General features: G+C 65.3%; 92 protein-coding genes, 4 tRNA genes and 1 riboswitch (1 of these 97 only partly in view). Of the genes, 48 read left to right on the top strand and 48 right to left on the bottom strand.

What is annotated here, in order from left to right:
- The 6 genes from tsaE to trxA all read left to right on the top strand — a co-directional run.
- Window positions 1-440 carry the 3' portion of a tRNA (adenosine(37)-N6)-threonylcarbamoyltransferase complex ATPase subunit type 1 TsaE gene (tsaE, locus tag ACLIMP_RS09250; protein WP_324698978.1) on the top strand. Its footprint begins 22 nt before the window's first position, so 440 of the gene's 462 nt are visible here — the last part of the coding sequence; its start codon lies beyond the left edge, outside the window; it ends in the stop codon at window positions 438-440.
- Window positions 437-1,435: an aminoglycoside phosphotransferase family protein gene (locus tag ACLIMP_RS09255; RefSeq protein WP_054435858.1), complete on the top strand. Its 999-nt coding sequence runs from the start codon at window positions 437-439 to the stop codon at window positions 1,433-1,435. Before tsaE ends, ACLIMP_RS09255 begins: the two co-directional genes overlap by 4 nt.
- Window positions 1,432-2,157, top strand: a complete 726-nt coding sequence (locus tag ACLIMP_RS09260; RefSeq protein WP_324698979.1) for a nucleotidyltransferase family protein — start codon at window positions 1,432-1,434, stop codon at window positions 2,155-2,157. The genes ACLIMP_RS09255 and ACLIMP_RS09260 overlap by 4 nt, the downstream gene beginning before the upstream one ends.
- On the top strand, window positions 2,150-5,161 hold the full coding sequence (gene addB / locus ACLIMP_RS09265; protein WP_324698980.1) for a double-strand break repair protein AddB: 3,012 nt from the start codon (window positions 2,150-2,152) through the stop codon (window positions 5,159-5,161). Before ACLIMP_RS09260 ends, addB begins: the two co-directional genes overlap by 8 nt.
- Window positions 5,158-8,670 (top strand): double-strand break repair helicase AddA, encoded by a 3,513-nt coding sequence (gene addA / locus ACLIMP_RS09270; RefSeq protein WP_443477797.1) that lies wholly within the window; start codon window positions 5,158-5,160, stop codon window positions 8,668-8,670. The genes addB and addA overlap by 4 nt, the downstream gene beginning before the upstream one ends.
- An 81-nt stretch (window positions 8,671-8,751) precedes the next feature.
- The gene (gene trxA / locus ACLIMP_RS09275) at window positions 8,752-9,072 is read left to right on the top strand and encodes a thioredoxin (RefSeq protein WP_054435855.1); all 321 of its coding nucleotides are present in this window, start codon (window positions 8,752-8,754) and stop codon (window positions 9,070-9,072) included.
- A 151-nt stretch (window positions 9,073-9,223) separates the two neighbouring features.
- On the opposite strand, the gene ACLIMP_RS09280 is transcribed toward trxA, so the two are convergent.
- The 5 genes from ACLIMP_RS09280 to ACLIMP_RS09300 form a co-directional block, all read right to left on the bottom strand.
- Window positions 9,224-10,102 carry an OmpA family protein gene (locus ACLIMP_RS09280; protein WP_054435854.1) on the bottom strand — a complete coding sequence of 293 codons (879 nt, stop codon included), beginning with the start codon at window positions 10,100-10,102 and terminating at the stop codon, window positions 9,224-9,226.
- 636 nt (window positions 10,103-10,738) lie between these two features.
- A complete protein-coding gene (locus ACLIMP_RS09285; RefSeq protein WP_324698982.1) occupies window positions 10,739-11,551 on the bottom strand; it encodes an inositol monophosphatase family protein in 813 nt (270 codons plus the stop codon).
- A 23-nt stretch (window positions 11,552-11,574) separates the two neighbouring features.
- The gene (locus tag ACLIMP_RS09290) at window positions 11,575-12,198 is read right to left on the bottom strand and encodes a glutathione S-transferase family protein (RefSeq protein WP_054435852.1); all 624 of its coding nucleotides are present in this window, start codon (window positions 12,196-12,198) and stop codon (window positions 11,575-11,577) included.
- 2 nt (window positions 12,199-12,200) lie between these two features.
- Window positions 12,201-13,427 carry a bifunctional glutamate N-acetyltransferase/amino-acid acetyltransferase ArgJ gene (gene argJ / locus ACLIMP_RS09295; protein ID WP_324698983.1) on the bottom strand — a complete coding sequence of 409 codons (1,227 nt, stop codon included), beginning with the start codon at window positions 13,425-13,427 and terminating at the stop codon, window positions 12,201-12,203.
- A gap of 159 nt (window positions 13,428-13,586) precedes the next feature.
- Window positions 13,587-14,612, bottom strand: a complete 1,026-nt coding sequence (locus ACLIMP_RS09300; protein WP_443477798.1) for an acyltransferase family protein — start codon at window positions 14,610-14,612, stop codon at window positions 13,587-13,589.
- A 151-nt stretch (window positions 14,613-14,763) separates the two neighbouring features.
- Here ACLIMP_RS09300 and ACLIMP_RS09305 point away from each other — a divergent pair, with 151 nt between their 5' ends.
- Together ACLIMP_RS09305 and secA are read left to right on the top strand one after the other, a co-directional pair.
- Complete coding sequence (locus ACLIMP_RS09305; protein WP_054435849.1) at window positions 14,764-15,042, top strand: hypothetical protein; 279 nt, start codon at window positions 14,764-14,766, stop codon at window positions 15,040-15,042.
- A gap of 104 nt (window positions 15,043-15,146) precedes the next feature.
- A complete protein-coding gene (gene secA, locus ACLIMP_RS09310) occupies window positions 15,147-17,891 on the top strand; it encodes a preprotein translocase subunit SecA (RefSeq protein ID WP_054435848.1) in 2,745 nt (914 codons plus the stop codon).
- A 136-nt stretch (window positions 17,892-18,027) separates the two neighbouring features.
- On the opposite strand, the gene ACLIMP_RS09315 is transcribed toward secA, so the two are convergent.
- The 3 genes from ACLIMP_RS09315 to ACLIMP_RS09325 form a co-directional block, all read right to left on the bottom strand.
- Complete coding sequence (locus ACLIMP_RS09315; RefSeq protein WP_185997621.1) at window positions 18,028-19,326, bottom strand: ATP-binding protein; 1,299 nt, start codon at window positions 19,324-19,326, stop codon at window positions 18,028-18,030.
- 169 nt (window positions 19,327-19,495) lie between these two features.
- Window positions 19,496-19,570: transfer RNA gene (locus ACLIMP_RS09320), tRNA-Asn, on the bottom strand.
- Window positions 19,571-19,702: 132 nt separating this feature from the next.
- Window positions 19,703-20,482 carry an NAD kinase gene (locus tag ACLIMP_RS09325; protein WP_054435868.1) on the bottom strand — a complete coding sequence of 260 codons (780 nt, stop codon included), beginning with the start codon at window positions 20,480-20,482 and terminating at the stop codon, window positions 19,703-19,705.
- 143 nt (window positions 20,483-20,625) lie between these two features.
- Here ACLIMP_RS09325 and ACLIMP_RS09330 point away from each other — a divergent pair, with 143 nt between their 5' ends.
- Window positions 20,626-21,954, top strand: coding sequence for a bifunctional diguanylate cyclase/phosphodiesterase (locus tag ACLIMP_RS09330; RefSeq protein WP_054435847.1), 1,329 nt, complete (start codon window positions 20,626-20,628; stop codon window positions 21,952-21,954).
- Here the strand turns inward: ACLIMP_RS09330 and ACLIMP_RS09335 are convergent.
- The 6 genes from ACLIMP_RS09335 to ACLIMP_RS09360 form a co-directional block, all read right to left on the bottom strand.
- Window positions 21,951-23,447, bottom strand: a complete 1,497-nt coding sequence (locus ACLIMP_RS09335) for a peptidase (protein WP_324698986.1) — start codon at window positions 23,445-23,447, stop codon at window positions 21,951-21,953. The genes ACLIMP_RS09330 and ACLIMP_RS09335 overlap by 4 nt on opposite strands.
- Before the next feature lie 3 nt (window positions 23,448-23,450).
- On the bottom strand, window positions 23,451-25,469 hold the full coding sequence (locus ACLIMP_RS09340) for a TonB-dependent receptor plug domain-containing protein (RefSeq protein WP_324698987.1): 2,019 nt from the start codon (window positions 25,467-25,469) through the stop codon (window positions 23,451-23,453).
- Between the two features lie 183 nt (window positions 25,470-25,652).
- A riboswitch (cobalamin riboswitch) is annotated at window positions 25,653-25,897 on the bottom strand.
- Between the two features lie 153 nt (window positions 25,898-26,050).
- A complete protein-coding gene (locus tag ACLIMP_RS09345) occupies window positions 26,051-27,616 on the bottom strand; it encodes a S10 family peptidase (protein WP_054435845.1) in 1,566 nt (521 codons plus the stop codon).
- Between the two features lie 123 nt (window positions 27,617-27,739).
- Window positions 27,740-31,240, bottom strand: coding sequence for a transcription-repair coupling factor (gene mfd / locus ACLIMP_RS09350; protein WP_443477799.1), 3,501 nt, complete (start codon window positions 31,238-31,240; stop codon window positions 27,740-27,742).
- A 103-nt stretch (window positions 31,241-31,343) separates the two neighbouring features.
- A complete protein-coding gene (locus ACLIMP_RS09355) occupies window positions 31,344-31,655 on the bottom strand; it encodes an FAD assembly factor SdhE (protein WP_443477800.1) in 312 nt (103 codons plus the stop codon).
- A gap of 17 nt (window positions 31,656-31,672) precedes the next feature.
- The gene (locus tag ACLIMP_RS09360; RefSeq protein ID WP_185997616.1) at window positions 31,673-32,095 is read right to left on the bottom strand and encodes a host attachment protein; all 423 of its coding nucleotides are present in this window, start codon (window positions 32,093-32,095) and stop codon (window positions 31,673-31,675) included.
- A 108-nt stretch (window positions 32,096-32,203) separates the two neighbouring features.
- Between ACLIMP_RS09360 and recG the strand changes: the two genes are divergently transcribed.
- Together recG and ACLIMP_RS09370 are read left to right on the top strand one after the other, a co-directional pair.
- A complete protein-coding gene (gene recG, locus ACLIMP_RS09365; RefSeq protein ID WP_324698989.1) occupies window positions 32,204-34,261 on the top strand; it encodes an ATP-dependent DNA helicase RecG in 2,058 nt (685 codons plus the stop codon).
- A 263-nt stretch (window positions 34,262-34,524) separates the two neighbouring features.
- Window positions 34,525-35,265, top strand: a complete 741-nt coding sequence (locus ACLIMP_RS09370) for a DUF2059 domain-containing protein (RefSeq protein ID WP_324698990.1) — start codon at window positions 34,525-34,527, stop codon at window positions 35,263-35,265.
- 185 nt (window positions 35,266-35,450) lie between these two features.
- On the opposite strand, the gene ACLIMP_RS09375 is transcribed toward ACLIMP_RS09370, so the two are convergent.
- On the bottom strand, window positions 35,451-36,068 hold the full coding sequence (locus ACLIMP_RS09375; protein ID WP_324698991.1) for a hypothetical protein: 618 nt from the start codon (window positions 36,066-36,068) through the stop codon (window positions 35,451-35,453).
- A 363-nt stretch (window positions 36,069-36,431) separates the two neighbouring features.
- On the opposite strand from ACLIMP_RS09375, the gene ACLIMP_RS09380 reads away from it, so the two are divergent.
- Window positions 36,432-36,508 (top strand) — tRNA-Pro (locus ACLIMP_RS09380).
- A 112-nt stretch (window positions 36,509-36,620) separates the two neighbouring features.
- On the opposite strand, the gene ACLIMP_RS09385 is transcribed toward ACLIMP_RS09380, so the two are convergent.
- The gene (locus ACLIMP_RS09385) at window positions 36,621-36,743 is read right to left on the bottom strand and encodes a hypothetical protein (protein WP_255351613.1); all 123 of its coding nucleotides are present in this window, start codon (window positions 36,741-36,743) and stop codon (window positions 36,621-36,623) included.
- Window positions 36,744-36,887: 144 nt separating this feature from the next.
- On the opposite strand from ACLIMP_RS09385, the gene thyA reads away from it, so the two are divergent.
- From thyA to ACLIMP_RS09420, 7 genes are all read left to right on the top strand, one after another.
- Window positions 36,888-37,853 (top strand): thymidylate synthase, encoded by a 966-nt coding sequence (thyA, locus tag ACLIMP_RS09390; protein WP_324698992.1) that lies wholly within the window; start codon window positions 36,888-36,890, stop codon window positions 37,851-37,853.
- Window positions 37,854-38,006: 153 nt separating this feature from the next.
- Window positions 38,007-39,305, top strand: a complete 1,299-nt coding sequence (locus ACLIMP_RS09395) for a thiamine pyrophosphate-dependent enzyme (RefSeq protein ID WP_054435922.1) — start codon at window positions 38,007-38,009, stop codon at window positions 39,303-39,305.
- 5 nt (window positions 39,306-39,310) lie between these two features.
- A complete protein-coding gene (locus tag ACLIMP_RS09400) occupies window positions 39,311-40,363 on the top strand; it encodes an alpha-ketoacid dehydrogenase subunit beta (protein ID WP_443477801.1) in 1,053 nt (350 codons plus the stop codon).
- A 4-nt stretch (window positions 40,364-40,367) separates the two neighbouring features.
- Window positions 40,368-41,714 (top strand): dihydrolipoamide acetyltransferase family protein, encoded by a 1,347-nt coding sequence (locus ACLIMP_RS09405; RefSeq protein ID WP_443477802.1) that lies wholly within the window; start codon window positions 40,368-40,370, stop codon window positions 41,712-41,714.
- A gap of 13 nt (window positions 41,715-41,727) precedes the next feature.
- Complete coding sequence (locus ACLIMP_RS09410) at window positions 41,728-42,324, top strand: YdeI/OmpD-associated family protein (RefSeq protein WP_324694535.1); 597 nt, start codon at window positions 41,728-41,730, stop codon at window positions 42,322-42,324.
- A gap of 266 nt (window positions 42,325-42,590) precedes the next feature.
- Window positions 42,591-42,667 (top strand) — tRNA-Asp (locus ACLIMP_RS09415).
- Between the two features lie 89 nt (window positions 42,668-42,756).
- A tRNA-Asp gene (locus tag ACLIMP_RS09420) sits at window positions 42,757-42,833 on the top strand.
- 104 nt (window positions 42,834-42,937) lie between these two features.
- Here ACLIMP_RS09420 and ACLIMP_RS09425 read toward each other — a convergent pair.
- The 4 genes from ACLIMP_RS09425 to ACLIMP_RS09440 all read right to left on the bottom strand — a co-directional run bounded on the left by ACLIMP_RS09425 (window position 42,938) and on the right by ACLIMP_RS09440 (window position 44,655).
- Window positions 42,938-43,153, bottom strand: a complete 216-nt coding sequence (locus ACLIMP_RS09425; protein ID WP_054435920.1) for a DUF2842 domain-containing protein — start codon at window positions 43,151-43,153, stop codon at window positions 42,938-42,940.
- Window positions 43,154-43,155: 2 nt separating this feature from the next.
- Window positions 43,156-43,758 (bottom strand): 5-formyltetrahydrofolate cyclo-ligase, encoded by a 603-nt coding sequence (locus tag ACLIMP_RS09430; protein WP_231635661.1) that lies wholly within the window; start codon window positions 43,756-43,758, stop codon window positions 43,156-43,158.
- A gap of 352 nt (window positions 43,759-44,110) precedes the next feature.
- Window positions 44,111-44,449, bottom strand: coding sequence for a cell division protein ZapA (locus ACLIMP_RS09435; RefSeq protein WP_324694626.1), 339 nt, complete (start codon window positions 44,447-44,449; stop codon window positions 44,111-44,113).
- Between the two features lie 8 nt (window positions 44,450-44,457).
- Window positions 44,458-44,655: a hypothetical protein gene (locus ACLIMP_RS09440; protein ID WP_324694628.1), complete on the bottom strand. Its 198-nt coding sequence runs from the start codon at window positions 44,653-44,655 to the stop codon at window positions 44,458-44,460.
- Between the two features lie 232 nt (window positions 44,656-44,887).
- On the opposite strand from ACLIMP_RS09440, the gene tkt reads away from it, so the two are divergent.
- The 5 genes from tkt to ACLIMP_RS09465 all read left to right on the top strand — a co-directional run bounded on the left by tkt (window position 44,888) and on the right by ACLIMP_RS09465 (window position 51,518).
- Window positions 44,888-46,876, top strand: a complete 1,989-nt coding sequence (tkt, locus tag ACLIMP_RS09445) for a transketolase (RefSeq protein WP_054441415.1) — start codon at window positions 44,888-44,890, stop codon at window positions 46,874-46,876.
- A gap of 15 nt (window positions 46,877-46,891) precedes the next feature.
- Complete coding sequence (gap, locus tag ACLIMP_RS09450) at window positions 46,892-47,899, top strand: type I glyceraldehyde-3-phosphate dehydrogenase (RefSeq protein WP_324694631.1); 1,008 nt, start codon at window positions 46,892-46,894, stop codon at window positions 47,897-47,899.
- A gap of 289 nt (window positions 47,900-48,188) precedes the next feature.
- Complete coding sequence (locus tag ACLIMP_RS09455; protein ID WP_324694633.1) at window positions 48,189-49,388, top strand: phosphoglycerate kinase; 1,200 nt, start codon at window positions 48,189-48,191, stop codon at window positions 49,386-49,388.
- Window positions 49,389-49,420: 32 nt separating this feature from the next.
- Window positions 49,421-50,527 carry an acyltransferase family protein gene (locus tag ACLIMP_RS09460; RefSeq protein WP_054441422.1) on the top strand — a complete coding sequence of 369 codons (1,107 nt, stop codon included), beginning with the start codon at window positions 49,421-49,423 and terminating at the stop codon, window positions 50,525-50,527.
- 79 nt (window positions 50,528-50,606) lie between these two features.
- Window positions 50,607-51,518, top strand: a complete 912-nt coding sequence (locus ACLIMP_RS09465) for a fructose bisphosphate aldolase (protein WP_054441424.1) — start codon at window positions 50,607-50,609, stop codon at window positions 51,516-51,518.
- Between the two features lie 75 nt (window positions 51,519-51,593).
- Here the strand turns inward: ACLIMP_RS09465 and ACLIMP_RS09470 are convergent, their stop codons facing one another.
- Complete coding sequence (locus tag ACLIMP_RS09470) at window positions 51,594-52,175, bottom strand: hypothetical protein (RefSeq protein ID WP_324694636.1); 582 nt, start codon at window positions 52,173-52,175, stop codon at window positions 51,594-51,596.
- A gap of 144 nt (window positions 52,176-52,319) precedes the next feature.
- Between ACLIMP_RS09470 and ACLIMP_RS09475 the strand changes: the two genes are divergently transcribed.
- Both ACLIMP_RS09475 and thiE read left to right on the top strand, forming a co-directional pair.
- Complete coding sequence (locus ACLIMP_RS09475; RefSeq protein ID WP_324694638.1) at window positions 52,320-52,868, top strand: hypothetical protein; 549 nt, start codon at window positions 52,320-52,322, stop codon at window positions 52,866-52,868.
- A gap of 18 nt (window positions 52,869-52,886) precedes the next feature.
- Complete coding sequence (gene thiE / locus ACLIMP_RS09480) at window positions 52,887-53,534, top strand: thiamine phosphate synthase (RefSeq protein WP_324694640.1); 648 nt, start codon at window positions 52,887-52,889, stop codon at window positions 53,532-53,534.
- 68 nt (window positions 53,535-53,602) lie between these two features.
- On the opposite strand, the gene ACLIMP_RS09485 is transcribed toward thiE, so the two are convergent.
- From ACLIMP_RS09485 to npdG, 4 genes are read right to left on the bottom strand one after another with little or no spacing between them, the layout of a single operon-like run.
- Window positions 53,603-54,523 carry a TIGR03619 family F420-dependent LLM class oxidoreductase gene (locus ACLIMP_RS09485; protein WP_324694642.1) on the bottom strand — a complete coding sequence of 307 codons (921 nt, stop codon included), beginning with the start codon at window positions 54,521-54,523 and terminating at the stop codon, window positions 53,603-53,605.
- A 55-nt stretch (window positions 54,524-54,578) separates the two neighbouring features.
- A complete protein-coding gene (locus ACLIMP_RS09490; protein WP_324694644.1) occupies window positions 54,579-55,436 on the bottom strand; it encodes an SDR family NAD(P)-dependent oxidoreductase in 858 nt (285 codons plus the stop codon).
- A gap of 14 nt (window positions 55,437-55,450) precedes the next feature.
- A complete protein-coding gene (gene cofC, locus ACLIMP_RS09495; protein ID WP_324694646.1) occupies window positions 55,451-56,086 on the bottom strand; it encodes a 2-phospho-L-lactate guanylyltransferase in 636 nt (211 codons plus the stop codon).
- A complete protein-coding gene (npdG, locus tag ACLIMP_RS09500; RefSeq protein WP_054441438.1) occupies window positions 56,083-56,733 on the bottom strand; it encodes an NADPH-dependent F420 reductase in 651 nt (216 codons plus the stop codon). The genes cofC and npdG overlap by 4 nt, the downstream gene beginning before the upstream one ends.
- Window positions 56,734-56,815: 82 nt before the next feature.
- Between npdG and cofE the strand changes: the two genes are divergently transcribed.
- The 3 genes from cofE to cofH are packed head-to-tail and all read left to right on the top strand — an operon-like array spanning window position 56,816 to window position 60,884.
- Window positions 56,816-57,598, top strand: coding sequence for a coenzyme F420-0:L-glutamate ligase (gene cofE / locus ACLIMP_RS09505; protein WP_443477803.1), 783 nt, complete (start codon window positions 56,816-56,818; stop codon window positions 57,596-57,598).
- The gene (cofD, locus tag ACLIMP_RS09510; RefSeq protein WP_324694648.1) at window positions 57,595-58,539 is read left to right on the top strand and encodes a 2-phospho-L-lactate transferase; all 945 of its coding nucleotides are present in this window, start codon (window positions 57,595-57,597) and stop codon (window positions 58,537-58,539) included. The genes cofE and cofD overlap by 4 nt, the downstream gene beginning before the upstream one ends.
- An 11-nt stretch (window positions 58,540-58,550) precedes the next feature.
- Window positions 58,551-60,884 (top strand): 5-amino-6-(D-ribitylamino)uracil--L-tyrosine 4-hydroxyphenyl transferase CofH, encoded by a 2,334-nt coding sequence (cofH, locus tag ACLIMP_RS09515; protein ID WP_324694649.1) that lies wholly within the window; start codon window positions 58,551-58,553, stop codon window positions 60,882-60,884.
- Between the two features lie 50 nt (window positions 60,885-60,934).
- On the opposite strand, the gene ACLIMP_RS09520 is transcribed toward cofH, so the two are convergent.
- From ACLIMP_RS09520 to ACLIMP_RS09530, 3 genes are all read right to left on the bottom strand, one after another.
- Complete coding sequence (locus ACLIMP_RS09520) at window positions 60,935-61,408, bottom strand: VOC family protein (RefSeq protein ID WP_324694651.1); 474 nt, start codon at window positions 61,406-61,408, stop codon at window positions 60,935-60,937.
- Window positions 61,409-61,521: 113 nt separating this feature from the next.
- Entirely contained in the window at window positions 61,522-62,703 is a 1,182-nt protein-coding gene (locus tag ACLIMP_RS09525; protein WP_443477804.1) for a sulfotransferase family protein, read from the bottom strand.
- Between the two features lie 158 nt (window positions 62,704-62,861).
- Entirely contained in the window at window positions 62,862-63,758 is an 897-nt protein-coding gene (locus ACLIMP_RS09530; protein ID WP_185997590.1) for a helix-turn-helix transcriptional regulator, read from the bottom strand.
- Between the two features lie 191 nt (window positions 63,759-63,949).
- Between ACLIMP_RS09530 and ACLIMP_RS09535 the strand changes: the two genes are divergently transcribed.
- Genes ACLIMP_RS09535 through ACLIMP_RS09545 form a run of 3 tightly spaced genes read left to right on the top strand, consistent with a single transcriptional unit; the run spans window position 63,950 to window position 67,033 of the window.
- Window positions 63,950-64,741: an SDR family NAD(P)-dependent oxidoreductase gene (locus ACLIMP_RS09535; protein ID WP_443477805.1), complete on the top strand. Its 792-nt coding sequence runs from the start codon at window positions 63,950-63,952 to the stop codon at window positions 64,739-64,741.
- 23 nt (window positions 64,742-64,764) lie between these two features.
- Window positions 64,765-65,772: a zinc-dependent alcohol dehydrogenase gene (locus ACLIMP_RS09540; protein ID WP_185997589.1), complete on the top strand. Its 1,008-nt coding sequence runs from the start codon at window positions 64,765-64,767 to the stop codon at window positions 65,770-65,772.
- Window position 65,773: 1 nt separating this feature from the next.
- Window positions 65,774-67,033: an MBL fold metallo-hydrolase gene (locus ACLIMP_RS09545; protein WP_324694658.1), complete on the top strand. Its 1,260-nt coding sequence runs from the start codon at window positions 65,774-65,776 to the stop codon at window positions 67,031-67,033.
- 131 nt (window positions 67,034-67,164) lie between these two features.
- On the opposite strand, the gene ACLIMP_RS09550 is transcribed toward ACLIMP_RS09545, so the two are convergent.
- The gene (locus tag ACLIMP_RS09550; RefSeq protein ID WP_324694660.1) at window positions 67,165-68,262 is read right to left on the bottom strand and encodes a helix-turn-helix transcriptional regulator; all 1,098 of its coding nucleotides are present in this window, start codon (window positions 68,260-68,262) and stop codon (window positions 67,165-67,167) included.
- Between the two features lie 82 nt (window positions 68,263-68,344).
- Here ACLIMP_RS09550 and cysD point away from each other — a divergent pair, with 82 nt between their 5' ends.
- The 11 genes from cysD to ACLIMP_RS09605 all read left to right on the top strand — a co-directional run bounded on the left by cysD (window position 68,345) and on the right by ACLIMP_RS09605 (window position 79,856).
- Window positions 68,345-69,271 carry a sulfate adenylyltransferase subunit CysD gene (gene cysD / locus ACLIMP_RS09555; RefSeq protein ID WP_082370553.1) on the top strand — a complete coding sequence of 309 codons (927 nt, stop codon included), beginning with the start codon at window positions 68,345-68,347 and terminating at the stop codon, window positions 69,269-69,271.
- Entirely contained in the window at window positions 69,271-71,229 is a 1,959-nt protein-coding gene (gene cysN, locus ACLIMP_RS09560) for a sulfate adenylyltransferase subunit CysN (RefSeq protein WP_054441454.1), read from the top strand. Before cysD ends, cysN begins: the two co-directional genes overlap by 1 nt.
- Window positions 71,229-71,969, top strand: coding sequence for a 3'(2'),5'-bisphosphate nucleotidase CysQ (locus ACLIMP_RS09565; protein WP_132468733.1), 741 nt, complete (start codon window positions 71,229-71,231; stop codon window positions 71,967-71,969). The genes cysN and ACLIMP_RS09565 overlap by 1 nt, the downstream gene beginning before the upstream one ends.
- A gap of 74 nt (window positions 71,970-72,043) precedes the next feature.
- Window positions 72,044-72,709: a TetR/AcrR family transcriptional regulator gene (locus tag ACLIMP_RS09570; RefSeq protein ID WP_054441457.1), complete on the top strand. Its 666-nt coding sequence runs from the start codon at window positions 72,044-72,046 to the stop codon at window positions 72,707-72,709.
- A 151-nt stretch (window positions 72,710-72,860) separates the two neighbouring features.
- On the top strand, window positions 72,861-73,844 hold the full coding sequence (gene acuI, locus ACLIMP_RS09575) for an acrylyl-CoA reductase (NADPH) (RefSeq protein ID WP_054441459.1): 984 nt from the start codon (window positions 72,861-72,863) through the stop codon (window positions 73,842-73,844).
- 75 nt (window positions 73,845-73,919) lie between these two features.
- A complete protein-coding gene (locus tag ACLIMP_RS09580; protein ID WP_324694664.1) occupies window positions 73,920-75,653 on the top strand; it encodes a class I adenylate-forming enzyme family protein in 1,734 nt (577 codons plus the stop codon).
- Window positions 75,654-75,675: 22 nt separating this feature from the next.
- Entirely contained in the window at window positions 75,676-76,098 is a 423-nt protein-coding gene (locus ACLIMP_RS09585) for a nuclear transport factor 2 family protein (protein ID WP_185998806.1), read from the top strand.
- A 131-nt stretch (window positions 76,099-76,229) separates the two neighbouring features.
- Window positions 76,230-76,631: a MarR family winged helix-turn-helix transcriptional regulator gene (locus ACLIMP_RS09590; protein WP_231636190.1), complete on the top strand. Its 402-nt coding sequence runs from the start codon at window positions 76,230-76,232 to the stop codon at window positions 76,629-76,631.
- A gap of 141 nt (window positions 76,632-76,772) precedes the next feature.
- Complete coding sequence (locus ACLIMP_RS09595) at window positions 76,773-77,510, top strand: SDR family oxidoreductase (RefSeq protein WP_324694666.1); 738 nt, start codon at window positions 76,773-76,775, stop codon at window positions 77,508-77,510.
- Window positions 77,511-77,557: 47 nt separating this feature from the next.
- Window positions 77,558-79,042, top strand: coding sequence for an aldehyde dehydrogenase family protein (locus ACLIMP_RS09600; protein ID WP_185997582.1), 1,485 nt, complete (start codon window positions 77,558-77,560; stop codon window positions 79,040-79,042).
- Window positions 79,043-79,115: 73 nt separating this feature from the next.
- A complete protein-coding gene (locus ACLIMP_RS09605; protein WP_231636192.1) occupies window positions 79,116-79,856 on the top strand; it encodes a TetR/AcrR family transcriptional regulator in 741 nt (246 codons plus the stop codon).
- A 96-nt stretch (window positions 79,857-79,952) separates the two neighbouring features.
- Here the strand turns inward: ACLIMP_RS09605 and ACLIMP_RS09610 are convergent, their stop codons facing one another.
- A complete protein-coding gene (locus ACLIMP_RS09610) occupies window positions 79,953-80,789 on the bottom strand; it encodes an enoyl-CoA hydratase/isomerase family protein (RefSeq protein WP_324694670.1) in 837 nt (278 codons plus the stop codon).
- A gap of 23 nt (window positions 80,790-80,812) precedes the next feature.
- On the bottom strand, window positions 80,813-83,023 hold the full coding sequence (locus ACLIMP_RS09615; protein ID WP_324694672.1) for an acyl-CoA dehydrogenase family protein: 2,211 nt from the start codon (window positions 83,021-83,023) through the stop codon (window positions 80,813-80,815).
- Between the two features lie 239 nt (window positions 83,024-83,262).
- Between ACLIMP_RS09615 and ACLIMP_RS09620 the strand changes: the two genes are divergently transcribed.
- A complete protein-coding gene (locus ACLIMP_RS09620; protein ID WP_324694674.1) occupies window positions 83,263-84,597 on the top strand; it encodes an amidohydrolase family protein in 1,335 nt (444 codons plus the stop codon).
- 99 nt (window positions 84,598-84,696) lie between these two features.
- Here ACLIMP_RS09620 and ACLIMP_RS09625 read toward each other — a convergent pair whose 3' ends face one another.
- Window positions 84,697-85,500 (bottom strand): helix-turn-helix domain-containing protein, encoded by an 804-nt coding sequence (locus tag ACLIMP_RS09625; protein ID WP_054441468.1) that lies wholly within the window; start codon window positions 85,498-85,500, stop codon window positions 84,697-84,699.
- 423 nt (window positions 85,501-85,923) lie between these two features.
- On the opposite strand from ACLIMP_RS09625, the gene ACLIMP_RS09630 reads away from it, so the two are divergent.
- Complete coding sequence (locus tag ACLIMP_RS09630) at window positions 85,924-86,766, top strand: enoyl-CoA hydratase/isomerase family protein (RefSeq protein ID WP_443477806.1); 843 nt, start codon at window positions 85,924-85,926, stop codon at window positions 86,764-86,766.
- Here ACLIMP_RS09630 and ACLIMP_RS09635 read toward each other — a convergent pair.
- Genes ACLIMP_RS09635 through ACLIMP_RS09655 form a run of 5 tightly spaced genes read right to left on the bottom strand, consistent with a single transcriptional unit; the run spans window position 86,689 to window position 92,428 of the window.
- Window positions 86,689-88,119: an amidohydrolase family protein gene (locus tag ACLIMP_RS09635; RefSeq protein WP_443477807.1), complete on the bottom strand. Its 1,431-nt coding sequence runs from the start codon at window positions 88,117-88,119 to the stop codon at window positions 86,689-86,691. The genes ACLIMP_RS09630 and ACLIMP_RS09635 overlap by 78 nt on opposite strands.
- Window positions 88,113-89,312, bottom strand: coding sequence for a CoA transferase (locus ACLIMP_RS09640; protein ID WP_324694681.1), 1,200 nt, complete (start codon window positions 89,310-89,312; stop codon window positions 88,113-88,115). Before ACLIMP_RS09640 ends, ACLIMP_RS09635 begins: the two co-directional genes overlap by 7 nt.
- The gene (locus ACLIMP_RS09645; RefSeq protein ID WP_324694683.1) at window positions 89,302-90,816 is read right to left on the bottom strand and encodes a class I adenylate-forming enzyme family protein; all 1,515 of its coding nucleotides are present in this window, start codon (window positions 90,814-90,816) and stop codon (window positions 89,302-89,304) included. The genes ACLIMP_RS09640 and ACLIMP_RS09645 overlap by 11 nt, the downstream gene beginning before the upstream one ends.
- A 44-nt stretch (window positions 90,817-90,860) precedes the next feature.
- Complete coding sequence (locus ACLIMP_RS09650; protein ID WP_054441477.1) at window positions 90,861-91,151, bottom strand: hypothetical protein; 291 nt, start codon at window positions 91,149-91,151, stop codon at window positions 90,861-90,863.
- A 47-nt stretch (window positions 91,152-91,198) separates the two neighbouring features.
- A complete protein-coding gene (locus ACLIMP_RS09655) occupies window positions 91,199-92,428 on the bottom strand; it encodes a CaiB/BaiF CoA transferase family protein (RefSeq protein ID WP_443477808.1) in 1,230 nt (409 codons plus the stop codon).
- 356 nt (window positions 92,429-92,784) lie between these two features.
- Here ACLIMP_RS09655 and ACLIMP_RS09660 point away from each other — a divergent pair, with 356 nt between their 5' ends.
- The gene (locus tag ACLIMP_RS09660; RefSeq protein WP_054441479.1) at window positions 92,785-93,102 is read left to right on the top strand and encodes a hypothetical protein; all 318 of its coding nucleotides are present in this window, start codon (window positions 92,785-92,787) and stop codon (window positions 93,100-93,102) included.
- Between the two features lie 112 nt (window positions 93,103-93,214).
- Here ACLIMP_RS09660 and ACLIMP_RS09665 read toward each other — a convergent pair whose 3' ends face one another.
- Together ACLIMP_RS09665 and ACLIMP_RS09670 are read right to left on the bottom strand one after the other, a co-directional pair.
- The gene (locus tag ACLIMP_RS09665) at window positions 93,215-93,703 is read right to left on the bottom strand and encodes a MarR family winged helix-turn-helix transcriptional regulator (protein WP_054441481.1); all 489 of its coding nucleotides are present in this window, start codon (window positions 93,701-93,703) and stop codon (window positions 93,215-93,217) included.
- A gap of 23 nt (window positions 93,704-93,726) precedes the next feature.
- On the bottom strand, window positions 93,727-94,980 hold the full coding sequence (locus ACLIMP_RS09670) for an acetyl-CoA C-acetyltransferase (protein ID WP_324694689.1): 1,254 nt from the start codon (window positions 94,978-94,980) through the stop codon (window positions 93,727-93,729).
- Window positions 94,981-95,222: 242 nt separating this feature from the next.
- Between ACLIMP_RS09670 and ACLIMP_RS09675 the strand changes: the two genes are divergently transcribed.
- A complete protein-coding gene (locus tag ACLIMP_RS09675) occupies window positions 95,223-96,878 on the top strand; it encodes an MFS transporter (RefSeq protein ID WP_324694692.1) in 1,656 nt (551 codons plus the stop codon).
- An 88-nt stretch (window positions 96,879-96,966) separates the two neighbouring features.
- Window positions 96,967-98,037 carry an NAD(P)H-dependent amine dehydrogenase family protein gene (locus ACLIMP_RS09680; RefSeq protein WP_185997571.1) on the top strand — a complete coding sequence of 357 codons (1,071 nt, stop codon included), beginning with the start codon at window positions 96,967-96,969 and terminating at the stop codon, window positions 98,035-98,037.
- A 39-nt stretch (window positions 98,038-98,076) separates the two neighbouring features.
- Here ACLIMP_RS09680 and ACLIMP_RS09685 read toward each other — a convergent pair whose 3' ends face one another.
- The 9 genes from ACLIMP_RS09685 to ACLIMP_RS09725 form a co-directional block, all read right to left on the bottom strand.
- On the bottom strand, window positions 98,077-99,495 hold the full coding sequence (locus ACLIMP_RS09685; protein WP_324694695.1) for an efflux transporter outer membrane subunit: 1,419 nt from the start codon (window positions 99,493-99,495) through the stop codon (window positions 98,077-98,079).
- Window positions 99,492-102,689: an efflux RND transporter permease subunit gene (locus tag ACLIMP_RS09690; protein ID WP_324694698.1), complete on the bottom strand. Its 3,198-nt coding sequence runs from the start codon at window positions 102,687-102,689 to the stop codon at window positions 99,492-99,494. Before ACLIMP_RS09690 ends, ACLIMP_RS09685 begins: the two co-directional genes overlap by 4 nt.
- Before the next feature lie 7 nt (window positions 102,690-102,696).
- Window positions 102,697-103,911: an efflux RND transporter periplasmic adaptor subunit gene (locus ACLIMP_RS09695; protein WP_243692603.1), complete on the bottom strand. Its 1,215-nt coding sequence runs from the start codon at window positions 103,909-103,911 to the stop codon at window positions 102,697-102,699.
- Window positions 103,912-104,079: 168 nt separating this feature from the next.
- A complete protein-coding gene (locus ACLIMP_RS09700) occupies window positions 104,080-105,102 on the bottom strand; it encodes a family 8 glycosyl hydrolase (protein ID WP_054441487.1) in 1,023 nt (340 codons plus the stop codon).
- A gap of 20 nt (window positions 105,103-105,122) precedes the next feature.
- Complete coding sequence (bcsD, locus tag ACLIMP_RS09705) at window positions 105,123-105,584, bottom strand: cellulose biosynthesis protein BcsD (RefSeq protein WP_185997567.1); 462 nt, start codon at window positions 105,582-105,584, stop codon at window positions 105,123-105,125.
- Window positions 105,581-109,051: a cellulose biosynthesis protein BcsC gene (locus tag ACLIMP_RS09710; RefSeq protein WP_324694705.1), complete on the bottom strand. Its 3,471-nt coding sequence runs from the start codon at window positions 109,049-109,051 to the stop codon at window positions 105,581-105,583. Before ACLIMP_RS09710 ends, bcsD begins: the two co-directional genes overlap by 4 nt.
- Window positions 109,048-113,505, bottom strand: coding sequence for a UDP-forming cellulose synthase catalytic subunit (gene bcsA / locus ACLIMP_RS09715; protein WP_324694707.1), 4,458 nt, complete (start codon window positions 113,503-113,505; stop codon window positions 109,048-109,050). The genes ACLIMP_RS09710 and bcsA overlap by 4 nt, the downstream gene beginning before the upstream one ends.
- Window positions 113,502-114,236 carry a cellulose synthase operon protein YhjQ/BcsQ gene (locus tag ACLIMP_RS09720; protein ID WP_054441489.1) on the bottom strand — a complete coding sequence of 245 codons (735 nt, stop codon included), beginning with the start codon at window positions 114,234-114,236 and terminating at the stop codon, window positions 113,502-113,504. Before ACLIMP_RS09720 ends, bcsA begins: the two co-directional genes overlap by 4 nt.
- Window positions 114,236-114,580 (bottom strand): hypothetical protein, encoded by a 345-nt coding sequence (locus tag ACLIMP_RS09725; RefSeq protein ID WP_054441491.1) that lies wholly within the window; start codon window positions 114,578-114,580, stop codon window positions 114,236-114,238. Before ACLIMP_RS09725 ends, ACLIMP_RS09720 begins: the two co-directional genes overlap by 1 nt.
- Window positions 114,581-114,607 lie beyond the last annotated feature (27 nt).

The raw sequence follows: 114,607 nt of genomic DNA on the forward strand, positions 1-114,607 counted from the left end.
TCGCCGCGATGGAGCGTTTCGGCCGCGCCATCGCCGAACAGCTTCGCCCTGATGACGTGGTGGCGCTGACCGGCGGCCTCGGCGCCGGGAAGACCACGCTCGCGCGCGCAATCATCGCCGCACTGGGGCATGAGGGTGAAGTGCCCTCGCCGAGTTTTGCCATCGTCGAGGTCTATGATCCGGCCCCTCCCGGACAATCGGGCGTGCGCCTGCCCCTGGTCCATGCCGACTTCTACCGCCTGTCCCATCCTTCCGAGGCCGACGAGATCGGCCTTGACGACTATCGGCAGGGCGCTGCGCTGCTCGCCGAATGGCCGGATCATGCCGGAGGCTTCTCACATGAGCCGGGCTGCCTTTCAATCGCGCTGGAAGTTGCGGATGAGGGGCGGATCGCCATTGTCGAGCCGGGGGCTGATTGGCTAGGGCGGGAGCCGAAATGAGCACGAACCTCGCAGACCTTCCCGCCGACCTCGCACCCTTCCTCGCCCAGGCGGGGTGGGCTGGCGCCGCCGTAGAACCGCTTGCCGGGGACGCATCGTTCCGGCGCTACTTCCGCGTGACGCGCGCGGACGGGCAGACGGCGATGCTGATGGATGCCCCGCCGCCCAACGAGGATCCCACGCCTTTCCTGCGTGCCGCGCGCTGGCTCGATGCCAACGGGCTGCGGGCCCCCCGCATCCTTGCCGACTGGGCGGACCGCGGCCTCGTGCTGATCGAGGATTTCGGCCACGCACGGATGCGCGATTATCTCGACCAGTGGCCGGACGACGAAACCGCCGTCTACAAGGGCGCGGTCGATGTTCTGGCGCAGCTTCGCGAACTGCCGCCGGGACCGTTCCTCGACTATTCGATGAGCGAGTACCAGCGCGAGGTACGGCTGTTCGTGGACTGGTACTGCACCGCGCAGAACCTCTACGTCGATTCCGCCGGTTTCGTTGCCGCATGGGAAGCGGTTATGGGCGAACTGCTCCCCCGCCAGCGCCCCGGCGTGACCGTGCTGCGAGACTACCACGCAGAGAACATCATGCTGCTCGGCGCCCTGGAAAAGCAGGGGCTGCTCGATTTCCAGGACGCGCTGATCGGCCACCCGGCCTACGATCTCGTCTCGCTGCTCCAGGATGCGCGCCGCGATGTCTCGCCCGAACTGGAGGCCGAGATGTTCGACCATTATCTCCAGCTCACCGGCGTCGATCCCGAGACCTTCCTTGCCGATTACGCCCGCCTCGGCGCGCAGCGGAACACCAAGATCATCGGTATCTTCGTGCGTCTCTGGCGGCGTGACGGCAAGCCGCGTTATCTCGATCTCATCCCGCGCGTCTGGGCCATGCTCGAACGCGACCTCGCCCATCCGGCGCTGGAACCGGTGGCGCGCTGGTTCGATGCAAACATCCCGGCGCATCTGCGCCAGGCCAATGGCGGGAGCTACGCTGCATGAACGAGGTGAAGCTCGCCAGCGACACGGCGATGGTGCTTTCCGCCGGTCTCGGCAAGCGCATGCGCCCGCTTACCGCGACCCAGCCCAAGCCGCTGGTTCGCGTCGCTGGCAAGTCGCTGATCGACCACGCGCTGGACAAGCTCGATGCGGCGGGCATCGAAAAGGCGGTGGTCAACGTCCACTACCTTGCCGACGCGCTGGAAGGCCATCTCAAGGTGCGGCGCAAGGGCCCCGCGATCACGGTCTCGGACGAGCGTGACTGCCTGCTCGAAACCGGCGGCGGCATGGTCAAGGCCGAGGCGCTGCTGCCCGAGACTTTCTTCTGTCTCAACAGCGACAACATCTGGCTCGACGGGCCGGTGGACGTGTTCCACGAGCTTTCGCTGGCTTGGGATGCCGGAAGGATGGACGCGTTGCTGCTCATGGTGCCGCATCCGCGCGCGATGAATTATCGGGGCGACGGGGACTTCCATCTCGATCCCGTGGGCCGGGTGACGCGCCGCAAGCGCGGCCATGTCGCGCCGTTCATCTATTCCGGCATCCAGATCGTGTCGAAGCGCCTGTTGCGCGATGCGCCCGAAGGCCCGTTCTCGACCAACCTGCTGTGGAGCCGCGCGATCGAGGAGGGCCGCCTCTACGGTATCTCGCATACCGGCCTCTGGTTCGAGGTGGGCGAACCTTCCGCGATCAGGCCGACCGAGGAATGGCTGCCCCGTGCCTGAGCGGCACGGCCCGAAAATCTATTCCATTGCTGCGCACCGTGGTTTCGCCGACGCCCTGGTCGCGGGGCTGGTGCCGCGCTATTCCGAAGGTGAACTGGGCCTCGCGCGGCTGACCTTGCTGCTGCCGAGCCGCCGTGCGATCCGCACTGTTACCGAGGCGTTCGTCCGCCATTCGGGCACGACGGATCGGCCGGGGATGCTGTTGCCGCGCATGGTCGTGGTGGGCGATCTCGATCTCGACGAAACGCTGGGCCCACTGCTCGATCCGCTCGGCGCGGCCGAAATCGCGCCTGCTGCCGATCCGACGCGCCGCTGGCTGCGGCTTGCCCACTACTTGCGCGAGGTTGAGGGAGACGAGGCCGGAAAGGGGGCCGCCCTGCTGCGCCGTGCCTGGGAACTGGGCCGCACCATGGACAGGCTGCTGGTAGAGGGCATCGCGCCGATCGACCTCATCAGCGAGCGCGTGATCGGCATCGTCGGCGATCTTGCCGGTCACTGGACCGACAATACGCGCACCTTCCTGAAAGTGCAGCAATACTGGATCGCGGAACTGGCGGAACGCGGCGAGATCGACGCGCCTGAACGCCGCAACCTGCTGTTCGAACACGCCGCCCGCGAATGGGAGGCTACACCGCCCGCATATCCTGTCGTCGCCGCCGGCGTGACCAGCGCTTCGCCGTCGCTGGCAAGAATGCTGCGCGTGGTGAGCGAGCTGCCGGGCGGCAGCGTCGTCCTGCCGGACTTCGATCTGGCGCTTCCGCCGGAAGTCTGGGACGAACTCGGCACGGCAGGCAAGCCCGAACAACCGGACGATCCTCCGTTCGGCCGGGCCGATGCGGTCACGCATCCGCAGTACCACCTCAAGCTCCTGCTCAACCGCATGGGGATCGCGCGGGACGAGGTCGCGGCCTGGCATCGCTCCGGCTACGGCGCCTCTCCGGCCGAGCGCAGCACGGTGATATCGAACCTGTTCCTGCCGCCGCGCGCTTCGGCGGCCTGGGTCAGCCTTCCCGCCGAAAAACGTCGCCTGGCAGGGGTGCGGCTGATGGAAAGCACGCATCCCGAGCAGGAAGCGCAGGCCATTGCCGTGATGGTGCGCGAGGCGCTGGAAGTGCCGGAACGGCGCGTGGCGCTCATTACCCCGGATCGCGGCCTTGCCGGGAGGGTCGTCGCCCATCTTGAACGCTGGGGCATCACCGCGGACGATACGGCGGGACGTCCGCTCGCCCAGACAGCCGCAGGACGGCTCATGCTGTTGCTGGCTGAAGTTCTGGCCGAACAGGCGGCGCCGGTGCCGCTCATGGCGCTTCTGGTGCATCCGCTGGCTGGCGGCGGCGAAGGGCGTCCGCGCTGGCTGGAAAGTGCCCGCAAGCTCGATCTTGCCTTGCGGGGGCCGCGTCCCGGCGCGGGTCTTGCCCCTCTCGCCGAACTGGCGGAGCAGGAAAAGCTTGGCGAGTGGTGGGCCGAAGTCGAAGCCGTGCTCGCGCCGCTCTTCGCTCTGGGTGAGGCCGAGCCGCTCGAATTCCTCCTTGGCAAGCTGGTGGATGCTGCCGAGACACTGTGCGGCGAGGCGATCTGGGCCGGCGCCGATGGCCGCGCGCTGAGCGCCATGGTCGAGGAACTGCGCGCGGCGGCGGGTTCCGCAGGCACGCTGTTCGACCCGCGCGAACTTCATGCCATGCTGCGCGACGTGATGGACCGTGCTGCAGTGCGTCCGCCCTGGGGCGGGCATCCGCGCGTGTCGATCTACGGCTTGCTGGAAGCGCGGATGAGCCGCGCCGATCTCGTCATCTGCGGCGGTCTCGTCGAAGGTGTCTGGCCGGCTTCGCCCTCGCAGGACGCGCTGCTGCCGCCTGCCGTGCTGCGCGCGCTTGGCGTTCCCGGAGCGGACTTCCGCATCGGGCTGGCCGCGCACGATCTTGCAGCGGCATTGGGGGCGCCCGAAGTGGTGCTGAGCTGGGCCTTGCGCGATGCGGGCGGGCCGGTGATCCCCTCGCGCTTCGTGCTGCGCGTGAAGGCGCTGCTTGGCGAACAGGGCGACCGCCATGTCGAGAGCGAGGCCCTGCGTCTGGCCCGTATGCTTGACGATGCCGTACCGGTGCCGCCGCATCCGCGCCCGCAGCCGATGCCTTCGGCCGAACAGCGCCGTGTCGATCTGGCCGTGACCGGGCTCGACCGGCTGCGCGGAGACCCTTACGAATTCTACGCCAATGCCGTGCTGCGCCTGCGCAAGCTCGACGCGCTCGATGCCGAGCCGAGCGCGGCGTGGAAGGGGGAAGTCGCGCACAAGATTCTGGAGGACTGGCACAAGGCGGGCGAACCGGTGGACGGGCTTCACGCGATCGCACAGGCCGTGCTGACCGAGAAGAACGCGCACCCGCTGATGCGCGCCCTGTGGTGGCCGCGCCTTTCCGCTGCGCTCGATACCTTCCGGGATCTGGTGCTCGAACACAAGACCGCGGGCCGCAAGGTGATAGCCAGCGAGGCATGGGGCGACATGCGCCACCGCGACATTCGCATCCATGGCCGCGCCGACCGTATCGACCGGCTGGCCGATGGCTCGCTGGCGGTGGTGGATTACAAGACCGGATCGCCGCCCACGGCGCGCCGGGTGGAGGAAGGCTTTGCGCTGCAGCTCGGCCTGATCGCGCTGATCGCACAAGGCGGCGGATTCAAGGACATGCAGGGCCGTGAGATCGCGGGCGAGGCCAGCGGCTTCGAATATTGGTCGATGGCCAAGGACAAGGGGCGGATCGGTTACGACACCACGCCGCTCAAGGTCGGCAAGCGGCGCTCGGGCATCGAACCGGACGATTTCCTGCCCGAGACCGAGCGCTACCTGAACGATGCGCTCGACCGCTGGATTCTCGGGAACGAACCCTTCACCGCGCGCCTCAATCCCGAACTCGGCTCTTATGCGGATTACGATCAGTTGATGCGTCTCGACGAATGGATCACCTCGCTCGGCGGCCGGGAACGCGCGGGCGGGGAGGATGAGGCATGAGCGGTCCCGCCGCCGTCCATCCGCTGCACGGCAACCAGATGCTGGCGGTGAACCCGCGCGATACCGTGTGGCTTTCGGCTTCGGCCGGCACCGGCAAGACCCAGGTGCTTTCCTCGCGCGTGCTGCGGCTGTTGTTGCAGGAGAACGTCGAGCCTTCGCAGGTATTGTGCCTTACGTTCACCAAGGCGGGCGCCACCGAAATGGCCGCGCGCATCAACGGCACGCTGGCGGAATGGGTGCGGCTTGAGGACACCCTGCTGTTCCAGCGGCTGGACGCGATCGGCGCGCCGACCGATCCCGACACGAGAGCGCGTGCACGCACCCTGTTCACCGCCGTGCTCGACAGTCCGGGCGGGGGCCTGCGGATCGACACGATCCACGCCTTCTCGCAGTGGCTGCTGGCGACGTTCCCGCTTGAAGCGCAGCTTGTGCCCGGCACGCGGCCGATGGAAGACCGCGAACGGGCGTTGCTGGCCCGGCAGGTGCTTGCCGATCTGCTCGTTTCGGCTGAGAACGATCCTTTCGACGGGCCGGGGCTGCTGGGTGCCATCGCGCAGCTTTCGCTGCGTCACGGGCCGGACTCGGTGGTCGATTTCCTGCTCCGCTGTGCAGGCGCACGTGAGGCCTGGTTCGGACCGGGATCGTGGCAGGCCGGCGATATCCGCAGCCACGTCCTGCGCCTGCTTGACCTGCCTGACGAAGCGGGTGACGAATTGCTCGCCGAAATGTGCAGCGACGATGCTTTCGACGTCCGCTCGCTGCGCAAATGCTGCGAGGTTCTGGCCGAATGGAACACCGCCACCGCGCACAAGGCAACCGACGTCCTGGTTCCGTGGCTCACCTGGAGCCCGGCGAAGCGGGCGGAGGGGATCGACGATCTCCACGCCGCGCTGTTCACCAAGGACGATGGCGTTCGCAGCCTCAACCACTTGTCCAAGCGCGATCCGGATTACGAAGGCTATGCCGTGCGCGTAGGCGAGAGCGTTGCGCGAATCCGCGAGACCAAGGCGCTGCTGGGCCTTGCCGAGAGGCTGGTGCCCGCGCTGCGGCTCGGCCGTGCCTTCGCGCTCGCCTGGGACGAGGCCAAGCAGCGCGAAGGGCTGATCGATTTCGACGACCAGATCCGCCGTGCCGCCGATCTGTTGCGCGGACAGGCCTCTGCCGACTGGATCCGCTACAAACTGGATCGCCGGTTCGACCATATCCTGGTTGACGAGGCGCAGGACACCAATGCCGCGCAGTGGGATATCGTCTTCGCCATGGCGGAGGAGTTCTGGGCAGGCGAGGGGCAGCGCGAAGGCCATCCCCAGAACCTCATGCGCACGCTCTTCGTCGTGGGCGATTACAAGCAGGCGATCTTCCGTTTTCAGGGCACCAGCCCCGAGAACTTCCGCCGGGCCGCGGACCGGGTGCGCGGCAAGATGCGTGAGGCGGCCGACAATGCGGATATGTTGCGCAGCGGTATAGCCGCGCGGCCGCTCATGGAACTGGGGCTGGACCGCAGCTTCCGCACCGCGCAGCACGTCCTCGATTTCGTGGATCAGGCCATCTCCGGCATCGGCCATGCCAGCTTCGGGCTCGACCGTCCGGCCGGGCGGCATGTCGGGCAGGAAAGGCCGGGCTACGTCGCCTTGTGGAAGCCTGTCTCCGAGCAGATCGGCGAAGACGATGACGAGCCTCTCGAAGACGACGACAACGACGGGCAGCAGCCCAACTGGCTTTCGCGACCGGACCGCCAGATGGCCGAGCGCATCGCGCAGCAGGTACGGGAATGGCTCGATCCATCCGGCCCGGGCTTCACGCTGAACAAGGGTAGTCCTCGCCGTGCGGGTGCGGGCGACATCATGGTCCTGGTGCGCCAGCGCAAGGAGCTTGCCGGGCTGATCGTTGCGCGGCTTCATGCGGCGGGCGTGCCGGTGGCGGGCGTCGACCGTCTGCGTCTGGGCGCGCCGCTGGCGGTGAAGGACCTGATCGCCGCGCTGCGCTTCGCGGTGCAGCCGCTCGACGATCTCAACCTTGCCGCGCTGCTGGTTTCACCGCTCATCGGCTGGAGCCAGGCCCAGTTGCTGCAACATGGCTACCGGGACAGGAACCGCCGCCTGTGGGAGCATCTGCGGGCGCAATCCGGGCCCGAGATCGCGGCCGTTCTCCAGCAACTTGGGCCACTGCTGGCGCTGGCGGATTACGAACCGCCACTGGCGCTGCTGCACTGGCTGCTGGTCGGTCCCTGGCAGGGGCGGCGCAAGCTGGTCGCACGGCTCGGCAGCGAGGCCAATGACCCGATCGACGAACTGGTCAACGCCGCGCAAGCCTACGTCGCCACGGACACGCCCAGTCTTGCGGGCTTCCTCGCCTGGTTCGACGCGGGCGACGGCGAGCTGAAGCGCGAGGCGGATGCGGCCTCCGGTCTGGTCCGGGTGATGACGGTGCATGGCTCGAAGGGGCTGCAGGCGCCCATCGTGATCCTGGCGGACGCCACCGGCAACCCGGAAGCCGCGCGCGACCGGGGTTTCGATCTGTCCGATCCGCGCGATGAACGCCGCAAGGTGCCGCTGCCTCCGCTCTCGAAGGAAGAGAAGGTCGGCAGCATCGCCGCGCAGATCGCCGCCAATCGCGAGGGGGATGAGCAGGAACACTGGCGCCTGCTCTACGTCGCCATGACCCGCGCCGAGGAAGCGTTGTTCATCGGCGGCGCGCTCGGTCGGCGCGACAGGGATGGTCCTGCGGAGAAGAGCTGGTACGCGAACTTGCGCGCGCTGTTCCCGGCCGAGGCCGAAGTCGAGGATCCGATCTGGGGCACGCGGTGCGAGCATGGCCCGCCGCCTGCGCCGCTGCCCGCCGAAGTCCGTTCGGTGGAACTGCCGCTCCGCGAACCGCTGCCGCGTTGGCTGGAACGGGCCCCGCCCGCCGAACCGCGCCCGCCGCGCCCGCTGGCGCCGTCCTCGCTGGGTGAGGACGATGCGCCCGATCCGCCGTTCCCGCCGGGAGCCGGGCGCGATGCCTTGCGGCGCGGCACGCTGGTTCACAAGTTGCTTGAACGCCTGCCGCAAGTGGAAGCGGACATGCGCGAGGAATCGGGTTGGCAATGGCTGGCCCGCAATGCTGCCGACCTGCCGGAAGACACGCGCGAGGCCATGCTGGCGAGCGCGATGGCGGTGCTTGCAAACCCGGATTGGGCGGAACTGTTCGGCCCGGCCAGCCTTGCCGAGGTGCCGGTGGCGGCCGTAGTCGGCGGGCAGGTGGTGGCGGGCACGATCGACCGTCTCGTGGTCGAGCCTGAGCGTATCCGCCTTGTGGATTACAAGACCGCGCGCCGCCCGCCAGAACGGCTGGAGCAGGTGCCGCGCGGCGTCCTGCGCCAGATGGGGGCCTATGCCGCCGCGCTGGAAGTGGCGTTTCCCGGCCGCGCCGTGGAAGTGGCGCTGCTCTACACCACGGTGCCGCGCCTGATCGAGGTTCCCGCCGAAGTGCTGGCTGTTCACAAGCCGGACTTTTCCCCGGCCCAGTAAAGCTATGCCGGGGCAGGCGTTGCCTCGAGACAATTCGTCCCTAGATTGCGTTCAACCGAGATACCCGAGGAGTTTCAATTCATGGCGACCATCGCTGTTACCGACGCCAGCTTCGAAGACGACGTTCTGAAGTCCGACAAGCCGGTGCTCGTCGATTTCTGGGCCGACTGGTGCGGTCCCTGCAAGATGATCGGCCCGGCTCTGGAAGAGATCAGCGACGAGCTGTCCGAGAAGGTGACCATCGCCAAGATGGACATCATGGCCAACACCGGCATCCCCGCCGAGATCGGCGTGAAGTCGATCCCGCTGATGGTGCTGTTCAAGGACGGCAAGCCGGTCGCCCAGAAGCTTGGCGCTGCTCCCAAGAGCGCGCTGAAGGGCTGGATCGAAGGCGAACTCTGAGGTTCGCATCGGCCTGAACCGGGGGCCTGAACCGGCCAGTCCGGCAAGGCCGCTTTTCCGGCAGGAACAAGAAAAGCCCCTTCCACCATCAAGGTGGAAGGGGCTTTTTCGTGCGTCTTGGGCAGGTTTTCCGTCGGCGCGGCAGGCGGCCTTACAGGCCGTCGAGGCCCTTGCTGACGAGGATATTCACTGCAACGCGGCGGTTCTGCGCCTTGCCCTGCGGGGTGGTATTGTCCGCCAGCGGGTCTGCCTCGGACATGCCGGTGGGCGTCAGCATGCGGTAGGGCTTCCAGTGGCAGGCCTGCTGGAGATAGTTGACGACGCTGCCGGCGCGCTTTTCGCTGAGCGTCTGGTTGAAATCGGGGCTTCCGGTGGAATCGGTGTACCCGACCACGAGCAGCAGGGCGTTGTCCATGCCCTCGGCGGCCGAGGCCGCGGCGCAGAGGTCGTTCTTCGCCTGGGGGGACAGTGCCGCCTTGCCGGTGTCGAAGTTCACGTTCGTCGTGCCCTTGACGTTGTACTGGTCGATGTCGCCCATGCGGCCGCGCAGCGCTTCGGTGGCAGCGGTCTGTTCGGCGAAGCGCTGGTCCGTGCCGTTGTGGATCATCGACGCGGTCTTGAGATCCTTGTTCTGCAGCTTGATCTGGCTGGCCACGAGACCGCCGCCGGATTGCATCGTCTTTACGGAAACCGGCAGCCCGTTCAGCAGCGAACTGGCGACCAGCTTGTTGCGGCCGAGCCCGAACAGGCCCTTGCTGGCGCTGATGCGGGTGGCGTCGTTCACGGCGATCACGGTGTTGGTGCCATCGGCGGCGGTAACCTGCATCCGGTCGCCGCTGCGCGCGGAAATGATGCCTTCGACGTCAGGCCCTTCGGTCATCTCGGCAGCTTCCGGCGCGGGGGCGCTGTAGCTGGCGGAAACGTCGGCTTCGGGCGGTTCCTGCGACTGCGCAGCCAGGCTGGCGGAAGCGGTGCCGGTCAGCATTGCGGCCAGCAGGAGGACTTTGGGGCTTTTGGTAATGACACTCATTGCGGCGACTCCTTAAAACTCGACCTGTCAGGCCTGCGTGATCGCAGCTTTCGTCCGACCGCAGCCGCTTCGAAAAAGCCTGGCCACCGTCGGAACCCCCTCCATCTCGTTTCAATGGCATGCGGCAGATCTGCCGCACTTGAACTTCATGGAAAGCCTGCGTGTTCAGGTTCACCTTTCCGCTGCATGAACATGTTTTGCGCCGGCAGTGCCGTGCCGGTAATTCGAGTTTCCTGTGCGGTGAGTTGATGGATAGAAGGGCGGTGATCCATCGCACGGCGCGATGTATGGCCTATCTGTCCCGATGTATTGTCGCGATGAACTCTGTTTGGCGTGGTCTTGGTTGGCGAGTATTGATTTAAATGGAAATTATCTCGCACGAGTTCTTAAAGCGTTGAATTTAAAGCCTGGAGCAATTTCCTGAATTGTTCCCGCCGGATCGACGAAGCGGCCCGCGTGCAAGGCGGGCCGTTTGCGCAGGGGTGGTGTGAGGTGTCGGGTAGCCGGAATAGGGCTCGCAGGGGATTGAGCGGCATTCCTGCCGATCTCCCGGCAGAGCCGATCCGAGGTCAATCGTGCGGGCACGGTGAAGCGTTCTCCACCGCCCGCTTTCGGCTGGCAGGCCGCTGAAAAGCTTCAGTCTTCCAGTGCAGTGAGGCGGTTGGCCAGCGCTTCGAACAGGGCGGGCGAGGCCGCTCCGATCAGGCCCTTGCGGCCGATTTCGTCCACCCGGTAAGCGGAGCCGTCCGGGCGGGCGCATTTCCCGCCCGCCTCGTTGAGGAACAGCGCGCCCGCCGCATGGTCCCAGGGCAGGGTGCGCTCGAACACCGCGACGTCGTTCTGGCCAAGGGCGAGGCGAGGGTATTGCTCTGCGGCGCAGCGGGGAATGTCCACCATGCGGTAATGCGGGGCGACTTCGGTGCGCAGGCGTTCGCGGCGCGATTCCTCGGTGAAGATCAGCGAGATCGCGGCCACGGGCGGCATTTCGCCCGTGGCGCGGGCAGTGAGGCGCTCGCCTTCTACCCAGGCGCCGCCGCCCGCCGAGGCGCGGCAGAAGCGGCCGGTCAGGCAGTCCAGTATCCAGCCGCCCAGCGTCTCGCCCTGGTCCGCCAGCGCGATCAGCATGCCGAACGGGGCCTTGCCCGCGGCGAAATTGTTGGTGCCGTCCAGCGGGTCGACGATCCAGCAGAGCCGGTCCTTGAGCTTGAGCAGTTCGTTCTCGTCAGCGAACGTCGCTTCCTCGCCCACGACCGAAGCCTCGGGGAGGAGGGCGGTAAGGCGCTCGGTCAGGATCGCCTCGCTCTCACGGTCGGCCACGGTGACGACGTCGTTCACCGCCTTGCTCACGATCTGTTCGCTCGACAGCGATTGGTAGTGCGGCAGGATCACATCGCGAGAGACTTCGCGCATGATCGTTTCGACCGCGATGTTGAGCGTGGAGGTGATCATGCAGGAGGCCTTTTGACGGAGGATCAGGTGAGCGGGATCATGACCTGCCGGGCATAGCCCTTGCGCTCACGAATGCGGGCGTACCATTCGGCCAGCGCGGGAAACTCGGGCTTCTCGAACGGGAGCGAGAACCAGGTATAGGCGTATACCCCCATGGGAATATCGCCCAGGCCGAACTCCCCGCCGGAAAGCCAGGGCTTTTCGGACAAGTAGCGTTCCAGCACGACAAGGTGCGCGGCGCAGGTTTTCACGTCACGCTCGATAGCGGGCATGTCCCACTGGTCCTGCGGGGTGCGGGCCATCGAAAGGAAGGGCAGGCGCTGGGCGTCGGCATAGGTGATCTGCCAGTCCATCCAGCGGTCGGCCAGCGCGCGGTCGATGGGATCGGGCTGGAACCAGCGATCGCCGCCGTATTCGGCCGCCATGTAGCGCAGGATCGCGTTCGATTCCCAGAGGACGAGCTTGCCGTCCTCGATCATCGGCACCAGCCGGTTCGGGTTCTTGGCGAGGTACTCCTCGGTATAGCCGAACGAACCGCCGATATCGTGGCGCACGTAGTTCAGGCCCAGTTCCTCGGCGAACCAGGCGACTTTCTTGACGTTGTGGGAGTTGAGGCGCCCCCAGATGGTGAATTGCGGCCCGGCCATCGTCAGCTCCGATAGTCGGCGTTGATCGAGATGTAGCCGTGCGTCAGGTCGCAGGTCCACACGGTGGCGGCGCCTTCGCCAAGGCCGAGGTCGACCTCGATAGTGACGTCCTGCCCCTTGAGGTGCGCGGCGACGGGCGCTTCGTCATAGTCGGCGAGCGGCAGGCCCTCACGCGCGGCCCAGGTGCCGCCGAAGCCGATGGAGAGCTTGTCGCGGTCCGCCGGTTCGCCTGCCTTGCCCACGGCCATGACGACGCGGCCCCAATTGGCGTCTTCCCCGGCGATGGCGGTCTTCACCAGCGGCGAGTTGGCGATGGCCATGCCGACCTTGCGCGCGCTTTCGTCGGATACGGCGCCGGTAACGGCGACCTCGATGAACTTCTGCGCGCCTTCGCCATCACGCACGACGAGGTGCGCGAGCTGGCGGCAGACGTCATGGATCGCGGCGGCAAAGGCATGGGCGCCGGGCGAGGCGATCGACGAGATCGGCGCGTTGCCGGCCTTGCCGGTGGCGAAGGCGAGCACGGTGTCGCTGGTGGAGGTGTCCGAATCGACGGTGATGCACGAGAACGTGCGGAAGTTCGCGGCGGAGAGGCATTCCTGCAGGAAGGCAGGCTCCACGGCGGCATCGGTAAAGATGTAGCCGAGCATCGTCGCCATGTCCGGCGCGATCATGCCCGATCCCTTGATGACGGCGGCGAGGGTCACCTTGGTCTGGCCAATCATCGCCGTGGCCGTCGCGCCCTTGGCGAAGGTATCGGTGGTGGAGATGGTGTTGGCAACGTCCTCCCAAGAGCAGGGCTCGGCGGTGAGGGCTTTCTCCACGCCTTCGCGCGCCTTGTCCTTGGGCAGAGGCACGCCGATCACGCCGGTCGAGGAGACGAAGACCTGTTCGCGCGGGCAGCCGATGTGCGCTGCGACCTGGTCCATGATCTGCTCCACCGCCTCACGTCCGCGGTAGCCGGTGAAGGCGTTGGAGTTGCCTGCATTGACCACCAGCGCGCGGGCGAAACCCTGCTTCACGTTGTCACGGCCCAGTTCGACTTCGCTGGAACAGCACAGGTTCCGGGTGAACACGCCCGCAACCGCGGTGCCTTCTTCCAGCTCCACATAAGTCAGGTCGCATCGGCCCCAGTCCTTGTACCCGGCGCGCACGACGTGCGGCGTGACGCCGGCGATCGGCGACATGGCGGGGAAGGGCGAGGCGAGCGGTGAAGTGGGATAGGCCATGGGCAAAGCGACTAGCGCGTGGGTGTGACAGGTCAAGCGTCGGAAGAATGGTTTGAGGCGATCTGCCGGGCAGTGACGCGGCGCGCGGTTCGATCCGGGCAGTGACGCCAAGGGTGCGGCAATCGAGAGCAAGTTTCCCGGGCATGTGGCGCTTTCGCTCTAGGCGAGGCGCGTTTCGTCCCTGGCGCTGGCGCGAGGATAGGGTGCCGTCCTGCGGCTTCTTGCGGATGACAGGGCAAGGATGCCTGCCGCCAGCAGAGCCGGAAAAATCCCGAAAAGCCGTCCTCGCTCGCCGCCGCCGAGCTGGCTGGCCAGCATGAGGATCGGGAAATGAACGGCATAGAGCGGGAAGGACAGGCTGCCGAGCAGGGCGAGCGGCCGCTCGGCGATGCGCGGTGGTGTGGCGGTCGCCGCAATCCAGAGCAGCGGCGGAAACCCGAGCGACATCACAAGGGCGTCGCCGATCCAGACCGGCAGTGGAACAAGCGGCAGCAGCGCCACGAGGGCGATCGGCATGAGCAGCGCGATTCGCCAGTCGGCGGCGCTTGCGGGCCTGCGGGCGCGCCACCGCCGCGCCATGACGATGCCCAGCAGGTAGGACCATCCCCCTCGCAGCAATCCGGCGGGCAACTGGCGCAGGTCCCCGCCGAGGTCGCCGTCACCCGCGCGGGCCATCAGCATGACCAGCCCGGCCAGGCAGGCCAGGGCCAGAAGCGCAAGCTTCGCGTCGGTCAGGCGATGAAGCTTCATACCATGAAGCAGGTTGAGAGCCAGTTCGGCGAACAGCGACCATTGCGGCGTATTGGCGGGGAACGTCATCCCGCCGGTCAGCATCGGGACCATGGCGAGGGATAGCACGAAGGCCGCAAGCGCGAGGCCGCCGTTGCCGGTCGCGCCGAACAGGGCGAAGGCGCCGGGAATCGCTCCGGCCGCGACCATCGGCAGAAAACGGCGGAAGCGCCGGCGCAGAAACGTGACCGCGTCGATTCCCGCGCCGAACCGGGGTTCGAATGCCAGCGTCAGCACGAAGCCGGAAAGCAGGAAGAACAGGTCCACGAAAAGGTAGCCGCGCGTAAAGGCGGGGAAGGGGGCGGAAAGCCGGGCGTGGAAGACGAGCACGCCGATCGCTGCGAATCCGCGCAGTCCGTCAAGCAGCAAGAGTCTTTCGCCCGGATCGGTTTTCACTGCGCTCGCTTCGTGATGGACCTGCAACTGCGGAATAGCGCGCCAATCGTTAAGGCGGCGTTTTGGGCTTTACGCCGCGGGCTGTGCGCTAAATCCGGCGATGCGCGATGGGTTGTGGACTATTCATCCTGCGCCCCCTATCTGATCCGCCATGGCAAACCGCCTGCTCCTGACCCTGCTGGCCCTGTTGACGGGCCTCGCCGCGCAGATCGGCCCTGCCGACGCGCGCGCGTCGCAGGTTGCCAGCCTGCAGGTCGTGCTGATCGAAGCCGCCGTTGCCGCCAAGGCACCGCGCGCGCCGGTCGCCCTTGCTCAGCTTCCCGAACCGGGCCTGCGCAATACCCGCCGCCATGCGCCGCCGCTTGTCGCGGTGCCGGAATCGCCGGCGGTGCCCACGGTGCTCACCGGGATAGACCGCGCGCGCGAATAAGCGCGCCGGGCATTCGCAACCTCGCGAAAACCTTTTCACGTGCCCGCGCGTCATGCGGGTGCGTTCATCCGACATAAGCCTTCACGAAAACAGGGATTCCCGCCATGTTCGGCGCCATCGCCAAGTCCATTTTCGGTTCGTCCAACGACCGTTACGTCAAGTCGCTCGATAAGGTCGTGGGCCAGATCAACGCCTTCGAGCCCGTGCTGGAAGCCTATAGCGACGAGGAACTGGCCGGCCAGACCGTCAAGTTCCGCGAACTGCTGGCCAACGGCAGCACGCTTGACCAGATCATGCCGGAAGCCTTCGCCACCGTGCGCGAAGCCTCGAAGCGCGTGTTCGGCATGCGCCACTTCGACGTGCAGATGATTGGCGGCATCGTGCTCCATCGCGGCGAGATCGCCGAAATGCGCACGGGCGAGGGCAAGACCCTGGTGGCGACCACCGCCACCTACCTCAACGCGCTTGAGGGCAAGGGCGTGCACATCGTCACCGTCAACGACTACCTCGCCCGCCGCGACGCGGAGCAGATGGGCAAGCTGCACAATTTCCTCGGCCTGACGATCGGCGTGATCGTGCCGAACCTCAACGAATACGAACGCCGCGAAGCCTATGGCGCCGACATCACTTACGGCACCAACAACGAGTTCGGCTTCGATTACCTGCGCGACAACATGAAGCATGAGCGCAGCCAGATGGTGCAGCGCCCCTTCAACTTCGCGATCGTCGACGAGGTCGACTCGATCCTGATCGACGAGGCGCGCACCCCGCTCATCATTTCCGGCCCGACCGACGACAAGTCGGAGCTCTACATCCAGGTCGACGCGGTCGTTAAGCAGTTCGTTCCCGAGGACTACGAGACCGACGAGAAGACCAAGAGCATCAGCCTGACCGAGGACGGTGTCGAGAAGGCCGAGCGCATGCTCGAAGCCGCCGGCCTGCTCGTCGGCTCGAACCTCTACGACGTCGAGAACACGCAGGTGGTCCACCACCTCGACCAGAGCCTCAAGGGCGTGGTCATGTTCAAGCGCGACATCGATTACATCGTCAAGGACGGCAAGGTCGTCATCATCGACGAGTTCACCGGCCGCATGATGGACGGCCGCCGCTGGTCGAACGGCCTGCACCAGGCGGTGGAAGCCAAGGAAGGCGTCCGCATCGAGCCCGAGAACCAGACGCTCGCCTCGATCACCTTCCAGAACTACTTCCGCATGTACCCCAAGCTTTCGGGCATGACCGGTACGGCCGCCACCGAGGCGCCGGAATTCTACGACATCTACAAGATGAACGTCGTCACCATCCCCACCAACGTGCCGGTGCAGCGCGTGGACGAGGAAGACGAGTTCTACAAGAACACCCACGACAAGTTCGGCGCCATCGCCAAGCTCATCCGCGAGCGTTACGAAACCGGCCAGCCCGTCCTCGTCGGCACCGTGTCGATCGAGAAGTCGGAGCTGCTGTCGGACTTCCTCAACAAGGAAGGCGTCAAGCACTCGGTGCTGAACGCGCGTTTCCACGAGATGGAAGCGCATATCGTCGCGCAGGCCGGTTCGCTTGGCGCCGTGACGATCGCCACCAACATGGCCGGTCGCGGCACCGACATCCAGCTTGGCGGTAACGTCGAGTTCCGCGTCGAGGACGAACTGCGCGACATGCCCGAGGGGCCGGAGCGCAACGAGGCCATCGCCCGCATCAAGATGGAAGTCGCCGAGCAGAAGCGTCTCGTGCTCGAAGCCGGCGGCCTCTGCGTGATCGGTACCGAGCGCCACGAAAGCCGCCGCATCGACAACCAGCTGCGCGGCCGTTCAGGCCGTCAGGGCGACCCCGGCCTTTCGAAGTTCTACCTCTGCCTGGAGGACGACCTCCTGCGCATTTTCGGCCCGGACACGCTCTTCGCCAAGATGATGAACAGCAACCTTGCTGATGGCGAGGCGATCGGTTCCAAGTGGCTGTCCAAGGCCATCGAGACCGCGCAGAAGAAGGTCGAGGCGCGCAACTACGAAGTCCGCAAGCAGGTCGTCGAATACGATGACGTGATGAACGACCAGCGCAAGGTCATCTACGAACAGCGCGCGGACATCATGGACGCCGAGACGGTGGACGAAGTCGTCGTCGACATGCGCAACGACACGGTCAACGCCATCGTCGCCGATGCCTGCCCGGCCGGCTCCTATCCCGAGCACTGGAACGTCGAGGCACTCAAGGCCAAGTCGCTCGACGTTCTGGGCATAGAAGTGCCGATCGAGGACTGGATCGAGGAAAGCGGCGTCGATCCCGAGCTGGTCGAAGAGCGCGTGGCCGCCATGGCCGCCGAGCACATGAACGCGAAGATGCTGCAGGACGATCCGGCGATCTGGCGCCAGGTCGAGAAGTCGATCCTGCTCGACCGTCTTGACCACTACTGGAAGGAGCACCTTTCCACCCTCGACGCGCTGCGTCAGGTCGTGTTCCTGCGCGCCTATGCCCAGAAGACCCCGATCAACGAGTACAAGACCGAGGCCTTCAGCCTGTTCGAGCGCATGCTCGACCAGATTCGCGAAGACGTGACGCGCATCCTGTCGGTCAGCGAACTGCGCATCCCGGAACCGGCCGCGCTGCCCGAACTGCCGGACTTCCTGACCGGCCACATCGACCCGCTGACCGGTCTCGACAATTCGAACGACGGCGACGGTTCGGCCTTCATGCCAGAACTGTTCGGTTCGCTGGCGGGCAGCCCGCAGGCCGGTGTCGGCGTGGGGGCCGGTGGCACCGGGGAGAACCCCTATGCCGACCTGCCGATCAGCCGCAATGCGCCGTGCCCTTGCGGTTCGGGGCAGAAGTACAAGCACTGCCACGGCGCGCTCGCCTGAGGCGGTGAAGGCTCCGGTGCGGCGAATCTGTCGCCGTTTCGGACCTGACCTGTGACGATGAAACGATAACGGCCCGGCATCGCTCGATGCCGGGCCGTTATCGTTTCCGCCTACAGGATCCGTCGCGCGAGCTTGCCTAGGCCACCGGCACCCGGATCCGCGCGATGAGGCCGCCGCAGGGCGATGTCGCGAAGGAAAGCTGGCCGCCGAACCGCATCATCAGCCGGTGCGCGGTGGGAATGCCCAGCCCGAAGCCCGGCGTATCGCGCGTGCGCGCCTCGTCGAGCCGGAAGAACGGGGTGAGCACATCCTCGAAATGGCCGGGCGGAATGCCGGGACCGGCATCCTCCACCTCGATGATCCAGCCGCGATCTTCGTGGCGGACGGTGAGGTCTGCGCGGCCGCCGAAGCGGATCGCATTCTCGACCAGTGCGCCGACCGCCAGCGATAGCGGTTCCGGGAATGTCTCCACCGTGGCGCCGCCTGCCGGAGTCAGCCTGGCGCGATCCTCGTAAGGGGCGATGGCGGCGGCGGCGAGCTGGTCCAGGTCCACAGGTTCCGGTTCCGAGGAGAGGTGCTGCGCGCGCAGGTAGCCCTGGAGCGAGGCGAGCAGGCCTTCCATCTCGTCGATGCTGGACTGCATGATGTCGGCGATCTCGCGGTCCTCGATCAGGTCCGTGGCGATCTGCTGGCGGGAGAGGGGCGTGCGAAGGTCGTGGCTGATCGCTTCGAAGGAGCGGGCCTGGTCTTCCAGCAGGCGCGCGATGCGCTCCTGCATCATGTTCATCGAATGGGCGAGGTCGCGCAGGTCTTCCGGGCCGCTCTCTCGGATTTCCACGCGCTGGCCGTGGCCGATGGCATCGGCGGCCTGGGTCAGGCGGCGGAGCGGGTTGGTGAGCAGCCGCAGCGCGACGAGGCCGATGGCGATGCAGGCCAGCGCAGTGCAGAGCATCAGCACGCTGGCGCGCAGGGCGATCGGCCACATGGACGTGATGTCGCGCGAGCGGAAGTTCAGCCACTTGCCGTCGGCGAGGCGGATCGAGCCGACGAGATCGCGTTTGCCGCCGTGAGCGTCGGAAGTGGCGAGATGGAGTTGCCGCGCGGCGAGCGAGGGTTCCCATTCGATGACTTGCCCGGCGATTCGCTCCAGCGTGTCCGAATCCGTCGTGACGGAAACGGCGGGTGCGGGGGCGAATTCGGCCTTGAGGTGGCCGGTGGTCATGATCGGTGCGGCAAGATCGGGGTGAAGCGCGTGGATGCGATCGCTGACGACGATGAGTTCGGCGATTCGGCGGGCATGGTCTGCGCGCAGGGTCTGGCGGTCGATGGCCTGGTAGAGCAGCAGGCTGCCCACGAGTTGGACCACGCCCAGCGACAGGAAAACCACGGCGGCTAGAACCGCAAGACGCGGAAAACTGATTCGCGGCAACACCATTCCTCTCGCAGAGCGCCCGATTCTTATACGCGATCTGCGGCGACGCCCGAAATCAGCGCTCTCACCGGAGAAGCCGTTCGTCAATGCGGAGTGATGTGTGGGAAACGTTTTGATACGCGCGCCTTGCGCCGAGCCCTTTCTTCATGCCTTCCGTGGAAGGAGAAGAAAGTGGCTCCCCGAGTAGGATTCGAACCTACGGCCATTCGATTAACAGTCGAATGCTCTACCGCTGAGCTATCGGGGAGCAGCCTGTCAGTGTTTCCACCGCCGGGCAGGAGTGCGCCTATAAAAGGGGTCCTCCGGGTTGGCAAGCGCTCTGTGCGGAAAATGTCGAGAAAACTTTTCCACAGGGCAGGCGCCCCATTCGGGCAATTCCTCAGACCTGGAACTGCTCCGCGAAGATGCGTTCCTCCAGCGTGAAGCCGGGGTCGAACAGCAGGGTGAGTTCCTTCTCGGGATTGGCGACGATGCGCACGGTCCGCACGTCGCGCACTTCCTTCTGGTCGGCCACGGCGGCGACCGGGCGCTTGCCGGGTTCCCGGATGCGGAATTCCACTTCGGCGCTTTCGGGCAGGATGGCGCCCTTCCAGCGGCGCGGCCGGAACGGGCTGAGCGGGGTGAGGGCCAGCATGCGCGATCCCAGCGGCAGGATCGGGCCGTTGGCGGAAAGGTTGTAGGCGGTCGATCCCACGGGCGTGGCCACCAGCACACCGTCGCCCACGAGTTCCTCCATGCGGACCTTGCCGTTGATCGTCACTTCCAGCTTGGCGGTCTGGCGGGTTTCGCGCAGCAGCGAGACCTCGTTGATCGCGTAGTAGACGAATTCGCGGCCATCGTGGCTGGTGGCATGCATCTGCAGCGGGCGCACCGGAACCTCGTGAGCTTCGGCGATGCGCTCGGCGATGGCCACCCCGTCATGCGGGCCGTTCATGAGGAAGCCGACCGTGCCCAGGTTCATGCCGTAGACCGGCTTTATCACGTCGCGGTCGAGCATTTCGTGCAGGACGTGGAGAAGAAAGCCGTCTCCGCCGACGACGACGAGAATGTCCGCCTCCACCGGATCAACCCAGGGGTGCGAGCGGCGAAGCTGCGCGGACCCGAGTTGGGCCTTGGCGCTGTCCGACACGATAAGCGCCAGTTTCGGTTCGTCAGCCATCGAATTCCCCAGCAACATTTCGTCCGGCGGGATCGGTCAAGGCCCGGATTGCGGGCACCTGTCCCATTTTCATGCGGTTTTTCACGCTGCGGACCTTTCGAATTTTGCATCGTTTGGCAAGGGCTTTGGCTATAGCGGGGGCGATGGTTGAAAGACGCAAGGGGCGGCCGCAGCGCCATGCCCGCAGGCTCGAGGACAGGCTGACCGGAATTCCCGGGCTCGATGCCGTGCGCGAACGGATCGACGCATGGCGCGCCGATGCCGAAAGCGCGCCGCAACATGCTCACGTCCACGCCATGCTGCTGGCCCTGCGCCGGCTCGACGCCATCAACATGGCCTATGGCGAAACGGCCGGTGACGGCGCGCTTGAGGAAGTGGCCAACCGCGTGGCCCATTTCGCGGGTGAGGAACTGGACGGCCCGTGGCTGCTGGCGCGGGCGGGCGGCGGTTCCTTCGTGCTCGTCGCCAACGAGGCGTGCAGCCGGGAACGCTGGCAACTGGTGGCGGACCAGCTTGCCGATGCCATCGCCCGGCCGATCGCGCTGCCGACCGGCGTGCTGCGCCTCTCGCCCCGTATCGCGCTGATCCGCGCGCTTACGGAGGAAAGCGTCGATTCGATGCTCGACCGGCTTGGCCACGCGCTTCACGATGCGCAGGACCAGACCGCCACGCGGCTGGGCTGGGCGGATGGCGAAGTGACGCCGCCGGGCCGTTCGGCGGCGCAGCTCGAAGCGGACCTGCTCGGCGCGATCGACCGGGACGAGATCGAGATCCTGTTCCAGCCCCAGTTCAGCCTCATCGACGATTCGTTGACCGGGGCCGAAGCCCTGGCCCGCTGGAATCACCCCCAACTCGGCCGCATCGGTGCCGGTGCGCTCTTCGCCATTGCCGAGCGGGCGGACCATATCGGACCGCTTTCGCGCCATATCGCGGCCAAGGCTCTGGCGGCGGCAGGGGGCTGGCCGGGGAACCTGCGCCTCTCGATCAATGTCACCCCGGCCGACCTCGCCTTCGGCACCTACGTTCGCCAGATGCTGGACCTGATCCGCGAAAGCGGTTTCCCCCCCCGGCGGCTGACGCTGGAGATCACCGAACAGTCCCTGATCGCCGACGTTACCCAGACGGCGCAGATGATGGCGGAATTCTCCTCGCAGGGTATCCGCATCGCGCTTGACGATTTCGGCGCCGGTTTCTGCAATTTCCGCTATCTCAAGGTCTTGCCGATCCACTATCTCAAGCTGGACCGCGCGATGATCGACGGCATCACCACCGACAAGCGCGACGTGGCGGTGCTGCGCGCCATCGTCGCCATGGCGAAGGCGCTGGACCTCGAAGTGATCGCCGAGGGTATCGAGGAAGAGGCCCAGCGCAAGGTCGTCGCCCGTGAGCATTGCGCCTATTATCAGGGGTTCCTGCGCGCGCAGCCGATGTCGACGGCGATGTTCGCCAAGCTCGCCCGGGTGGAAGCCTAGCGAGATCCGGCGGGGCGTCTGCGCCGGCGCCAGCGGCGCCAGTCGCGACGGACCTTGTTCCATGCCATCCACGTCCCCGTCGCGCAGACGAGAGTGACGGCGGCCAGCAGGGGAAGCACCACGAGATCCCACCAGGGACGCTTGCGCAGCACCGGGAAGTCCAGGCTGTGCAAGCCGTCCTGGAGCCAGCGGTAGCTGCGCCCGTTGCGATCGAAAGCGCGCAGCAACTGGCCGGAGGCGGCATCGATGTAGAGCCGCGTCTGTTCGCCGTCCTTCAGCACCGCACGCCAGACCGGCAGGCGGGCGGGGGACTTGCGGCCGTAATAGTAGGCGTCCTCCTCAGCCAGCAGGTCCAGCGAGGCGAGCTGCGGCGTGCCCGCCAGCGCCGCGCGCAGTTCCTGCTCGCGCAGGGGCGCGGCAGTTCCCTTCGCGTCGAAGCGGCGGGTCTCGCCATCGGCGTTCACCGCGAGGAGGAACATGCGCCCGCCGAGCGGCGCGGTCTCGATCCGCACCGCGGTACCGGCCAGTGGTTGTGAGACCTTCGTAGCGGCGGAAAGGGCGCCGCGCATCTCGCTCCAGCGCGGCGTGCCGGCAAGACGCTGGCGCTCTGCGAAGCCGCCCATGCTGTCGAGCAGGCCCCATGGGTTCATGGATAGCAGTCCGCTCGCCGCCCATGTCAGCGTCAGCAGGCCGAAGAACAGCCCGAACACGTGGTGCCACCACCACAGGCCCTTGTAGGGCGATCCGATCGTGCCGTCTCGCCGCCGCCGCACGCGCACGATACCGGCCCAGATGCCGGTCATGGTGAGAAAGCATCCGGCCAGCGAGGTCCATATCACGACCTGGCTCCACAAGGCGCCGTCCTGCCGCAGGATCGTGGGATAGAGCCAGTGCGGCACCGCGCCCAGCCAGCCCCAGAACCGCTGGAACCGCGTGGTCCGCTGCACCACTTCGCCCGATGTGCCGGAGATGTAGATTTCGGTTCCGGCCGGATCGCCATAATCGGCGCGGTAGAGCGGGGCGTTGCGGCGATAGGTCTGGACGGTCCACTGGTCCATCCCGGTTTCGGTCGGGGGCTGGGCGGACGAGGCGATCCCGTGGCCTTTCGCGAAGTCGGCGGCGATCCGGCGCAATTCGGTAGGCGAGGGCGGCCCGAGCGGGCGGCCGGTTTCCAGGTCGAAGGCGGCGGGCGTGGTTCTCATCTGCGGGATCGGGCGAGCCGCCGATGCGGCCGGAACCACGCGCAGCACCGGGCGACCGGCGCGCATTTCCACGCGCGCCGAAGTTATCGGGAGGTCTGCGGGAATATCCACCGCTCCCAAGGCGGCCTGCGCCGGCAGGCGCAGGGGCGCGAGCCCCCGCACCTGCGCTCCGGGTTCGAGCCTCGGATAATCCACGTAGATCATCACGAAGCCGGACAGGCACCACAGCGTCATCAGCAGGCCGACGAAGACGCCGAGCCAGCGATGCGCGATCAGGACAGCGCGGGGCATGGCCTAGAAGCTCAACCCGTAGCTCACCCGCAGCGTGCGCGGCACACCACGGTTGAAGTAAAGGAAGCGGCTGTTGCTCCCGTCAAGCGTGCCGGCATCGGTGACGGCGGAGGCATAGCCGCGCGTGGCATAGGCCTTGTCGAACAGGTTCTCGACATTGACGCCGAAGCGATTCCGGCGCGCCTCGCCGTCGACGTAGAAGTGGCCGCCGAGATCGACGAGTACGTAGTTGCCGTAGTTCATCCGCCCGAAGCCCGATGCGGTGGACCAGACATCGCCGATCCAGTTGACCGCCAGGTTGGCGCCGAATGGCCGGTCTTCCGGGGAATAGGCCAGCGTTCCCTTGGCATATTGCGCGGGATTGCGGTCCCGCTGGACCGAACTGCCCTCATTGCGGACGCGGGCATGAGTGTAGCTTGCCGCGAGGCTCCAGCCGCTTTCCAGCTGCGCCGTCACTTCCGCTTCGGCCCCTTGCGAACGGACCTTGTCGCGCACGTTGATGTAGGTGCCGTTGGGATAGGCCGGATCGTCGTAAGTCGAATCGATGAGGTCGGTGATGCTGCGGTTGAAGTAGGTCGCCTTCCAGCCGAAGCGGACACCCGGCAGGGTCGCCGCGCCGCCCAGCGATGCGTTGAGATTCACGCTGTGCTCGGGCTTGAGGTTCGGGTTGCCGGTTTCGCAGCAGGGGTCGTTGCCGTAGAGCTGGGAGGCGTCGGGCAGGACGAACGAGGTGCCGCCATTCGCCTCCACATAAAGCGCTTCGGCAAAATCGTAGCGGCCCGAGACGTTCCAGATCGTCTTCCTTGCGCCGTCCGTGCGGTTATGCCGCAGCCCGGCGGCGATCCGGCCCTTCGAGGATATCTCGTCGGTCGTGCGGATCTGCGCGATGGCGGCGTGGACCTGTTCGCTGGTCGGCGCGATCAGCAGCACGTCGTCCCGGCCGGAGAAGTTCTGGAAGTCGTAGCCCAGCAGGTACTCCAAACCCCGGTGCGGATGCAGCTTGACCACCGCGCTACCGCCCCAGTCGCGGTAGCCCCAGAACGTGCCTGCCGGGTAGATCACTTGCGGATCGTGATCGGGAAGCGAGTTGCGGATCTGGATGTAGGCGGTCTTCCAGTCGTGGAAATAGCCCTTGAGGAAGAACTGCACGGTGTCGCTGCCGGTATAGTCCAGCCGGGCGCTGGCGATCTCCTCGTTGCGGTCGTTCCGGCTCTCGCGGATGCGGGTGGGCGAAAGGTTGTCGAGCTTCGCCTCGGTGTGTTGGTACTGGAGATTGAGCGCGAGATCGGGGGCGAGGTCGTACTGGTACTTGAGGCCTGCGGACCACAAGTCGTAGCCGAGCCGGCGATCGGTAAGGCTGGGCTGGTAGGCGCTGTAGGGCATGTATCCCTCGGAGCGGTTGCGCGAGGCATAGGCCACGAACCGATGCCCGCCCGCCGCGCCGCGCAGGTAGCCGTCGAAGCTGGTGCCGCCCCACGAATCGACCGAGGCGTTGACCTGCCCGTTGAAGTCGTCCGTGAAGCCGCGCGTCACCACGTTGATGATCCCGGCCGAGGCCTGGGTGCCGTAGAACAGGCTCTCGCCGCCGCGCAGCACCTCGATCCGCTCGATCATGCTGGCGGGCAGGGTGTCGTTGGGCGAGGTACTGCCGTAGAGCCGGTTGTTCAGCCGGATGCCGTCCATCGTCCAGAGCACGTCCTGCGTGCGCGAACCCTGCAGCGAGACATCGACGTAAGTGAACGGCCCGTTGCGGCCGCGAATGTAGAGGCCGGGCACCGAATCGAGCGCTTTCACCACGTCCACTGCGCCGCTGTCGCGAATCTGCCTGCCCTCCACGACGGCCATGTCGTTGCCGTAGCGGGAAAGTTCCTGCGGCAGCGTTTCCTCAAGGCTCTGGCCGGTGACGACGATGGCGCCGTCCTCGCCGTCGCCGTCGGCGCGTTCCCCGGCGAAAACCGGCGTGCTCCAGGCGAGCGCCAGCGCCGCGGCAAGCGCCGCGTGCGAAACCTTTGCGAAATTCATCTTCATTCCCCTGCCGGGCGCCAGCGATCCGAAGCAGGGGACTGCCGTTTGCGAACGGCCGGCGCACCGACCGGCCGGGCGCCCATGGAAAGGCGACCGTTCAGCGCACCGTGCGGCCCCTGCCGCTCGTTCGTCGCTCAGACGGAGAAATCACCGTGCCCCGGCCATCCCCTGGACCAAAGCAAGAGCGACCGGACGCCGGCAGGTCTCCTGGCTCACGGGTCATCGCTTGATGCACGGCCTTCCCAGGCCTCGCAGGATTTAGCGTCCGGCCCAGTGGCTGCGGCATGGGCGCCTTGCCCGCCGCGTGATGTACATCGCGCTCGCCGCTTACAGTTGCAGGGACAGCCTCGGATTCGAAGGCGGCAAAGCCCTCTCACCGCGTTCCCTATTAAGCCTCTTTCGAGGCACCGACGCGATCATTCGCCCGGCTCGTCAGACGAATCCGGGCGGAAGCGCTGGTAGCGGGCGATGCGGGCGGGGGCAATCCTCCATGCGCCAGTCACCGCCGCGGCGTTCGGGATGGAGGGAAATCGGGGGGAGAGCGGGGCGGCGGATCGTCGCCGCCCCGCAAGAGGATGTCAGCGCGCGCCCTCGGCGTAGTAGCGCTCCATGTCGAGGCGCATCTGGTGCAGCGCCTCGGGGTTCAGATAGACCATGTGGCCTGCCGGATAGTACTTGAACTGCAGGTTCTGGCGCAGCGCCGGCGCCAGCATCATGTGCTTGAGGTCGCGCTCGGTCGAGAAGAACGGCGTTGCCATGTCGTAGTAGCCGTTGAGCGAAAGCACGCGCAGGTGCGGGTTGATGCGCATCGCGGTGCTGAGGTCTGCGGTCACGTCGGCGACGTTCTGTTTGCGTCCGGCGGGCGGCTCATGCGTCCAGTCCCAGTCCACCGGGCCGCCCTCGCGCGCGCTCAGGCGGTAGTCGAGATCGGTCTTGTAGCCGAGCGTGGTGGTCAGCTGGTCAAGGAAGCTGCCGACATAGAGGCCGCTGATCGCGGTGTCCGAAGGGTCGTACTCGGGGCTTTCACCGGCCGCATCGGCATCGAGACCCTTGTAGCGGCCGTCGAAGCGACCCACCGTCTCGCGCCCGCCGCGCAGCAGTTCCTTGCGGAAACGGCCGAGATCGACGCGCAGGTTCGCCTGCTTCACATAGTCCACCGAAAGGCCGGTGAAGCGGCTGAGCTGGCGGGCTACGGCGTCTTCCTCTTCCGGGGTGATGTCCTGGCCCTTGGCGAGCGCGGCGGCATAGGCGCCGTTGGCGAACTGGCGGGACTGTTCGACGAACTCGTCCACGGTCGCCGGACGATCCGCCACGCGGCCGTGATACCAGGCGACGGCGGCATAGGTGGGCAGGTAGCCGACGTAGATATTGTCGAAGCCGCTCTGGCGGATGCCGTAGTTCATGATCGACGAAAGTAGCACCACGCCGTTCAGCGCCATGCCGCGATCCTCAAGCTGGTAGGCCAGCGCGCCCGAGCGGGTCGTGCCGTAGCTTTCGCCGAAGATGTACTTGGGGCTGCCCCAGCGCGCGTTCTTGGTGGTGTAGCGGATGATCGCCTTGGCGAAGGCATCCACGTCCTGGTCCACACCGTAGAAATCGGCAGGCTTGGCATCGCCCAGGGCGCGCGAATAGCCGGCGCCCACCGCGTCGAGGAAGACCATGTCGGTGCTGCCGATCAGGCTGTCGGGATTGGGGCCGACGTCGAAGGGCGCGGGGCGGACGGCTTCGGGGTTGCCGGTGCGCACATGGTCGGGCGCGAAGCTGCCCATGCGCAGCCAGAGGCTCGCCGAGCCGGGGCCGCCGTTGTAGAAGAAGGTGACGGGGCGGTTTTTGCCCGGCGCGGTATAGGCGGTGTAGAACACGCTCGCGGTGGGCTTGCCCTGCGCGTCGCGGATGGTGAGGGTGCCAGCGGTGGCGGTATAGGCGATCGCCTTGCCGTCGACCCGGGCGGTGCCCTTGCTGGTCTTCGTCACTTCTTCGACCGGGGCGCTGGCCCAGTTCGCGGCCACCGCTTCGGCGGTCTTCTCGGCGTGCTGCTTGGCAGCGTCGGGAGCGTCGGACTTCTGGGCCAGCGCCGGCTGGGCCAGCGCGATCAGCGAAGCGAAAGCGAGGGTTGCGGGGGCCAGGGGCGAGGGAAGCCTCATCGAAATTCCTTTGTTTTTTCGCGAACCGAGCTGCTTTTCCTAACGGCTCGCCTCACGCGGGCAAGGCTTCGCCGCAGGGAAAACGCCGGTTTTCCCGAAAATCGTATACCGGGCGCCTGAGGCTCAGGCCTTGCGCGCGATGGAGGCGAGGCCCTTCGTCAGTTGCAGCAGCCCGTTGAGGCGGGACTTGGGATCGCCCCATGCGCGCTGCACCACCAGCTTGTTGTCCGGCCGCAGCTTCACCGTTCCCTGAAGGCGCTCGGCATAGGCGATGAGGCCCATCGGGTTGGGGAAGCTGTCGTTGTGGAAGCTGACCAGCGTGCCGCGCGGGCCGACGTCGATCTTGGCGATATGCGCCTCGATCGCCTGCCGCTTGATCTGGATGAGCTTCACGAGGTTCGACGTGGCGGAGGGTAGCGGGCCGAAACGGTCGATCATCTCGGCCGAGAGCGATTCGATCTCGTCCTTGCCCTCGGCATCGTTGAGGCGGCGATAGAGCGCCATGCGCACCGCAAGGTCGGGAACGTATTCCTCCGGGATCATGATCGGCGCTTCGACCGTGATCTGCGGAGACAGCCCCGAAGTGTCCTTCTCCAGCCCCACGCCGCCCGCGCGGGCGGCAAGGATCGCGTCCTCCAGCATCGACTGGTAGAGTTCGAAGCCGACTTCGCGGATATGGCCGGACTGTTCGTCGCCCAGCAGGTTGCCCGCGCCGCGAATGTCGAGATCGTGGCTGGCAAGCTGGAAGCCCGCGCCCAGCGAATCGAGGTCGCTCAGCACCTTGAGGCGCTTCTCCGCCACTTCCGAGAGCGCGCGGCCTGCGGGCGTGGTGAGATAGGCGTAGGCGCGCAGCTTGGACCGGCCCACCCGGCCGCGCAGCTGGTAGAGCTGGGCCAGGCCGAAGCGGTCGGCGCGGTGGATGATGATGGTGTTGGCACGCGGAATGTCGATCCCGCTTTCGACGATGGTGGTCGACAGCAGGACTTCGTACTTGCCTTCGTAGAAGGCGCTCATGCGCTCTTCCACCTCGCCGGCGCTCATCTGGCCGTGGGCGGATATGGCCTTTACCTCGGGGACGTGCTTGGCCAGCCATTCCTCGACTTCGGCCATGTCGGTGATGCGCGGCACGACGATGAAGCTCTGGCCGCCGCGATGGTGTTCGCGCAGCAGGGCTTCGCGCATCACCATGTCGTCCCATTCCATCACGTAGGTCCGCACCGCGAGGCGGTCCACCGGCGGGGTCTGGATGGTCGAGAGTTCGCGCAGGCCCGACATCGCCATCTGCAGCGTGCGCGGGATCGGCGTGGCGGTGAGGGTGAGGACGTGAACGTCTGCGCGCAGCTGCTTGAGGCGCTCCTTGTGATTGACGCCGAAACGCTGCTCCTCGTCGACGATGACAAGGCCGAGGCGCTTGAAGTTCACCGATTTCGAGAGGATCGCATGGGTGCCGCAGACCACGTCCATGGTCCCTGCGGTCAGCCCGTCGCGGGTTGCCTTGGCTTCCTTTTCGGGCACGAGGCGCGAAAGGCGGCCTACTTCGAGCGGGAAGCCCGCGAAGCGTTCGGCGAAACCGGAATAGTGCTGGCGCGCGAGCAGGGTGGTCGGCGCGACCACGGCAACCTGCTGGCCGGCCATGGCGGCCACGAAGGCCGCGCGCAGGGCCACCTCGGTCTTGCCGAAGCCGACATCGCCGCAGACCAGGCGGTCCATCGGCTTGCCCTCGGCCAGATCGCCCAGCACGTCGTCGATGGCGTGTTCCTGGTCCTCGGTTTCCTGCCAGGGGAAGCGGTCCACGAACTGGTCGTAGGAGGACTTTTCGGGCAGCAGCGCCGGAGCGACGCGCAAGGCGCGCTCGGCGGCGGTCTTCATCAGTTCGCCCGCGATCTCGCGGATGCGTTCCTTGAGTCTTGCGCGGCGCTTCTGCCAGGCTTCGCCGCCCAGCTTGTCCAGCGCGACACCTTCGCTCTCGCTGCCGTAGCGCGAGAGCACGTCGAGATTCTCGACCGGGATGTAGAGCTTGTCGCCGCCCGCATATGTCAGCATCACGCAGTCATGGGGCGACTTGCCGACCGGGATCGACTGGAGACCTTCGTAGCGGCCGATGCCGTGGTCCATGTGGACGATCAGGTCGCCGGGCGTCAGCGCCGCCAGTTCGGCAAGAAAGGCGTCGGAATCCTTGCGCTTCTTCTTGCGGCGCACGAGACGGTCGCCGAGAATGTCCTGCTCGGTGACGACTTCGACGGCATCGCTAGAGAAGCCGGTTTCCAGCGGCAGCACCAGCGCGGCGCTGCGGCCCTGCACGGCAAGGCCAAGCGCTTCCTGCCAGGTATCCGCCAGCTTGGGTTCCGGGCCCTGTGCCTCGCCAAGGATCGAGACGAGACGCGCGCGGCTGCCGGTGGAATAGGCGGCGAGGATCGCCTTGCGGCCCGATTTCGCCACGGCATGGAGATGCCTGGACGCCGCTTCATAGGCATTGTCGCCGCGCGCACGCTCGGGCGTGAAGTCGCGGGCATTGCCGAAACCGAAATCGATGACCTTGGCGCTTTCCGGCTGCGCGAAAGGATCGGCGCGGTGGACCGGGAAGGCGGATACCGCCTGTTCGAATTCCTCGCGCGAGAGATAGAGCGCGTCGGTTGCCAGCGGGCGGTACGATCCCGCCTTCTGGCCCGAGGTTTCGAGACGGGCCTTGTGATAGTCCGCAATGTCGGTGAAACGCTCGTCCGCGGCGCCGAGCGCGGGACTGTCGATCACCAGCAGGTCGTCGTTCGAAAGGTGATCGAACAGCGTGACCAGCCGGTCCTCGAACAATGGCAGCCAGTGTTCCATGCCCGCAAGGCGGCGGCCGTCGCTGACCGCCTGATAGAGCGGGTCCGCCGTGGCATTGGCACCGAACATCTCGCGGTAGCGGCTGCGGAAGCGCTTGACGCTGTCATCGTCGACCAGCGCCTCGCTTGCCGGGAGCAGCAGGTGTTCGGGCACCGATCCGGTGGAACGCTGGGTGCCGGTGTCGAACAGGCGCAGCGTTTCCAGCTCGTCCCCGAAGAAATCCAGCCGCAGGCCGCCCGAACCGTTTTCGGAATTCAGCCCCGAAGGCACGATATCGAAGATCGACCCGCGCACCGCGAATTCGCCCGCGTCGATCGCGGTGTCGCTGCGCTGGTAGCCCTGGCGGCGCAGCAGCGCGATCAGGCTTTCGTGGCCGATATCGAGGCCCGGCTTCAGCAACCGCACCGATTCGCGGATGCGGAACGGCGTCAGCACGCGCTGGAGCACGGCATTGGCCGTGGTGACCAGCAGCTGCGGGCCGGTGCGCTTCAGCTGGAGCCGGTGCAGCGCGGCCAGACGGCGGGCGCTGACCGAAAGGGCAGGGCTGGCGCGGTCGTAGGGAAGGCAGTCCCACGCGGGAAATTCGACCACATCCAGTTCCGGCGCGAAGAACTGGGCGGCATCCGCCACGGCGCGCATGGCGCTTTCATTGTCGGCAATGAAGACCGCGCGGCCGGCTTTCGCGGAAGCGTCCGCCGCCCGGGCTATGTCGGCCATGACCAGCGGCTGGGCACCCCGCGTTACCGACGAGAGCGTAAGGGGCGTGGTCGCCGCGAGAATGCGATTGAGGTCGATCATGCTTGTCGTGCGGGGCCTTCGACAGGCTCGGGCTGAGCGGGTTCGGGAGTGTGCTTCATTCTCCGCCCATGCAGAGTCCCGAACGTGTCGGGGAATCGCAGCATCAGCGCGGAATCTCGACGTAATCGAGCTTCATCATGCGGTCGAGCAGCGGGCCGCGATATTCTTCGGGAATGCTCTGCGTGCCGAGCGCCCATGCCATGATGTCGACATCCTCTTCCTCGATCATCGTTTCGAAGAGGGTGATCTCGGCTTCGGACCATTCGGCGTGGAAGCGGTCGAAGTAGCAGCCGATCATGTAGTCGGCCTCGCGCGTGCCGCGATGCCAGGCGCGGAACTTGAGGCGGGCCAGCCGGGCCTGCCCCTGGGATGTGAGTTCGGTCATGACCGCGCCGTTACGATACGGCGCGGTCATGAGCAAGTTTTGGGTGCCTACCTCTGGAACACCTTGATGATCTCGTCACCCGGACGCCCGGTCATCGTCTTGGGCACTTCGGTGAGGAGGGCGCCCTTCAGCTCCTTGTGATAATGCCGCCGCATCTCGCCCAGCGAGCGCGGGTCGGCAACGATCACCAGTTGATCGATCTCGCGCTCCAGCACCTGCTGGTTGAGCCAGCCCGCCACCGCGGCGGCATGGGCGCTTTCGTCCAGGGCATCGTTGCTGCCGTCGCCGGTGCGGGCCTGATGGCGCTTTTGCGCATCATGCCGGCGGAAACCGGCGCTGAAGTTGGTCGCCTCCAGATCGGGCGTCTCCAGCGAAGTGAGCCTTGGTGCGGCTTCGCGTCCCGAGTTGCGATAGAGCTCGAAGTTTTCACCATCGACGATCGCGAACACGGTTCCGTGCGGAAGAAGCATGCATTTCTCCTATGCTGGGGTGGGAACACCCAAGGCAACGTGGCTGTCCGCAAATCCGTTCCCCGCCGGTCTGGCGAAACGAGCCGTTCTCGCGCTAAGAGGCTGCTCATGCGGCCCGAAGCACTGAATTGCCTGTTCACCGAGACTGATTCCCTTGATGGCGTGGGCCCCAAGCTCAAGCGTCCGCTGGAAAAACTCGGGCTTACCCGTATCCGCGACCTGATCTACCACTTGCCCGACCGCTTCGTGGAGCGCCGCGCGATCACCGATCTGGACGAGGCGAGCGTGGGCGAGAACGTGATCGTCCAACTCACCGTGCGCGATCACCGCGCGCCGGCCGGGCGCGGCCCGTTTCGCGTGCTGGCCGAGGATGCCGCCGGGAACGTCTGCACGCTCACTTATTTCGGTCGCTCGTCCTTCACCGCCCGCAAGCAGCTTCCGATCGGCGAGACCCGCTGGGTGGCCGGGCGGCTCGACCAGTACGGGCAGATGCTCCAGATGGTCCATCCCGAGCATGTCTCAGAGGACAGCGCCGCCCCGGTCGGCCAGCTTTGCGAGGCGATCTACCCGCTTTCCGAAGGGCTGACGCAGGGGCGCGTCGCCGGGCTCGTGCAGCAGGCGTTCAAGGCCCTGCCGGAACTGCCCGAATGGACCGAGGCCAGCCTGGTGGACCGCATGAAGTGGCCGGTCTGGCACGAGGCCGTCCGCGAGGTGCACCGCGGCGTCCATGCCCAGGCGCGGGACCGGCTGGCTTATGACGAACTGCTCGCCAACGCGCTGGCGCTGATGCTGGTGCGCGAGAGCAACCGCAAGCAATCGGGCACGCCGCTGAAGGGCGACGGTTCGCTGCGGGCGAAACTGAAGCTGCCTTTCGCGCTGACCGGCGCGCAGAAGCGTTCCATCGACGAGATCGAGGGCGACGTCGGCCAGAACGCGCCGATGCTGCGCCTGCTTCAGGGCGATGTCGGCGCGGGCAAGACGGTGGTGGCGCTCAATGCCATGCTGATCGCGGTGGAAGCCGGCGCGCAGGCGGCGCTGCTGGCACCGACCGAGATTCTCGCCCGCCAGCATTACGAGACTCTGGCGCGGATGCTCGCGGGAACCGGGGTAGAGATCGCGCTGCTGACCGGGCGTGACAAGGGCAAGGCCCGCGAGGCGATCCTGATGGGGCTGGTGAGCGGCGCCATCGATGTCGTCGTGGGCACCCATGCGATCTTCCAGGATACGGTCTCCTACCGCAATCTCGCGCTGGTGGTGATCGACGAGCAGCATCGCTTCGGCGTCGGCCAGCGTCTCATGCTCGCGCGGAAGGGGCGGCGCACGCCGCATACCCTGGCGATGACCGCCACGCCGATCCCCCGCACGCTGACTCTGGCCCAGTACGGCGAGATGGAAGTGTCCAAGCTTGATGAACTCCCGCCCGGCAGGCAGGCGATCGATACCCGCGTCGTCTCGGTCGAGCGCATGGACGATGTGGCCGGCGCCATCGCCCGCCATATCGAGACCGGGCAGCAGGCCTACTGGGTCTGCCCGATGGTCAGCGAAAGCGAGAACGACGACCTCGCCGCGGCCGAGGCACGCTACGCGGCGCTGAAGGAACGCTTCGGAGACCGCGTCGCACTTGTCCACGGCCAGCTCAAGCCCGAGGTCAAGGACGCCGGCATGGAGCGTTTCGCCAGCGGTGAGGCGGCGGTGCTGGTGGCGACGACGGTGATCGAGGTCGGTGTGGACGTGCCCAATGCCACGCTCATGGTGATCGAGCAGGCCGAGCGCTTCGGCCTTGCCCAGCTTCACCAGTTGCGCGGCCGGGTGGGGCGCGGCAGCGAGAAATCGACCTGCCTGCTGCTGCGCGGCCAGCAACTCAGCGAAACCGCGCGCCAGCGCCTCGCCCTCATGCGCGAGACGCAGGACGGTTTCCGGCTGGCCGAGGAAGATCTGGAACTGCGCGGCGGCGGCGAACTGCTCGGCACCCGCCAATCGGGCGACACGCCTTTCCGCATCGCCAGCCTCGAACAGATCACCAAGCTGCTGCCGCTCGCTCACGACGATGCGCGCCTGCTGATCGAGCGCGACGGCGGCCTCGCCGGACCGCGCGGAGAGGCGGCACGGCTGCTGCTCTACCTGTTCGAGCGCGACTGGGGCGTGCAGCTTCTGCGCGGTGGGTGATCCGGCATGAATCGACTTCCGCTATGGGGTAGACACTTATTAGCGGCGGAAAAGGGGTGGTTTGCGGAATGGCAGGTTTGGAGGCGATCTATAGTAAATTCAGCACAACCCGTTTTCTCTGCTTCTCATTGCATTTCGCTGCTCCTCTGATGGAGTGGCCGTCGAGATTGTCCTGGGGTCGCAGCTGCCGCCTATTCTTGCCGAGATCATGAAAATGTGTAGATGACAGGCTTCAAGGGGGTGACGATATGTACGGAAGAACTATGCGCGTCATAGCTATTGCTACCGGCACGCTGCTTGTAACAATGAGCAATTCAGGCGTTGTCGAGGCGGCTGCGAACGAAGCGCCGTATTCCAGCGTAGTGCAAAGCTTAGCGGCAAATCTTGTCGCGGTGGTTTCGCCGCCGGATGTGATGCGACAGAATGCGCGCCATAGTGCAGAAACTTCTATCGATCAGGGCCTTGCGAGGGATCCTAACTTACCAGCCGCAGAAATAGCCTATCCCGGCCTTTCGGGCGCTATGAAAGCTGCGGGCATGGCAGCCGTAGAGCCTTTAATCGATAACGCCTGTCAAGACTTGGCAAGCCGCCAGCGTGATCTCTTCGCGCGATCGTTTACAGTTTCGGAACTACGTGAACTCATCGCATTTTATAGTAGCCCCACAGCAAAGCAAGCAGCCGCAGCAGCACTTGCTATCACTCGGGATCCGCGAGATCCGGTAGGAACGAATGATATGAAAGCAAAGGCTGGTGAGGGAGAACTTACAGAAAGAGATTTTTCACGTTTGGGCAACGCGCTCGCTCAAACGAAGGTCCCTCCTTCAGTAGACCAAGCGCTTCAAAAATTTTCAACATCTGGCGTGTACAAGAAGCTAAATTTTTTCAATCCAGAATTGGATAAAACGATGGCGCAATGGTTGAACGATTATACACCAAAAATTCAGTCAGCCATAAGGGTGTCCATGACCGATAAAGCTGCAGCGTACATCGCGGGCCATAGATAGTCGGTAATTTTATCGCGTAAATTGCAATGAACAGTATCTGGCCAATTAGAAGCGTGGAATGTCCGTTTTTCAGCACCATTAAGCGTATCGCTAAATGGCAACAATGGGCGTGCCCGGAATGGCGGGTTTCAGACAAATTTTCCAGATAGCCGCCGCCGCTGCAGATCCTTGAATTCGTCCTTCGCCTAGCATCCCGTAGGCGTGACGCGGCCGGCGTAAGTGGGCGAGAGTGGGAAGTTCAGCTCCGCCAGCAGGGCGGCATCGGCATGGCAGTACTTCGCGGCGGGAACGAAGGCGAGCACAGGGGTGAACGCGAAGCCTTCGTGGTTCCTGACCAGCGCGAACGACTGGATATGCGTGGTTGCAGCCTTGTAGGGCGATTTCTCCACGTCGCGGCTGGCGATCAGCATGTAAAGCGTCGTCCGGCCCTCGTGGTTGCCACGAGCGAAACGGACAGAGCGGATCATGTCGTCTCCCACGTCGGGCGCATCGATGATGGATTCGCGCCCCTCGAGCGTGGCTGACGCATCTCCCACCTTGACGAGAAAGACGTGCTGGCCGCGGATCTTGTTGTTCTGCCGCCAGAGCTGCGCGATCGAACCGTCCTGATCGGTTCCGGCAATGTCGGGCATGGGGTTGACGCCGGGGGCGAGCGTGATCGGCGTCAGGCTTGCGGCACTATCTGCGCCGGTGGCCCGGTGAGTGTCCGGTGCCGGACGCGATGCGGCGGCGATGCCGGGCAGGGCGGCCAGCGTGGGGGCCGAAAGCAGGAAAAGAAGGCGAGGAAGAGAGGCAGGGCGCATCGGCATTCCCTTACATGGCGCATCCCTGCGAAGGTTTTGCCGGAGCGCGGGAGGCGGGGCAAGGGTGCTGGCCGAAAGGGGTAGGATCGGATTCGCAGGGGTGGACCGGCGGTTTTCCGCGCCTGGCGCAGTTCACGATGTGCTTTGCAAAGAGGGGTGCATGCCGGTTCAAACCGGAAATTCGGCCTGTGGAAAACTTTGTTTTCTCTGGAAATTGTCAGGATTTCCGGGGCGTCCGGGAGGGAGGTGGGGTGCGTGGTCGGGCCGGGGGCAACAAAAAACCGAAAGGCCTCTTGCCACCCCCGGAGTCGCCCTATATAGGCGCGCTCCTGCCCAGGGCGGTCTTCGGAACGCCCTCCCGGTCGGGGAATAGCTCAGCCTGGTAGAGCACTGTCTTCGGGAGGCAGGGGCCGGAGGTTCGAATCCTCTTTCCCCGACCAACGAAAAGCCCGGCGTTTTACGCCGGGCTTTTTGCTGTCTGGGTCATGTTTCCGTCGATGCCATGGTTCCGCCGCTGGACGAGCAACGGCGGAGCGACCGAAGCTTCCTTTTTCAGCGCACCTGCCAGAAGCCCAGGCAATCCTCGCACATGTCGCCCGGCGGGCATTGCGCGCAGCGGGCGGGCACGGAAACATGCTTGCGCAGCCAGTGCGCGGCGGAAATCAGCCAGTTCATTTACAGCCCCCTGTAAAACCCCATTTGCGCAGAGCATTAGCTAACGGCGGCGGCCGTCCGTGCTTAAAAGATTGTCACGCTTTTGCTGGGTGGTTGGGTGGCCGCCCTTTTCCTTCGCGGGCGCGATGGTCTAGGTTTCGGGCCATGACCGAAACGCTCATTGCCGATTCCGCCGCCTCCACCACCGCCCGCCACTGGGAGTGGCAATATCTCGACCTCATGCGCCGCATCTGGGACGAGGGCGACGAACGGGTGGACCGTACCGGCATCGGCACGCGCTCGGTGTTCGGTGCGACGATCCGATTCGATCTTTCTGGCGGCGCGATGCCGCTGCTCACCACCAAGCGGGTCTACTGGAAGACGGCGACGCGCGAGCTGCTCTGGTTCCTGACCGGGGAAACCAATATTCGCCCGCTTTGCGCGCAAGGCGTGGAAATCTGGACCGACTGGCCGCTGGACCGCTATCGCCGCGAAACCGGACTGGAAATTTCCCGCGCCGATTTTTCCCGCCGGATCGTGGAAGATGCCGGATTTGCGCAGGAGTGGGGCGATCTCGGGCCGGTCTACGGCAAGCAGTGGGTGGACTGGCCGGTCTACGAAGCGGCGGAGGGCGGCCTCTATCGCAAGCGCGCGGAAGGCGTGAACCAGGTCGCGCAAGTGATCGAGAGCCTCAGGAACAATCCGGGCAGCCGCCGCCACATCATCGAGGGCTGGAACGTGGCCGAACTCGATTCGATGGCGCTGCCGCCGTGCCACAAGAGCTATCAGTTCCACGTCGCCGACGGCCGGCTGTCCTGCGCGCTCTATCAGCGGAGCTGCGATCTCGGACTCGGCTTTGCTTTCAACATGTGGTCGTTGGCGCTGCTGACGCGGATGTTCGCACAGCAATGCAACCTTGAGCCGGGCGAGGCAGTTTGGATGGGTGGTGATGTCCATCTCTACCTCAACCACGCCGCGCTGGTCGAAGAGCAACTGGCGCGGCAGCCGGCAGGCGAAGCGCGTCTCGATATCGCGCGAAAGCCCGATTCGATCTTCGATTACCGGATCGAGGATTTCGTGGTCGAAGGCTACGCGCCGCAAGCGCATATTGCCGCTTCTGTGGCCGTTTAGGTGTCGTTCTGGTGCCTTTCTGTGTGGATTGACATTGCCGATGGTTGAAATATTATGACCTGACCGTGGAATTTTGAAACGCGCCAGGTTCGTCCCTTTTCCTTGCGCGGTTCGGCTTCTCACGGCCCGGAAAGGCGGGAGAGGATAACCAGAATGGCCGAAGGCCCGGTTCGTACAGGCAAGTCACGCGGTAATCTGCCGCCACTCGATCTCTATGTCCCCGAGCCGAGATATCGGCCCGGCGATACGGTCGACTACACCCACCTGGAAATCCCCGAACCGGGCCTTCTGGCCCGGCCGGATGAGGCCTGTGAGGCGCGGGAAACCTGGCCTTTCACGCTGGACATGATCCGCGTCCTCGGTGACGACGATCGCGCCGTCGGCCCGTGGAATCCCGGCCTCGATCCCGAGACCTTGCGCCGGATGCTGGCAACGATGGCGCTCACCCGCGCCTTCGACGATCGCATGTATCGCGGCCAGCGCCAGGGGAAGACCAGCTTCTACATGAAGTCCACCGGCGAGGAGGCTATCTCCATCGCCTGTGCCCACGCCCTTGCGGCGGACGACATGGTGTTCCCCAGCTACCGCCAGCAGGGCATCCTGATCGCCCGCGGCTATCCGCTGGTGGAGATGGTCAACCAGATCTACTCGAACCGCGCCGACCCGCTGAAGGGGCGGCAGTTGCCGATCATGTATTCGGCCAAGGACTACGGATTCTTCTCGATTTCCGGCAATCTCGCCACCCAGTTCCCGCAGGCGGTGGGCTGGGCGATGGCGAGCGCGATCAAGGGCGATACCCGCATCGCCACCAGTTTTGTGGGAGAAGGCTCCAGCGCCGAGGGCGATTTCCACGCGGCGATGACCTTCGCGGCGGTCTACAACGCGCCGGTCGTGCTCAATGTGGTCAACAACCAGTGGGCGATCTCCAGCTTCTCCGGCTTTGCCGGGGCCGAGCGCACGACTTTTGCAGCGCGTGCGGCGGGTTACGGCATTGCCGGGCTGCGTGTCGACGGTAACGACATCCTGGCGGTCTATGCGGCGATGGAATGGGCGGCGAACCGTGCCCGCGCCAACAAGGGCCCGACCCTGATCGAGCACTTCACCTACCGCGCCGAAGGTCACTCCACCTCGGACGATCCCAGCGCCTATCGGTCCGCGCGCGAGGCCGAGGACTGGCCGCTCGGCGATCCGATCACGCGGCTCAAGAAGCACCTGATCGCGCTGGGCGAATGGTCCGAGGAGCAGCACGAGGCGATGGACCGTGAATTGGCCGAACAGGTCAAGGTCGCCACCAAGGAGGCCGAGAAGAACGGCATCCTCGGGCATGGGCTTCATCACCCGTTCCATACGATGTTCGAGGACGTGTTCGAGGAACTGCCCTGGCATCTCCAGGAACAGGCCGAACAGGCGATCCGAGAGCGACAGACCAAATGGCCGGAGTGGAAGGAGTGAGGACCATGATCGAGGAAAACCCCGTCAGCCTCCACGACGCGCCAAGCCGTCCGATGAACATGATCGAGGCGATCAACGATGCGCTCGACATCATGATGGCGCGCGATCCTGATGTCGTCATCATGGGCGAGGATGTCGGCTACTTCGGCGGCGTGTTCCGCGCGACGGCGGGCCTTCAGAAGAAGTTCGGCAAGAACCGCGTGTTCGACACGCCGATCAACGAGTGCGGCATCATCGGCGCCGCCGTGGGCATGGCGGCCTATGGCCTGCGCCCGGTGCCGGAAATCCAGTTCGCGGACTATATCTATCCCGGCCTCGACCAGCTCGTCTCGGAAGCGGCGCGCCTGCGCTATCGTTCGGCGGGCGAGTTCGTGGCGCCGATCACGGTGCGTTCGCCCTTCGGTGGCGGCATCTTCGGCGGCCAGACCCACAGCCAGAGCCCGGAGGCCTTGTTTACCCATGTCGCCGGTCTCAAGACTGTGATCCCGGCGACGCCTCACGATGCCAAGGGCCTGCTGATCGCGGCGATCGAGGACAACGATCCCGTCATCTTCTTCGAGCCCAAGCGCATTTATAACGGCCCGTTCGACGGTTATTACGACCGACCCTCGCGGCCCTGGAAGGGGTTGCCGGGTAGCCAGGTTCCGGAGGGTTACTACCGCATTCCGCTCGGCAAGGCGCGTGTGGTGCGCGAAGGTGCCGCGCTGACGGTCGTGACGTACGGCACCATGGTCCACGTTGCCGAGGCGGTGCTGGCCGAGAAGGGTGTCGACGTTGAAATCATCGACTTGCGCAGCCTCGTCCCGCTGGACATCGATACTGTGGAAAAGTCGGTGGAGAAGACGGGGAAATGCCTGGTGATACACGAGGCGACCCGCACTTCCGGTTTCGGCGCCGAGCTCGTCACGCTCGTGCAGGAGCGCTGCTTCTATCATCTCGAAGCCCCGGTGGAGCGCGTGACCGGTTTCGACACGCCTTATCCGCACAGCCTCGAGTGGGCCTATTTCCCCGGTCCCGTCCGCATTGGCGAGGCGGTCGATCGGCTCATGAAGGATTGATCCGATGGGTCGTTTCACATTCCGCCTGCCGGACATCGGCGAAGGCATCGCAGAGGCCGAGATCGTCGCCTGGCACGTCAAGGTCGGCGATACGGTCGAGGAAGACGGCCGCCTGGCCGACATGATGACCGACAAGGCCACGGTCGAGATGGAGAGCCCGGTTTCGGGCGTGGTCGTGGAGGTCGCGGGCGAAGCGGGCGACGTGATCGCTATCGGCTCGCCGCTGGTGGTGATCGAGGTTGAGGGCGCTGGCAACGAAGTCGACCGTGCACCTGCGCCGAAGGCCGAAGTGGTCGAGCAGCGGATCGAGGCGGAAACGCCCGATGCTGGCGATGTGGCGCGCGTGGAAAGCGCGGTGGCACCGGAGGCGAAGCCTGTCCCCGCCCCCACAGCTCTCACGCCAAAGCCGGCCCCCGCTCAGGCTGAGCCCGTCGAATCCCGCGCACCCACGCCCACGCCAAAACCGACTGCCCCCCACGCCAAGGTCATGGCCAGCCCGGCCGTGCGAAAGCGTGCAGCCGATCTCGGCATCGATCTGGGTGAAGTGCGCCCGGCCGAAGATGGCCGCCTGCGTCATTCGGATCTCGACGCCTTCCTGTCCTACAATGCTTCCGGCGGGTTCCAGCCCGCCGGGCGCAAGGGGCAGGACGAGCAGGTGCGCGTGATCGGCCTGCGCCGCCGCATCGCCGAGAATATGGCTGCGTCGAAGCGCCAGATACCCCACTTCGCCTATGTCGAGGAATTCGACGTCACGGCACTGGAGGAAACCCGCGCGCAGCTTAACGCAGGGCGGGGCGACCGGCCGAAGCTGACGATGCTGCCGTTCCTCATCACCGCGATCTGCAAGCTGCTGCCCAAGTATCCGATGCTCAATGCGCATTATGATGACGAGGCTGGCGTGGTGACGCGCTACGGCTCGGTGCATCTGGGCATGGCGGCGCAGACCCCGGCGGGGCTGATGGTTCCGGTGATCCGCGATGCGCAGGGCCGCAACTTGTGGCAACTGGCCACCGAGATCGGGCGTCTGGCACAGGCTGCGCGGGACGGTTCGGCCAGGTCGTCCGAGCTTTCGGGATCGACGATCACCGTGACCTCGCTCGGGCCGATGGGCGGGGTGGCGACCACGCCGGTCATCAACCGTCCCGAAGTGGCGATCATCGGGCCGAACCGCATCGTCGAGCGACCGATGTTCGTGAAGGGTGCGGATGGCGTGGAGCGCATCGAGAAGCGCAAGATCATGAATATCTCGATGTCCTGCGATCACCGCGTGGTAGATGGCTGGGATGCTGCCAGCTTCGCGCAGGACCTCAAGAAGCTGATCGAGGCTCCCGCGCTCATTCTTGCGGGGTAACGGGAGAAAGGGAATGGGCAGGGATCCGCGCGTCGATGACTATATCGAGGGAGCCGCGGACTTTGCCCGCCCTATCCTCGAACATCTGCGGGCGTTGGCCCACCGCGCGCTTCCCGGGGCGGAGGAGGCGATCAAGTGGGGAATGCCGCACTTCACGGTGAGCGGGAAGAACGTGGCCGGGATGGCGGCGTTCAAGGCGCATTGCACGTTCGTGATTCATGGCGATGGCCGGCAAGGCGACGCCATGGGCCAGTTCGGGCGAATCACAGGGATCGCCGACCTGCCGGACGAAGCCGTGCTGACCGCGAATCTTCAGGCGGCTCTGGACCGGGTGCTGGAGAAGGGTACCGCACTCCGGATCGACGGCACACGCAAGCCTCGTCCCGAAATACCGATGCCGGATGATTTTGCGGCCCTGCTGGCCGCAACGCCTGAGGCGCAGGATGCCTTCGGCCGGTTCACATCCTCCCAGCGCCGCGACTATCTTGAATGGATCACCGAAGCGAAGACTGCCGCCACGCGGGACAAGCGCATGGTACAGGCGTCCGAGTGGATCGCCGAGGGAAAGACACGCAACTGGAAGTACGAGAAGCCCCGCAGGAACGCCTGACGTCTTGCGCGGGACGCGGCAGGGCGGTGGATCGGCCCTGGTTTCAAAATTTTTTTCGCGTGTTTTCCTTCGGCCGGCCCACCCGTGAGGTGTTTTCGAGAGGTGAAAATCGCAAAAACATCGACTGAATCGTGCCATCGGCAAAACTGTCCACAGGCTAGTCGCGGCGTGGTCGTAAAAATCTCTCTTGGGCTGGAATAGTGCGTTGACAGCCACCCGGTGCTGACATAGAGGGCGGCCTCCCAAGCGGACGCAACCGCAAGAACGCGGGTGTAGCTCAGTTGGTTAGAGTGCCGGCCTGTCACGCCGGAGGTCGCGGGTTCGAGCCCCGTCACTCGCGCCACTTGGGAATTCCCTGTCTGTGACAGGCAGGGGAAAATGCTGGTAATCCAGCGACTTGAGGTAGTCTGAAAACCTCACATATATTGCTGCGCGGGTGTAGCTCAGTTGGTTAGAGTGCCGGCCTGTCACGCCGGAGGTCGCGGGTTCGAGCCCCGTCACTCGCGCCACTTCCTTGACTGGAAGAGGAAAGCAATATCATGAAAAAGGCCGGGAGAAATCCCGGCCTTTTCTTTTGCCTGCGATATGCGGAAAAAATGAAAGCGCCGGGGAATCATCCCCAGCGCCCTGTCTCCATCCAGATCAGGAATCGCCGCAAGGGCATGATCCATACTACCCCCATGAAGAGGTAGATGGGGGTCTGGAGCAGGACATGCCAATCCGACATGAGTGGGGCGACGTAGCGTGCTATCAGCAGCCCGTAGGCGCACAGGACAAGCAGCAGCCCCAATACGCCGAACGGGATCCGCCAGGTCGGTGTTTCGCGCAAGGTCAGATTTCCCCTTCGTAGATCCGCGTCGGCGTTACCACGGCATCCAGTATCCGGTCGTGCGCTTCCACCGGTAGGGTTTCGGCCAGTTGGCAGTCCCATGCAAGGCCGATGGCGGGAACGTCGGGATTGGCATCGAGCCAGCGATCATAATGGCCGCCGCCCTGGCCGAGCCGATGACCCTGCGCCGTGAAGGCGAGCAGGGGCACTACGAGGATGGCCGGAACCACGGCCTTGGCGCTGGCGAGCGGCTGCAGTGCCCCCCAGGGCCCCAGGGTGAGTTGTTCCTCGTCAAAGGGGTTTGCCCATTCGCGAAATTCCATCGCGCTTTCGCGGGCGGCGAACCAGGGGAGTGCGATATTCCGCCCATGTTCGGAAAGCCACCGCGCCCAGCCGAAGGCCGGTGCCTCATCGCCAACCGGTGCGTAGAGGCCGATGGTCAGCCCCTCCGGTATCATTTCCGCGACCGGTGCGGGCGGGCGGTTCAGCACGAGCGCGCGCATGCCCTGGGGCAGCGAGGCGACATGCTCCGCGCGGGCAGCCCGGTGCGATTTGCGCAGCGCGATTTTCTTGCTCGTAGGGGAGAGAGGAGGCGACGAATCCACCGTGAGTCCCATTTCTGGATTATCGGGCCGCAACAATACCACCGAAGGTCTCTCGCGGCATGTCGGAAATCCGGCAATGAATGCCGGCGCGTCAGGGGCTGCGGGAACAACAAGAGCCCCCGGTGAGGTCAGTGCCCATCGGAAGGTCGAGGATGGGCGATGTCCTCTATGCTGATGAAGTGGGTGACGGGTCCACCATGGGTCGTTTCCTAGAAATCCTCTGACGCCTCGACGTCAGGTGGGGACCATATGCGTCGGACCACGGTCCGGGCAGGGACAGCCCCCAATGGATTGCTTATAGCCTCAGGGATGTTCGAACGGCACGTGCCGGGCAGATCCCGTCCCCCCTTAGTTAGGCGTTCGGCGAGCCATCCTCAAGGCGCTGCGCGAGATTTTCGACATGATCGGCAATCTTTGCGAGTTTTTCCGCGAAGGCGGGCGGAAACGCGGGCTCGGCGGGAGCCGGGGGAGGGGGTGCCTGGACCGGGGGGCGTTGGCGAAGTTCGTGCAGTTCGTCTGCCAGCATCAGTGAGGCAAACAGCAGCATGCGGGGTTCGGTCTGTCCCACGACGCCGGCATGACCGAGCTTCTCGTCGATCATCGCCGCAAGCTTCGTGACGTGAGCTTCCTCGCCGTCTGCGCAGGCGAGCATGAATTCGCGCCCGCCGATCGTAAGGGTGATGTTTGCCATGGCTGCTATCAGGACCGGCGCTGCGCGAGGAGCGCGTCGATCTCGCCGAGCGCTTCCTCCACGGTGCCGCGAAGCCTGCCATGACGGTCCTGCAGGGCGCGGGTTTGCGATACCACACGTTCCAGCCGCGAAAGTGCGGCTTCGATCCGATCGATCGCCGTCTGGGCCGCTGCTTCGTTCGTCGCCTTGCTGGTCGCTTCGTTCATGGGCGAGTGGCTACAGTGAAAAAGCCAAAACGCAATCAATTGGCGGCCCTTGTTCACAATCCTTTCGATCAACCGAGGCGATTGTGCCACCATGTGATTGGCACACATATGTACAAGCCCCCATGTACGGGAGGCCTAAATGGACGTTAGGCGAACTTGACGGGAGACGGCCTCGCCCTAAAGGGGGTCGGCAAGTTCGAATCGTCCCATTTTCCGTTTCCGGAGCCTCACGATGACCCTTGCTGCTGACCGTCTCGCGCCGATGGCCAATGCCATCCGCGCGCTGTCGATGGACGCGGTCCAGGCGGCCAACAGTGGCCACCCCGGCATGCCCATGGGCATGGCCGATGTCGCGACCGTCCTTTTCGCCAAGTTCCTCAAGTTCGATCCCGCCGCGCCCAAGTGGGCCGACCGCGACCGCTTCGTGCTGTCGGCCGGTCACGGATCGATGCTGATCTACTCGCTGCTCCACCTGACCGGCTATGCCAGCCCGACGATGGACGACATCCGTGGCTTCCGTCAGCTGGGCTCGGTCTGCGCCGGTCACCCGGAAAACTTCCTGATCGAAGGCGTCGAATGCACCACCGGCCCGCTCGGCCAGGGTCTGGCCATGGCGGTCGGCATGGCGATGGCGGAGCGTCAGCTCAACGCCACCTTCGGCGACGATCTGGTCGATCACAAGACCTGGGTCATCGCCGGTGACGGCTGCCTCATGGAAGGCATCAACCACGAAGCCATCGGTCTTGCCGGCACGCTCAAGCTGGGCCGCCTGAAGGTGCTGTGGGACGACAACAAGATCACCATCGACGGCGACACCTCGCTGTCGACCAGCGAAGACATCCCGGCGCGCTACCGCGCTTCGGGCTGGGACGTGTTCGAGTGCGACGGTCATGACTTCGCCGACATTGAGCGCGCGCTGGCCGAGGCTGCCGCTTCGGACAAGCCTACGCTGGTCGCCTGCAAGACCGTGATCGGCAAGGGGGCCCCCAACAAGCAGGGCGGCCACGACGTTCACGGCGCTGCGCTGGGCGAGGCCGAAGTGGCCGCTGCCCGCGAATACCTGGGCTGGACCTCGGCTCCCTTCGAGGTTCCGGCGGAAATCCTGGCCGACTGGCGCTCGCTGGGTCAGGCCGGTGCCACGGCTCATGCCGACTGGTTCGGCCGCCTTGCCGCTTCCGACAAGGCTGACGAGTTCACACGCCGCATGGCCGGCGAACTGCCGGAGACCGACGCGATCCGTGCCAAGCTGGCCGAATGGCTGGAAGGCGATTCCACCGTGGCCACCCGCAAGGCTTCGGAAAACTGGCTGAATGTGCTGGCCCCGGCGATCCCCGAGATGATCGGCGGTTCTGCCGACCTTACCGGTTCGAACAACACCAAGGCCAAGTGCCAGGAACCGTTCACGCCGGACAACTACGGCGGCCGCTACGTCTACTATGGCATCCGTGAATTCGGCATGGCCGCGGCCTTGAACGGCATGGCGCTGCATGGCGGCGTGATCCCCTATGGCGGCACCTTCCTGATCTTCTCGGACTACTGCCGCAATGCGATCCGCCTCTCGGCGCTGCAGCAGACCCGCGCGATCTACGTGCTGACCCACGATTCGATCGGCCTTGGCGAAGACGGCCCGACCCACCAGCCGGTCGAGCATGTGATGTCCATGCGCATGATCCCGAACCTTTACGTGTTCCGTCCCGCGGACGTCATCGAGACGGCGGAATGCTGGAATATCGCGCTGGAATCGCAGGACACCCCTTCGGTGCTGGCGCTTACCCGCCAGAACCTGCCGCAGTTGCGCAAGACGGGCGACATGCTCTCGGCACGCGGCGCCTACACGCTCCGCCATGCCGAGGGCGACCGCAAGGTCATCCTCATCGCCACCGGTTCGGAAGTCGAACTGGCGGTGAAGGTGAAGGCCGAGCTGGAATCGCAGGGAATCGGCGCCGACGTGGTCTCGATGCCGTGCATGGAGCTCTTCGCCGCTCAGGACGAAGCCTACCAGCACGAGGTTCTGCCGAACGATCCGTCGATCCTGAAGGTCTCGATCGAGGCCGGCGTCACCATGGGCTGGGAGCGCTATACCGCGCAGAGCCGCAACGGCGGCCTGAATATCGGTCTGGACCGCTTCGGCGCCTCGGCTCCGGCCAAGGACCTCTTCGCTCGCTTCGGCTTCACCGTCGATGCGATCGTTCCGAAGATTCTCAATAAACTCAGCGTGTAAACAGGAGAATTGCACATGGCGACCAAGGTTGCGATCAACGGTTTCGGACGTATCGGGCGCAACGTCGCGCGCGCCATTCTCGAGCGCACGGACCACGACCTCGAACTGGTTTCGATCAACGACCTTGCCGACGCCAAGGCCAATGCCCTCCTGTTCAAGCGTGACAGCGTCCACGGTACTTTCGAAGGCACTGTGGAAGTCGACGGCACTGACCTGATCGTAAACGGCAAGCGTATCCACGTCACTGCCGAGCGCGATCCGGCCAACCTGCCGCACGCCGCGCAGGGCATCGAGATCGTCCTGGAATGCACCGGTTTCTTCACCAACAAGGAAGCGGCCTCCAAGCACATCGACGCCGGCGCTAAGCGCGTTCTGGTTTCGGCCCCCGCCAAGGGCGTGGACCTCACCGTCGTTTACGGCGTGAACCACAAGGAACTGACCGCCGAGCACGTCGTCGTCTCGAACGCATCGTGCACCACCAACTGCCTGGCACCTTTCGCCAAGGTTCTGCATGAGAAGATCGGTATCGAGCGCGGTCTGATGACCACGATCCACTCGTACACCAACGACCAGAAGATCCTCGACCAGATCCACAGCGACCCGCGCCGCGCCCGCGCCGCCGCGATGAACATGATCCCGACCAGCACCGGCGCTGCCGTTGCCGTGGGCCTCGTTCTTCCGGACCTCAAGGGCAAGCTCGACGGTTCGTCGATCCGCGTGCCGACCCCGAACGTCTCGGTCGTCGACCTGACCTTCGTGCCGAAGCGCGACACGACCACCGAGGAAGTCAACGCGCTGCTCAAGGAAGCGGCCGAGGGCGAGCTCAAGGGCGTGCTTGGTTACACCGAGGAACCGCTGGTTTCGATCGACTTCAACCACGATGCGCATTCGTCGACCATCGACAGCCTTGAGACTTCGGTTCTCGAAGGCAAGCTGGTCCGCGTCCTGTCGTGGTACGATAACGAGTGGGGCTTCTCCAACCGCATGGTCGACACGGCCGGCGTGATGGCGGGCCTGCTCTGAGGACCTGATGGAGACGGGCCGTCTCGTCGGCAGCGTGCGGGAGGAGGAGCCTGTATGCGCCGGTGAAACGGCGGTCCGTCGCCCGACTGTCGCCGCGGGAGTCCATACCGGACTTTCGCGGCGCGGTGCGTCCGGAGCCCGTCTCGCGGGCCGGAACATCGAGGAATGCTCCCGGTCCTGAACCGGGAAACTGAACCGGCGCGGACCTGTACGCCGTGCCTTCGAGCGGCGGGCCCGGCGCGGGCCCGCAGGACGGCGCTATCGCCGCCGTCGAGATAAGGATCGAGCAATGAGCGCTTTCAAGACCCTTGATGACCTTGGTGACGTGACGGGGAAAGTTGCGCTCGTGCGCGTCGACCTCAACCTGCCGATGAACGACGGCGTCGTCACCGATGATACCCGCATTCGCGCCGCTGTGCCGACAGTGCTGGAACTTGCCGAAAAGGGCGCCAAGGTTCTCCTGCTCGCTCACTTCGGCCGCCCCAAGGGCGACCGCGTGCCCAGCATGTCGCTGTCGATGGTGGTCGGCGCGGTCGAGAAGGTGCTCGGCAAGGAAGTGATGTTCGTCCCCGAGATCGCCGGTGACGTGGTCAAGCAGACCGTCGGCATCCTGCGCGCCGGCGACATTGCCATTCTCGAGAATACCCGTTTCTGGAAGGGCGAGGAGAAGAACGACCCTGAACTCGTCAAGGCGATTGCCGAGAACGCGGACTTCTACGTGAACGATGCCTTTTCCGCAGCGCACCGCGCCCATGCGACGACGGAGGGCCTTGCCCACGTCCTTCCTGCCTATGCGGGCCGCTCGATGCAGGCCGAACTGGAAGCGCTCGACAAGGCGCTGGGCAGCCCGGAAAAGCCGGTTGCGGCCGTGGTCGGCGGCGCCAAGGTTTCCTCGAAGCTCGACGTGCTCAAGCACCTCGTCACGCAGGTCGATCACCTGATCATCGGTGGCGGCATGGCCAATACCTTCCTCGCCGCCAAGGGCGTGGACGTGGGCAAGTCGCTTTGCGAACATGACCTGACCGGCACTGCGACCGAGATCCTCGACGTGGCCGACAAGTCGGGCTGCACTGTCCATCTGCCTTACGAAGTGGTGGTCTCGAAGGAATTCGCCGCCAATCCGCCCAGCCTGCGCACCTGCAATGTCCACGAAGTGGCTGCTGACGAGATGATTCTCGACGTTGGCCCGCTCGCGGTGGAGGCGCTGGGGGACGTGCTCAAGACCTGCCGCACGCTCGTATGGAACGGCCCGCTCGGCGCATTCGAGACGGTTCCGTTCGATGCCGCTACCGTGGCTCTGGCCAGAACTGCGGCTGCGCTGACCCGCGAAGGTTCGCTGGTTTCGGTCGCGGGCGGCGGCGATACTGTCGCGGCACTGCATCACGCAGGCGTGGCGGACGATTTTTCGTACATTTCGACGGCAGGCGGTGCCTTCCTCGAATGGATGGAAGGCAAGGAACTTCCCGGCGTGGCCGCACTTTCGGCCTGAGCCGCCGATCTGCTGGGGGAGGGGCGGCAAGCATGAACAGATCGATGCCTGCCGCTCGTCCCGAACGGCAACTGCCCTGGCACGGCAGATATGTAACGCTTGACGGCATGCGCGGGATCGCCGCGCTTGCCGTCGCGCTGTTTCATTTCAACATTTCCCAGGCGCCGCACGGGTATGTTGCGGTGGATTTCTTCTTCGCACTGTCCGGCTTCGTGCTCTGCACGAGCTACCTGTCTCGTTGGCAGGGCGGCATGGGTACCGGCGCTTTCATGGCGAAGCGCCTCGTGCGTCTCTATCCGCTGTTCCTCGTCGGTGTGCTGCTGACGACCACGGTCGGCCTCGTGCGGCATCATACCGGCGGCGATACCTCGCTTAGCCTGCCGACGATCGCCATCAGCACGGCGTTGAACGCTCTGATGCTGCCATCGCCGCTGACAGGCACGCTGTTTCCGCTCAATGTCCCGGCATGGTCACTGTTCTATGAGCTCATCGCCAATCTGGTGATGATCGTCGTGCTCTTCCGCCTTCCGCGGCTTCTGCTGCTGGTCGTCTGTCTGGCCTCGGCATGGTGGTTCGCCCCGGCGGTTCTTGAGAACGGCTCGGGCAATATCGGCGCGATCTGGAGCGAATGGTCGGTAGCACTGGCGCGGACGCTCTACTCGTTCTGTGCCGGTATGCTCATCGCCCGGCTGCGCCAACCTGCACACCGCCCGGCGACTTTGGGGGGCATCGCCTGCCTCGCCGCGATTGCGGTCATGCTGCTGGCCGACCCCCGGTGGATCGCCGTAACCCATTACGATCTGGCCTGCACGCTGCTGGTCTCACCGCTGCTTGTCTGGTTCGGATCGCGCGTGGAACCCTCGCGAAAGCTGGCACCTGCGGCCTGGTTCGTGGGAGAGGTATCCTTCGCGCTCTATGCCGTGCACTGGGCGTTGATCGAGCCGATGCGCTATTTCAAGGATGATCTGCACTACAACGAAGTGCTGATGGCCTTCGTGTTTCTCGGTGCCTGCCTGGCCGTCGCCTGGTTCTGCGTTCGCTGGATCGACGTGCCGGCACGCACTCTGCTGTCCGATATATTGCGCCGGCGGCGGCAAGCGCGCGTCTTCGTTGGAACGGATCATCCGGCCGATGGATAGCCTTTTGCCGCAGTTGCGAAACGGAGCTCCGGAGAATAAGCCCGTTTCAGGTTGCTGATACAACTTAGGAGGAGAAACCATGGAATTTTCAGAGATGACGGCCAAAATGGCCGGCGGGAACGGTTTTATCGCCGCGCTCGACCAGAGCGGCGGTTCAACCCCGAAGGCCCTTGCGGGATACGGCATCGAGGAAGGCGCATGGTCTTCCGAGGAAGAGATGTTCGGCCTGATCCACCAGATGCGCGCGCGCATCATCGCTTCGCCTGCATTCACCGGAGACAAGGTGATCGGCGCGATCCTTTTCGAGCGGACCATGGATGGTGAAGTCACCGGCGTGCCCACTCCGCAGGCCCTGATCGCCAAGGGCGTGGTGCCTTTCATCAAGATCGACAAGGGCCTTGAAGACGAAGCCAACGGCGTGCAGCTGATGAAGCCGATGCCGACGCTGGACGCGCTGCTCGCGCGTTCAAAGGCACTGGGCGTCTACGGCACCAAGGAACGTTCGGTGATCCAGTCGGCCAATGCCGAGGGTATCGCTGCCGTAGTGAAGCAGCAGTTCGAGATCGGTCAGCAGGTGCTCTCGCACGGCATGATGCCGATCATCGAGCCCGAAGTGAACATCAAGAGCGAGACCCGCGCCGAGTGTGACACGCTGCTCCTTGCCGAGATTCTCAAGAACCTCGATGCGTTGCCGGATGGCGTGCGCGTCATGCTCAAGCTCTCGCTGCCGATCGTTCCGGGTACTTTCGATCCGCTCGTCTCGCACCCCAAGGTGCTGCGCGTCGTTGCCCTGTCGGGTGGCTACAAGCGTCCCGAAGCCTGCGCCGAACTGGCGAAGAACAAGGGCATCATCGCCAGCTTCAGCCGTGCGCTGCTTGAAGACCTGCGCTCGCAGATGAGCGATGCAGAGTTCGATGCTGCGCTGGCCGATGCCATCGACGAGATCTTCAAGGGCTCGACCCAGAAGGTGGACGCAGCGGCGGCTGCCTGATCCCGTCGCGGATTTCGCTTGAAGGGAAGGGCGGTGCCGAAAGGTGCCGCCCTTTCTCGTTGACGCGTTCTTCTCTCAAAGTCCGCCCATGAAACGGAACCCGAACTGGTAGGCGAAGGGCGCTGGCCGGGTTCCGGCAACAGGGGCGGGGAGCGCGTCGAGAAGCTCCAGTTGTCCATCCGCGATCTGGATCGGCTGACCAAGGGTCATCTCCACTTCGCGAGGACCGGAGCCGAGATCGATGCGAACACGAACGCGCAGACGGCCGGCCCAGACGCACTGGGTGCCTACCGCGCAGCGACTGTCTTCCAGCAAGGCCAGCGGCGTCACCCTGGGCCCATCGACATGAATCGTCTCGCCGATACGTGTATAGGCAAGCGGAGGGCCGCTATAGGAAGCCGGTGGAGGTGAGGGTTCCGGAGAGGGGGATGACGGGCCGCTTGGGGCAGGCCCACTCGGGACAAGGTCACCCGGCGCCGTGTCCTGCGGCGTATAGAAGGGCGGTTGATCCGGGCTTTCGGCAGGGGGTGCATAAGGCGAAGCTGGCGCGGGCGTAACGGATGGCGGCGCCGAACCCTCCGGAATGATGCGGCATCCGGCGATCCCGGTGGCCGCCAGGAGCAGCACAAGGGCGAGTGTCCGGGCGGGTCGTTTCATGTTCCTCCCCTTGGCGTGAACGGATGTCCGGTTCATAATTTGCCGCAGGCGAGACTAGCGGCGCGGGCTGAACCTCTCCCGAACGAATGCGCTTTTCGCGGAGGCGCGGGAGCGTTAGTGTTTATGCCGATAGACGGGACGGCAATGAAATTCTCCCAATATTGGTCTGCTATCAACGGGCCGATCAAGATCTGGCTCGCTTGCATAGTGGTGGTGTTCGTCGCACCATCCCTGTTGCCGCCTGCCGTTATCAGGCTGGTGGTGCCGCCCATCTTTTGTGCGTTGGTGGCGACCTTGCTGATCGCGTGGCTGCGTCCCCGATACGATCCCATGTTGCGACGGGCAATGGCGCTGCTCCTGGGCGAAACGGCCTGGCTCCTGATGGAGGCGGATGCGCTGCCTGCGGCCATGCTGGTCGATGTTCTCGCCGGTTTCCTGCTGCCGTTACTTCTCCTCTGGCGGCCCTCGCGGGTTCTGGTGGCGATCATGGCCGGGGGCGTCAGCGTCGCGGCTGCCAAGGCGATGTACCTGGCTTCGACCGCGCCGGGCTGGAATACCGATACTGCGGCCGACGCCCTGCACGCGGTGATGAGGTTGACTATCCTCCTGTTCGCGGCAGGAGCGCTGGGTAGGGTGAACCGCGAACGCGACGACGCGCGCTTTGAAGAGGAACTCTTTTCCTCGGCCCCATGAAAGGCTAGGTGCGCGCATATGGAAGACATCGAACGCGAACCGACACAGCTTTACCTGATCTCGCCGCTGGACGTGGGCGGCACGTTCCCCGAACGGCTTGCCCGCGCACTCGATGCCGCGCCTGTCGCGGCGTTCCAGTTCCGGGTCAAGGACGTGGACCAGCACGAGGCTGCGCGTCTTGCAGAGCCCCTGCAGAAGATTTGCGCAGAGCGGGAGGTCGCCTTCATCGTCAACGATTCGATCAGCCTCGCCAAGCGGCTTGGAGCCGACGGCGTGCATATCGGTCAGGAAGACGGGACAGTGGAAGAGGCGCGCAATGCGCTTGGCCGCGATGCGCAGATCGGCGTGACCTGCCATGACAGCCGCCACCTCGCGATGGATGCTGGCGAAGAAGGCGCGGATTACGTGGCGTTCGGAGCATTCTTCCCGACCACTACCAAGCAGGTGAAGCATACTGCTGGGCTCGATCTGCTCGAATGGTGGCAGGGAATCTTCGAAATTCCCTGTGTGGCGATCGGCGGGATCACGCCGGAGAACTGCGGGCCGCTGGTGAAGGCAGGCGCTGACTTCCTCGCGGTTTCGGGCGCGGTCTGGAACGGAGACGAAGTGGCGGCAGTAAAGGCTTTTCACGAAGCCATGGCTGCGGCGATGAAAGCCGAAGGCTGAGGGATCAGGGCAGGGGCCGGTTCCCTGCCCTTAACAGTGCTGGTGGAAGCGTGCTGGCGGCGATTTAATTAAAAATCAATCTTCGCAATAACTTCCTCGCCGAACTTCAGTGCGATGTCGCAATATTGGGCGCGTGTTTCGGCGTGGATCGTCGCACCGGAGCCATGGACTCCGAGCGACTTGAGGTTGGCATAGTGATCGAGCGCTTCCTGTGCGCTCCAACCATCCTTCACAGCGTAAGTCGATGAGGCGATGACTTTGGGGGGCTCGGCACGGCCGACTTTTCCGCAGTGATCCGCCATGTATCCGATCGCGGCGAGGATATCGTCGTCTCCTTCGAGATTGGCGGTGCGCGCAGTGTCGGTAACGCTCTTGGGTACGAAGAACGGGTGCCAGGCGTCACCCAGTTCGACCGCGCGGCGCAGGGCCCGCTTCGAGTTGCCGCCGACCAGCAGGGGCGGGTGCGGTGTCTGTGCAGGCGTGGGCAACATGCGGTTGCCGAGCGCGGTATAGCCGGTGCCCTCGAACGTGAAATCCTCGCCGGTCCAGGCCAATTTCATCGCATTGATATATTCGTCCATGAGGTCGTTGCGGGTATCGAAATCCACGCCGAGCGCCTTGTACTCAGCCTTCATGTAGCCCGCGCCGAGGCCAAGGATCACGCGCCCATTCGTGAAGTGGTCAAGCGATGACACGGCCCGGGCGGTGAGAAACGGATTGCGATAGGGCAGGACCAGGATGTTGGTCTGGAGGCGCAGTTTCGTCGTCGAGGCACCCAGCATCGAGAGCAGGACGAACGGGTCCTGCGCATAGTGCCCTCCGGCATCGAGCCAGCGCGCTGAGGGCGCCGGGTGATCGGTGACGGTGCCGGCGTAGAAGCCCGCCGCTTCGACGGTGCGGGCGATTTCCTGGAGCGCGTCAAGGGTGCCGAATTCCTCCGGGCGATCGATATGGTCGAACGGAAGGCTGGTGCTTAATGTGAAGGTCATGCCGGAAGTTCTTTCAATCGTTGGATTTCTCGCAGTGGATTTCAGGCGATGAGTTTCAGGGATTCGGTTCGGGGGGAAGAACCCAGGTATCGTCGCGGTTGCGCACCCAGCCTCCCGAGGCCCAGGTTCCGCCGTCCACCGGAATGATCGTGCCGGTGACGTAGCTTGCCATCTGTGAGGCGAGGAACACCGCCACGCGGCCGCACTCTTCGTCGATCCCGGCACGGCCGAGCGGGATGCGGCGGCGGATCACGTCTTCCTGTTCCGCGCTGGGCCTGGGCCAGATGGCTTCATCTACGGGGCCGGTGAACTGTCCGCGCGTACCGGGTGTTACCGTGTAATCGGGCGCTATGGCGTTCACCCGGATGCCGTGTTCGGCGAATTCCAGTGCCAGCGTGCGCGTCAGGTTGTTCACGCCGGCCTTGCAGGCGGCATAGACCGCGTAGCCCGGTGCTGCGCGGGCCGCCTCGATACTGGTGACGTTGATGATGGAACCACCCCGCTCGCCCGCAATCATGACTGGCAGTGCAGCCTGCGTGGCGGCGAGGTTGGAAACAAGGTTGAGATCGATGTGGCGCCGCCAGTTCTTCTCGGCGAGATTGAGAAAGCCCCGGCGCGTTACGCCGCCTGCGTTGTTCACCAGCACATCGAGGCGCCCGAACTTCTCGGCAGCGGCGGCAATGGCGTGTTGCAGGGCCTCCACGTCCATCACGTTTCCGGGGATGCACAGCGCCTTGCGGCCGCGCGCCTCGATCATATCGGTGAGTTGTTCGCAGCGTTCAGGCACCGCCTCGATCAAGGCGACATCGGCGCCCATGTCCGCCATGTTCAGTGCGATCGACCTGCCGATCCCGCCTCCGCCGCCGGTAACAAACACAACTTGTCCCGTAAGGTCGATGATGCCGGCGTCCACACCCGTTCTCCCGCTTATGCCAGCCGTCTTCGGCCTTTGGCGATGGGCTGCCGCAATAAGGATACGGCGCTCAACAGATGTTCAGCATCTGGCAGATCGGCGGGCTCGTCTATATCTTTTTCCAGCCCGCCGGAGAGGATCGTCTCCACGGTCAGTCCAAGTTTTTTCGTTTCATCGCAGTGCCTTGAGTAGCTTTCTTCACCGAAGGAGAAAGGAAACCATATGGTTTCGGGCAACGTCAGCGAGAGAGCGTTGGTCCCCGTACCATGCCGATCGGGCGCCACGCCGACTACACCTGCGGGCAGGCTCGCGAGCCGGTCGATGTCAGCGGTCGTCAGGCAGGGAAGATCTGCGGGAAGCACCACGACGCGGTCCGGGCCGGTCGTGGCGATCGCACCAAGCGCCGATCCCAGCGCCCGGTTCAGGTCGGATCCGGAGTCAGGCAACCTTACAAGGCCCTTGCCAAGACCGGGACGGGACGGCCCCAATATGCAGATCCGGTCGATTGCCGCGCAGGCGCGTGCGGTTGCCAGGACATGGCGGAACATCGCGCAGACGAGGGCTTCGCGCTCATCCGGAGCAAGTGCCCGGGCCAGCCTCGTCTTGCCGAGGCCCGGCGCCTTGACCGGGATGAGCGCCCAGCAGCTCACGGGACCAGCGGAGCCTGGGCAAGGTTCGTGAAGCGTATGCCCGCCCCGTCTGCCTTGTAGGTCTTGTTCATGTAAATGAGGATCGAGGTCAGAGCCTCTGCCGCCGCCGAGTTGGCCAGCGCCCCGCCGGAGAGGCCCCGAATGCCCATTCCGGGGCACAGGCCGACCACGGTGTTGCGCGCCTCCACGTCATCGCTGAAGACCAGCACATCACAATCGATAGCGTGGTCGCTGTCGAGATGATGGGCCGACACATTGTGGAACGCCGTGACCAGCCTCGCATCCGGCCCGAGGTGTTCGCGCGCCTGCATGGCGGCGCTGCCTTCTGCGGGAAGCTGTACGCGCATGACCTTGGGCGGGACCAGCGGCACGGTCGTGTCGACAACCACGGCATTGCCGACCGCGTCGCGGATCTGGCGCAGGGTGTCGCCCTGCGAGGCATGGGGAACGGCCACGATCACCACGTCCTTGCCGCGCGCGGCCTCGACATTTTCAGCGTGGCCGGCGGCACCCAGTTCCCCGGCCGTCACCTGTGCCTTGTCTGCCGTGCGTGAACCGATGGTCACTTCGTGACCGGCCTGGACCAGCCTGCGGGCAATGCCCTTGCCGAGAGCGCCGGTTCCGCCGATCACTGCGATCGCTGCCATTGATTATCTCTCCCGCGAATTCTTGTTCGTCATGATTGTGGTTTGCGGCGCTGCGGACGTAGACAGGCGTTCGGGAGGGCCAATGAACAGAATTCCAGAACTGACCGTACGACCGCTGGCCGGAATGCCCATGTTCGCCGCCGGAATGTCGGTAGCGCAAGCGATTTGCTCTGCCATGGCCGCTTCCGGCGACGGGTTCCGTGACGGCGATATCTGCGTGGTGGCCCAGAAGATCGTCTCCAAGGCGGAGGGCCGCACGCGCGATCTGTCGCGCATTGCACCCGGTGCCGAGGCCGAGCGCCTTGCACGCGATACCGGCCGCGATGCGCCGATGATGCAGGCCATTCTGGACGAGAGTTCGCACATCCTGCGAAGCAACCCCGCGGCCGTGATCGCTTGCCATCGCACCGGGCATGTCCTTGCCAATGCAGGCATCGACGCATCGAACGTGGAAGGGGGAGACGCCGGCCGGGTTCTGCTCTGGCCGCTGGACCCCGATGGCTCCGCACGAGCCTTGCGCAGCGCATTGCAGGCAGAGAATGGCGTCAGGATCGGCGTGGTGATCGCGGATTCGATGGGCCGCGCCTGGCGGATCGGAACGCTGGGCACGGCGATCGGCTGCGCCGGGATAGCCGTGCTGGAAGACCGGCGGGGGCGGGCCACGGACCTTTATGGACGAACCTTGCAGGCAACGGTGATCGGTATTGCGGATTCGCTCGCCGCGATGGCTGGGCTGGCCATGGGCGAGAGTGACGAGGGCACGCCTGTCGCCCTTGTGCGCGGCGGCGCGCGCTGGGTGACGGACGAGGACGGGCCCGGTGCGGCGAGCGGGCTGAGACCCATGGAGCAGGACATGTTTCGATGAGCGGGCGTCATGTCCTTGCGCTTTCCGGCGGTGTCGGCGGGGCCAAGCTGGCGGCTGGCCTGGCTGCGGTCATGGATCCGTCCGACCTCACCATCGCCGTGAACACGGGCGACGATTTCGAACACCTGGGCCTGACCATCTGCCCCGACATCGATTCCGTCATCTATGCGCTTGCCGGTCTCAACGACATCCAGCGCGGATGGGGCGTCAAGGATGAGACGTGGCAGGCCATGGCCATGCTGCGCGCCATGGGCGAGGAGGACTGGTTCAATCTCGGCGATCGCGACCTCGCGATGCATCTGGCGCGGAGCTGGCGGTTACGCGCGGGTGAAAGCCTTTCAGACGTGACTGCGCGGCTTGCCGGCGAACTGGGAATCGCCCACGCGATCGTTCCGATGAGCGACGGGCCGGTGCGCACCCAGGTTCGCACGGTGGCGGGATGGACGGACTTCCAGCGGTGGTTCGTCGGCGAGCAGTGCGGCCCGGCTGTCTCCGCGATCCGTTTCGAGGGTGTGCCGGGCGCGTTGCCTTCGCCCGGTCTGGCCGCGGCGCTGGGCCGTGAGGACCTGGCGGCAATCGTGATTTGTCCCTCGAATCCGTACCTCAGCGTCGATCCGATCCTTGCCGTTGACGGTATTCGCGAAGCGGTTGCGGCACGGCGCGTGCCGCTGATCGCAGTCTCGCCGCTGGTAGGCGGTGCTGCCGTGAAAGGGCCGCTGGCGAAGTTGCTGGCCGGGATGGGGCAGGCGGTGGGCAATGCGGCCATCGCTGATCACTACGGCGATCTTCTCGACCACCTCTTGATCGACCATGCCGATGAGGCCGATGTCTCTGGTTTGCAGGCGCGGGGACTTCAGGTCACCGTGACGAAGACAATGATGCGCGAAGCCGCCGACAGGACAAGGCTCGCGCAGGAGGTGCTTGCCCTCGCAGGTGCCTGAAGGGTGAGCAGATGCAGGATGAAACCGCCCAATCGTCAGCGGATGAACTGAAGGCGTGGCTGCTGGCCGCACCGCTGGAAGAGGTCACCGCGCGGGCAAGAGCGCGGCGCGATGCGCGCGGGCCGGCACGGATGACGTATTCGCCCAAGGTGTTCATCCCCCTGACGCGCCTCTGCGCGGACGTCTGCCACTACTGCACTTTCGCGACCACGCCCTCGCGGCTTGAAGCGCCTTACCTGACGCCTGACGAAGTGCTGGCGATCGCCCGCGCCGGTGCCGCTTCGGGTTGCCGTGAGGCTTTGTTCACGCTGGGTGATGCCCCCGAACGCCGCTACGCCGCCGCGCGCGAATGGCTGGCCGAACGCGGGTTTGCCCGCACCGTCGACTATGTGCGGCACTGCGCCGAACTGGTGCTTGGGGAAACCGGGCTTCTGCCGCACGTCAATGCGGGGCTGTTGGAGCAGCAGGATTACGCGATGCTGCGCCCGGTCGCTGCGTCGGCAGGGCTTATGCTGGAAAGCATCTCCGAGCGGTTGCTGGAAAAGGGCATGTGTCACCACGGCTCGCCGGACAAGGTGCCGGCGCTTCGCCTCGCCTCGCTGGCGGCCGCCGGGGAGGCGAGGGTGCCGATGACCAGCGGCGTCTTGATCGGAATCGGCGAGACCGCCGAAGAGCGGCTCGACAGCCTTTTTGCACTGCGAGACCTGCACTGCGAGCATGGGCATCTGCAGGAAGTGATCGTCCAGAACTTCTGCCCGAAACCCGGTACGAAGATGGCGGAGGCGCCCGAAGCCACCGAAAACGATTTCCTGCGCGTAGTCGCTGCCGCGCGCCTTATCCTGCCTGACGAGGTATCGGTTCAGGCGCCGCCCAATCTCAACGATGAGCGACTGGTAGAACTCATCGACGCAGGGATCGACGACTGGGGCGGCATCTCCCCTGTCACGCTCGATCATGTGAACCCGGAAGCGCCCTGGCCTGAAGTCGAGCGGCTGCGCGCGATCTGCGCGGGCAAGGGGCTGCCGCTGGTCGAGCGGCTGACGATCTATCCGCGTTTCATCACGACCGAAGAAAGTTCATGGATCGACCCGGCGATCCGTCCAGCCGTTCTTCGTCATGCCGATGCCGAAGGGCTGGCGCGTGACAGCGTCTGGAGCCCAGGCCTTGCAGGCCAGCATGCGCCGGGCAACGTCCACGCGCCGCTGGGGCGCCAGCACGAAGGTCCGGTGGCCGCGTCCCTCCATCGTATCCTTGAGCGGGCGGCCAGCGGGGCGACGCTGGGCGAGGACGATATCGTGGCACTCTTCGCAACGCGGGGCGCTGCGGCGCAGGCCGTGGTCGACGCCGCGGATGCCCTGCGGGCCGAAGTCAGCGGCGAGACGGTAACCTATGTCGTCAACCGCAACATCAATTATACGAATATCTGCACGCACACCTGTTCGTTCTGCGCGTTTTCGAAAACCAGCAGCAAGGCCGGGTTCCGCGACAAGCCCTATAACCTCGATCTCGGCGAGATCGCCGGGCGTGCCCGCGAAGCCGTTGCACGCGGGGCGACCGAGGTGTGCCTCCAGGGCGGCATCCACCCCAGCTATACAGGAGATACCTACCTTTCGATCGTGCGCGCCGTGAAGGAGGCTTGCCCCGATCTGCACGTTCACGCCTTTTCACCGCTTGAGGTGAGCCAGGGCGCTCGCACGCTGGGCATGCCGGTCGGGGATTACCTCGCCATGCTCAAGGATGCGGGGCTGGGCTCTCTGCCCGGCACCGCGGCGGAAATCTTGTGCGACGATATTCGCGAGCAGATCTGCCCCGGCAAGCTGACGACGCAGGAATGGCTAGACGTGGTCGGCAGTGCTCACCGCGTGGGTCTGCCCACGACCTCGACGGTGATGTTCGGCCACCTTGAAGGCACCGGGCACTGGGCTCGCCACTTGCTGGCCTTGCGCAATCTCCAGCTCGATACGGGCGGAATTACCGAGTTTGTGCCGCTGCCGCTCGTGCATATGGAGGCGCCGTTCTATCGACGCGGACAATGTCGTAAAGGGCCGACCTGGCGCGAGGCGGTGATGATGCATGCCGTGGCGCGGCTTGCGCTCAACGGTGCGATCAACTCGATCCAGTGCTCTTGGGTGAAACTCGGGATGGACGGTGCCGCTGCGGTCCTTGCAGCGGGGGCCAACGACCTCGGCGGGGTGCTCATGGACGAAAGCATCAGCCGCGCGGCAGGCGCAGCGCACGGACAGGGCGTGACGATAGAGGAATTGCGCCAGGCTGCCGAAAGCGTGGGCCGGCGGTTGAGACAGCGCACGACGCTCTACGGCGAGGTTCCGCTGGAATTGGCCTGAAGAACGGGAGGATCGGGGAGCGCCGGCCGGCGCCACCCCCCGACCGCGTTTCACATGGCCTTGATCTGCTGCCACATGGCATCGGGCATCCAGGTATATTCGATGTAGTGCCCAACCACCTTGCGCGCATCGAGGTACAGGAATTTCAACCCATTGGGATCGTCGTTCGGTTGGCGTTCCATCGCCAGCGGAAGCTCCTGCGCATCCACGCGCGAGCGGAAGTCCGCCCAGTTGTCCACGCCGAAGCAGATGTGGTGGAAGCGCAAGGGGCCGCCGTTCGACAGGCAATTGGCGTAGATGCCTGCCTCGTCGATCTCGTTTTCGATGAGTTCGATCTGGAGTTCGTCGACCCAGATGAAGCAGATGCGCCCCTTCTGGCGCTTGAGCCCCTGCGGGGTCAGCACTTGCTGGTCGACCGGGATGATCATCGGCTCGCGGGTAAGCCCCCGGCCACGGAACAGGTCGATCGCGGCTTCCAGATTGTCGCAGACATAGGCGTTTTGATAATGACGGCCTTCGAACATCGATCTCTCCCTGCCGGCTTGCCGCCGGCGAAGCGGTAATTTGCCCGTCATCCCCGCGGGCGCTGGATGCGCGTTAGCGGGGGTGACGGGCGACAGGAGCGGCGTGTGCTTTCTCAGCCTTCGCGCGCAACGTCATAGCGGGAAAGGTAGCGTTCGAAGAGCGGCTCAAGCTCCGCCTTCTCTATGCCGTACTGTGCGAGCTTGTATTCGTGCTTGCCGAACTTGTCCTGCGGGTTGTCGTTCACCCACTGCTGGATGCCGGCCTCCGCCTCGGCGGTCCATTCGTCGCCAAGCTGCTGGTAGACCTTCTTCATCGTGCCGATCGGATCGGCGGTCATGTCGGCGTAGTGGACGTCGATCACCTTGTCCTCGCCGTGCTTGTCGCGGAAATCCATGATGCGGTTGGCGTGCTCGGCGGCCTGCCAGGTGTAGTTTTCCTTGAGCCACGCGGTGTCCGGCTTGCCCATGTGCGCCATGTGGCTGAGCGAGATGACCGAGCAGAGCGAGCCCGTGGCAGTGAAGGGATCGCGATGCGCCCAAAGGACCCGGGCATCGGGATAGACCTTGAAGATCGTCTCCAGCCACAGCGCGTGGCTGGGCTTCTTCACGTTCCACACGCCGCCCGCGTTCTGCTGAAGCACTTGCAGGAACTTCTTGTGGTATTCGTAAGCGCTGGTCATGTCGCAGGAGAAGATGAACTCCTTGTATTCCGGCAGCTTGCCCTTGGAATCGATCATCAGCGTCTTGAAGTCGTGCGCCATGAAGAACACGCACTCGTTCGGATAGACGGCCGAGCCGCGATAGTACTTGCCCATGGCCGGATTGGCTTCGAGCATAGCCTTTTCCTGCGCCAGACGCGCCTGTGCGCGTGGGTCGGTGGTCAGCAGGTCGGCCGAGGCGACCGGCGGCACCGGATCGTCAATTTCCCAGGTCAGCGGCGAACGGCGCGCAGGATCGGCAGCCAGCAGGTTCGAAAGCAGCGTGGTGCCGGTGCGGGGCACGCCCATTACGAAGACCGGCCGCTCGACCGGGCGGCTGAGAAGTTCGGGGTTCTGACGCAGGTAGTCCGAAATCTTCAGACGGCCGCGCAGATAGTGGAGCGTGTCGGCGGTCCCGCGCGCGATGCCTCCCTCTGTGTACTGCCCGCGCGCGATCCCGGCGTTGAAGTCGTTCACGAAGACGTCGAAGCCTTCGTGCCAGGTGTCGTTGTCGAAGTCCCGGATGCCGGTGTCCTTCATCGCCTGTTCGACGAGAGCGTCGCCGACGAGCTTGTCCGCCGTGAGTTGCTCGGTCATTTCGTGATCCTCTTTCCCGTGTCTTTGAGTGGGCCGCTGCGGCGACCTCATGGGCACGAGTTAGCCTGTGCGCAGGGCCCATTGGCAATGCGGCAGACGCGTCAGATCGAGCCGTTATATCGAATCCCGGTCAAGACCCGTCCATGGGGACAGGAGCGTTATGCGGCAACGGAGTGCATCGATCCCAGCGCACGGCCTTGCCGCTGGCGGAAGGTGCTGGGACTGGCGCCGACGGCGCGCCGGAAGGCGAAAGTGAAGCTCGAAGGAGAGGAGAAACCCATGGCGAAGGCGACTGTCTTCACGCTGTCGCCGTCCATCAACATGCGCTTGGCGGCTTCCATCCGGCGCTGCTCGATATAGTCGCCGATCGAACAGGCACGGCTCACCCGGAAGCCGCGCGTGAGTTGGCGCACCGACAGCGAACAGAGGTCTGCCAACTCCTGAAGCGAAGGGGCGGCGAGGTCTCCGGCCAGCCGTTCCTCGATCAGCCTCAGCCGCCAGCCGGAAAGCCCCCCGGTCATCGGGCGCTCCGAGACTTCGAGGCCGTAGCGACCGAGTTCGATGGACAGTTCTCCGCCCAGCAGTTCGAGCATCCGGCGCGAAGCGAGGCCGGGGTGGCGCACTTCGGCGGTGATGCGGAACAGCAGCGCCCGCACTTGCGCACTGGCGATGTCGAGCGCGGCGGCGAGATGCGCATCGTCCCAGTTCAGCGTCTGTCCGATGAACTCGTGGACCATGGCGGCGTCTATCGTGCAGACCAGCGAGGCCTGCCTGCCGCGTCCGCCGCGAATGTAGAGCGATTCGCCCGGTGGGATCGCGAAGATGTCACCCAGTCGCTCGAAACGGTGCGGGCCCCAGCGTTCGCGGTATCCGCCACGCGATTCAAGGGGGCGCGGGGTGAGGCACATGTTGACGTGATAGCCTTCGCCCAGGGCGTGGCGTGTGTCGGTCGGCTCGGGAATGTCGAAACGCACGATCTGTGCGCAGATGCCCGGTGCCGACAGTTCGGCGTCGACGATCATGGTAGGCAGGTGGGCTGCCTCGCTCGCTTGCATCGCATCGTTCTCCCCAGGGGCTTCGGGCCTCTTGTGAAAGGCGGGCCTGAATTATGTCCCTGATGCCAAGATAAGGCCCGAATTCTATTCCTGGCGGGGTTGCGGGACAAGCCGTGCACGGGAAACATCGCGCCAACGAAAGCGCGGGCGGACAAAGCCCGCGTAATGACAACGGGATCGAGGAGAGAATGATGGCCAAGGGCCTTTTCGACTGCACGGGTAAAGTGACGGTGGTGACCGGCGGCAACGGCGGCATCGGTTTCGGCTTTGCCATGGGCGTCGCGAAAATGGGCGGCGATCTCGCGATCTGGGCGCGCAATGCGGAAAAGAGCGCCAAAGCCAAGGCCGAACTGGAAGCGGCGGGCGCGGGCAGGGTGATCGCCTATCAGGTGGACGTTTCGGAAGAGGCGAACATTATCGCCGGCTACCAGCAGGTCATGGCGGATTTCGGCCGGGTCGACTGCGTCTTCGCCAATTCGGGCGCTTCGCCGCGTTACAATTCCACGTTCGAGATGCCGACGGAGCATTGGCACGAATTCCAGAAGACCGCGCTGCATGGCGCCTTCTTCACCCTGCGCGAAGGCGCGCGGCTGATGAAGGAGCGGGTGGAAGCGGGTGATCAGAGCGGCGGCAGTCTTGTCGCCTGCGGTTCGCTGTCGCTGTTCCAGGGGCTGCCGGGCAAGATGGAATACGCCTCGTCCAAGGCGGCGATCGCCGCTGCGGTGCGGTGCCTTGCCATCGAACTGGCGCCGCTCGGCATCCGCGCCAACGTGGTCGCTCCGGGGCTCGTCATCACCCCGATGATGGGCGAGGGCGCGCGGGCCGATGCAGTTGCCGCGCACTTCGCCCCGACGATCCCGATGAAGCGCACCGGTTATCCGGCGGACTTCGAGGGCATCGGGGCCTACCTTTGCTCTGACGCCAGCTCGTTCATGACCGGCGAGACGGTCACGATCGACGGCGGCTACATGGTTCGCCCCTGAGCGACCGGGAGAGGAGACAGGCGATGGAACTGCTCAAGATTCACGGGGTCGGCGATGTACGCGTCGATGCTTACGAACGTCCGGCAGCCGGGCCGAAGGACGTGGTCGTCAGGATGAAGTCGGTCGGTATCTGCGGATCGGACCTGTCCTACATCAAGATGGGCGGAATTCCGCCCGGCGTGGAGACTGCGCTCGGCCATGAAGGCGCGGGTGACGTGATCGAGGTCGGCGCCGACGTCGCGGGAATTGCGGTGGGCGATCCGGTGATCGTCAATCCGATGATGACGCCCAGCAACATCGGCTCGGGCGGCCCGGAAGGCGCCTTCACGCAGGAACTGCTGGTGCGAGAGGCGCGGCTTGGCGATTCGATCCTGCCGATCCCCGAGGGCATCTCGTATGACGTGGCCGCGATGTGCGAGCCGCTGGCCGTCGCCATGCACGGGGTCAACCGTGCCGACGTGAAGCCCGGCGACAAGGTCGTGGTGTTCGGCTGTGGGCCGATCGGCCTTGGCATGTTGCTCTGGCTGATCGATCGCGGCGTGACCGACGTGGTGGCGCTGGATCTGTCCGAGGAACGGCTGGAACGCGCCCGGGCACTGGGCGTGCAGGCGGCGCTCGATCCCAGCAAGGTCGATCTGCGCGCGGAACTGGCACGGCTTCACGGTGAAGTGCCGAGCTATGGCCGGGTGGGCGTGGGCACTGACGCCTTCATCGACGCGGCGGGCGCGCCCAACATCCTCACCGAAGTCATCATGATGGCCAAGCTTCATGCCAAGCTGGTTATCACGGCCGCCTATATGCGGCCCATAGAGTTCCCGGTCGGCCGCATGCTGACCAGCGAGATGACGATCACCACGGCGGTCGGCTATCCCACGGAAATGCCCGAGGTGATCGCTGCCATGCCGCGCCTGAAGGACAAGATCGCGGCGATGATCAGCCACAAGCTGCCATTCAGCGAGATCATGAAAGGCCTGGAAATCGCGGCGACACCGCAGTCCGCCAAAGTCATGATCGGCATCGAGGAGTCTTGAGATGAGCCCAAGTGCTGACAGTGTGAAGGACGCCGGGCCGAAGCTGGCAGGGCTCGTCCGCTCGGGCGACGAGCAGGCCGAAGCCATCGCGATCACCGATTTCGTGTTCCAGGCGAACGACATCTCGAATGCCTATCTCGTGACGACCGCCGAGGGCGATGTCCTGATCAACACCGGCTTCATGGACAATGCAGAGCGCACCAAGCGCCTGTTGACCCCGCCGCGCACCGGCCCGCTGGCCTTCATCATCCTTACCCAGAGCCATGCCGATCACTTCGGCGGCGTGCCGGAATTTCTGGAAGAGGGTACGCAAGTCGTTGGCGGGCCGGGCTTCAACGAAGCGCTCTCGGACATGATGCGCCTTCAGCCCTTTTTCGGACCGAGGAGCGGCAAGCTCTGGGGGTCGACGCTCAAGCGCGGCGGTTCGCCCAAGCCGGCGCCGGATGTGGTGCCCGATATTCTGGTCGACCGCCGTCTGACCATCGACCTTGGCGGGCGGACGTTCGAGCTGATCTCCACGCCCGAGGGGGAGACGATCGACTCGCTCACGGTCTGGATGCCCAAGGAGAAGATCGCCTTCACCGGCAATGTCTTCGGGCCGGTCTGGCTCTCGATGCCGTTCCTGAACACCCTGCGCGGAGACAAGCCGCGTCTGGTGCGTAATTACCTGAAGTCGCTGGAGACGATCCGCGACCTCGGTGCCGAGATCATCGTCACCGGGCACGGCGAGGCCATTCGCGGGGCCGAGCGCATCCGCGCCGATCTCGACAAGTTGCACGCCGCAGTCAGCCATGTTCGCGACTACACGCTGGAAGGCATGAAGTCGGGTAAGGACGTGCACACCCTGATGCGCGAATTCGCCTGGCCAGAGGGGTTGGAGATCGGCGAATTCCACGGCAAGGCCGCCTGGGCGGTCAAGTCGATCTGGCGCGAGTATTCGGGCTGGCTGCACTATGAGGACGGCACCACCGCTCTCTACGGCGTGCCGCGGTCCAGCGTCGATGCCGATCTGGTCGAACTTGCTGGCGGCGCGGCCAGGCTGGCCGAACGGGCGCAGGCGAAGCTGGATGCGGGCGCTCCGCTGGAAGCCGTGCACCTGACCGACATAGCCCTCAGTGCCGAGCCGGACAATGCGGGGGTGCTTACTGTGCGCAAGGCGGCGCATGAGGCGCTGCTGGCGGCTTCTGGCGGCAAGAACCTGTCCGAAACGATGTGGCTGCGTTCGGAGATCGCGGCAATGGAGGCCAGGCTCGGCGATTGATCGGGCGGGAGTTTCAGGGGCGCTGTTTCTCCTCAGAGCGGCGCGAGGCGGCCCTGGATTGCTTCGCTACGCTCGCAATGACGATGAATGTGGGGCACTTGAGACCTTCGCCTCAAGATACCTGACAGGCCTCACCCCATCACTGCGCTGCTCTCATAGACCAGCCGCACCAGTTCCGCTTGCCCGCGCACGCCCAGCTTGGCGTAGAGCCGCTTGGAATAGTTGCGCGCGGTTTCAAGCGTCAGATTCATCCGCTCCGCCGCTTCGGCGATGGAGTGGCCGTCCGCCAGCGCCATCGCCAGTTCCGCTTCGCGTCGGGGCAGGTCGAAAATCTCGGCCAGCCGTTCGGCGCCATGCTCCGAGTGCGGTTGGGGCAGGGTGCAGAGCGCCACCAGCGCGGGAGCCGCGAGTGCCTCGGTATTTTCGGCCGGCATCAGCAGCGCTTCGACATGCGGCTTTTCCCGCAGCAGCAGCGGCCGCGCCTGCAATAAGCGATCATGCGCCATCTCGGTTGCCGCTGCCGCGAGCCTGCGTTCGGCGGCAAGGTCGAGCCCGAGCACACGCTCGCCGGGGCGCAACACGGCGCCGCAATGCCGCTGCCAGAATTCGGTAAGCGCCGGATCGGCCGCCAGTACGCGCGCTTCCGCATCGAGCAGCATCCAGCCCTTTCCGGTTCGCTCCAGCCCCATGGCGTTGATCCGGGCCGCGAGCCGGTCACGGTCCATGGAAACGAGATTCTCCACGGCGATCGCCACATAAGGCGCGAGGTTGGAAAGCAGTGCGCCGTCGGCTGCGGAGCAATCGCGCGCGCGGGCCATCAGCAGCCAGGCGCTATAGTGTTCTCCGCCGGCGATCCGCACCACCCGTTCGTCGCCGATGCCCAGTTTGGCCATGCGCCGGTTGCGATCGGCCCGTGCTGCCGGGTCGTGATCGATCATTTCGCCAATCGAATAGACCCGGCCCGGCCTCAGGCTGTCATAGAGGTAGCGGTCGAGATCGAACGGGCCCTGCAACTGCGATTCGCGGGCGCGTTTGCGCAAGTCCATTCCGGCGTAGCTATCGACGATTGCGGCGTGCGGACCATCGCCCATGCGAAGGATCAGGCTGACGTAATCGGCTTGGGTGCGCCGGCGCACTCTTTCCAGAAATGTCGAAAAGCGCGGATTTTCGGCATTTCCCTGAAAGAGCGGGATCAGGAGATCGGTCTCGTCGTTGCTGGTAAGGGCCATGCCCTCCCATATGGGAGGTTCGCGCGAATGTCATCCCTGCGATTCGGAATCGGGACAGTTTGAAACCCAGCCAACAGGGCACATGCCCAGGGCAGAGGAAGACCTGATGAAAACACTCACGCATCTGGAGCGTCTCGAAGCCGAGAGCATCCACATCATCCGCGAAGTCGTCGCCGAGGCTGAAAAGCCGGTGATGCTTTATTCGGTGGGCAAGGATAGCGCCGTCATGCTGCACCTTGCCCGCAAGGCCTTCTATCCCTCGCCGCCGCCGTTCCCGCTGCTCCACGTCGACACGACCTGGAAGTTCAAGGCGATGTACGAGCTGCGCGACAAGATGGCGCGTGAAAGCGGTATGGAACTGCTGGTCTACCAGAACCCCGAAGCGGCCGAGAAGGGCATCAATCCCTTCGACCACGGCGCGCTCCACACCGACATGTGGAAGACGGAAGGTCTGAAGCAGGCGCTCGACAAGTACGGCTTCGACGCGGCCTTCGGCGGCGCCCGCCGCGACGAGGAGAAGAGCCGCGCCAAGGAGCGTATCTTCTCGTTCCGCACGTCCTCGCACGGCTGGGACCCGAAGAACCAGCGCCCGGAACTGTGGAACCTCTACAATGCCCGCAAGGCGCGCGGCGAATCGATCCGCGTTTTCCCGATCTCCAACTGGACCGAGCTGGATATCTGGCAGTACATCCACCTCAACGACATTCCGATCGTGCCGCTCTACTTCGCGGACAAGCGCCCCACGGTGGAGCGTGACGGGATGCTGCTGATGGTCGATGACGAGCGCTTCCCGCTCCAGCCCGGCGAGGTTCCGGTCGAACGCTCGATCCGCTTCCGCACGCTCGGCTGCTATCCGCTGACCGGCGCGGTGGAGAGCGAGGCGAAGACGCTTCCCGAAGTGATCCAGGAAACGCTTCTCACCACCACATCGGAGCGGCAGGGCCGCGCCATCGACAAGGACGCCGGCGGTGCCGGCATGGAAGTCAAGAAGCAGCAGGGGTACTTCTGATGGGACAGAGCGACACTGAAACGGTGCAGAACGCCACCAAGGAAGCCGTCTACGTCACCGACCAGCTGATTGCGGACGATATCGACGCTTACCTCGTCCAGCACGAGCACAAGACGATGCTCCGCTTCATCACGTGCGGCAGCGTTGATGACGGCAAGTCCACCTTGATCGGGCGCCTGCTTTACGATTCGAAGATGATCTTCGAGGATCAGCTGGACGCGCTCCAGTCGGATTCCAAGAAGGTCGGCACGCAGGGGCAGGAGATCGACTTCGCGCTGCTGGTCGACGGTCTTGCCGCAGAGCGTGAGCAGGGCATCACCATCGACGTGGCCTATCGCTTCTTCAACACCGAGAAGCGCAAGTTCATCGTTGCCGACTGCCCGGGCCACGAACAGTACACCCGCAACATGGTCACCGGCGCTTCCACCGCTGACCTTGCGGTGATCCTGATCGATGCGCGCAAGGGCGTGCTGGTGCAGACGCGCCGCCACTCGTACCTGTGCCACCTGATCGGCATCAAGAACATCGTCCTTGCGGTCAACAAGATGGACCTGGTGGACTACAGCCAGGAAGTCTTCGACAAGATCCTGGCGGACTATACCGAGTTCGCGCAGTCGATCGGGATCGAGAGCTTCACCGCACTGCCGATCTCGGGCTTCAAGGGCGACAACATCACCACGCTCTCGGACAAGACCCCGTGGTACAAGGCGCCGCAGTATGCGGGCATTCCGCTGGTCGAGCATCTCGAAACCGTCGAAGTGCTGTCCTCGGTCGATGCCGACAAGCCGCTGCGCCTGCCGGTGCAGTGGGTGAACCGTCCCAACCTCGACTTCCGCGGATTCTCTGGCCTGATCGCCACGGGTTCGGTCAAGCCGGGCGACAAGATCCGCGTCCTGCCCTCGGGCAAGACCAGCTCGGTCACCCGCGTCGTCACTTATGACGGCGATCTCGACGAAGCGGTGGCCGGTCAGTCCGTCACCGTCTGCTTCGCGGACGAGATCGACTGTTCGCGCGGATCGGTGATCTCCATAGCCGACAATCCCCCGCAGAGCGCCGACCAGTTCGAGGCGACTTTCGTGTGGATGGCGGACGAGGCCATGGTTCCGGGGCGTGCCTACTGGCTCAAGCTCGGCACGCAGATGGTCTCGGCAACGGTTCAGGAGCCGAAGTACGAGGTCAACGTCAACACGATGGAGAAGCTGGCGGCCAAGACGCTGGAGCTGAACTCGATCGGCGTGGCGGAACTGACCACCGACAAGCAGCTGGTGTTCGAGGCCTATGCCGACAACCGCACGCTGGGCGGCTTCATCCTGATCGACAAGATGACCAACGCCACGGTGGCGGCGGGCATGATCCACTTCTCGCTGCGCCGTTCGCAGAACGTGCACTGGCAGGCCGTGGACATCGACCGCAAGCAGCATGCGGGCCTGAAGAACCAGCGCCCGGCAGTGCTGTGGTTCACCGGCCTTTCGGGCTCCGGCAAGTCGACCATCGCCAACCTCGTCGAGAAGAAGCTGCACCGGATGAACCGGCACACCTTCCTGCTCGATGGCGATAACGTGCGCCATGGCCTGAACAAGGACCTGGGCTTCACCGAGGCCGACCGCATCGAGAATATCCGCCGCGTGGGCGAAGTCTCGAAGCTGATGACCGACGCGGGCCTGATCGTCATCACCGCTTTCATCTCGCCGTTCCAGGCGGATCGCGAGATGGTGCGGGCAATGCTGCCGGAAGGCGAGTTCTTCGAAGTGTTCATCGACACGCCGCTGAAGGTGGCCGAGGCGCGCGACGTCAAGGGTCTCTACAAGAAGGCGCGTTCGGGCGAGCTGAAGAACTTCACCGGCATCGACAGCCCCTACGAGGCGCCGCGCAATCCGGAAATCCGCATCGACACCACGGCGATCTCGCCGGAAGATGCGGCCAACCTGATCGTCGACACCCTGCTGGGAGACGCCTGATGACGGTGGCCAACGACGGCGATCTCGCCGCGCATCTGGCGCAAGTGGCGGGGAAGATCCTGCTCGACGTGCGGGCTTCCGGCCTGTTCGAAGGCAAGTCGCTGGGCAAGGCGGGGGACCAGACCGCCAACCAGTTCCTCTGCCACGCCCTTCGCGAGCAGCGGCCCGAGGACGGGCTGCTCTCCGAAGAGGAGAAGGACAATGCCGAGCGCCTGAGCAAGGAGCGGGTGTGGATCGTCGATCCGGTCGACGGCACCCGCGAATATGGCGAGGAGCGCGCCGACTGGGCGGTTCATGTCGGCATGGCGGTGGACGGCGTGCCGGTGCTGGGCGCGGTGGCGCTGCCGGGCGCAGGGGTGGTCCTGCGTTCGGATCAGCCGGGTGAGATCCCTGCGGCGCCGGAAGTGCTCCGCATGGTCGTCAGCCGCACGCGTCCCGCCAGGGAAGCGACCGGCGTGGCCGAAGCCATCGGCGCCGAACTGGTGCCGATGGGCTCGGCCGGAGCCAAGGCCATGGCGATCCTGCGCGGGGAGGCGGATATCTATCTGCACTCCGGCGGTCAGTACGAATGGGACAGCTGCGCGCCGGCGGCCGTTGCACGGGGCTGGGGCCTGCATGTCTCGCGCATCGACGGCAGCCCGCTGGTCTACAATCAGGAGGACGTCTATATGCCGGACCTGCTGATCTGCCGCAAGGAACACGCGGCGCTGGTGCTGGAGAAGGTCAAGGACTTCCTCTGAGGACAAGCTGATCAACATTGTCGTTTAGTAGTGTCGCCGCTATGCTCGCCCGTTCAACAGCAGAAGGGGTGAGCATGGAGGCGAGAGTACGAAGGACGCGCGACCCGGTCGCCACGCGCGGGGCTATTCTCGACGCCGCGGCAAACCTGCTGGCCAAGGACGGGCCCGAGGGCGTCAGTCTTTCTGCCGTGGCCCATCTTGCAGCGGTCAACCGCGGGACGGCATACCAGCATTTCGAAACGCGCGAGAAACTGGTCGAGGCGACCATTCAATGGGTGTCTGACAAGCTGTTCCGCGCCGTTTTCGGTGATCCTGAAACGATCGGCGAACGGCGGGTGGAGGAAGTCGATCCCGTGGCGCTTACGGATCGACTGGCCGATTTCGCGATGGATAACCCGGATATCTGCCGGGTCTGGCTTCAGCAGGTGCTGGCCTCGCCGGACCCGAGCCAGGACCCGTTCTGGCGTGAGTATTGCGGCTCGCTGGGCCGTTTCGCCGCCACCGATCTTGCCGAGCCGGGAATCGATTTCGAGGTCTTCTCGGTGGTGAATCTGGCAGGCGTGTTCTTCTGGCCGATCCTGGCGCGCTCGAGTGCGGGCGGGGAAGCCGAACGGCGCGAGCTTTCACGTCGCTATTCCCGCGAAATTCTGCGACTTTCGATGTATGGCGCGATGCGTTCGCGAGCCTTTCCCAAGGTTGCCGATCTGCTGGCCGCGCAAGGGGTGTCGGCCGGTTCGTGAGACCATGATACCCTGCCCGTGATGTGACTTCGCCAAGGCGATGCCGTGCCCTGGCGGCATTGACGCAGGGCGGCATTTTCCCTTTCAGCTTGGACCTGAAACGTCGCAGGGGCCGCCATGCATGGCCGCCCGGACTGACAGGGAGTTTGCCATGTTTTCCGCTATCGTGATCGACAAGAACGATGAGGGCCAGACCGTCACTCTGCAGCAGCTCGACGAAGCTTCGCTGCCCGAAGGTGACGTGACGATCGACGTTGCATTCTCGACGCTCAACTTCAAGGACGGCCTTGCCGTCACCGGCGCTTCGCCTGTCGTGCGCAAGTTCCCGATGGTGCCGGGCATCGATCTGGTCGGCACCGTATCCGATAGCAGCCACGCCGATTGGAAGGCCGGTGACACCGTCGTGCTCAACGGCTGGGGCGTTGGCGAAGGGCACTGGGGCGGCCTCGCGCAGAAGGCCCGCCTGAAGGGCGACTGGCTGGTTCCGCTGCCTTCGGCATTCACGCCGGCGCAGGCCATGGCGATCGGTACGGCCGGCTATACCGCTGCGCTTTGCGTGGATGCATTGGTGGACTGGGGCGTGACGCCGGATCAGGGCGAAGTGCTTGTCACCGGCGCCACCGGCGGCGTGGGCTCGGTTGCCATCGCCATCCTCAAGAAGCTCGGCTTCTCGGTTGCAGCGCTGACCGGCAAGGCGGCAGAGGCCGACTATCTCAAGGCACTCGGCGCCGAAACGATCATCGACCGTGCGGAACTCGCCGAAAAGGGCAAGCCGCTCCAGCGCGAGCGCTGGGCCGGTGTGATCGACACTGCCGGCAGCCACACGCTGGCCAATGCCTGCGCGCAGACGAAGTACGGCGGCGCGGTTGCCGCTTGCGGCCTGGCGCAGGGCTTCGACCTGCCGGCTACCGTCATGCCCTTCATCCTGCGCGGCGTTGCGCTGCTGGGGATCGACAGCGTGATGGCGCCCAAGGCCAAGCGCCTCAAGGCATGGGATCGCCTCGCCAAGGATCTCGACCCTTCCGCGCTCGAAACCATCGGGCAGACCATTGCCCTGGGCGACGCCATCGAGGCTGCGAAGAAGTTCATGTCCGGTGAGGTCAAGGGCCGTTACATCGTCGACGTGAACGCCTGACGCAGCCCGGAACGGCGGCCGGTTTGAGGGAACCGGCCGCCGTTCCGACCTTCATGGGAGAAGGAAGGGGGCACGATGCGCCTTTCCGCAGGATACGACGAGGACGGCATGGTCGAGGTCACGGAAGGCTTGTCCATCGCGCGCGGGATCGCGCTCGAGGACGAACAGGGCATCGGCCCGCTCACGCTCGGGGGTTTCGTTCGCGAAGTGACCGCACGCCATGGTCCGGCGGAAGCGGCGGTCATCCATCTGGAAGACCGGGTGGAACGCTGGACTTACGACGATCTCTGGGCACGATCGATGGAAGTGGCCCGCGCGCTCATGGCTTGCGGCGTCGGCAAGGGAACGCGCGTCGGCGTACTGGCAACGAACCGGCTGGAATTCCTTTCAGGCGTGTTCGGGACGGCCCTTGCGGGCGGCGTCGCCATGACGGTGAGCACGTTCTTCACCCCGGCCGAACTCGAAACCGTGCTGCAGATGGGCGGATGCTCGGTCCTGCTGCTCGAACGCCGCGTCCTCAAGAAGGACTTCGCGCAAATCCTCGTCGATCTCGAACCGCAGATCGGCTCGGCCGCGCCCGGCGAAGTGGCTTCGACAAGGTTCCCGTTCCTGCGTCATCTCGCGGTGATCGACAGCGATGAGGGGCTCGGTGCGATCGAGGGCTGGAGCACGTTCCTTGCCCGCGGCGATGCAATCGATCCCGCGCTTGTCGATGCGGCTGCCGCCTCCGTTCAGCCCAGCGATCCCGGAGTGCTGTTCTTCTCGTCCGGGTCCACCGGCAAGGCCAAGGGCATCCTTTCCGCCCATCGCGGGGTCTGCCTGCAGCTTTGGCGCTGGCCGCAGTGGTACGCCGTTACCGAGCCGCCGCGCACATGGTCGGCCAACGGCTTCTTCTGGTCGGGCAATTTCTCGATGGCGCTCGGCGGAACGCTCGGATCGGGCGGGTCGCTGGTGCTCCAGCGCTGGTTCGATGCGGCGGAAGCGCTGACCCTGATGGAAGCGGAACGGGCCACGATGATGCTCGCCTGGCCGCATCAGTGGGCCCAGCTCATCGCCGCGCCGAACTACGAGAGCGTCGATCTTTCGGCGATGCACTACATCGACGCTGCTACACCTTGTGCGCAGCACCCCACGATCAACACCCGGTGGCGCGAGCCGGCGCAGGCTTTCGGCAATACCGAGACGTTCACCCTGATCTCCGTCTTCCCTTCGGGCACACCGGAAGAAGTGGCGGGCAAGTCCCATGGACTGCCGACTGCGGGCTCCACGATCAAGGTCGTCGATCCGCTCACAGGGGTGACGATGCCGCTTGGCGAGCGCGGCGAGATCGCCGTGAAGGGCCCCACGCTGATGCTGGGCTATCTCGGCGTGCCGCTCGACGAGACGCTGGACGGCGAAGGCTTCCTGCGCACGGCCGACGGCGGCTACATCGATGCGCAGGGACGCCTGTTCTGGGAAGGCCGCCTCAACGACATCATCAAGACCGGGGGCGCCAACGTCTCCCCGCTGGAGATCGACGAGGTTATCCGCGCCCATCCGCAAGTGAAGGTGTCGCAGACGGTCGGCGTGCCGGACGAACTGCTGGGCGAGCTTGTCGTCACCTGCATCGTTCCGGTGGAAGGGACCAACCCCGAAGGTGCCTCGATCCGCGATTTCGCGAAGGAAAAGCTCGCCAGCTACAAGGTGCCGCGCCGCATCCTGTTCGTTGCCGAGAGCGATCTCAAGACAACCGGCAGCGCGAAAATCAAGACGGCCGACTTGCGCAAGCTCGCCGCCGAACGACTTGAGGCCGAAGGCGCGCTGGGCTGAACCGGAGAAAGACGCGATGGCAATGCAGGCACCCGATTTCGCCGACTGGCTGGCAATCTGCAATCTCAAGGCCTTGTACTGCCGCCTGCTCGACACCAAGGACTGGGACGGCTGGGCAAGCCTTTTCACAGAGGACTGCGTAATCGACACGAGGCCGGCCGGCGGCACCGTCGAGGAAGGGCGGGACCGTTTCGTGAGTATGGTGCGCCAGTCGCTATCCGATGCAAAGACGGCACACCAGATTCACTCGCCCGAAATCACGATCGACGGTGATATCGCGCAAGTCGTCTGGGCCATGCAGGACCGTGTCATCAAGGGCGACTTTGCCCTGACGGGCTATGGCCATTATCACGAGACCTGCGTGCGAACCCCGGACGGCTGGAAGATTGCCCGGCAAACGCTTTCGCGTCTGATCGTGGACATGGCCGCGTCGCCGGGGGTGTAGCGGCAGGATGTAGCGCCGGGGCGGTCGATTGCAGGCCTGCATGAATTCGCTCGCCAATACTAAGCACGCCTACTAGTTTGCTGCCGATGGAACGCAGGATCGGCACCGTCCTTTCGCAAGTGGCGCGCTTGATGCGCCGTTCTTTCGATGAGCGGGCGAGGGCGATAGGAGTCACCCGTCCGCAGTGGCAGGTGCTCAGCGTGTTGCACCGCATGGAAGGCATCAACCAGGGCGGCCTTGCCGAAATTCTCGAAGTCGAACCGATCACGGCCGGGCGCATGATCGATCGCATGCAGGATGGCGGCCTGGTGGAACGCCGGGCGGATCCGGCGGACCGGCGGGCCTGGCGGCTCTATCTCACCGCGCGCGGCTGCGAACTGCTGGAACAGCTCCAGCCGTTGGCGGAGGAAACCGCCGATCTGGCGCTGGAGGGACTGCCCGAAGGGGACAAGGAGCGTATGCTCGAAATGCTGGAAAAGATGCGCTTGAACCTGACGCGCAACCGCGCGTCGGACGCCTCCGGCCAAGGGTGAACAGGGCAGCGCGAAGGCATCGCCGGGACGCTCCCGTCGAACCATCGTGGCCGCGATAGGCGGCGGCTTGCGCAAGGGTTAGTGTTCAGGAAATCGTGCCGGCAAGGATCGGCACTCGAAAGCCGTAATCTGGGAGGATGCGTGGGTAAGACGATCGTGATCACTGGCGCCGGGGCGGGGCTTGGCCGCGCATTGGCAAGGCGTTTCGCCGGTGAAGGGGAAACCGTGATCCTGCTGGGCCGCACGCTGTCCAAGGTGAAGGAACTGGCCGAGGAGATCGGGGGCACTGCCATGGCGGTGGAATGCGATGTCGCCTCCGCCGATTCCGTGCGCAAGGCTTTTGTCGCCATTGCCGAAAAGCACCCCCGGATCGATGTGCTGATCAACAATGCCGCGATCTATGAGCCGTTCACGGTAGCCGAGGCGACCGACGCCCAGATCGACGGTATCATCGCCACCAATCTCAACGGCCCGATCTATTGCTGCCGCGCGGCCATTCCGATGCTGGAAAAGGGCGGCCAGATCATCAACGTGGGCAGCGAATCCATCGCCGTGCCGTTCGTGATGCTCTCGCTCTACCAGTGCACGAAGGCGGCGCTCGAACGCTTTACCGAGGCCCTGGTCGAGGAACTGGAACCCGCCGGCATCCGCGTGACCACCGTGCGCGCCGGGCCGATGTACGAGGCCGGCAAGACCGCGCCCGGATGGAACCCCGATGCGGCCATGCGCTTCCACCAGGGATGCGCGGCCAACGGCATCGACCTGCGCGCCCGCCCGATCTCGAATACCGAGAACGTGACTGGTGTGTTCCGCTCCGTGATCGACCTGCCGGCCGACGTGCGCGTGACCCACGTGTCGGTCGGAGCGAGACACCCATGAACGACGCCCAGCTTCTGCAAGACCCTATTTCCGCCAAGGATCAGACGATGACCATTCTTCCCGAAGCCAAGCTCTTTATCGACGGCCAACTGCGCGGCGCCAGCAATGGCGGGACGTTCGACGTCGTCAGCCCATGGACCGGTGAGCCGGTGGGCAAGGCGGCCGACGCCACGGCCGACGACGTGAATGCCGCGATCGCCGCCGCGCGCCGCGCCTTCGACGAGAGCGACTGGTCGACCAACATCGAGAAGCGCGTGGCGCTGGTGAAGAAGTACCGCGACCTGTTCGAGGCTGCTCGTCCGCGTCTTGCCGAACTGGCGATCAACGAAGCCGGCGCGGCGCAGGGTGCGGTCAGCCGCGCCCATGTCGGCATGGCGATGGACGGCTGGGACGATTACATGGCCGTGTTCGACAATCTCGAATGGGAAAAGGACTACGGCGAGAAGTCCGCCTTCGGCATGGTTCACAAGCGCGTCGGCGTGCGTGAAGCGATCGGCGTGGTCGGCGCGATCACGCCCTGGAACGTTCCGCTCTATGTCAACATCGGCAAGATGGTGGCCGCGCTGCTGGCGGGCTGCACGGTGATCCTCAAGCCCGCGCCGGACACGCCGGGCATGGGCGCGATCTTCGGGGAACTCGCGAAGGAAGCCGGCTTCCCCGATGGTGTCATCAACGTGGTGTTCGGCGCCGATCCGGCGCTGGCGGGTGAAATGCTCGTCACCGATCCGCGCGTCGACCTGATCTCGTTCACCGGCTCCACCGGCGTCGGCAAGCGCATCATGGAGCAGGGCGCGCCCACGCTGAAGCGCGTGTTCCTCGAACTGGGCGGCAAGTCGGCCAAGATCGTGCTGGACGATGCTCCGAACTTCGCGATGGAAGTGGGCATGGCGATGCTGGTGTTCCATGCCGGGCAGGGATGCGCCGTGCAGTCGCGCCTGCTGGTTCCGCGCAGCCGCTACGAAGAGGCCAAGGCGATCCTCAAGGGAGCCTACGGCAACTTCGGCGACAACTGGGGCGATATCGCCAATCCGGCGCACATCATGGGCCCTGTCATCTCCCGCCGCCAGATGGAGCGGGTGAAGAGCTATATCGATCTCGGCCAGGAGGAAGGCGCAACCTTGCTCGCGGGAGGCAATATCCGTCCGGACAAGGGCGGCGGCTACTTCGTGGAGCCCACTTGCTTCGCAGACGTCACCAATGACATGCGCATCGCCCAGGAAGAGATCTTCGGTCCGGTGCTGGTGGTGATCCCCTATGAGGACGACGATGACGCGGTGCGCATTGCCAACCAGAGCTCCTATGGCCTATCCGGCGGTGTAAGCTCGGGCGATCTCAATCGGGCGATTGGTATCGCCAAGCGCGTGCGCACGGGCTCGATGAGCATCAACAACGGCATGTGCATTGCCGGCGATATTCCCTTCGGCGGTTACAAGGCCAGCGGAATGGGTCGCGAATGGGGTGTCGAAGGCATTGAGGAGTTCACCGACGTCAAGATCCTCGCCTGGCCGGTCGGCCAGGTCCAGGCGGCCTGACGTCGCGAAACCCGGTGTCATAGGCCCGGCTTCGGTGGGACCTCTTTCGGAAGAGTCCGGACCGGAGCCGGCAGTGCCGGTTTCGGAAGGCGGGCAGGAGCAGGGCATCATCGCCCTGCCGCCCCGGCTCGCCGCCGCGGTGACCGATGCCAGCGCCGCGGTGAGCCACAACCTCCACGGTCAGAAGCTCGGCCGGAAAGGCCGGATCACGCGCGAACGCATTCTCGCAGCGACGATTGAACTGGTCGAGAACTCCGACGAGCCGGTCACGCTGGGTGCGGTGGCGCGCGCGGTGGGGCTCGGCATGACCTCGCTCTACAACTACTTTACGGACCTGACCGAACTGCTGCTGGCGGTGCTCGAACCGGTGATGGGGACGGCGCAGGAAGACTACTTCGCGTTGGTGCGGCCGTATTGGGCGGACGACGAACTGGGACCGGCGTCCATGACGTTCGTGCGGTCCTACCACGATTTCTGGTCGCGCCACACGGGGCTGCTCCACTTGCGCAACTCGATGGCGGACCAGTTCGACATCCGCATCATGCACCAGCGCGTCAATTCGACGCGGCCGCTGATCGGGCTGATGGTGGCGCAGATGGACCCTCGCGGCGTGCTGGGAGACACAGCGGTTCTGATGGCGACCACGCTGATGACGGGTATCGAACGTTCGATCACCCTGGCCACGGACAGAAGACTCCACCGCGTGCTCGGCACCTTGCCGGGGAGGCGGGAAGAGAGCCTGCTCGAAATCAATGCGCGGCTCATCGAACTGGCGATCCGCGATACGCGGGAGCGGGCGAGGGCCGAAGGCTGAGAAGCAGGCTGTTTTCGCGATTTACGGTTGCGAATGCAAGCAGGGCGGGAGATCGCTCTCCCGCCCTGCCTGCATTCTCCGGATCAGGGCTGGAGTTCAGCCCTTGCCGCTGCTGCCGGCACCCTTGCCGCCAACGCCCTTGAGATACCGCTCCATCCCGCGGATGTAGTCCGGGTTGAGCATGAGAGCACTGTTGGCCATGCGTTCGACATGGCGGGCAGAATCGCGCCCCACTTCGGCGCAAAGCTCGATCGCGACTTTCGCCGCGCCCATCTGTTCCGGGTTCTGTTTGGCAAGATGGCGGCAGAAGTCCATGACGTCGTCCTCGAACGTCTCGTCCTCATAGACCTGATGCACGAGGCCCATGGTCAGGGCCATGTCCGCCGGGGCGGGCTTGTTCGCCATGATGAGCCAGCGCGCCCAATGCGGCCCGCAGATGCGTGTCAGGCGCGAGACCCCGCCGGACGCCGGAAGTACGCCGAACAGGCCTTCGGGGAAGGCATAGGCGGCGCTTTTCGCGGCGAGGCGGAAGTCGCACGAGAGGCTCATCTCCAGTCCGCCGCCGACGCACATGGCATGATGCGCGACAACGAAGGGCTTTTCGATATGCTCGATCTCATCCCACAACTGCTGCATGTTGTTGAGATTGAGCCGGTGGTTCTCGCGAATGCCGCGCGCGCTGCCGCCGGTGGAGACGGGTGAGACGATGTTCTGGTTGCCGCCGCGCAGGTCCGCGCCGGAACTGAAATACCGGCCTGCCGAGCGGATCAGCATCACCTTGAGTTCGGGCGTCTCGCGAAAGTGCAGGACCGCCTCGGTGAGGAGATCCATCATCTGCCGGCTGATGGCGTTGAGCTTGTCGGGCCGGTTGAGCGTGGCGATCAGGATTCCGTCCTGTTCCTCGGTCAGAAGGTGCGGTGCTTCTTCGGTCATCGTATGTCCTTCGGTTCCGCGCCTTAGTTACGCGAGCGCGGCAGGCCGAGGCCTTTTTCCGCGATCATGGAACGGTGCACCTGGCTGGTGCCGCCGTAAATGGTCGTCCCGTGCGCGTGGCGATAGGCGAGGTTGAGCGCATTGGCGGCCCCCTTGCGCTTGGACAGCGAATAGGGCGCCGTCAGGTCGAGCAGGTCGCGCGAGTCGGTGATGAACAGTTCGGACGAGAACATCTTCGCCATCGGGCCATAAGCGCCGTTGCCCTTGCCGTGCACCTGCGTCCAGTTCGCGCGGTAGGCGATCAGTTCCGAGGCCAGCACATTCGCGTAAGTGCGTGCCAGCCTGCTCTGCGCCTTGGCGGTCTCGATCAGCTTGCCGCCGCCGGCCACGGGAATTTCCTTGCAGAGTTCGACGGCGTTTTCGAGCATCGCCCGTTGCACTTTGGCGAAACCGCCGCCGTGTTCGAGTTCGAGGCTGGCCGCCATGGTCCGGCCGCCGGCATTGATGCCGCCCAGGCGCCAGGTGTCGGGAATGCGGACGTTGTCGTAGAAGGTGATGTTGGTGCGTTCGTCCATGAAGGTGTGGACACCCTGAACGGTGACACCCTCAGCCTTCAGCGGCACGATGAACATCGTCAGGCCCTTGTGCTTGGGCGCATCGGGATCGGTGCGGCAGAGCATCAGGACATAGTCGGTGAGGTTGGCGCCGCTGGTCCACATCTTGGTGCCGTCGATCCGCCAGGAACCGTCGTCAAGCTGGGTCGCCTTGCACTGCGCGGCGAACACGTCCGATCCGCAGCCGGGCTCCGAATAGCCGAGCGAGCAGATCGCCTCGCCGGCCATGACCTTGGACAGCACGTCGCGCTTCAGTTCGTCGGTGCCGAAGCGGTACATGATGAGCGCCACCATCTGCGCGACATTGGCGACCGGATTGTTCCAATGCTCTTCCTCGAAGGCATCGCGCGCGGCGGTAACCGCATAAGGGCTGAGGCCGCGCCCGCCGATATCCTTGGGCAGTTGCAGGTAGGCGAGGTTGGCCTCCACCAACTGCTTGTGGATGACGGGATTGTGGCCTTCCCATGAGAAGTGGAACTTCTCGCGCTGTTCATCGGTGACGTTCTTGGCGAAGAATTCGCGGATTTCCTGCTGGATTGCGCGGGCATCCTCGCCCAGGTCGAATTCGACCGGCACATCGCCCACGTCGGGCAGGCTGGCCGCTTCGCCGGCGTAGAGACGGCGCCCGGCTTCGGCCAGCCAGTCCTCGGGGTCGCCCGCAACGAGCGGCCAGGCCTTGGCGCGCAAGTTGTAGAGGTGGACGTCGTGTTCGGTGGTGAGGCCGATGCCGCCGAAGGTCTGTACGGCATGACGCACGGTGCGCCCGGCCGCGCCTGCCGCATACCATGCGGCCAGCGATATCTGCGCGCCGGCTGCGGCTTCGCCGTCGGCGATCGAGCGCATGGCCTTCCACGCCAGGAACTTGGCGGAATCGATCTCGCAGATGAGATCGGCCATCGGGTGAGACAGCGCCTGGAAGGTGCCGATGAACACGCCGAACGCCTTGCGTTCTCCCGCATATTCCGCAGCCATCGTCAGCGCGGCGCGGCTGAGGCCTGACAGTGCCAGCGCCATCAGCAGTTTCCATTCCTCAAGGCCGGCGGCGAAGAGCGCCAGGGCGTCCTTGCCGCTGCCCAGCACCGCTGCGGGCAGAGCCGAAAGGTCGAGTTCGGCGATCGCCGTGGAAGCGAGACTGGGTTCGGCGATCCGTGCTTCGTCGGGCACTGTGACGAGAACGACGTCGTCCCCCTTGCGGGCAATCACCGCGCCGGCAACGAGACCCCCCGCGACCCATTGCCTGGGGAACTGCGCGATGTCCTGCATGGCGATGGTCACGACCGTTTCGCCGCCGACTGCGCTTGCAAGCAAATCATCTTGGCCGCCCAGCAGGCCGAGCAGGCGGGTTGCCACCAGGGCTTCCGCGAGCGGGCCGGAGGCGAGCGTGCGACCGGCTTCTTCCATCAGCAGGCCGGCATCGAACAGGCCAAGGCCCATGCCGTCCGCTTCTTCGGGAACGCGCATGGCGAACGCGCCGAGTTCGGCGAGGCCGGCCCACATCGCGGCGTCGAAGCCGTGCGTTTCCTGTGCCTTGCGCACATGGGCGGCGCTGGAGTTCTCGTCGAGGAAGCGCGCGAAGGTTTCGCGCATCATGCCCTGTTCGTCGGTGAGGTCGAAGTTCATTTCAGGCTTTCCCCGGGGCTTTTCGTTTTTGGTGTTTCCCGGTCCTCATCATACCTCGCGGCTGCATTCAATCGGTGCGGCTATGCAATCGCACGCGCGATAGCTGGCGGCCTCATCCGGACGCGCTGCGATCACGCTGGCCGGTAGGAAGGGGGAAGCATACGCTCCATGCTCAAGGCGCCGTGAAGATGCGCCCGCCGGAACCGATCCGGTCCGGCAATCAGGACGGGAGTGCTGAAATGCAGATGAACGACATGGTGCTGATCAGCGTTGACGATCACATCAGCGAGCCGCCGGACATGTTTCGCAACCACCTGTCGGGTGCCGCGCTGGAAAGCGCTCCGAAGCTGGTCCAGGATGAGAATGGCAAGGATCTCTGGGTCTATCAGGGGCAGAAATTCCCGTCCGTGGGGCTCAATGCCGTGGTCGGCCGCCCGTTCGAGGAATACGGCATGGAGCCGACCTCGCTCGATCAGCTGCGCGCCGGTTGCTATGACGTGCATGAGCGCGTGAAGGACATGGACGTCAACGGCGTTGCCGCATCGCTCAATTTCGGCAGCGTGTTCGACTTTGCCGGCGGGCGCCTTCACCGGGTGGCGGACCGCGATCTCGCCAGGGTGCACATGAGTGCCTACAACGATTGGCATATCGACGAGTGGTGCGGCGCCTATCCGGGGCGTTTCATCCCCTGTGCGATCCTGCCGACCTGGGACATGGATGCGACCCTGACCGAAATGAAGCGGGTGTCCGACAAGGGCTGCCATACCGTCTCGATCAGCGAAAACCCGACCTGCCAGGGCTTGCCGAGCATCCACAATGCCTATTGGGATCCGTTCTACAAGGCGATCAACGATCTCGACATGACGATCTGCCTCCATATCGGCGGCGGAAATCCGGCACCGCATGCCTCGATGGAAACGCCGATCGAGGCGTGGATTTCCACCATGCCGATGTCGATCGCCTATGCCGCGTCCGACTGGCTCCAGCTTGAGGCGCTGCACGAATATCCGGACTTGCGAATTGCCCTTTCGGAGGGCTCGATCGGCTGGGTGCCCTACTTCACCGAACGCGCGGATTTCTCGAACTGGCGGCACAAGGCCTGGACCAATTCCCGGTTCCAGAAGATGAAGCCGAGCGAGATGTTCCGGCGTCACTTCCTGAACTGCTTTATCGACGATGCATTCGGTCTCCAGAACATCCGCTTCATCGGCGAGGACAATATCGCCTACGAATGCGATTATCCGCATTCCGATACGCTTTGGCCGGAAGTGCCGGAAAACCTGTGGCCCTCGATCAACCACCTGACCGAGACGCAGATCGACAAGATCACGCATGGAAACGCCATGCGCTGGTTCCGTTTCGATCCCTTCGAACACTTCACGCGTGAGGAACTGACCGTGGGCGCGCTGCGCGAAAGGGCGAAGGCGGCCGGTGTCGATACCCGTCCGAAGTCTTCCGCGGGCGAGCGTCCTGTCGATGCGGACGAGACCCGCCCCGTCACCTCGGGCGACATCATGAAGATGTTCATGCGCCACGAGGATACGGGCCGCAGTGCAAGGATGCAGAAGGCCTGAAGCCCGCAGGGCAGGCATTGCAATCGGCATGAGAAAAAGGCCCCGCAAGCGAACTTGCGGGGCCTTCGGTTCTGATGGTGCGACCCGATCAGGCGCGCATCATGCGGCGTGCGGAAGCTGTTCCGGTTCGGCGGCGACAGCGGGATCGGGCAGGCAGTGGCGCATGGCATCGCTCAGCGATTGCAGCAGGGCCTCCGGGTTCACCCTGTCGTCCTTGCCGTAGATCAGGCTGATGACCAGCGGGTGCCCTTCGGGTTGACGCGGGACCAGCCCGGAAAGGGCTTCCGCGCCGCTGCCGAAGCCGGCAACGCCGAACAGGTAGCGCGGATCGCGGCAGGCATCGATGCGGGCCATCATGTCGGAGAACTGGAACTTGGACTGTTCGTCCGCTTCGGCGTTGAGACGGCGCACCATGCCTTCGCAGCGCTGGCGGGTGATCGTCGAAAGCATGAGCATGCCGGCGGCGTTGCGTGCCAGCGGTTCCTTGAGGCCGCCCGCCAGTTCGCGGGTTGCGGCAAGTGCGCGCGGACCATGGCGCCAGTTGACGATCTGGGCGTCAAGGCCGACCATCGAGGTGAGGGCGACCGAGAGGCCGGTCTGTGCCACCAGTCGGTCCATCAGGCGAACGATGCGGCCGTCACGCACGAGTTCGGGCTGTCCCGAAGTGCCGATCAGCGCGGCGCGGGGCGTGAGGCTGTAAGCGCGCGAATAGGGGTCCTTGTGAAGAAGTCCCAGTTCGACAAGGCTAGAAAGCAATTCGGAAGTGCTCGATTGCGGGCGGTTGTAGCGCCGCACGATATCCATGACGGTAGCTTCGCGGTGGGCATCGTCGAAATATTCGAGCACTTCGATGACGCGGCGGGCGATCTTCGCCTTGTTCGATGACGTCGTCTTTCCAGGCATGAGGTCTCTCCTCCCTCAGGTGTGGTTGCTGTGAACTCACTTCTCTCCGCGAGTCGGTCTCTATAAAACTGAGCCTGACTCGTTTTTTGCTAAGCTTGGTTATCATCAAGCTGGTGATGCTTCAATAGGCTTCGCACACGCGATGGAGGATCACTCGCACGGGAAATGCGGGAACCTTGGAAATCTGCGCATTTTTGGACGAAACTCTGCGTTCAGGCGTAATTTTTGTGCGGCGGGCTGGCCATAGTCCGGCGCCGGGTCCATGCATGACCGAAGCCCAACGAGCCGTGGAAATGCTGAATTTCTCGCATGATGTCTCAAGATATATCCATTCCAATCAGTGACTTGTCTATGGTCGGGGATGTGCGGGACCGTCCGTTCGTCTTTGTCGATCTTGGCTCGGAAACGGATGATGTTTCAGGCGTGAGACTCCCGTCTGTGCCGGTGATTGGCATCGGTTCGCGGGATCATGCCCTGGCTGCGCGACTCGACACTTTGATTGAACCGCGTTTCGATGCCGGGGCGATCGTGCGATCAATCGCCGCGCAACCGCTTGCCGCCCGAATCGTCACGCAGTTGCTGCGCCTTGTGCCGCACTTGCCGGACGAGGATGCGCTGGCGGCCGAATCGCTCGCTTACGCGGCGCTGCAGGGAAGTGACGCGCATCGGCTGTGGATTTCCCGTAGACCTCGCGCCGAAGTCGTTCCTCGCGAAGGCGGGGTGCAACTGTCGCGCGATGACGATGTGCTGACGGTCACGCTGGATCGTGCCGAGGCCGGCAATGCCATCGACCGAACGATGCGGGATGCTCTTCACGAGGCATTTGCCCTCGCCAATGCCGATTCCACGATCGCGAAAGTGGTCCTGCGCGCCGTGGGCAAGGCGTTCAGTCTCGGCGCGGAACTTTCGGAATTCGGAACGACCACCGATCCCGCCATGGCTCACGCGATCCGCAGCATGACGCTGCCGGCGCGGGAGGCGGTGCATTGCAGAAATCGGATGGAAGTCCTTATCGACGGCGCCTGCGTGGGGGCCGGGCTGGAACTGGCCGCTTTCGCCGCACGCATCGTCGCCACGCGCCGTTCCTGGTTTCAGCTGCCGGAACTGGCGATGGGCATCCTGCCGGGAGCGGGCGGATGCGTTTCCCTGAGCCGCCGTATCGGGCGCCAGCGGACTTTGCTGATGGTGCTAAGCGGTCGCCGTCTCAGTGCGGGCGAAGCGCTCGACTGGGGGCTGGTCGACGCGCTGGTGGATGACCCGTCCTGAAGCCACGGTGATCCGCACATCATGGCTGTCCAGCCGCTCTCGCGCTTCATGCCAGGGGCGTGCGAGCAGGCAGAGATCGGCCGGTTCGCCAACGGCAATGCGGCGGCGGCGGGAAAGATCCAGCGGATCGACCAGATAGAGCGCCAGTGCCTGCTCGGCGGTCAGCGCCTCGTCAGGGGTGAAGGGCGTCCCGGAACGGGTGAGGCGGCGCACGGCGGCCTTCATCGCGGCCCATGGATCGACGCTGCCGTAAGGTCCGTCGCTTCCTCCGGCGAGGACAATTCCCGCATCGCGCAGGCTGCGCAGGCGATAGAGGTCCGGGTGGTGCCGCGGCTCGACTTGCGCAAGATAACGATCGCCGCGCTCATGGACGAATTGCGGCTGAACGCAGGCATGAAGCCCGAGGTCCGCCATGCTTGCCGCGAGATCGGGAGAAACGATCGAGGCATGTTCCACACGGTCGCCGTCAAGACTGCCGCTCGCCTCCAGAAGTGCGAGCGTGAAGACGAGTTCCACTTCCGTCACGCAGTGAACGGCGACCGCTCGTCCCTGGGCATGGGCCTGCGAAATCCAGCGGCAGGTTTCGTCGAAATCGGGAAGCGCGGATTCGTGGAGATGAAGCTTGGCCGGTCCCAGCCGCCACCCTTCCTGCGCAGCGCCCGCCAGCGAGAGCGCTCCGGCAAGCACGGTGTTCTGCTTGAGTTTCCCGGCGGCGACCTCTTGGCCGAAATGCCGCGCCATCCCGGGATCGTTGCCGGGAGACATGTCGGTGAGCCCGGTCACGCCGAATGCCGCAAGCCGGGCGCTGACGGCCGCGAAATCGGGCGGGGTGCTTCCCAGCGTATCCTGTAGCCAGCGGTCCTCATCGAACAGCCGGCCGGTAAAGCGGCCATGCTCTCGCTCAAGCCCCGGAGGCGGAGCGGCGCGGTCCAGCAGTTCGGCAAGCGCGGCGCTGTTGAGGAACCACATCCGTCCGGTGCGATGTTGCAGCCGGACGGGACGGTCAGGGACCATCCGGTCAAGCATCCGCGCATCCGGAAGGGTGCCGCCGACTATGCTCTCGCAAAAATTGATACCGCGCAGCCAGCCTTTTCCGGGCTGCGAAAGTGCGGCGGAAAGCCCCCCGATATCCGTGATTTCGGGCGGGCCGCAAGGCACCGATGCATCCCGCACCGCCAATGCCGCAAGGTGGATGTGGTGATCGTGGAGGCCCGGCAGCAGTGCGCCGCCATGAGCCTTGATGACAGGTTCGCCGGCGCGCGGCTCCAGCGTTCCGATGGCGGTGACGAGGTGGCCGTCGATCCGCAGGTCGGCGCGGCCTTCGCCTTGGATTTCGGCATCGCGGATCAGCATTGCACCGTCTCGCGCAGGATCCTTGCGGTATCGGCACCGAGGGAATGGACCGGGGCGGTCAAAGGCCTTCGCGGGCATGCCGGAAACGGGCGTCCGATACCGGTTCCCCAGCCGTGGAGTTCGGATTCGAGCATCGCGGGATCGTGCGCCCGTTCTTCCGCAAGGGCCATGGCGACGATCGCGCTCATCGACAGGCCGATGCGACGCGCCTGTCCTTCCTCCAGTGCGCGCATGGCTTCACGCGCGGCAGTCACCCCGGTGAGGGGATCGGCAATGGCATCGCCGACATACCCGATTTCCCCGGTGACTTCGGCCATGGCGCGCGCGAGGCCGCCGGCCACCCCGCAGTCGTTGCCGATGCCGACCCAGTTCGCAGGCTCCCCCCGCGCTCCGTGGCCGGTGACGGAGAGCCAGACCAGCCCCGGCACTTCGCGCACGAGCGCATTCGCATCGATACCGAGTTGCAGGAGCGCGCGCGGCCGGGCGCTTTCGATCACGATATCGGCGCGGCGGATCAGGTCGATCAGCCGGGCCTTTTCGGCGCTGCAGCCAAAATCGACGAGTACGCTTGCCTTGCCCTGGTTGATGAGATCGAAGGTGGCCGGATCGTCACGCCGGATGAGGTCGGGGCGGGTGCGGCTTTCGACTTTCACCACTTCCATCCCTGCCTGCCAGAGCAGATGTCCGGCGAGCGGCCCGGCCCAGATGGCGGAGAGATCGACCACCAGCGGACGATGCCCGGCAGCGCGGCTGCGGTGCGGCCCGAGTTCGAGAACCTCGATCGGGGCGGAGGCAGGAACCTCGTCCGCGCTGGCGACCGGCAGGCCCAGTAACCGGCCTCGTTCGACAAGATCTGCGCAATCATGCCGCGCCACGTTTGCGGCGATCGCATCGCTGTCCTCTACTGCCAGGTCGGCATTGCCGAACAGCGCGGGCAGCAGTTCACGGTCGATTTCGCGGATCAGGGTGAGCGCGAACCAGCCACCGTCGCGCGTGGGCAGCAGGCGGCTGCCGCCCAGACCCGCCGATACCTTGCCGGAAATGCGATAGCCGCCGTTGGCGCCCCGTTCGCCAAGCAGCGTAGCGCCGCCGAGACGGGGCAGGCCATGATCGCGGGCAAGCGCCGCCAATTGCCGGTCGGCCCATCGCGCCAGTGGGATCGCGGGGCCTTCGGCTTCGGCGTCAGTCGGCAAGGACTTCCTTCACCTTGCGGCGCAGGAGTTTGCCCATCTCGTTATAGGGCAGCTCGGCGACGAACACGATCTTCTCCGGCACGCGCGAGGATCGCAGGCGGGCCCGGACGAGGTCCTTGATTTCCGCTTCGGCCGGCGCCGTATGACCATCGCGGGTGACGATGGCGACGCCCACAGTCTCGCCCCATTCGATCGAGGGGATCGCGCAGGCGCAGGCATCCGCAACGGCGGGATGCGTCAGCAGCACGTCCTCGATTTCGCCGGGCGACATGTTCTCGCCGCCGCGCACGATCACGTCGTCCGCGCGGCCGGAGAGGAACAGGTAGCCGTCCTCGTCCATGTAGCCGGCGTCGCGGGTGGGGAACCAGCCCTGCGCATCGAGCGCACTCTTTTCCTTGTACTCGCCCGAAACCTGTTCGCCGCGCACGTAGATCTCGCCCGGTTCGCCGGCGGGAAGAACTTCGCCGCTTTCACCCCGGATCTCGATCTCCACCGTCGGGATAGGCTTGCCGAGCGAGGTCAGCCGGGCGCGAACTTTCGGATCCTGCGAAGCCAGCGCTTCCCGATGGTCTTCCGGGCCGAGCAGGGCGACGGTCGAACTGGTCTCGGTAAGGCCATAGGCATTGGTGAAGCCCGCCGTGGGGAACAGGTCCAGAGCCTTGCGGATGACTTCGATGGGCATCTTGCCACCGCCATAGGCGACTGCGCGCAGGCTGGATACGTCGGATTTTTCCGCGCGCTCCATGGCCTCGATGATGCGCGAGAGCATGGTCGGCACGACGAAGGCATTGGAGACGCGTTCGCCGGCGACCAGTTCCAGCCAGCCTTCGGGCGAGAAGGCGGGGAGCATGACGATCGTGCGCAGCGCATAGATCGACGAGAGCAGGGCGGAGATGCCCGCGATATGGTAAGGCGGCACCACGACCAGTGCGGCATCCGCTTCGTCCGCGGAGCCGAACTCGATGGTCCCCAGGATGTAGCCCAGCAGGTTGGAGTGGCGCAGGATCGCCGCCTTGGGCGCCGCCGTCGTACCGCTGGTGAAGAGCTGGATCGCCACGCCGCTTCCCGCTTCGTCGGCGCCGGGATCGTATTCGCGTGCATCGTCGGCAGGAACGGTTTCCTGCGCCTTGAGCGCGAACTCTTCGCGTGACAGCACGATGTGCTGCTGGTCGCCGCCGATGCGGGTGATGCGCTCTTCATCGCCGATGACGAGCGCGGGGGAGATGCGGCCGAGCAGGGCGGCGAGGTCGGCGTCGGGCAGGCGGTAGTTGAGGGGGCAATAGGGCACGCCCGCGAGGGCTGCGCCGAACACCGCGATCACCGCCGCTTCGCTGCTTTCGTCGAGCAGGGCGACGTATTCGGCCTCGCTTTGCCGGATCAGTTCGAAGGCGCCCCTGGCCGCGGCGAGCAGGTCGCCATAAGTCCAGCGCTTGCCCTCGCAGACGAGGCCGACGCGGTCGGGCGCGGCTTCTGCCGCCATTTCGAGAAGGAGAGCGATGTTCATCTGGTCGTTCGTGCCTTGAAGCGCTTGCGGGAGGCTGGCCGGGGTCAGTCGGAGGCCGGCAGCGGCTTGGCGTCCTTGACGACCAGGGCCACGCCATCGACCGAGAGCGATCCCTTGCCGGGCTTCACGCAGAGCAGTTCGTACTTGCCGTCACTGTCGACGTAGCGCTTGCCCATCAGGGTGCCGGCGGAGAAATCGGCAGCGAGCGGGGCGGGTTCGGCAGGCTTTGCCTCGCCCATCGGGGCGCCGCCGCATTCGATCGTACCGTCGGCGCAGCGGATCACCATGACCTCGGTGTCGCAGGCGGCGCTTTTCAGACGGGTTCCAGGCTTCATTGTCGCAGTTCCTTGTCTTTGTATGCTTGGAGGCGGGGCGAGGGCGATCAGGCGATCGCGCCTCTGGCCTTGAGCTCCTCGATCTTGTCCCACTCCACGCCCATTTCCATGAGCACGATTTCGGTATGTTCGGAGGCCTGCGGAGAACGCGTCGTCTCCAGCGCCTCGCCGTTCCACTGCACCGGGCCGCGCACCAGCTTGAGCGGCTCGCCGCCGTCGGCAGCCTCGACTTCGACCAGCAGGTCATTGGCGAGCGCCTGTTCGTCGCCTGCGAGTTCGAGCAGGTTGAGGATCGGCGCCCACTGGCCCTTCAGCGTCTTGAGATGTTCACGCCAGTAGGCGAAGGGCTTGCTGGCGAAAGCTTCGATGAGGATCTCGCTGGCGGCCTTCGAATTCTCGATCAGGCTGAGCACATCCTGGAAGCGGGGGTCATCTGCCGCTTCGGGGCGGCCGATGTGTTCGAAGGTATCGCGGATCAGGCCGGTCGGGCTGACCATGCACAAGTTGATCGTGCGTCCGTCGGAGGTCCAGAAGTTGCCCATGAAGGGGTTCTTGGCGCTGCCGCCGGAGCTGGGCATCGAGTTCCTGGTGATGACGCCGGTTTCGACGGCCTGCGCGATGTTGGCGCCCGAGGCCCATGCCGCGGTGCTCATCAGAGAGACGTCCAGCTCGGCGGCTTCGCCCGTCTTTTCCCGGTGGAACAGGGCGGCGGAAATGCCGCCGGCAATGAACATGCCGCCGATGGAGTCGCCGAAGGCAGGCATGCCTTGCGAAAGCGGGCCGGGCAATTCGGGCGGCGTCATGCAGTCGGCAATGCCGCTGCGCGACCAGAAGGCCGTGCCGTCAAAACCGCCCTTTTCGCGTTCGGGGCCCTTGTCGCCCCAGGCGCTGCCGCGCGCGTAGATGATCTTCGGGTTGGCCGCGCGAATGTGCTCGATGTCGAAGCGGTTCTTCTGGCGCACTTGCGGCAGGTAGTTGGTGAGGAACACGTCGCACTGCTTGGCGAGTTCGTAGAGCAGTTCCTGACCTTCCGTGGTGGAAAGGTCGATGCCGACGCTGCGCTTGCCGCGATTGGGGTGTTCGAACAGCGTGTGGCGGAGGGGATCGAGCTGCACGCCGCCCATGTTGAGAAAACCGCGCTGGGTGTCGCCGCGCACCGGATGTTCGATCTTGATGACGTCCGCGCCCCAGTCGGCGAGGATCGCGCCGGCAGCCGGCGTGAAGGTGAACTGCGCTACTTCGAGGACGCGAACCCCCTGCATGACCTTTGTCGACATCTGCTGCCTGTCCCCGTTTTTCTCTTGTGATCTGATCTGTATTTTCGGTCTCGTAAGGCAGGAAACCGCGCCCCGCCGAGGCTGGTTCCGATTTGAGCGCAAAGCCGGAGACTGGCAACCCGCGCGCCATCGTGCCCACGATCATGCCGCGCGCCGCCGCCTCGGTACGCCGGTGCGATGACCTCATGCTGCACTGCGAAGCATGCCCGCACGCCGCATTCCGCGCCGGAGCGATGGTTGCGAAAAATCCTCTGCTGCATGCGCAAAACGCAATTGACTCTTTGTACAGCAACTCCTAACCTAGGTTAGTAAGTTGAGAGGACCTCAACAGAACGACAGAATTCCGGAGATACCTCATGAAGAAGTTCGTTGCCCTTGCCGCTGCTGCCTCGGTTGCCTCTTTCGCCATCGTTCCGGCTGCTTTCGCGGAGACCACCCAGTCGGTCCGCGCCGTCACCGAGGAAGCTGCCGCTCCGGTCGACCTGACCGCCGGCAAGATGCTCTATGCCGCCAACGGCTATCGCCTGGCCCCGATCTACCGCGTTGCTGCCGACGGCAATCCGCAGGTGATCCTCAACGGCCGCCTCGTGACCGTTCCGGCTTCGAGCCTCGCCAACGTTGACGGCAAGCTCACGACCTCGCTCTCCAAGAAGGACATTGCTTCGGCGAAGTAAGCTTCGCGAAGCAGGCCTTTCGGGGCTTCAAACAGAAAAGGGCGGCACCCCGGTGCCGCCCTTTTTCGTATCGTATCCGGGATGAGAGAAAGGGGCGGAAGCGCCCCTGTTTTCATCCCCGGCTGACGTTGTCGTAGATACGGTTCATATAGTCGCGCAGTTGCTCCACCTCGGCGTCGGAAAAGCCGTGGAACATGCGTTCCTCGCTTTCGTTCGCGATCTCGCCGAGCTGGTCGAGCAAGGGGCGGGCTTCATCGGTGAGGTACACCGCGCGCGCGCGGCGATCGTCCACGCGGTCCCGGCGTTCCAGCAGTCCTTCGGCGCAGAGCCGGTCGATCAGGCGCCCGGCCGAGGCTTCCGACATCTCCAGGTATTCCGCGATGGTCCGCTGGGTGGAGCCGGGATAGCGCGAAACCACCGCGATCATCGCCCATTGCGAGCGGGTGACGTTCAGCGTCGTCACCTTGCGATCGAAATTGTTGCGCTGGAGGCGGGAGATCACCGTCATGCGCAGCCCCACCTGCCGCCGCGTGCTGATGTCGCGGTCGTTCAGGGCCTCGCCCAGTTTGCCGGTCAACTTTTCTTCCGCCTCGGTTGCCACTCAATGCTCCTTGCCTGACGCTTTCAGACGCGTTCGATGATGATGGCCGGCGCCATGCCGCCGGCCGCACACATGGTGATGAGGCCGTAGCGCCCACCGGTCCGTTCGAGCTCGTCGAGCGCGGTGCCGATGAGGATTGCGCCGGTTCCCGCGATGGGATGGCCGAGCGCGATCGAGCCGCCGTTCGGATTGACCTTCGCACGGTCAAGGTCAAGGTCGCGGATCAGTTTCTCGACGACGACGGCGAAAGCCTCGTTCACTTCCCATACGTCGATCTGGTCCTTGGTGAGACCTGCCTTGGCGAGAACCTTTTTCGCAGCCGGTACCGGGCCGTTGAGCATCAGGGTCGGACAATCGCCGATTTCCGCCATGGCGACGATGCGGGCACGCGGCTTCAGGCCATGCTTTTGCGCATAGTCCTTCGAGGCGAGAAGGATCGCCGAAGCACCGTCGACAACGCCGGAGGAGATGCCGACGTGGTGGATCGGCTTGACCTCGAGGTCGGGATAGACCTGATTTATCAGTTCGACATAGGTCTTGCCGCCGGGTGCCGAGGGCATGTTGTAGAACATCTCGAAGGCGGGCTTGAGCTGGGCAAGGCCTTCGGCCGTCGTGTCGGGGCGGGGGTATTCCTCATGGTCGAGGATGATGTTGCCCTCGTCGTCCTTCACGACGATCGTGGACCTGTCGAAGCGGCCTTCCGCGATCGCGGCGGCGGCGCGGCGCTGGCTTTCGACGCCGAAGGCTTCGAGTTCCGCGCGGCTGATGCCTTCCATGGCGGCGATCGCATCGGCCGCGATGCCCTGGTTGGTCTGCGGGTGCTTGGCCTGGAGGCGGGGATTGCCGGCGCCCATGCCGGCGCTGCCGACGCCGGCTTCGCGCATCTTCATGCCGTGTGCATTGGCGTAGGACAGCATGTCCATCCCGCCTGCCACCATCAGGTCGGACATGCCGGACATGATCATCGCCGAGGCGAGGTTGGTGGCGGTGATGCTGGAACCGCAGAAGCGGTTGAGCGTGACGCCGCCAGCCCGGAAATCGTATCCGGCGTCGAGCGCGGCCATGCGGCCGATGTCGCCGCCCTGAAGGCCGATCGCTGCCGACACGCCCCAGATCACGTCGTCGACGTCGGCGGTATCGAACCCGTTGCGGTCCTTGAGCGCGGCGAGGACCGTGGCGGAAAGATGCTCGGGATGCATCTGCGAAAGGGCGCCCTTGCCCATCTTGCCGATGCCTCGGGGCGTACGCACGGCGTCGATGATATAGGCTTCGGTCACGGTCTCGTCTCCTCGAATTCCCGGTCTCGGCGCGCGCGGCGCCTTTTGCCGGCGGTCATGCTGGTGCCTTCGGGGAATTGCAATTGGAGGTCCGTTTCCTATCGCCTTGGCGATTGCTTTCACGTGAAAGTATATCGCGGCGGCGGGGCCGGGGTCAATCCGCAGGTCTATTGCGCGCGCCTGCTTGACGATCGCCGCAGCCGCGACAAGATCGCAGCAGATGGCAATATGAAAGGGAGGGCATGGAGGGCGACGAGAATTCCGGCGGGGCATTCGCACCCTTGCGCGAACCGACGTTCCGGCGGATCTGGACCGCCAGCCTGTTCTCGAATTTCGGGCAGCTGTTCCTCGGCGTCGGCGCGGCGTGGGAGATGACGCGGCTCAGCAATTCGCCGAGCATGGTGGCGCTGGTGCAGTCGGCGATGATGCTGCCGTTGGTGCTGGTGACGCTTCCGGCCGGTGCCATCGCCGACATGTTCGACCGTCGCCGCATTGCCATGACCGGCCTGACCTTCAGTGCCCTCTGCGCCGCGGTGCTGGCGGTGATCGCCTTCCTCGGCCTTGTCACGCCGTGGCTGCTGCTGGCGTTCTGTGCGCTGATAGGCGGAGGAGTGGCGCTCTATTCGCCGTCCTGGCAGGCATCGATCCCCGAACAGGTCTCTCGCCAGCATCTCCCGGCGGCGGTGGCGCTGGGCACGATCAGCTATAACGTCGCGCGCAGTTTCGGACCGGCGCTCGGCGGGCTGATCGTCGTGCTCTACGGGGCGAAGGCCGTGTTCGGCATGACCTCGCTGTTCTACCTGCCGCTGCTCGTCGCCTTCTTCCTGTGGCGGCGAAAGCACGTCCCTTCGCGTCTGCCGCCTGAGCGGATGGACAGGGCCATCGTCGGCGGCGCGCGCTATGCGCTTCATGCCCCCGCGATCCGCACGGCGCTGGTGCGCGTGCTGGTGTTCGGCCTCAGCACCGCGACCGCTTCGGCGCTGGCCCCGCTGATCGCGCGCGACCTGCTGCGCGGCGACGCTTCCACGTTCGGCATCCTGCTCGGCGCGCAAGGCGTGGGTGCGGTGGCGGGCGCGCTGTTCGTCAGCAAGATCCGGGAGACGATCTCCACCGAACTGGCGGTGCGGATATTTGCGGTCGGCACGGGCCTTGCGCTTGTCACCATCGGGTTCAGCAACGAGATCGTGCTGACCTGCGGGGCGTTCCTGATCGTGGGGGCGTGCAACATCCTGACCATCGCCATGCTCAACGTGACCGTGCAGCTTTCCGCACCGCGCTGGGTGACCGCGCGGGCACTTTCGTTGTTTTCCTCCGCGATCACCGCCGGGATCGGGCTTGGCGCCTGGGCTTGGGGGATGGTGGCGGCCGCGCATGACGTAGCTTTCGCCCTGGTCGCCTCGGGGATCGCGGTGGGCGCCACGGCGCTGCTCGGCCTGATCCTGCCGATCGGCAGGGACCAGGAAGCGGACATCTCGGAAGTGCCGCTAGGCCACGAGCCCGCCGTGGGCATGGCGCTGACCATGCGTTCCGGGCCGGTCGTGATCGAGGTCGAGTACGACGTCGATCCGGAGCGCGCGCGGGATTTCTACGCGGTCATGATGAAGATGCAGTCGATGCGCAAACGCAACGGCGGGTTCGACTGGTCGCTGGCGCGCGATATCGCGAATCCGGCGCTCTGGACCGAACGCTATCATTGCCCGACCTGGGGCGATTACCTGCGACTGCGCGACCGCTTCACCCAGGCCGATTCCGAAATCCAGGCCGAAGCGGATTCCTACCATCGCGCCCACGATGCCAGCCGTGTCCGCAGACGTCTTGAAAGGCCGTTCGGATCCGTGCGCTGGAAGGCGGATTCGCTGGACCCCCGACAGGATACGGTGAGCTGGATGGCGCCCTGAACGGGGAGCATGCCTTGTTCCCATCCGGGGATTGCGGAGCGGACGGGGCGCTGGCCTGCTCGCGGGACAAGATAACGGGAGAAGATCGATGGCGCAGGTCGGGGCCGGACAGGCCGGGGTGGAGCACGACAAGACCTGGCGGGTGATCCAGTGGGCGACGGGCAACGTGGGCAGCCGCGCGATGCGAACTGTGATCGAACATCCGCGCATGGAACTCGTCGGCCTCTGGGTCAGCTCTCCCGGCAAAGTCGGCAAGGATGCGGGCGAACTGTGCGGATTGCCGCCGACCGGCATCAGGGCGACCCATTCGCGCGACGAACTCGTGGCGCTGGATGCGGACTGCGTGCTCTACATGCAGCAGGGCACGGACTGGGACGATATCTGTGCGTTGCTGGCTTCGGGAAAGAACGTCGTCACCACGCGCGGAGACTTCCACAATCCCGCCCGGATGGACCCGGAACTGCGGGCGCGGGTTGAAGCGGCCTGCGAGGCGGGCAATGCCTCGATCTACAGCACCGGCTCCAGCCCCGGCTTCGTGACGGAGGCACTGGCCATTCCGCTGATGTCGCTCCAGCGTTCGCACGGGCTTCTCACGATCGACGAATATGCCGACGTGTCGAGCCGCAATTCACCGGAAATGCTGTTCCAGGTCATGGGTTTCGCCGCCCCGATGGCCCCCTTCGACCAGCGGCGGGCCGAACACCTCAAGGGCGATTTCGGCAGCTCCCTCTCGCAGATCGCCGATGCTGTGGGGCTGGAGGTGGACGAGATCGAGGCGGTCGGCGAACTCTCGCCCACGCGGCAGGACCTGACGATCGCGGCCGGGACCGTACCGGCGGGCACGGTGGGCGCCATGCGCACGACCATCACCTGCAAGAGCGGGGGGCGTCCGGTCATGCGGTTCCGGGCCAACTGGTACGTGACCACCGATATCGACGATGCGTGGGACTTGCGGGAATCCGGCTGGCGGATCACGACCGAGGGCGACACGCCGGTCAAGGTCGACATCACCTTCCCGGTCTCCGAGGAGGATTATGCGGCCTATACGCCGGGGCTGACCGCACACCGGCCGGTGAACGCCATCCCGGCGGTTTGCGCGGCCCCTGCGGGGATACGGACAACCGCGGACCTGCCGCAGATATTGCCGATCTACAGCTAGACGGAATCGACGGGCAGGGCGAACCCCTGCCTGCCGTTCCTATCGGTCCTGAGCCGGGGTGGCCTGATCCCCGCCGAGCACGCGGTAGAGCGTGATCCGGTTGCTTGCGAACGCCAGTCGCACCGCGATTTCCTGCTGCCGTGCGGTATAGAGACTGCGCTGCGCATCGAGGTTGTCGAGCGAACTGGCGATGCCCTGCCTGTAGGTGGCCTCGGTCAGTCGCGCGGTATCGGCGGCGGCTTCGGTGTAGCTGGAGGCTGCGCGTACCCGCTCGGCCAGCGTGCCTTGATCGGCCAGCGCATCGGCCACTTCGCTGAACGCCGTCTGGATGGCCTTTTCGTAAGTTGCCAGGGCCGCGTCGCGCTGCGCCTTGGCGACTTCGACGTTGGCGGTCCGGCCGCCGGCGTTGAAGATCGACCAGGTGGCGGATGCCGTGCCGGTGGCGGCGAAGGCGCCCTTGTCGAACAGCGATGACAGGGCGTCGCTGGCGAAGCCGAGCAGGCCGGTCAGCGAGATCGAGGGGAACAGCTCGGCACGGGCCACGCCGATATCGGCATTGGCGGCGCGCAGCGAGTATTCGGCTTCCACCACGTCGGGGCGGCGCAGGAGAACTTGCGAACTGGTGCCGGCGGGGAGGACCGCCAGCGACTGGTTCACTTCGCCGATGTTGCCGGGAAGCAGGCTCTCGTCGAAATCGGCGCCGACGAGCAGGCGGATCGCGTTCACGTCCTGCGCGAGGGCGGTCGTCTGCGAGGCGACATCGCCGCGCGCGGTTTCGAGCACCTGTTCCGCCTGCCGCAGGTCCGTGCGCGGGGCGACGCCGCCCTTGAGGCGGGCACCGGTGAGCGCGACGCCGCGTTCGGCATTGGCCGCGGTGGCCTGCGCGATCTGGAGCAGGTCACGGTCGGCGGCATAGTTGGCCCAGGCCTGTGCGAGGTCGGCAACAAGGCCAAGGCGGACGGTGCGGGCCGCGGCTTCGGTGGACAGGGCCGTGTCGCGCTGGGCCTGCGTGGCATTGGCGAGCTTGCCGAACAGGTCCAGCTCGAAGCTAGAAATGCCGCCTTGCAGGGAATAGTTCGAACCGTCGCCCGAGGAACCGCCGCCTGCCTCGGTGCGGGCTGCGGAACCCGACAGCCCGATCGCCGGGAACTGGTTGGCGCGGGTGACGCGAACCTGAGCACGGGCGGCGGCAACGTTCGCGGCGGCGACGCGCAAGTCGCGGTTGTTGATCAGCGCCTGTTCGACGAGCGACTGCAGGCGGCGGTCGCGGAAGATTTCCGAATAGGAAACCAGCGGCAGCGCGGCCTCGCTCTGCGAGAGATAGGCATCGCCCACAGGCCACGAAACCGGGACCGGCGGGGTTGGCGCCACGTATTTCGGCGCCATCGAACAGGCGCCGAGGGCCATGGCGGGCAGGGCGCAAGCCGCCAGCTTCAGGGCGCGAAGTCGGCGGTTCATGCAGTGTCTCCCTTGCGTTCGCGGCGCTGCTGGAGGTGCTGGCGGACGGCGGCAATGCCGTCGCGCACGCCGCGGCGCACGAGGACGAAGAACAGCGGGATGAAGAAGATGGCAAGCAGCGTGGCGGTCAGCATCCCGCCGACCACGGCGGTGCCGATGGCGATGCGGCTGTTGGCGCCGGCACCGCTTGCGACGGCCAGCGGAACCACGCCGAAGATGAACGCGAAGCTCGTCATCAGGATCGGACGCAGGCGGATGCGCGCGGCTTCGAGCGCGGCTTCGATCACGCGCTTGCCCTGACGTTCGGCCTGTTCGGCGAATTCGATCATCAGGATGGCGTTCTTCGCGGCGAGGCCCATCGTCGTCAGCAGGCCGATCTGGAGATAGACGTCGTTCTCGAGCCCGCGCAGCGTCACCGCGAGGATCGCGCCCAGCAGGCCGAGCGGAATGACGAGGATGACCGCGATCGGGATCGACCAGCTTTCGTAAAGCGCGGCAAGGCACAGGAACACCACCAGCAGCGAAAGCGCGTAGAGCAGCGGTGCCTGGCCCGAGGACAGCCGCTCCTGATAGGAGGAACCGGCCCAGGCCACGGCGGTGCCGGGCACCTGGCTGGCGAGTTCCTCCATCACGTCCATCGCGGTGCCGGAACTCACGCCTGCCGAGGGGCTGCCCGAGAATTCATAGGCCTGGAGACCGTTGAAGCGCGAGGACGTGCTGGGCGCGGTGGACCAGCTGATCGTCGAGAAAGCTGAGAAGGGTACCATCTGGCCGCTCGTGCCGCGCACGAACCAGTTGGAAAGGTCTTCCGGGCGCGAGCGGAACTGGGCGTCGCCCTGAACGTAGACGCGCTTCACGCGGCCCTTGTCGATGAAGTCGTTGACGTAAGTGCCGCCCCACGCCGTCTGCAGCGTGGAGTTGGCATTGGCGGCGGTGAGGCCGTAAGTCGTGAGCGCGCGGGTGTTGGAGTTGATCTTCAGCGTTGCAACGTCGGGAAGATCGCTCAGGCGCACGTTCGTCAGGCGATCGTCGGCGGTCGCCTTGGCGAGAAGTTCGTCACGCGCCTTCTGGAATTCGGTGCGGCTCATGCCGCTGCGGTTCTGGAATTCCATGGTGAAGCCGGAGGACGACCCCAGCCCGCGGATCGCGCCCGGAACCAGCGTGAAGACCTGCGCGTCGCGCAAGTTGCGGAATGCGCCGTTGGCCCGCTGGACGATGGCATCGGCCGTGTTCTTGGAACCGGGCCGCTCCTCCCAGTCGACCAGCGTGACGAAGGCCTGGCCGGTGTTCTGCCCCGCCGCACCCTGTCCGCCTCCCGAGAGCGTGAACATGCTGGCGACATTGGCCTTCTCATAAGTCTTGAAATAGTTCTCGACCTGTCGCTGGACTTCTTCCGTGCGCGTGCGCGGCGAGCCGGCGGGAAGGCGCCACTGGACCATGATCGTGCCCTGGTCCTCGTTAGGCAGGAAGCCGGTGGGCAGGCGCTGGAACAGCATGAAAGTGGCGACGCAGGCGATCAGGAACAGGGCAAGCCAGCGCCACTTGTGCTCGACGACGCGCTCCACCCGGTGCGCATAGGCATTGGTCATGCGCTCGAAGCCGCGGTCGAAGCCGGTGTGGAAGCGTTCCCACAGCCTTGCCAGCCAGGGCAGGTTACGCTCGATCCAGTTGGGGCCGGCTTCCTCGTGCGACTTCGCCTTGAGCAGCGTGGCGGTCAGAGCCGGGCTCAGGATCAGCGCAACGAGCACGGAAAGCACCATGGCGACCACGATCGTCAGCGAGAACTGGCGGTAGATCACGCCGGTCGATCCGCCGAAGAACGCCATGGGCAGGAAAACCGCCGACAGCACGAGGGCGATGGCGACCAGTGCGACCTGAATTTCCTCCATCGACTTGATGGTCGCCTCGCGCGGCGACATCCCCGGATTTTCCTCAAGCAGTCGCTCGACGTTCTCGACGACGACAATCGCGTCATCGACCAGAAGCCCGATCGCGAGCACGAGCCCGAACAGGGTCAGCGTGTTGATCGAGAATCCCGCAACATAGAACACCGCGAAGGTGCCGAGGAGGACGACCGGAACCGCGATCGCGGGGATCAGCGTGGCGCGCCAGCTCTGCAGGAACACGAACATCACGATGACGACGAGCACGATCGCTTCGAACAGCGCCTTCTCGACTTCGGCGACCGAGAGCTTGATGAACGAGGTGGAATCGTTGCCGTAAGTATAGCCGAGGCCGTCCGGCATGCCCTGCGCCAGCTCGCTCATGGCCGCCTTCACCAGTTCGGCGGTCGCCAGCGCGTCGGCGCCGGGCGAAAGCGAGATCGAGATGCCGGCGCCGGGGTGGCCGTTGATCCGGCTGATCGAGCTGTAGTTCTCGGCGCCGATTTCCACGCGGGCGACATCGCCGATGGTTACCGCCGAACCGTCGCTATTGGTCTTGAGCACGATGTTGCGGAACTGCTCGGCCGTCTGCAGGCGCGAACCGGCGGTGACGATGGCGTCGATTGCCTGATCCTGCGGCGCGGGCAGGCCGCCGATCTCGCCGGCGGCGACTTCGGTGTTCTGCGCGGTGATCGCAGAAGTCACGTCGCTGGGCATGAGCCCGACGGCGGCGAGCTTGGTGGGATCGAGCCAGATGCGCATCGCGTGCGGCGCGCCGAACACGTTGACGTCGCCCACGCCTTCGATGCGCGAGAGCGGGTCCTGGATGTTCGAGGTGAGGTAGTCCGAAACGTCCTGGTTCGAACGGCCGTCGGTCTCGTCATAGACGGCAACGAGCAGGAGCTGGTCGGGGTTGGACTTGGTGACCGTGACGCCCTGGCTCTGCACCGCCTGCGGGAGGCGGGACAGCGCGGACTGCACCTTGTTCTGCACCTGGACCTGCGCAATGTCCGGGTCGGTGCCCTTGGCGAAGACGGCGCTGATCGTCGCCTGACCGCGGTTGGAGGATTGCGAACTGAAGTAGAGCAGGCCGTCGATCCCGGTCAGTTGCTGCTCGATGATCTGGGTGACGCTGTTCTCGATCGTCTCGGCCGAGGCGCCGTTGTAGGTGGCGCGGATATTGACCTGCGTGGGCGCGATGTCCGGGTACTGCTCGTTCGGCAGGAAGGCCAGCGCGCCAAGACCCGCCAGCATGACGATGATGGCGAGAACCCAGGCGAAGATCGGCCGGTCGATGAAGATGCGTGACATGGGAGGCTCAGCGACCCTTGCCGGAAGACTGGCCTTCGCCGGCCTTGCCTGACGAGGGGACGACCTTCTGCGGGCTCGACGCCGCTACCGGCTGGATATCGGCACCCTGCTTCAGTCCGTTCAGGCCCTGGACGATGACCTTGTCGCCCTTCTGGAGGCCGGACGTCACGACGGTGTTCGTGCCTTGCGTGCGATCGGCGCTGACCTTGCGGCGTGCGGCCTTGTTGTCCGCGCCGACGACCATGACATAGGCCGAACCGTCGAAGTCCCGCTGGACAGCGTTCTGCGGCACCAGGTAGGCGCTGGGATCGGTCGCCTGGTCGAACACGGCCGAAACGAACATGCCCGGCAGCAGCAGACCGTCCGGGTTGGGGAAGCTGGCGCGCAGGGTTACGGTGCCGGTGTCCTGGTCCACGGTGACTTCGGAGAACTGGACGGTGCCCGCCGAGGCATATTGCGTGCCGTCGTCGAACTTCAGGTGAACTTGGGTGCTGCCGGGATTGACCCCGCCCGCGGCGAGCTTGCGGCGCAGGGCCGTGATGTCCGCGGCGGATTGCTGCATGTCCACGTAGATCGGGTCCATGCGCTGGATCACCGCCAGCGGATCGGTCTGGCTGGCGCTGGCAAGCGCGCCCACGGTCGAGAGCGAGCGGCCGATGCGGCCGCTGATCGGCGCGGGCACGGTGGTGAAGCGCAAGTTGATCCTCGCCGTATCGAGCGTGGCGGCGTTCTGCGCAATCGAGGCCCTGGCCGAGCGTGCGGTGGCGAGCGCGTCGATGTAGTCCTGCCGGGCAACCGCTTCCATGTCGGCAAGCGGCTTGTACCGGTTGGCCTTGGCCGAAGCGGCTTCGGCGGTGGCGCGGGCGCTGGAAAGGTCCGCCTGAGCCTGGTTCACGGCGGCGCGGTAGAGGCTCGGGTCGATCTGGTAGAGCGGCTGTCCCGCGCGCACCATGCTCCCCTCGGTAAAGAGGCGCTTTACGATGACCCCGGTGACCTGTGGGCGGACTTCGCTGGTTTCGAAAGCGACGGTGCGACCGCTGAGCGTGACGGCGAGCGGCACGGCGGAAGGCTGGGCCACGATATAGCCGACTTGCGCGGCTGGGCGCTTGTCATCCTTCTTCTCTCCGCCCGAACAGGCAGCGAGAAAGACAACGGATGCCAGAACCAGACCGGTCTGACGCAGCAGGGGGCCTGCCGCAAGGGAAGAACTCGTGATTTTCAAGTCGCGCACCGTCTGAAATCGCATCGGCGCTGCTATTCAGCCAATTGTTGCCGCCCGCAAGCCGGGTTTTCGCAAGTGCGACAATTTGCGACTAAAAACGAAGATTTGGGACGAAATCTGCCTGTCCTATACGTCAAACGCCCTCCACCGGAGAACGCCCGACATCTGTCAGTAGCGTGCCAGCATTTGCAGCGAGGCGGCGAAGTAGTCGTTCACGAGTTGCGAAGGCTGCGCCGTGCCAAGCAGCCGCCCGGCTACCGCTGCTCCGCCGGCCGAGAGCGCGTAGTTCGCCTCTTCCCCGGTGACCACGTCCACCCACGCCGGGATCGGCTTGTTCGCCGCCAGGCAAGCGCGCCAGTATGCCGCGATATCGGGCACCAGCGCCTGCCTGCCGCCCAGCGCGGCATAGAGCGGCACGCGGATCGCGTCGTAACCGAAGCGCGGCGGCTTGTCCCGGGCGGGGGCGACCTGATCGGGCGCGCTGACCACGATCCAGTCGGACGGCAGGCGGTGGGTTCCGAAACGGGAGAGGCGGGTGATCGCCTCACTGTCGGTAATCACCGGCCCCCAGACGGACTGTCCATCGAGCTTGGCGAAAGCGTCGAGCGCGGGCCAGACGAAGTAGGACGGGTTAAGCGTCACTTCGGTGCCGTTCACGAACCCTTGGAGGCCCGGCAGCAGCAGGCGGCGGTTGTGGCGCTCGATCACGCAGCGGCTGCGGATGGCGGCGCGAATCTGCGCGGCGCGCGCGCTGTAGTCGCCGCGGTTCCAGCGCTGTCCGGCCATGCCGAGCGCCCAGGCGATCACGAGGTCGCCATCGGTGGCGTTGTTCTGGTCCGCCACGGGGTTGGGCGAATTGGGATCGTAGCGCCAGGCATGGAGCGCCACGTCGGTGCGCGAGAGGTAGGACTGGGTCCAGCTCGCGATCTTCTCGAAGGCTTCGGCGTCGCCGGCCTTGTAGGCGAGCAGGAGGCCGTAGCTCTGGCCTTCGCTGTGGCTGACGCCGTTGTTGCCGGTATCCACGATCCGGCCTTCCGGCCTCATGTACATGTCGCGATAGCTGCGCCAGTTCGCATCGTGGGCCGGAGAGCGGCTTTGCGCATCGGTGTTGCAGGCAGCCGTCATCGCCAGCATGAGCCCCAGAGTGAAGTTGCGGCGGTCGATCGCGTGGCCGGAGCCGAGAATGCTCATGACGTGCGGTTCCCTACCGTTCAGCGGCCGTGCCGGAGTTCGACGACGTCACCCTGCCAGCGGGCCGTCGTGTGCAGGGCGGGGCCGCTGCCCAGGACCCGGAACCATCCGTCGTAGGCGCCTTCGAGCAGTCCGAGCATCATCGTGCCCCAATGGCCTTGCGGATCGGGGGTGATCGATTTGGGAAGGTTGCGATGATGGACCACGATCGCATCGTCCCCCACGGCGAGTTCGACCTCGCCCCAGCCGAGATCCTGCCAGAAGCCGTTGATGCGGGCGCAGAGCACGGCTGCGTCGCTGACGCCTTCGAGCGGTTCGAGCACGGCCATGCGCTTGCCGATCGCGGCGAAGAACCCGCGTGCCTGAGCGGTGGGCGCGCCTTCGCACACTTCGGCCGCAGCCATCGCGGCGAACAGCGCGAGGCCGCCGGCGCCGATCTGTTCGCCCTCCTGCTTGGGCGAGGGAAATGCCTGCAATTTCATCGGCCGGTGCTCCCGAAATTCTGTCTCACGCCCAATAAGCTCCGGAACTCGTCATAAGATCCGAAGGTATTGTAACTCGCCTCGCCGCCGATGCGGGTCGTCGGACTGATCTTGTAGTACAGCGAGACATCGCTCGACAGCGCGAAGCCGGTCTTGCTGATGCTGTCATAATACGAACGCACGTCGTTGTTTTCGGCCTTGAGCGCGTCAAGCTGGGCCTGAAGCGTGGGATCGAGCGGGTAGAGCGCCGTCTGATCCTGGCTGTAGCTCTGGAAACCGGGCGTGAACGAGGCTCGCAGGTCGATCCGGTCGTCTTCCATGGTGTAGTTCACCGGGAAGCCGACGCTGATGAAGGTCTGCGGGCTGAAATAGCCGCCGTGTCCGAACGTGAAGTAGTTCTGGCTCTTGTCGTAGCCCTGGTAATTCACGTTGAGGCCGACGGTGAGCGCCGAGTGCTGGCCGCGATAGGCGCGCAGATAGCCACCGACATTCGCCTCGAAACCGTCGTTGCGGGCGACATTGGTGCCGCGGAAGCGGTAATAGCGGCCCTCTGCGTAAACACCGCTGCCCTCATGGTCGTAGGACATGCCCGCGCCGCCTGCCGTGCGCATGACCTGACCCCAGCGCTCGCCCGTAACCGGATCGCGGGTGCCGGCGTAGGAGACGATGCTGTCCGTCACCGGCTTGTGCTCTGCAAAGGCGGTCAGGCGAAGCGCCTCGCCGACTTTCGGGGAGACCGCCGCGCGGAAGGTCGGCTTGGTCTTGCCCATGCCGACCGGCGTGGTACCGCCCTCGACCTGGACGCTGTCGCTCTCGTAACCGGCCGAAAAGGCCACGCCGGAGGCATTCTGCGTTTCGGTCGTCGGGAAGACCGAGGGCACTTCGTCGACAATGGCCTGGGCCTCGATCGTGGCGTTCCGGCCGAAACGGGCCTGTCCCGAGCGGTTGGGGGTTCCGGCATCGATGACGGAGGCTTCCGCCTTGGCGTAGAAGCGGCCGCCGGGTGCGTCGGTGGAGAAACGGGCCGAACCCTTGATCTCATCGAGCTGGCTCAGGCCCTTTTCACCCGAACGCTGGCGATAACCGGTCTCCACATCGACGCGGGGGCCGGAATCCTGCGCCAGCGAGGCGATCTGGGACTGGATCTGCGCCATGACCGGATCGGCGGAATAGGTCGTGGTGGGCGCGTCCATCCCGGCATCGCCGTAACCGCCGGTGACGGGGTATGGCGCCGAGGGCGCGGCCATGGCAGCGCTGCCGTAGTTCGCCGTGCTGCCGTAGCCTGGCGCGCTGCCATAGCTTGGAGCGGCGGCGTAACCGGTTGAAGCGCCGTAGGCAGCAGGTGCGCCGTAAGCGGCAGGCGCTCCGGCAGCGCCGTAGCTGGTCTGGGCCGCGGGAAGGCGGGTGCCGCCGCCGAGAGCGAAGGGATTGACCTGCTGGGGTGCGATCGGCGCCCTGTCCCGGAAGGGATTGGAACCGCCGGCCGGGGTCATCGCCGCGAACGGATTGCCGCCGGCCAGGCCGTCGATCGAGGTTCCGCCCTGACTGCGCGCATAGAGATTGCGCGCGTCCTTGAGCATGCTCATGGCGGCGCGGTCGTTCCCGCGGGCACGCTCGACATTGGCGAGCGAGAGGCGAACCTGGTAGTCCTGCGGGAAGGCGCGGAGCACGTCGTTCTGGGCGCGGCGCGAAAGATCGCCGTCACCGGCCGCCTGCGCCGTGTCGGCGAGGCCCAGCAGCGCTTCCTTGTCGCCCGGCTTGCGGGCCAGGACGAGCTGCCAGGTCTGCGCGGCGCGGGCGGGCATCTGGCCGCTCTGGTAAAGGCGGGCGAGCCCGGCGAGGACTTCCATGTTGTCCGGCGCGGCGCTGTAGGCGCTTTGCAGGACATCGAATGCTTCGGCAAAGCGGCCGGCCTGACGCGAACGGTCGGCCTGGCTGACCAGCAGCGCGGCGTTCATCCGGCCATAGGCCTGCTGCCCTTCGGCCGAGCTGCCGGCCAGCGTGCTCGCGCGTTGCAGCGCCTGCTGCGCCAGATCGTCACGCCCGACACGGGCGAGCACGCCGATGAGCCCCTCGTAATCGTCGATGCCGGAGACCTGCCCCTGCATCGCGTTTTCCGCGACCGAGGCTGCGCCTTGCGCATCGCCCAGATCGTAGAGCGCATTGGCGATCGCTGCCTGCTTGCCGACCGGGACAGCGTTCATCGCTCCAAGCTGGCGCAGCGAGGCGAGGGCCTGTGCCTGCTGGCCCTGCGCGGCCATCGCCTTGGCGCGGGCGATCGCGCTGTCTGTTTTCACGCCGATCGCGAAGCTGCGCATCGGCGCGGTGCGCTGCGTTTCGGGGATCATGTCGATCAGGCGGGCGGCCTCGGTCGAGCGGCCGAGGTCGGCATTGATGAGGGCCGCGGCGTAAAGCGCGTCCGGCTGCCCCTTGTTGACCAGCGAGCGGAGCAGCGATTCCGCTTCGGGAATGCGGCCGCGCTTGATCTGGAATTCGGCGAATTCGTAGCGGATCCACGGATCTTCCGGGTCGAGCACGAGGCCGTTCTGGAATTCGCGGGTGGCGCCCATGTCATCGCCGTTTGCGGCAGCGGCAAGTGCGCGGCCGCGGGCGGCGCGCATCTGGAGACGCCTGTCGTCCGAGCCGCCGCCCTGGCTGGCCTGCCGGTAGAGGTCGGCGGCATCGGCGTAGCGGCCCTGCTTCTCGTAAACGTCCGCCAGCAGTTCGAGAGCGGGTGCCGGTTCCTTGTAGCCCGAGCGGATCAGTCCCTCGGCGACGGATTGCGCATCGGCAAGACGGCCCTGGGCCACGAAGTTGCGGGCATCGGCCATGCCGGCGAAGAAGCGGGCGGAGGAAAGCCCTTCGGCCCACTGGCTTGCCTTGCCGTAGCGCGATGCCTGTTCGAGCAGGTTTGCGGCCTCGGCGAACTGGCTTTCGCGCAGGCGAACGAGTCCGAGGCCGCCCAGCGCGTCGGGATCGCGCGAATTGACGGACAGGGCGCGCTGGAACTGGTTGGCGGCGGACGCAAGGTTGCCGTCTTCCAGCGCGTCGAAACCGGCGACGCGGGCCTGACCGGCGCGATTTGCGGAAGTGGTGGGCGCCGGAGCACTGCGCGCCGGTGCGGCCGCGACCCGCGCGGGCTGGCTCTGTGCGGGAGCCTGGGAGCGCACGGGCGCGGGCTTTGTTGCCGTGGCGGTTCTGGCCGCAGGCTTGGGAGCCGGCCTGGGCGCCGGGGCAGGGGCGGCGTTCATCGCCTGAGACACCGCCGCACTGCCGGGATCAAGCGCCTTGGCGCGGCGCAGGGCCTGCTGGGCAAGGTCTTCGCGGCCCTTCGAGCGCCAGTACTTCGCCTGCTGCAGCAGCGCATCGACGCCCGCCGCCTGTGCGTGGGAGATACCCGTCGTCGCCGTCGACAAGAGCAGGGCGAGCGCGACGAGGCGCAGGCGGGTCGTCATCGCGGAAGTCATGCGGTTTCGTCCTGGTTGCCGAGGCGGCGCTGCGCCTGGCGACGGAAGTACAGGTAGGTCGGACCGGCGAGGATCGCCGCGAGCAGGAGCGAGAACAGGCCCATCAGCATCGGACGCTGGCTGAACCAGTAGGCCAGCTTCATCCAGACCGGCAGCGAGCCGACCCAGTAGCGGTCGCCGATGGCGAAGCTTGTCATGCCGTCGCCCTTGGTGACCGCGAGGTCGCCCTGGATGGCGGCGTTGATCTTCACGTCCGACATGCCGTCCACGAGCGCGGGCAGGGCAGCGGCATTGTCGGCCATCAGGGCAACGACGGTGCGGTCCGAGGAGAACGGCGAACGGAAGCTGACGATGCCGGAGAACCCGCGTGCGTTGTAGACCAGCGGCGCGGCGGCCATCGGATCGTCGTGCTCGGTGCCGCCGAAGAACGAGGTGGCATACTGGAGCGGCGAACGTTCGGTGACTTCGAGGTGGCCGTTCACGTAGCGCACCGGCGACTTCTCGAAGAGAGAGCCGGCAGAGGCGAGTTCGACGCCGCCGACCACGAGCACGTCCTGGTCCTGCAGATCGCCCGGATCGACCGAGGATGTCACGGTGATGCCGGTGACCGGAACGCCGGTGGAATCGCCGAATCGGCCCATCAGGTTCAGGAAGGCCTCGACCGAGGCGGACGACGGGTTCGCCGCCATCAGGACGGTCGTCTCGGCAAGGTCCGGTGCCGCCGTGAACGGGAAGCCGGCGCCAGCGAATGTCGCAAGGTCGGGCATCATGATGGCGTGATAGGCCGAGGTCAGGTCGATCGTGCTGGTGGGGTCGATCGAGGTGCGCACGTTCTCGGGAAGGGTGCCGGTGCACTTCTTCTTGTCGGCGATGATCAGGTTGTAGTCGAGCGTCAGCTCGTTCTGGCCGAACAGGTTATAGCGCGGCAGCACGACCGTGGCGGTGGAATCCTGGTTCTTCGCACCGGAAGAACCGAACAGGTTGCCCCACCAGGTGGAGCTGAGCGGCAGCGTCTTGAGGTACTGGCCGTTCAGCGAGACATCGAGGCGCGAGGCCCGCTGGTCCAGCCACTGGGCCACCGGATAGCGATAGCCCAGGTTCAGGCGGCCGCCTTCGCGGGGCCAGAAGAACAGATCTGGCGCGACGCGGAAGCTGGCACTCAGCGCGCCGGGGCGGAAGCCCATGCCCTGAAGAGCATAGGCGGGCATGATCTTGCCGAGTTGCACCGGCTTGTCCGTCGAAATCCAGCGCAGGGCGCCGTAGCGCGGCCAGGCGGGGATACGCACGCCGTCGAAGGACATGCGCTGGCCGCCGAACACGCCGCGTCCGAGCGCCACGGCGCCTGCTGCCACGCGCAGGTCGGCGTCGTTGCGGCCGGTGAGGACCAGCAGGGTTCCGTTGGGATCGGCGGGGTTGCGCAAGGCCATCGCGGTGGGGCCGGTGGGGGCGGCGATGTCGAGGCCGGGGATCGACTGGCCGGCCTTGAGGAAGACCACGGCATTGCCCCTGGGCAGCGCGCCGAAGACCGGCTTGAACGAGAACCCGCGATAGGAGGCCAGCGAACCGAGCCAAGAGGCGGTTGCCGCCGCCGCTTCCAGTTCACCCTTGTGCGGCTGCCCGGCGAATACGAAGGGCATGCGCAGCGGCACGTTCTGGCCCTTGTCAAAGAAGGGCAGAGGCAGGCGCGACAGGTCCGGCTGGAACGTCAGCGGCTGGTACTCGAGATCGAGCCACGAGCGGGTGTTGCTGATATTGGCCCAGAGCACCGAGTTGAACGGATCTTCGCAGTCCCGGGCATAATGGCCGACGAGGCGCAGGTTCAGCTGGTTGTCGCCTGGCAGCAGAAGCGCCGCGTTGACCGGAATGCGCAGTACCTGACCACCGGAATCGGCGCGGGTGAGCGGCAGGGTCTGCACGACTTCCCCGTTCACGATCACCACGAGGTGAGTCATGTCGTCGAGCATCATCGGCGACCAGGCCATCTGCAGGGTCAGGACCGCCGAGGTGACGATGCGGTCCTGACGCATGCCGAAGGGGATGCCGATTTCACCCTGCGTGCCGAGCAGGCGAATCGGACGGGTGATTCGCATGTCCTTGAGCGTAAGGCGTTCGCCGATGCCGCCCCGGGGGGCGTCAACGGCATCCGCGCCGGACGCGGGAGCGGCTGTGACTGCGGCATTGGCGACGGGAGCCGCGTGGACTTCCCTGCTGCCCAGCACGATCGTCGCCACGCCGAGCGCCAGCGCGCCTGCCACTGCCGCGGCCTTGGCGAGCGGGACGAGCGAACGGTTCTTCGCTTCCTTCTTCGCTGGCTTTTCGGCTGGCGCGGGAGGGGTGCGGGCGGCGATCGCGGCCATGGCCCGACGTTCGGAAAAATTGAGACGCAACATGCGCTTGATCGTTACCATGTCGACAAGGATGATGTCAGCCAGAGATCGCAGGCCGCTGACCTGGGCATGAGGGCCGGTGGGCTGCCAGGCGTCTGCGCGGCCCATGACCGCGCGCACGAGGTGGCGTCCGGCCAGCATGTCCAGCTTTTCGAAGCGAACGTAGGCATTGCTGCCATTGGAACGCACGGTTTCCACCGGGATCGACAGCACTTCGTCGCCCATCGCCAGAGTGATATGGCTGACATTCACGTCGCGAACGGGAAGCTCTGCCGGCAGCGCAAGGGCAGCGCCGCCCATCGAGATGTCGATCGTGGTGGCCGAAAGGACGTGACCGGAATCGAGATAGGCGGTCACCGGCAGGGGAACCGGGATGCGGATGTCCTGGCGGGCCTGCCGGGTTTCGCGCGCCACCGATACGGCGGCCAGCAGGATGATGAGGCTGAAGGTCGCCCAGGCGCAGTTCAGCACCAGCGTATCGGTCTGGATGTTGAACATGTAAGGGAAGAACGCCCATTTCACGACGGCCAGCAGGATGCCGCCCACGAGCAGGCCGATGCAGATCAGGTGCGGCCGCACGATCGCCCAGTCGAAATAGGTCTTGTCCAGCAGGGAGCCCTTGTCGGTCACGTTGAACTTGCCCTTGCGCGGCTGGATCCAGGTCATCAGCGTCGGCTTGACGAGATGGAAGGCGAGAATGGTTTCGTAGACTTCGCCCCAGAACGGCCGGCGATCGCCGCCTTGCGTGCGCTCGTTCGCCACGGAGGAGCAGAACAGGTGCGGCATCGCATAAGCGAAGATGAGCGAGGCCGAGGCCTGGATGATGTTCTGGCCGAAGATCAGATAGGCGAGCGGACTGGTCAGGAAGGCGATGCGCGGCAGCGGGTACTGGAAGTGCAGCATGGCGTTCAGGTAGCAGAGGCGCTGCTGCCAGGTCAGGCCGCGGCCGAGCAGGGGGCAGTCGATGCGCAGGATCTGCGTCATGCCGCGCGCCCAGCGGATGCGCTGGCCGACGTGAAGGACGAGGCGCTCGGTGGCAAGCCCGGCGGACAGGCGCGCGCTGATATAGGCGGTGTTCCATCCGGTGCGCTGGAGCTTGAGCGCGGTATGGGCGTCCTCGGTAACGGTTTCGCCCGCGAAACCGTTGGTTTCCTCCAGCGCCTCGCGGCGGATGATCGCGCAGGAACCGCAGAAGAAGGTGGCGTTCCACAAGTCGTTGCCGCCCTGCACCGGGCCGTAGAACAGGTCGCCCTCGCCGGGCATGTCGCCCATGGTGGAGGCGAGGTTACGCTGCACCGGATCGGGCGAATACATGTGGTGCGGCGTCTGCAGCAGGGCGAGGCGGGGGTCGGTCTGGAACCAGCCGACGGTGAGCTGGAGGAAGGCGCGGGTGGGAACGTGGTCGCAGTCGAAGATGGCGATCAGTTCGCCGTCGGTCTTCTTCATGGCCGCGTTGAGGTTGCCCGCCTTGGCGTGCAGGTTGTTGTCGCGGGTGAGGTAGCCGCATCCCGCTTCCTTGGCGAAAGCGCGGAATTCCGCGCGCTTTCCATCGTCGAGAATGAAGATGCGGTACCGGTCGACCGGATAGTCGAGATCCATCGCCGCGAACACCGTGTTGCGCACGATGTCGAGGCTTTCGTTGTAGGTCGGAATGTAGATGTCGACCGTGGGCCAGGTCTCGGGTTCGCCCTTCGGTTCGATGACTGGCCGGTCAAGCGGCCAGCTCGTCTGGATGAAGCCGAGGATCAGGATCACCCAGGCGTAGAGTTCGGCGAGGTAGAGGCCGGTGCCGAACAGGAATTCGGGCAAGGTGCCGAAGGCCAGCGTCTGCGTCGTGCGCCAGAACATGTAACGCGTGGACATCAGCACCGCGAGCAGGCCGAGCGCCAGCGAGCCCTTGCGGCCGGGCCAGCGCTTGAGGATCAGGGTCCCGAAGATCGTGACGCCCGCGAACACCCATTGCGCGTTGTTGTCGAGCGGTACGCCGATCACCATGGCGGCGATCAGCGCGATCGGCAGGATCGCAAGGTAAGGTATGGCGCGGTGCGAAACGAGCTTCTGGATCATGCGGCGCGGCTCTCGGCAGGGGCGATCCATGCGCGCGAAGTCGATTCGAGCGAGGGCGTCACGGCTTCGGCGATCTGCTGGGCATCGGTGAGCGCGACGCTGGCGGGGGCATAACGGCTCAGCGGCTGCAGCATGGCCATGGCTTCCGGCACCGCTTCGTCGAGGCGGATGCGGCCGATCAGCCGCGGTCCGGCCAGTTCGCGGATGAACGCCGCGCCGTGGCGGCCGAGGCGGCGCGTCTCGTCGAGGGCGTTGATGACGAAGGCGGTGCGGGCAAGACCTTCGACGCCGGCTTCCCCGAAGACCTGCGGCAGCATCGCCAGCGTATCGGGCTGGGCATTGATCGTGCAGACATGGGCGCAGGCATGTTCGATCAGCCGGCGCGCCACGCGGGTATCGCCCGAGGGCACGTCCACCACCAGTACGCGGTCCTTGCCGGGCTGGAGATATCCGAGATCGCCCAGCATCGGCACGAAGTCCAGGTCTTCGGAAGCCCGGCGCCAGCTGCGCAGGTTGATCCCGCCGACGAGAACGGCTTCGTCAGCCGGCGCGGTGAGGGCGGGCAGAGAGGTTGCGGGCGAGAGGCCGAAGTGCAGCGGCATCGAATCGCGCGGGGCCAGCGTCAGCACCGTGACTTCGGCACCCTGGGCGGAAAGGCCCATCGCCAGGTGCGCGGCCACGAAAGTATTCCCGGCGCCCCCCTTGGGACCGTGGCAGACGATCATCGGCATCAGATTTCCCCCCGGGCGCCAAGGTCCGACAGATGGCGCAGCATTGCTCGTACATCGCGAACGGGTTCTTCAACAACTGCTTTTGCAATCGATGGTGAAGCGGTCTGTTCGTAGCGGCTGAAAAGATTCTTGAGCGGCTCGGCGGCCAGCTCGATCCCGGCCTCGGCGGTTTCGACCGCGGGGGTTTCGGGCACCGTCTGGTCGAGCGTCTGGAGGCGCGGATCACGCAGCAGCGCTTCGAGAATGGGCCAGAGCTCAAGGTCGGTGAAACGATCCTCGAATTCCTTGTAGGCGAACTCGTTGCGGCCCAGTCGGTCCAGCAGGTTCCTGGCATCAATGCGCATGGCAATCCCCGTTGTTGCCCGGAGAGA

Origin of the sequence: Novosphingobium aeonii (genome assembly GCF_052279045.1) — a bacterium.
Lineage (GTDB): Bacteria > Pseudomonadota > Alphaproteobacteria > Sphingomonadales > Sphingomonadaceae > Novosphingobium.

What these genes read in the sequence shown, in the direction of transcription:
- ACLIMP_RS09255 (WP_054435858.1), top strand. Translation starts at nt 437, where the DNA reads ATGAGCACGAACCTCGCAGACCTTCCCGCCGACCTCGCACCCTTCCTC.
- ACLIMP_RS09260 (WP_324698979.1), top strand. Translation starts at nt 1,432, where the DNA reads ATGAACGAGGTGAAGCTCGCCAGCGACACGGCGATGGTGCTTTCCGCC.
- addA (WP_443477797.1), top strand. Translation starts at nt 5,158, where the DNA reads ATGAGCGGTCCCGCCGCCGTCCATCCGCTGCACGGCAACCAGATGCTG.
- trxA (WP_054435855.1), top strand. Translation starts at nt 8,752, where the DNA reads ATGGCGACCATCGCTGTTACCGACGCCAGCTTCGAAGACGACGTTCTG.
- ACLIMP_RS09280 (WP_054435854.1), bottom strand. Translation starts at nt 10,102, where the DNA reads ATGAGTGTCATTACCAAAAGCCCCAAAGTCCTCCTGCTGGCCGCAATG.
- ACLIMP_RS09285 (WP_324698982.1), bottom strand. Translation starts at nt 11,551, where the DNA reads ATGATCACCTCCACGCTCAACATCGCGGTCGAAACGATCATGCGCGAA.
- ACLIMP_RS09290 (WP_054435852.1), bottom strand. Translation starts at nt 12,198, where the DNA reads ATGGCCGGGCCGCAATTCACCATCTGGGGGCGCCTCAACTCCCACAAC.
- argJ (WP_324698983.1), bottom strand. Translation starts at nt 13,427, where the DNA reads ATGGCCTATCCCACTTCACCGCTCGCCTCGCCCTTCCCCGCCATGTCG.
- ACLIMP_RS09305 (WP_054435849.1), top strand. Translation starts at nt 14,764, where the DNA reads ATGGCAAACCGCCTGCTCCTGACCCTGCTGGCCCTGTTGACGGGCCTC.
- secA (WP_054435848.1), top strand. Translation starts at nt 15,147, where the DNA reads ATGTTCGGCGCCATCGCCAAGTCCATTTTCGGTTCGTCCAACGACCGT.
- ACLIMP_RS09315 (WP_185997621.1), bottom strand. Translation starts at nt 19,326, where the DNA reads ATGGTGTTGCCGCGAATCAGTTTTCCGCGTCTTGCGGTTCTAGCCGCC.
- ACLIMP_RS09325 (WP_054435868.1), bottom strand. Translation starts at nt 20,482, where the DNA reads ATGGCTGACGAACCGAAACTGGCGCTTATCGTGTCGGACAGCGCCAAG.
- ACLIMP_RS09330 (WP_054435847.1), top strand. Translation starts at nt 20,626, where the DNA reads ATGGTTGAAAGACGCAAGGGGCGGCCGCAGCGCCATGCCCGCAGGCTC.
- ACLIMP_RS09335 (WP_324698986.1), bottom strand. Translation starts at nt 23,447, where the DNA reads ATGCCCCGCGCTGTCCTGATCGCGCATCGCTGGCTCGGCGTCTTCGTC.
- ACLIMP_RS09340 (WP_324698987.1), bottom strand. Translation starts at nt 25,469, where the DNA reads ATGAATTTCGCAAAGGTTTCGCACGCGGCGCTTGCCGCGGCGCTGGCG.
- ACLIMP_RS09345 (WP_054435845.1), bottom strand. Translation starts at nt 27,616, where the DNA reads ATGAGGCTTCCCTCGCCCCTGGCCCCCGCAACCCTCGCTTTCGCTTCG.
- mfd (WP_443477799.1), bottom strand. Translation starts at nt 31,240, where the DNA reads ATGATCGACCTCAATCGCATTCTCGCGGCGACCACGCCCCTTACGCTC.
- ACLIMP_RS09355 (WP_443477800.1), bottom strand. Translation starts at nt 31,655, where the DNA reads ATGACCGCGCCGTATCGTAACGGCGCGGTCATGACCGAACTCACATCC.
- ACLIMP_RS09360 (WP_185997616.1), bottom strand. Translation starts at nt 32,095, where the DNA reads ATGCTTCTTCCGCACGGAACCGTGTTCGCGATCGTCGATGGTGAAAAC.
- recG (WP_324698989.1), top strand. Translation starts at nt 32,204, where the DNA reads ATGCGGCCCGAAGCACTGAATTGCCTGTTCACCGAGACTGATTCCCTT.
- ACLIMP_RS09370 (WP_324698990.1), top strand. Translation starts at nt 34,525, where the DNA reads ATGCGCGTCATAGCTATTGCTACCGGCACGCTGCTTGTAACAATGAGC.
- ACLIMP_RS09375 (WP_324698991.1), bottom strand. Translation starts at nt 36,068, where the DNA reads ATGCGCCCTGCCTCTCTTCCTCGCCTTCTTTTCCTGCTTTCGGCCCCC.
- ACLIMP_RS09385 (WP_255351613.1), bottom strand. Translation starts at nt 36,743, where the DNA reads ATGAACTGGCTGATTTCCGCCGCGCACTGGCTGCGCAAGCATGTTTCC.
- thyA (WP_324698992.1), top strand. Translation starts at nt 36,888, where the DNA reads ATGACCGAAACGCTCATTGCCGATTCCGCCGCCTCCACCACCGCCCGC.
- ACLIMP_RS09395 (WP_054435922.1), top strand. Translation starts at nt 38,007, where the DNA reads ATGGCCGAAGGCCCGGTTCGTACAGGCAAGTCACGCGGTAATCTGCCG.
- ACLIMP_RS09400 (WP_443477801.1), top strand. Translation starts at nt 39,311, where the DNA reads ATGATCGAGGAAAACCCCGTCAGCCTCCACGACGCGCCAAGCCGTCCG.
- ACLIMP_RS09405 (WP_443477802.1), top strand. Translation starts at nt 40,368, where the DNA reads ATGGGTCGTTTCACATTCCGCCTGCCGGACATCGGCGAAGGCATCGCA.
- ACLIMP_RS09410 (WP_324694535.1), top strand. Translation starts at nt 41,728, where the DNA reads ATGGGCAGGGATCCGCGCGTCGATGACTATATCGAGGGAGCCGCGGAC.
- ACLIMP_RS09435 (WP_324694626.1), bottom strand. Translation starts at nt 44,449, where the DNA reads ATGGCAAACATCACCCTTACGATCGGCGGGCGCGAATTCATGCTCGCC.
- ACLIMP_RS09440 (WP_324694628.1), bottom strand. Translation starts at nt 44,655, where the DNA reads ATGAACGAAGCGACCAGCAAGGCGACGAACGAAGCAGCGGCCCAGACG.
- tkt (WP_054441415.1), top strand. Translation starts at nt 44,888, where the DNA reads ATGACCCTTGCTGCTGACCGTCTCGCGCCGATGGCCAATGCCATCCGC.
- gap (WP_324694631.1), top strand. Translation starts at nt 46,892, where the DNA reads ATGGCGACCAAGGTTGCGATCAACGGTTTCGGACGTATCGGGCGCAAC.
- ACLIMP_RS09455 (WP_324694633.1), top strand. Translation starts at nt 48,189, where the DNA reads ATGAGCGCTTTCAAGACCCTTGATGACCTTGGTGACGTGACGGGGAAA.
- ACLIMP_RS09460 (WP_054441422.1), top strand. Translation starts at nt 49,421, where the DNA reads ATGAACAGATCGATGCCTGCCGCTCGTCCCGAACGGCAACTGCCCTGG.
- ACLIMP_RS09465 (WP_054441424.1), top strand. Translation starts at nt 50,607, where the DNA reads ATGGAATTTTCAGAGATGACGGCCAAAATGGCCGGCGGGAACGGTTTT.
- ACLIMP_RS09470 (WP_324694636.1), bottom strand. Translation starts at nt 52,175, where the DNA reads ATGAAACGACCCGCCCGGACACTCGCCCTTGTGCTGCTCCTGGCGGCC.
- ACLIMP_RS09475 (WP_324694638.1), top strand. Translation starts at nt 52,320, where the DNA reads ATGAAATTCTCCCAATATTGGTCTGCTATCAACGGGCCGATCAAGATC.
- thiE (WP_324694640.1), top strand. Translation starts at nt 52,887, where the DNA reads ATGGAAGACATCGAACGCGAACCGACACAGCTTTACCTGATCTCGCCG.
- ACLIMP_RS09485 (WP_324694642.1), bottom strand. Translation starts at nt 54,523, where the DNA reads ATGACCTTCACATTAAGCACCAGCCTTCCGTTCGACCATATCGATCGC.
- npdG (WP_054441438.1), bottom strand. Translation starts at nt 56,733, where the DNA reads ATGGCAGCGATCGCAGTGATCGGCGGAACCGGCGCTCTCGGCAAGGGC.
- cofE (WP_443477803.1), top strand. Translation starts at nt 56,816, where the DNA reads ATGAACAGAATTCCAGAACTGACCGTACGACCGCTGGCCGGAATGCCC.
- cofD (WP_324694648.1), top strand. Translation starts at nt 57,595, where the DNA reads ATGAGCGGGCGTCATGTCCTTGCGCTTTCCGGCGGTGTCGGCGGGGCC.
- cofH (WP_324694649.1), top strand. Translation starts at nt 58,551, where the DNA reads ATGCAGGATGAAACCGCCCAATCGTCAGCGGATGAACTGAAGGCGTGG.
- ACLIMP_RS09520 (WP_324694651.1), bottom strand. Translation starts at nt 61,408, where the DNA reads ATGTTCGAAGGCCGTCATTATCAAAACGCCTATGTCTGCGACAATCTG.
- ACLIMP_RS09525 (WP_443477804.1), bottom strand. Translation starts at nt 62,703, where the DNA reads ATGACCGAGCAACTCACGGCGGACAAGCTCGTCGGCGACGCTCTCGTC.
- ACLIMP_RS09530 (WP_185997590.1), bottom strand. Translation starts at nt 63,758, where the DNA reads ATGCAAGCGAGCGAGGCAGCCCACCTGCCTACCATGATCGTCGACGCC.
- ACLIMP_RS09535 (WP_443477805.1), top strand. Translation starts at nt 63,950, where the DNA reads ATGGCCAAGGGCCTTTTCGACTGCACGGGTAAAGTGACGGTGGTGACC.
- ACLIMP_RS09540 (WP_185997589.1), top strand. Translation starts at nt 64,765, where the DNA reads ATGGAACTGCTCAAGATTCACGGGGTCGGCGATGTACGCGTCGATGCT.
- ACLIMP_RS09545 (WP_324694658.1), top strand. Translation starts at nt 65,774, where the DNA reads ATGAGCCCAAGTGCTGACAGTGTGAAGGACGCCGGGCCGAAGCTGGCA.
- ACLIMP_RS09550 (WP_324694660.1), bottom strand. Translation starts at nt 68,262, where the DNA reads ATGGCCCTTACCAGCAACGACGAGACCGATCTCCTGATCCCGCTCTTT.
- cysD (WP_082370553.1), top strand. Translation starts at nt 68,345, where the DNA reads ATGCCCAGGGCAGAGGAAGACCTGATGAAAACACTCACGCATCTGGAG.
- cysN (WP_054441454.1), top strand. Translation starts at nt 69,271, where the DNA reads ATGGGACAGAGCGACACTGAAACGGTGCAGAACGCCACCAAGGAAGCC.
- ACLIMP_RS09565 (WP_132468733.1), top strand. Translation starts at nt 71,229, where the DNA reads ATGACGGTGGCCAACGACGGCGATCTCGCCGCGCATCTGGCGCAAGTG.
- ACLIMP_RS09570 (WP_054441457.1), top strand. Translation starts at nt 72,044, where the DNA reads ATGGAGGCGAGAGTACGAAGGACGCGCGACCCGGTCGCCACGCGCGGG.
- acuI (WP_054441459.1), top strand. Translation starts at nt 72,861, where the DNA reads ATGTTTTCCGCTATCGTGATCGACAAGAACGATGAGGGCCAGACCGTC.
- ACLIMP_RS09580 (WP_324694664.1), top strand. Translation starts at nt 73,920, where the DNA reads ATGCGCCTTTCCGCAGGATACGACGAGGACGGCATGGTCGAGGTCACG.
- ACLIMP_RS09585 (WP_185998806.1), top strand. Translation starts at nt 75,676, where the DNA reads ATGCAGGCACCCGATTTCGCCGACTGGCTGGCAATCTGCAATCTCAAG.
- ACLIMP_RS09590 (WP_231636190.1), top strand. Translation starts at nt 76,230, where the DNA reads ATGCGCCGTTCTTTCGATGAGCGGGCGAGGGCGATAGGAGTCACCCGT.
- ACLIMP_RS09600 (WP_185997582.1), top strand. Translation starts at nt 77,558, where the DNA reads ATGACCATTCTTCCCGAAGCCAAGCTCTTTATCGACGGCCAACTGCGC.
- ACLIMP_RS09610 (WP_324694670.1), bottom strand. Translation starts at nt 80,789, where the DNA reads ATGACCGAAGAAGCACCGCACCTTCTGACCGAGGAACAGGACGGAATC.
- ACLIMP_RS09615 (WP_324694672.1), bottom strand. Translation starts at nt 83,023, where the DNA reads ATGAACTTCGACCTCACCGACGAACAGGGCATGATGCGCGAAACCTTC.
- ACLIMP_RS09620 (WP_324694674.1), top strand. Translation starts at nt 83,263, where the DNA reads ATGCAGATGAACGACATGGTGCTGATCAGCGTTGACGATCACATCAGC.
- ACLIMP_RS09625 (WP_054441468.1), bottom strand. Translation starts at nt 85,500, where the DNA reads ATGCCTGGAAAGACGACGTCATCGAACAAGGCGAAGATCGCCCGCCGC.
- ACLIMP_RS09635 (WP_443477807.1), bottom strand. Translation starts at nt 88,119, where the DNA reads ATGCTGATCCGCGATGCCGAAATCCAAGGCGAAGGCCGCGCCGACCTG.
- ACLIMP_RS09645 (WP_324694683.1), bottom strand. Translation starts at nt 90,816, where the DNA reads ATGAACATCGCTCTCCTTCTCGAAATGGCGGCAGAAGCCGCGCCCGAC.
- ACLIMP_RS09650 (WP_054441477.1), bottom strand. Translation starts at nt 91,151, where the DNA reads ATGAAGCCTGGAACCCGTCTGAAAAGCGCCGCCTGCGACACCGAGGTC.
- ACLIMP_RS09655 (WP_443477808.1), bottom strand. Translation starts at nt 92,428, where the DNA reads ATGTCGACAAAGGTCATGCAGGGGGTTCGCGTCCTCGAAGTAGCGCAG.
- ACLIMP_RS09660 (WP_054441479.1), top strand. Translation starts at nt 92,785, where the DNA reads ATGAAGAAGTTCGTTGCCCTTGCCGCTGCTGCCTCGGTTGCCTCTTTC.
- ACLIMP_RS09675 (WP_324694692.1), top strand. Translation starts at nt 95,223, where the DNA reads ATGGAGGGCGACGAGAATTCCGGCGGGGCATTCGCACCCTTGCGCGAA.
- ACLIMP_RS09680 (WP_185997571.1), top strand. Translation starts at nt 96,967, where the DNA reads ATGGCGCAGGTCGGGGCCGGACAGGCCGGGGTGGAGCACGACAAGACC.
- ACLIMP_RS09685 (WP_324694695.1), bottom strand. Translation starts at nt 99,495, where the DNA reads ATGAACCGCCGACTTCGCGCCCTGAAGCTGGCGGCTTGCGCCCTGCCC.
- ACLIMP_RS09690 (WP_324694698.1), bottom strand. Translation starts at nt 102,689, where the DNA reads ATGTCACGCATCTTCATCGACCGGCCGATCTTCGCCTGGGTTCTCGCC.
- ACLIMP_RS09700 (WP_054441487.1), bottom strand. Translation starts at nt 105,102, where the DNA reads ATGAGCATTCTCGGCTCCGGCCACGCGATCGACCGCCGCAACTTCACT.
- bcsD (WP_185997567.1), bottom strand. Translation starts at nt 105,584, where the DNA reads ATGAAATTGCAGGCATTTCCCTCGCCCAAGCAGGAGGGCGAACAGATC.
- ACLIMP_RS09710 (WP_324694705.1), bottom strand. Translation starts at nt 109,051, where the DNA reads ATGACTTCCGCGATGACGACCCGCCTGCGCCTCGTCGCGCTCGCCCTG.
- bcsA (WP_324694707.1), bottom strand. Translation starts at nt 113,505, where the DNA reads ATGATCCAGAAGCTCGTTTCGCACCGCGCCATACCTTACCTTGCGATC.
- ACLIMP_RS09720 (WP_054441489.1), bottom strand. Translation starts at nt 114,236, where the DNA reads ATGCCGATGATCGTCTGCCACGGTCCCAAGGGGGGCGCCGGGAATACT.
- ACLIMP_RS09725 (WP_054441491.1), bottom strand. Translation starts at nt 114,580, where the DNA reads ATGCGCATTGATGCCAGGAACCTGCTGGACCGACTGGGCCGCAACGAG.